A 115,343-nucleotide genomic window follows, 5' to 3' on the forward strand; every position below is an offset into this window, starting at 1 on the left:
ATAATCCATTTACCCCCTACCCTCCCAACGTCATCTTAATTTCGTCCATTTCTATGACACCTTTCATCTTTATTCCCTGTTATTTGTTGATGATTTCCTGAAAAGATTTCGCCATGGATGTTTTGGATTACGAGAAGCATCAACCAGATAAGGATCATCTTTATCAACCTGACACTGCAACTCAATACTCTCAGGCCAGACGGGTACCCTGCTTGTCACCATGGCCAGATAGCGCGGAATGCTAAAAATAAACGCCAGCACAAACAGGAACGGAAAAAAAATAATGGCGCACCGTTAAACCCTGATAATAAATAGAGCAGACTAGAGCGATAACCTTCACGCTTTTTAGCTATGGGCAGACAAAAATCAACCACACCAATTACTGACTCAGGCCCTTCTTCCATATAGCGGCGGACAAACTCCCAGTGCCTTTCAAGTTGTTTTCTGTCTGAATGCGTGGCGGGCAGACAGAAGGTGTCAATCACGGTTTCGCCATCATCTGCCAGCACATGTCCGCTGATGTAATAGTCTTTATTGGCATCTTTTCTGTGGCTTAACCCGGAAGTGAAAAATACGCTATTCCAGGGAACACTGTAGGTTGAACCATTCAGTCTGAAAACATGCACCAGCCTGTTTTTTCTGTCAAAACGAACGGGGTAGTGTGTCCAGGCAAACCATTCAGTTTTTAGAACTTTAAATGTCATAATTATGCTCGGAATACAAAGTAAGCTCATCGACAAAAGCATTTTTTCACTGCCCGAAATCGTCCACCTTAGATAAGGAACTGTGCCAATAAGTACTGTCAAGTACAACAGTGAAAATCCAAAAAAACTAACTACACCGATCAGACTAAGAAACCCTTTCACTGAGAAATACTTATCCACCAGCTCAAGGTAATGAGAGTTCACAGAGATAATTTTAGCATCAGGCACTATTGACTGGCCATTAAGCTCAGTAACACTCGTTTGTTTTAACTGACATTCTCTTTCAACATCATTAAGAGAACGATTAAGTTTAAACTTAGGTAGAAGCCCGTAATAATCCATTTTATCCTTCCACTCCCAGAGCTAACTTAAGTTCATCCATTTCAATGACACCTTTCATCTTGATTCCCTATGATGAGTGGATGGTTTCTTGAAGAGATTTCGCCATGGATGTTTTGGATTACGAGAAGCATCAACCAGATAGGGATCATCTTTGTCAACCTGACACTGCAACTCAATACTCTCAGGCCAGACGGGCACTCTGCTTGTCACCATGGCCAGATAGCGCGGAATGCTGAAAATAAACGCCAGCACAAACAGGAACGGAAACAGAAATAACGGCGCACCGTTAAACCCTGATAATAAACAGAGCAGACCAAAGCGATAACCTTCACGCTTTTTAGCTATGGGAAGACAAAAATCAACCACGCCAACCACTGAATCAGGCCCCTCTTCCATATAGCGGCGGACAAACTCCCAGTGCCTTTCAAGTTGTTTTCTGTCTGAATGCGTGGCGGGCAGACAGAAGGTGTCAATCACGGTTTCGCCATCATCTGCCAGCACATGCCCGCTGATGTAATAGTCTTTATTGGCATCTTTTCTGTGGTTCAACCCGGAAGTGAAAAATACGCTATCCCAGGGAACGCTGTAGGTTGAACCATTTAATCGGGAAACATGTACTAGCCTATTTTTCCTGTCAAAACGAACGGGGTAGTGTGTCCAGGCAAACCATTCTGATTTTAATAAAATTAACATCCAAATTGCCATTAGACAACTTGGAATAAAAACAATTAAAAAAAATACAACATCATTAAGAGAGATGTAATTCGAATCAAAAAAACAAAAAAAAGTCACTAATGTTATAACAAATAACATACTTGAAAATCCAAAAAAAGCAACCAGACTCCCTAATCCTTTCGAAGAGTAATATTTATCGACCATTTCAAGGAAATTAGAATTCATTGAAATAACTTTAGCATCCGGCATAATTGATTGGCAATTTATGACATCACCATTATTTAACTGGTATTTTATTTCAGCTTCATTAAGCGGGCGATTTAGCTTAAACTTTGGAAAAAGTCCGTAATAGTCCATGTTACCCCTCAACATCCAACGCTAGTTTAAGTTCATCCATTTCCATTTTCATGGTTGGCCATATAGGGAGATCAATCGCCTCTCTAGCCTTGTATTTTTCCTGTTCTTTTTTGAGGCCAACTGTATCTACAGGTATTCTACGCCATAAGCATTGGACCAACCATTTTTGAATATTATCGCGATTCTGAAACGCCAGATAAATAGCTGTACCTATTAAAATCGTAACTGCGATTAGAGTACCTAACACAGGTATAGCCCAAATAACAGCAATAGTAAGCCACAACCCTGCTAATCCTGAAAAAAAATATGCAGCGGCAAGCCCACGATGGCCTTTATATATTTCATCCCCAAAGTGATAAAAATCATACCCCATAGCAATCACCCCAGCCACTACCCCTAATGCTTTCCCCGCATAGCCAACCCATCGAAGAAAGGTTTCAGAACTGAAAACTCGTAGCCTTGATGCAGCACTGGTAAATAGCCTAAATTGTTTTATACCCGTTTCAATGATGCCTAATGTAGTGCTTCCAAGGCCAATAACCCCTGCCCAAAATCGGGAGTGCGCTTCTTTTTGATCGGCAGTCAGTGTTTTTTTATTGTGGATATCAGCAGAAATAAAAAGTGCAGCAACCTGAAGTACTCCAGAAAATACGCCCAATGTAAACGGCATTGCCTCCCCGACTTTTCTGACTCCGCGCTGGACTGCGCCTTGCCAGCGGCTGAATTGCTGTGCTTCAACATCAGCCGACGTTCGGAGTAATTTACTCACTGCAATCGTGCGCTCTTTAGGTGGCAATGCTGCCATCTCGTGAACTTTGTCGATATCAACCATAACCAGAAATTTTTTTGTTTCCTCAGCTTCTATTGGTAATCCGTCAACCCTGAGTCGTCTCAGTTCTCGCCTGACATGATGCCGTAAGCTGTCTTTATTTGCTTTGCTATCAAGTCCACTTTCTTTAGCCAGCTGGGTAACAACTTCAGAAACAAATTCTTTATATTTACCTGTTTTTTCTAAAGGAACCAAGGCCCTATCTGTCATTGCTCCCATGGCGACTAAACAACCATATACTTTGTTTGACTCCAGTGCCTGAGTAATTTTTCTGGTCAGGATTCCTGAGAGCAATCCGATGAATATTCCCGCCACACCGGCTGCATTATCACGCATTTTTTCGATGCCATCTTTGTACGCATCGGCTATCCCATTCCAGGGAATAGTAAACCAGTCTGAAAAACCCTCAGTTGCTTCAACTAACTTTTCAGCCAAAACATCCTGATTCAATATAAGCGCCCGAGCTAATATGTTCGTTACATCTGTCGGTGTACCCGATAGTAACTCGTTGAAGTGTCGGGACACTCCAACCTTATCCTGCATGCCAGCAATGCAGTAATTAAGCGTCTGGATATATTCAATACCACTTTTTAAATCTTTGGCATCAAAATTATGCTTAAAATACCCCAACAATACGCTGCCCTTTATCCAATCCAGATACATTTCAGTACGCGGACTAACGATACTTTCGTTATACTTTTTTAGAATTTGATTAAATTTCTTCTGAAAGCCTGTCACTTTTGAAGGATCATAATATTGCTCATACTCTGCCCACTTGCTGACTGCTTCAGGTTTCATTTTTCGATCGTTGATCGGGGCATACATATTATTATCTGGTACATCACTGTTGCCAGCATATCCAAATGGCCCATAAAGGGCATTCCGCTCTTGACTTTCGCTTTTTTCAATATAATCACGCTCAAACTGACGAATCATAGACTCTTTCAAACCTGTGATCGCAGATGCCAAAGCCAGTTCTCGTTGATAATCCTTTTTCTGGTAAACTTTCCCTTGTAATTCATAATCAATAATAGCGGATAAATCCTGTAATACCGCGGGAGGGTCCTGCAATACAACAATGGCACCTTTATGGGGATACAGTTTATTCGCAGTTTGTTGAATCATCGACCCTTCAAATATTGTGGCCAATTTCCATGGAGATCTTGACCACTTGGTCGCGTTGCTGCTTTTGCCTTTACTACTATACTCAGCGACAGTTTCCGTCAGTGCTGATATATCAACAACCTGTTCTGCCTTGCCCGTTTTAATCCATGCATCCATATCAAAGCGTTGCATATACTGGCTGCGATAAGTCGCATCTTCATGCCTTTTCCGCACCGCCGGGGTCCATTCTACTTCCGACCAACTTAACCAGAACACTCCGTTTTTCATACCTGCCGGTTTTACCGGGAGCGTAATCAGTGATGCACTCGCTAACTCTTCTGGCTGAGTAATACACGGTTTCACCTTTCCATTCACAATATCAAGTGGAACATCACCGTTTTGTGGCAATGGATAATAATACCCCTCACTTGTCGCAAAGTAATTTACCCAGCGTTTCCCGGACTCAGCCTAAATATAGAGAAAGCCCTCACGCAGCAAACGCCCTGTCCACGCCGTTTCGCCCTGTGCTTTTACTGGTACTTTTATATTGTCTGACAGATGGGGGAGCGTATCCTCACTTGCAACGATAGCCGGGCGAATAGGCAAAACAGGCAACCCATGACGAATACAGAATTTACAGCCTTTTTGTGTACTCATGTTAATTGTTCCATCCGGTATTATGGGATTGTGTTTAGGTCATATCAATCCAGTGATGTTCATCCCAGTGACTTGTCGCATCACGATAATAGTCGGGAGTCAGTCGGGCCAGATCCAGAAAGGCAACCATCTTTGGAGCCTTCCAGAATCCCTCACGCTGGGACAGTCCATGCAGCGCAAAGGCAATGCGATCTTCCTGAATAGATAATACGACGGAGCTCCACAATCGTGGGGCTCCCCATCTTCCCCCCCTCGCTGACAATCCCCCACGTCATACTTACCTTGCCGACCTTTCTCTCCGCTCACGCGGAATATCGCTGCGATTAGCACTTTCCAAACAGCGTTTTTAATGTATATTTATGCACGAATACCGCATATTGAATTACGCCACTGCCTTAACTCTCGTGTTTAACACCATGAAAACACCGCAATGACGCATATTTAACCAGGCAACAACTTCCGTTTCAGAAATGACTATGAATAAACAATCATCACAGCCCCGCGCCATTTATTACATCGTGGCACTGCAAATCTGGGAATACTTCAGCTTTTACGGCATGCGTGCCCTGCTGATCCTGTATCTCACCAATCAGCTCAAATTCGACGATACTCACGCCTACGCCCTGTTCAGCGCCTATTGTTCGCTGGTGTATGTCACCCCGATTCTGGGTGGCTACCTCGCCGACAAAGTACTCGGCAACCGCATGGCGGTGATGATCGGTGCCCTGCTGATGGCGCTTGGGCATCTGGTGCTGGGGGCCAGCGAGATCTCCCCGGCGTTCCTGTATCTGTCGCTGGCGATTATCGTCTGCGGTTACGGCCTGTTTAAATCCAACGTCAGTTGCCTGCTGGGTGAGCTGTATGCGACCGACGATCCGCGTCGCGACGGGGGCTTTTCGCTGCTGTACGCCGCGGGTAACGTCGGCTCTATCGTTGCCCCTATTGCCTGCGGCTATGTTCAGCAGGAGTACAGCTGGGCGATGGGCTTTGCGCTGGCGGCTATCGGCATGTTTGCCGGGTTGATTATCTTTATGTCCGGTAAGCGCCACTTCGCGCACACCACCGGGGTGAATAAAGAGCTGCTGTGCTCCACAAAGCTGATGATGCCTGTCTGGGCCTGGCTGTTAGTGCTGCTGATCACCGCCCCGATGCTGATCACGCTGTTGTTCTGGAAAGAGTGGGCGGTATACGCGCTGATTGCCGCCACCGTCGTTGGGCTGGCGGTGCTGTTAAGGATCTACCGTCAGGCCGAGACCCACGAGCAGCGCAAATCACTGCAGCTGATTGTGGTGATGACCTTCTTTAGCCTGCTGTTCTGGGCGTTCGCCCAGCAGGGCGGCAGCTCTATCAGCCTGTATATCGACCGTTTTGTTAACCGCGATGTGCTGGGGTATGCCGTACCCACCGCCATGTTCCAGTCGATTAACGCGTTTGCCGTCATGCTCTGCGGCATCGTACTGGCCTGGCTGGTAAAAGAGGGCGTCAGCGGCAACCGGACGGTCCGCCTGTGGGGTAAATTTGCCCTCGGGCTGGGTTTGATGAGTGCGGGCTTCTGCATTCTTACCTTAAGCGCGCACTGGTCTGCGGCGCACGGCCAATCCTCGATGCCGCTGATGGTGCTGGGTCTTGCGGTGATGGGCTTTGCAGAACTGTTTATTGATCCGGTGGCCATGTCGCAAATTACCCGTATTACCATCCCGGGCGTCACCGGCGTGCTGACGGGCATCTATATGCTGCTCTCCGGTGCGATTGCCAACTATCTCGCCGGTGTGATTGCCGACCAGACTTCGCAAGGGGAATTTGATGCCTCAGGGGCAATTAACTACAGCATCAATGCCTATATTGATGTCTTTAGTGCCATAACCTGGGGGGCATTAGCCTGTGTCGGCGCGGTGTTGGTCATCTGGCTCTACCAGACCCTCAAAGTCAGAGCGCGTGGAGTGACGGCTTAATTTGATGTTCCTGCCTTAAGGCCCAACAAAACGCTTCTGCCGTTATGTTGGGCCGCTTAACGCTTTACGCCCTCCCCTCATAACCTGCTTTATTTTTGCACGAAAAAACCCAACCCTTAAAAGCCCATTAACAGCGCTATTACACGGCAAACACAATCCCAAAACACATTAATGAAACAATATTTCAATTTATTGCAAATAGTATTTCTTTTGTGATTCAGCTATCAGATAGTCACTTACCGTGAGTGTTAACATGCTGCTGTATTAATTCTATAACGTTAATAAAAAAGCATTAAATGATGTATAGCATCCTCAAGGAAAAATCATGGATATCTTGTTAGGGTTGGTCAAAACGCCTGCGGTAATTATTGCTATCGTGGCGTTCCTGGGTTTACTTTTTCAAAAAACATCAATTTCCCGATTAATAACAGGCACGGCCCTTTCTTTTATTGGATTCACCATGATAAAAGTGGGCGGCAGCATTTTAATGAAAGTGCTTACCGCATTCAGTTCACTGTTCTCTAAAGCCTTTGATATTGTGGGCGTGGTACCAAGCAACGAAGCAATTATGGCGGCGACCATCGATAAACTGGGTGCAACCGCCGCATTAATCCTGTTGTTCTCAATGATTTTAAACATCATTCTGGCACGTCTGACGCGCTTCAAATTTATTTATCTGTCATTGCATCTGGTTTTATTTATGGCGTTTGCATTAACTGCCGTACTGATGCAATTTGGCTTCAGTAATTATGAAATGGTTATTATCTCGTCGCTACTGATCGGGACCTATATGGCGGTTTCTCCATGGGTGCTTAACCGCTTTAGCCGTCAAATTATCGGTTCAGATGAGTACGCTATTTCTCACGCGGCGATCTCTTCTTATATTATTGGTTCTTACATGGGGAAATGGTTCGGTAATAAAAGTACCGATACCGAACACCTGAATATCAGCAATAAGTTCGATTTTATCCGTGAACCTAACATTGCGACCCTGCTCACCATGCTGGTGCTGCTGCTGATTTCTTGCATTTTTGCGACGACACCGCAGGTTAAAGATGCCATGACCCTGGTATATGGCGCAGGTGCAGGTGATAAGAATGTGGTGATCTTTGTTCTTGAGCAGTCGGCGATTTTTGCCTGCGGCCTGTATCTTGCTAAAGCGGGCGTGAATCTGTTTACCGCTGAGATCGTGCCTGCCTTTAAAGGCTTTGCCCGTGTCTTTGCGCCGGGTGCGGTTCCTGCTGTTGACGTGATGGTGCTGTTTACTAAAGCGCCAAACGCCACGCTGATTGGCTTCCTGATTAGCTTCGTGGTTGAACTGGTCTGTATCCTGATCTTCCCGGTGCTTGGCCTGCCTATTATTGTTCCAGGGATCATGGCAAGCTTCATCACAGGCGGTGCGGCAGCCATCTTCGGCAACGCCACTGGCGGGTTCCGCGGCGCGGTTATTGCCAGCGGCATCAACGGGTTACTATTGTGTGTACTGCCAGCACTGACGCTGCCTATCTTCTCGCAACTTGGTGCGCACGGTGTAACCTTTGCCGACCCGGACTTCACTATCCCGTCGCTGATTCTGGACTATATCCTCAGACTCTTCAGCTAATCTGAACCAGCACAACCTCAACCCGGCCTCAGCTTTCTGATGCCGGGTTTTCGCTTTTCTGCACTCATGGCGCCTGCTCTGCCTGGCACAACCCCGCACAGAAAGGGTATAATCCCGGCTATCTTTTGACTGGCTTTCGAAACGAACATGACAAAACTCACATTGCAGGAACAGATGCTCAAAGCTGGCTTAGTCAGCAGTAAAAAAGTGGCAAAGGTGCAGCGCACCGCCAAGAAGTCACGCGTGCAGGCTCGCGAAGCCCGTGAGGCGGTAGAAGAGAATAAAAAAGCGCAGATTGAGCGCGATAAAGAACTGAGCGAGCAGCAAAAGCAGGCCAGCCTGGCGAAAGAGTATAAGGCTCAGATCAAGCAACTCATTGAGATGAACCGGGTTATAATCGCCAGAGGCGATATCGGTTTTAACTTCACCGATAACAATCTGATTAAAAAAATCTACGTCGATAAGCAGACGCAAACGCAACTGATCAACGGCCGTCTGGCCATCGCGCGTCTGGCGACTGAAGCTGGCCGCGAGAGCGAATACGCCGTCATCCCGGCGGTGGTCGCCAGCAAAATTGCCCAGCGTGATGCGAGCTATATCGTGTTGAGCAGCGAGTTGAGTCAGGAAGCGCAGGACGAAGACGATCCGTATGCCGATTTTGTCGTGCCGGATGATTTGATGTGGTAAGCCAGCAATTCAAGGGCTGATATCAGCCCTGTTTTACTGTGTTCCGTTATTGCGTCATGCTTAATATGGTGCGGATATTACGCGCACTGGTGGCGATAATATCAATCGCGCCGGTGCGTAACGCCCCCATAATCGACATCGCTTTGGTGTTTTCGGCGGCAATGGCGATGACACAGGGGATCTGCCGCAGCTCTTCTACGCTCAGCCCAATCACCCGGTCGTCCATCACCGTATTCACGTGCTTGCCCTGGGCATTAAAAAAGTCATAGCCCGCAATGTCCCCGGTGACGCCTTGATGCAGACTGGCATCGTTAATCTCCTGGGGGGTAAACCAACCCAGCTTCACCATATAGCTGTTTTCATTCATATCGCCAATCCCCACCAGCGCGATATCCGCTTTGCGCGCCCGGTCGAGGGTATCTTTGATCGTGCCGTTACGCATCAACGCCGCTTTCAACTCGGGGTTTTCCACATAGGCAGGCGCATACAGCGACTCGCTGCTGCCGCCAAACTTTTTCGCCAGCAGACGGCTGATATGATCGGCGTTGATCACATCTCCGGTGCGGTGCGTTCCACCAATGCCGCAGATAAAGCGACAATCTTTGCCCTGAATCGGGCTGGTATATTCGGCAACTGCCGCCACGTTACGCCCCTGGCCTACCGTCACCACCATATTCTCGCGCAGGTTATTGGCCAGATAGCTGGAGACCAGCGCGGCAACCTGACGACGCTGCTCATCCTCATCATTATGATCGAGCGCAATTAAGGCCCGGCTGATGGGAAAGCGTTCCTGCATCTGCTTTTCAAGCTGGGTGCTAAATACCGGATGGTAACGGACATTAATTTCAACGATGCCCTCTTCCTTCGCGCGCTTTAACAGACGTCCGATCTTAATGCGTGAATAGCCAAACCGGTTGGCGATCTCCTCCTGAGTGACTTCATCGCAGTAGTAGGCAATGGCTATCTCGGTGAGTAGTTCAAAATCCTGAGACTGACTGGACTTATCCATGCGAGGCGAATTCTCCATTAAGAGGAAGGGATAATGGGGCAAAGTGTATCAGATATACGTCGTCATATAAAAAAGCCTGCTCTGCCATCGCATTGATGGCAGAGCCATTTTACTAGCGCTTGATGCTGTCAATTTTCAACATTCGGGCAATCACTTTATCCAGCTCCTGCTCTTCAAAAATGACCTTCCAGTCTGGCTTCACAATCTTCTCACGGCCATATTCCATGGCGATCATGCAGGCATCCGAGAACGGGTTAGTGGCGCGGAAGGCCACCGCAAGAGCAATCTGAATATGCCCGTACAGCATCGCTTTTGCCGCTTCTTCCGGCACCCCGCTGTGTTTTACCGTCTCATCCAGCGCTTCTTTCATAAAGGCGCCCACCATACAGGCCACGGTCTCGACCAGCGTCGGCTCCAGATAGGCCAGCTGTTTTACCGTCACCCAGTGAACCTGCTCAACCGGCCCGTACATGCAGCTGATGATGTTGCTTAACTCGGCTTTTTGCTGTTCGTTACCTGTCTCGTAAGAAGCGGCGACGTGCTGGATGGCGGCGATACCGCCAAAGGCATCCGCATGTTCTTCTTTGGTATAACGCTCAAGGAATACCGATGGATGGCAGGGGTGTGCCACCGCGTATTCGATGCCGTCACGCTGGGCAATCAGGTTCGCGTACGCCGCTGCCGGGTCGAGGGTCAGTAAAATCGCCCCTGACTTCATCTGCGGCACCACGGCTTCTGATACTTTACCCAGTACGATATCCGGCACCGCCAGAATCACGACATCGCTGACCGGCACCACAGACTGGGCGTCTGACAGCTCGCGTCCTTTTTCTGTGACCTGCTGCTGCGCTGCAGGGGAGTTTTCGCAATAGAAAACGTGGTAATCACTTTTCTGGAAATTGGCCGAAATGCGCATCCCCATTTTTCCGCCCGCGCCAATTACGGTAATTGTTTTTAATTCAGCAGACATGATGTGACTCCTTGGATAGTGTCGAGATAATGTTTGTAGAGGTTTGTTTATCAAGCAAATACTTCATATTGTGTGCCGTCCAGGCCGCTTCTGCCCGGCAGGTGCTTTCACCCTCGCCCTGCCAGGGCAGCCAGTGCTCAATAATCTGATTAATGCCGCAGGTGTGCGGCTGAAGATACTGGTAAATCTCATCGTAGCGCAGCAAACCTTCACCCAGCGGGGTGCCCGCCAGCGTAAAGCCAACCCAGCCGTCGCGGCGCGAAAAGGCAAAATCTTTGACGTGCCAGTTCAGAACGTACGGGGCGGTTTTTGCCACCACCTCCATCGGCGATTCCAGGCTGGCGACGCAGTTTGCCGGGTCGAGGCAAATCCCCACGAGTGGCGAATCAATGGCCTGCACCAGCGCGATATTGTCATCGGTCGGCACCTGCTCGTAGGTTTCAAAGCAGATAGCCACGCCCTGCTGCTCAAACGCGGGCAAAACGCTCTCCACATCGCGCTGCGCTTCACTGAGCGTTGGCCGGTAATCCGGGCTGTTGATCATGGTGCGCAGCAGAGTGCAGTTCAGCTCCCCGGCAATCGCGAGATAGCGCTGCAGATGCGCGGGTTTGACCCCTTTGGTGCCCAGTTCCAGCGTTATACCTGCGCGTTCCGCCTGCGCAACCAGCCGCGCCCGATCTCGGGATGACCAATCGGTAATTTGCGGGTAATCACAAATCTGAAACACGCTGGCCCCAAGCCGAGCGCTGTCTTCCAGCGCATCGAACAGGCTGAGGGTGGTCGGGGCTTTATCCGACAACTGCCAGAAATAAGCGTAGGTACTGAGTCCAATTTTCATGCGTGCTCCTTGTGATCTGCGGGGACGAGCAGGGCGAGGGCTTCATCCAGAATGGCGTTGACCGCGGCGGGCTGATGGGCAAAACGCCCAAGGAAAATCCCGTCAACGTGCGGCCAGAGCTGGGACAGCAGGCCAGGGCCAGCACTGCCGCCATAAATCACCCGGTGATCGCCAGGCACAGACGACAGATGCGCCCGCAGCCCGGAACAGACGGACTGGATATACTCGCTGGATGCCGGTTTCGGTGCGCCAATCGCCCACTGCGGCTCCCAGGCAAAAATCAAATCACCGCTCAGGGTGTGCTCACGCAGGTAATCAACAATGACGTTGGCTTCTGCAATCGCAAACGCGGTGGCGCGTTGATCAGACATTTTTTCTGCCTCGCCGAGGCAAATCACCGGCGTTAAGCCATGGTCGAGCGCCATTTGTACTTTGCGACAAATCATGGTTTCGTCTTCATGGAAATGACGACGGCGCTCGGCATGGCCGATTTCGACAAAGGTGCAGCCCATTTCGCTGACCTGTTCAGCGCTGTTTTCACCGGTCCATGCGCCCGCCGGGGCCGGAGCGATATTTTGCGCGCCCACCTGCATCGCCGTGTTGCTAAAGGCGCGCAGGGTGGCGTCGATAGTGGGTGCGGACGGGAAGGTAAAGAGTGTAGTGTTCGGATACTGCTGCAAGAGCGGATGCTGGCGCACAATTTCTGCGACTTCGCGGCTCCATTCCAGCGTTTGCTGGTAACCAAAATAGGTTTTCAGGCTTACGCCGAGGGTCAGATTGACTGACATGTGGCCCCCTCTTTCTCGCGGTTTGCAGCAGAGGTCAGACACTGCCCCAGCGCGGTCACGATCAGGGCCAGAGAAACAGCGCCGGCATCTGGCGTTCCAAGACTGCGTTCTGCAAGCGGTCGCGCACGGCCCATTTTAGGCACAAGATGCGCTGTCTCTTTGGCACAGCGATCGGCGTGGCGAGCCGCGCAGTCCCAGGCCAGAGCCAGCGTTTTGCCGTCGTTAACCTCGCTGAGCAGCGTTTCGCTAAACGGCAGCAGCACATCGACCAGCGTTTTATCCCCGAGCTTCGCTTTGCCAAAATGCATCACGCCGTGAGCCGCATCGTTCACCGCTTTGGCCACACTCGCGGCATCCGGGCGCTGCTGGTTGCCGATCCCGGTTCCGAGGGTATTTAAAATCACGCCCCAGATAGCACCGGACGTTCCACCGGCTTTGTCCGCCCAGGCATCGGCGGCCTGCTGCAGGACGGTACCCGCCCCCGCACCCAGCGACAAACAGTAGTGCGCCCTGTCGCGGGCCGCGCGAACGCCGCGCTCCATGCCAATACCGTGGTCGCCATCACCAGCAACCGCATCGATCCGCCCCAGCTCTGCAGCATGCTCAATCACCACGTCGGCCAGCGCATCAACCATCGCGACCACCAAAATAGCCGCTTCGCGGGATTGGGTTGAGCCCTCAGGCAGGGTTTGCTGCTGACATTCGCCGTCAACGATGACCTGCAACGGTGCGGCGAAAATCACGGAGCCTTTTTTAAACGCCGGGCTGTAGGCGGGTGCCATCCACAGCGCCTCCAGCTCTTCGGTAAACCAGGCCAGGGTTAGGGATAAGCCAGCCATATTAAAGCTGGTGACAAACTCGCCTACCTGGATATCAGCCAGCACAATGCCCTGTGCCAGCAGTCGGCGTTGAATACCCTGCCACAGGACAAACAGTTCTTCATACTTCACCGACCCCAGACCATTTAAAATCGCGCCGACGCGTGCGCCGTTGATGCTCACGCCTGCGGGCAACTCATTGAGCAGCTGTTCAACCAGCATATCGGCCAGTTGATCCGCCGTCGGAACGGCGATCTCGCGAATACCGGGCTCACCGTGAATGCCCATCCCGAAGCCCATGCAGCCTTCCGGGACGCTAAACAGCGGCTGTTCCGCACCTGGCAGCGTACAGCCGGAAAACGCCACGCCGATGGTGCGGGTGCGGGCATTGGCTTCCCGGGCAACGGTCAGCACCTGATCCAGTGAGTCGCCCCGCTCGGCTGCGGCAGCGGCGGCTTTAAACACCACCAAATCCCCCGCCACGCCGCGGCGCTTTTCACTTTCTTCCCGCGAAGCGCTGGTAATGTCATCGGTCACGGCTATCAGCTCACAGGGGATTCCCTCGGCGATCAAACGTTCCCGCGCCAGGCCAAAGTGCAGCACATCACCGGCATAATTACCGAAGGCCAGCAGCACCCCGGCACCGTTATTGACGGCCCGTGCCACAGAGCAGATCTGCTGTGCCGAAGGCGAAGCAAACAAATTCCCCATCGCCGCCCCGTGGGCCAGCCCCTGACCTACCAGCCCGGCAAACGCCGGGTAATGGCCGGACCCGCCGCCGATCACAATGGCGACCGTGTTGTGCTGACTCTGGGTGTTACGCACCACCCCACCGGGGACCTGACGCACAATTTCAGCATTGGCACTGACAAAACCCGCCACCATCTCTTTGGCAAACTCAGAGGGATCATTTACCAGCCATGTCATATTAGTGCTCTCCTGCTCGGTTCAAATTCACATCTTTCGCGGCCCGGGTATGCGGGATACGGCTTAAGACCAGCATCAACAGCGCAGACAACAGCATAAATCCGCCAACCACCATCATCGGGGCCAGGTAACTGTGGGTTGCGTCATGCAACGCACCGGTAATAAAGCCCGCCGAGAACCCGGCCACGTTGCCGAGGGTATTGATTAGCGCCACTGCCGCCGCAGCCGATGCGCCAGACAAGAACTGCGTCGGTAAGGTCCAGAAATTCGGTAAGGCGGCGAAAATGGCGCTGGCGGTAAGCGAGATCACCACCATGGTGGCAAACGGCGTCTCCATAAACAGCGCCACAGGGACGGTGACGGCACCCACTAAGGCCGGGATCGCAATATGCCAGGTTTTGCAGCCGCGACGGGAGACATCCCGCGACCAGAAGTACATCACTATCGCCGCCACCAGATAAGGTGCACCGGTAATCAGTCCTTTCTCCATCACCCCAAAGGTGACGTTAAACTGGCTCTGGAAACCGCCAACAATAGTCGGCAGGAAGAAGGCCAGCGCATACAGTCCGTAGACAAAGCCGAAGTAGATCAGGCACAGCACCCACACCCGGGCGTTGGACAGCACCAGCCGCAGGCTGTGGTTAGCCGCGTGAGATTTCTGCGCGTCTTCTCGCGCCAGTTCGGTATTGAGCCAGTTTTTTTCTTCGTCGGTCAGCCATTTCGCGTCGCTCGGTTTATCAATCAGATAGAACCAGGCGATAAAGCCGACCACGATCGCAGGCAGCGATACGCCGAGGAACATCACGCGCCAGCCTTCAAGCCCGAACAGCCCATGCTGGTTGATAAACCAGGCGGCCAGCGGTGCCCCAAAGACCACGGTCAGCGGCTGGGCCAGGTAGAACAGCGCAAGGATTTTGCTGCGATGACGCGCAGGCACCCAGGCACTTAGGAAGAAAATAGCCCCAGGGAAGAAACCGGCCTCTGCCACCCCCAACAGGAAGCGCAGAATATACAGCCCTTCGATATTGCTCACCCAGGTGAACAGCAACGACACCACGCCCCAGGAGACCATGATCCGCGCCAGCCAGCGGCGAGCGCCGTAGCGATGCAGCGCCAGGTTGCTGGGGACTTCGAGGAGAATATAACCAATAAAGAAAATGCCGGAAGCCAGGCCGAACTGGGCAACCTGCAGCCCAAGGTCCTGCATCATGCCGTTTGGCCCCGCGAACGAGATGGCCGTTCGGTCGAGGAAGTTAATAAAGAACATCAGCGCAACAAAGGGTACGAGACGGATAGAGATCTTTCTAATTGCTGACTTTTCGACGTCAGGCACGGCATTCAGGTGAGTAGGGGTCACAGTGTCTCTCCTTCCAGGTAACGCATTACCGGTGGGATCAGAGGGTAAATGTTGTTTTGCATAATTCGCATTTATGAATACGCAACCTTTCATATCTTGCAATGCTGGTTGTTCACATTCTTGCTACATGACAAATGAACATTAACAGCTCATAAGATTTGTGCATATGGTCATCAAATGAAAATGTGATCACCCTCAAAATGTCTTTTTATCACCGTCACAGCACCCTTACAGGGTCAAAAATGGCTCATATCGCAAATTTAAACTGTTCATATGAAAACATGTTGAACTTATGTTTAAGAGAAGCTATTTTTTTCTTAGGCAAATTTCGTTCATATGATTACTTGTCGTTCATATGAACAGTAATCCCCTGACTATCCTGATGTGAGGTAACCACGATGTTAACAATTGCGATTGGTGCTGATGACGCTGCGACAGAGCTGAGAAATCTGGTGAAGTCCCATCTGCAGGCAAAAGGTATCGAAGTCATCGACTTCAGCCACGATATTGACGACAACCAGCGGATCTACCCCGATATCGCGTTTAATCTCGCCAGCAAAATTGGCGACGGCACCTATCCGCGCGGGATCCTGCTCTGCGGGACGGGGATCGGGATGGCCATCGTTGCCAACAAAGTCCCCGGCGTGCGCGCTGCCCAGTGTCACGATACTTATTCCGCTGAACGTGCGCGTAAGAGTAACGATGCGCAGGTCATCACCCTCGGTGCCCGCGTAATTGGCCCGGAGCTGGCAAAAAACATTATTGATGTCTGGCTGGCGGCCGAATTTGAAGGGGGACGCTCTGCGCCGAAAGTCGACAAAATCAGCTATTACGAAAAATTAGGTAAACCGGCATAACCCCGACAGCGGCTTAATCTCTGTTCTTGAGAAGGATAAAGATCATGAGTCAGTTAGATGAACTCAAACGCATCACCACCGTTGTGGCTGACAGCGGCGATATTGAAGCGGTACGCCGCTTTCAACCGCAGGACGCGACCACCAACCCTTCGCTGATCCTGAAAGCAGCAGCAATCCCGCAGTATCAATCGCTGATTGACGATGCGCTGGACTATGCCCTGACGCAAGGGGGGTCACAGGAGACGCAGATCATCAACGCCAGCGACAAACTGGCGGTCAATATTGGCCTCGAGCTACTTCGCCAGGTGCCTGGACGCGTGTCGACAGAAGTGGATGCCCGCCTCTCATTCGACCGTGGGCTGTGCGTGGCAAAAGCGCGGAAACTGATCCGTTTGTATCAGCAGCACGGGATTGATAAGTCGCGGATCCTGATCAAACTGGCCGCCACCTGGCAGGGGATTCGCGCTGCTGAGGAGCTGGAGCGGGAAGGCATCAACTGTAATTTAACCCTGCTGTTCTCGTTTGCGCAGGCCCGCGCCTGCGCCGAAGCCGGGGCTTTTTTGATTTCGCCTTTTGTCGGACGGATCTACGACTGGTATCAACAGCATCAGCCGCAGGAGGTCTATCAGCCGGAGAACGATCCGGGCGTGGTGTCAGTGCGTAACATCTACCACTTCTACAAAAAGCACGGCTATCCGACGGTGATCATGGGAGCCAGCTTCCGCAGAGTCGAACAGGTGCTGGCCCTGGCTGGCTGCGATCGCCTCACCATTTCGCCTCCCCTGCTTGCCGAGCTGGACGCAAACAGCGGCGAGATCGAACAGAAGCTGCGGGCCGATGCGCCAGCAGAAGTGCGCCCCTCGCCGTTAAGTGAAGCCGAGTTTAACTGGCAGCATCATCAGGATGCGATGGCGGTCGATAAGCTGGCGGAAGGTATTCGCCTGTTCGCGCAGGATCAGGAGAAGCTGGAAGCGATGCTCACCGCATGCTTAAACGAAAGAGCCCCAACTGCCCGCCTCACCGATGCAATGACCGCGAGCTGATGGGGTAAAATCAGGCCTGCATGTAGCAGGCCTGATGCGATGCCTTAACGCTCGCGGAACGCCTCCGCCTTCGCGCGCAGGATCGGTTTCAGCAGATAGGTCAGCACCGTTTTTTTGCCGGTAATAATATCCACCGACGCCACCATCCCCGGAATAATCAACAGCGGTTTTTCATCCGTGCCAAGGTGGTTTTTGTCGGTACGCAGACGGATGATATAGAAGCTTTTCCCGTCTTTGTCCGTCACCGTATCCGGGCTAATTTGTTCGAGCCTGCCCTTCAGCCCACCGTAGATCGTGTAGTCATAGGCGGTGAACTTGACCGTCGCTTCCAGTCCCGGTCGCAAAAACGCGATGTCCTGCGGACGAATTTTAGCTTCCACCAGCAGTTGATCGTCGAGCGGGACAATCTCCACCAGGTCATTACCCGGCTGGATCACGCCGCCGATGGTGTTCACCAGCAGCTGCTGGACCACGCCCCGCACCGGCGAGGTGACCAGGGTGCGGTTCACCCGGTCAGTGATGGCCTTGCCCGAGGCCTGAATTTTGCTGAGATCGGTGCGGGCTTCGTTGAGCTGCCCCAGCGCTTCGCTGCGGTAGCGGCCGCGGGTTTCGCCCACCTTACTCTCAATCTCTTTGATGGCAGCTTGCGCGCGCGGGATCGCCAGAATCACCGAGTCCAGCTGCCCCTGGGTTTCGACCACCCCACGACGCAGGCGCAGCATCTCCACTTTTGAAATCGCGCCTTTGGACACCAGCGGCTCAGACATATTGACCTCCTGCTGCTGCAGGGCCAGGCTACGACGGTACTGGTTGATTTTGCTCTGGAAGTCGAGCAACTCCTGCTGCTTCTGCACCAGTTGTTCGTCTAACCCGGACAGCTCGCTCTGAATGCGCTTGTTAACGCTGGCAAATAGCTCCAGTTCGCCGTTAGCGATATCCGGTGCCTGCTGAACGATCTCCGGCGTCAGGGTCAGCGACGTGGCATCGTCAAGCTGGGCAGTCAGCCGCAGGATCCGCGCCTGCAGCGCCAGCTTGTCGGCTTCGGTCTCCCCGGCGTTAGAGCGAAAGCGGGTATCATCCAGACGCAGCAGCGGCGCCCCGGCTTTGACCACTTCGCCTTCGTGGACGAAAACTTCAGCGACGATCCCCCCTTCGAGGTTTTGCACTTTTTGCAGCCGGGACGAGGGAATGGCTCGCCCTTCCCCGCGCGTCACCTCATCAATACGGGCCAGCGAGGCCCAGATAATCATCGCGATAAAGAAGGCGAAGATCGCCCACAGGGTCACGCGTACCACGCGTGGGGCGTCATCCAGCAGCGCGTTGTTGACCTCATTGGTGGTAAAAGGCGCGGGCTGTTTACCGCCCGACAGCCAGCTCATCAGACGGCTGAGCGCATTAACGATTCGCATGAATTTGTCCCTTCTTCAGCGCACTCATCACGCTCTCTTTCGGGCCGTCGGCAATGATTTTGCCGTTGTCGACGATAATCAGACGGTCCACCAGCGCCAGCAATGACGCGCGATGGGTCACCATCAGCAGCGTTTTGTTGGCAATCACCGGTGCCAGCGCCTTTTTGATCAGATCTTCGCTGGTGTTATCCATCGAACTGGTGGGTTCGTCCATCAACAGCACCGGGGGATCGAGCAGCAGCGCGCGCGCCAGCGCCACGGCCTGCCGCTGGCCACCGGAGAGACTCATTCCCCGCTCGCCCACCTGCATGTTGTAGCCGGACGGATGGCGACGGGCAAACTCGTGAACCCCGGTCAGAGTGGCGGCTCGCAGCATGGTTTCATCGTCCACGTAGCTGGCACCGTACACCAGGTTTTCGCGCAGGGTGCCGCTGAACAGGTGAATATCCTGCGGGGCATAGCCGATGTTATGGCGCAGGTCGTGAACATCCAGCTGGCGAAGATCAATCCCGTCGATCAGCACATTGCCGCCGTCAGGCTGGTAAAAACCGACCAGCAGTTTCGCCAGCGAGCTTTTACCAGAACCGCTGCGCCCGATAATCCCCACCTTCTCGCCGGGTTGGATCGTCAGCGAGACGTTGGTGAGCGAGGTGTACTGGTTACCCGGATAACAGAACGTCACGTCGCGCAACTCGATGGCCCCGGAGAGGGTTTCGCGCTTCAACGGCACTTCGCCGTCCTGCACTTCCTGCTCCAGATCCATCATTCTGTCGATGGTCGCTTTGGTCATGCGCGCGCGCTGGTAGCGGGTAATCAGGCTGCACAGCTGGCCGATGGGCATCATGGCGCGACGGTGCAGCAGGTAGCAGGCAATCAGCCCGCCCATGCTCAGGTTGCCGCCAATAATGATGTATACCCCGGCGACGATAATCGCCACGCCGCTGGCCTGCTGCAGCCATGAGGTAAAGTTCACCGCCACACTGGAGAGCGATTTGACCCGCAGTTCCAGCTTACTGAGCTGACCGGTGAGGTGCTCCCACTGATACTGGCGCTCGCTCTGGGCGTTATTAATCTTGATGGCGTCAAGGCCGGTCAGGGTTTCGACCAGCATCGCCTGGCGTTCGTTAGACAACTGGTAGGTTTTTTTGACCCGCGACATCAGCGGCCGCTGGATAAGCCAGTTCACCCCCAGCGCCAGCGGATAGCAAAGCACCGGGATCCACACCAGCGGGCCACCGATCACCGCGATCACCACCAGAATCAGCAGCGTAAAGGGGAAATCGATAAAGGCCGTCAGGGTCAGCGACGAGAGGAACTCCCGGATCGACTGGAACTCCTGGAAGTTCTGCGCAAAGCTGCCCACCCGCGGCGGACGCAGCTTCATTTTCATCCCCAGCAGCCGCTCGAACAGGGCCGAGGAGACCACCAGATCGGTTTTTTTACCCGCCAGATCGAGGCACATCCCGCGCAGAATTTTCAGCACAAAGTCGAACACGTAGGCAATCAGGATACCGACCGACATCACCCACAGGGTGGCAGTGGCCTGGTTTGGCACCACCCGGTCGTAGACGTTCATCACAAACAGTGGGGCGCCGAGCGCCACCAGGTTGACCAGGAAACTGGCCACCACTGCATCAAGATACAGGGCTTTCGACAGCTTCAGGGTGTCCTGAAACCAGGCTTTGGTGCGCGGCAGCGTCGCCGTCGGCTGGGCATCGAATTCATGTTCCGGCGAGATAAAAATCGCCCTGCCGCTGTAATGCTCCGCCAGCGTCTCAGGGGAGAGCGTAATTTCGCCGCCTTCGGTTTCGCTCGGCAGCAGACGCGCCTGCTGCTCTGCATCCCAGCCAATCAGCACCGCCGTCTGGTCGTTTTTCAGCAGCAGAATAGCGGGCAGCGACAGCGCGGTAATGTGCTCCAGCGGACGCTGCACAACGCGCGCCTTGAGCCCTGCCCGCCCGGCGGCGCGCGGGAAAGCGTCCAGCGTCAGGGTGTGGGATCCCAGCGGCAGCCCCGTCGTCAGGACATTGCGGCTGGTGGCAATATTATGCAGTTTGCAGACGATCATCAGCGCATCGAGCAGCGGGTCGTCATGCATTTGCCGGGGATCCTGTCTGAGCGGAGCCTGCGGAGGTGTGTCGGCGCGATCCGCGGCGGTAATATCAGGCGTCATTCTGTGCCTCAGTGTTCTGCAGACCGGGGCCGCAGATAAAAAAAGAGAGGGGCGTTACCGGAACCGGAAACACCCCCGTCAGCCTTCGAAGGGCCTATTTTAACTCAGGCAGCTCGGCCTGCACACGCTGCGCCTGATCGAGCGGCTGCGCGGCTGATGGCGCCTGAATGTTCAGGCTTTTAAGCAACTCGCCGGTGCGGGCGCTGATACGGTAGGTAGTGAACATATCGACAAACTGCAGTTCAACGTAGCGGCGCTGAGCGCTGAACACTTCGTTTTCGCTGTCCAGCATATCGAGCAAGGTACGGTCGCCGAGGCTGAACTGCTCCTGGTACGCGCTGCGCACTTTCACGCTGCGATCGGCATACTCTTTAGCGATCGGCACCTGCTGCCCGGCGTTGTTGAGGGCGTTCCAGGCCAGCCGCAGCTCTTCGTTCAGCTGGCGCTGGGCGTTGTTTTTCACATCCTGTGCTTCTTTCATTTTGTAGGCATAGGAGGTGAGGATCGCCTGATCGCTGCCGCCGTTATACAGGTTGTAGCGCATGCGCACCATTGCCTGCCACTCCTGGCTATGCCCGCGCGTGCCGTCGATGTTGTTGTCCATCGTGCGGCCCACTTCTACGTTCACATCCGGGTAAAAGCGCGATTTTGCCGCCTCGTACTGCTGGCGGGTGGCTTCCACGTCGGCATCGGCCTGTTTTAGCAACGGGCTGTTATTCTGCATCACGGTACGCGCTGCCGCAAGCGTAGCCGGAACCGCGATCTTCGCCGGCATCACCAGCGTGTCGGCTTCTTTACCGGTGACGCTTTCATAGTTGGCGCGGGAGTCTTCAAGATTGGTTTGCTCGGTCAGCAGGTTGTTGCGCGCCTGCGCCAGACGGGCTTCGGCCTGGTCGAAGTCGGCCTGACGCCCCACGCCCTGTTCGGTGCGCAGACGGATTTGATCGAACACCCGCTGGTGGTTCTTCAGGTTATCTTCGGCAAGGGACACCATCTGCTGGCGCATCAGCACATCGAGATAGCTCTGGATCGCCTTCAGGGCGGTATTTTCGCTGGTATTCAGCACCGTCCAGGCGCGGGAGTTGACCGTTGCTTTCTGGCGGTCGACTTCACTGCTGGTGGCAAAACCGTTAAACACGTTCTGGCGCAAATTGATGGCGGACTCGCTGCGGTGCAGGTCGCGCAGATGATCGCCTGCCGCGCGGGTGCTGGCGTTATCCGTCTGTTCCCAGCCGGTGCCGGCGGTGAGATCCAGCGTCGGCAGGTAGCCCCCTTTGGCGGCGCGCAGATCCTGATCGGCGGAATAACGGCTGTTGACCGTAGCGTTTACTTCCGGGTGCCACAGCAGGCTGTCTTTTACCGCCTGCTCAATGGTCGTTGCCTGGCTCTGTGTTGCCACCAGCGCCAGCGCTGCACCCATAAAAATTTGACTGTACTGTTTCATGTTGTCGTTTTTTCCTTCATATCCCTTGATTGTTGGTCAATATCCACCAGAGAAAATCCCATTCGACCGAGGGGAAAATGCATCCTGCGATTTTTACGATCGGACGTTTTCCGTCGTCTGACCTGAAATGATGGTGCGATTGTCCGCCGCGCAGTCTCCTGCGCGGCGACCGGTCAGGAAATCTCTTCCGGTTTGGCGATCAGGCTATCCACCATTGCTTCATGACCCGCATCGTAGCTGTCTGTCCCTACCGTCTCACCGCCTTCGGCAGCAACGTGGGCGACCTCCGCCGGTCCGTCAGCGCTTTCGCTCTGCGGCCCCGCCTGGATCAGGCTGCTGAGATCGTTATGTTCTTCGTCATGGATGAGGTCGTTGAAGTCCAGCTGTTGATCCTGCTCTTCCCCTGACAGCGTGCTGCTGGCGCTCTCCATCTTCACCGTCTGTGTGTCATCGGAACGTTGCTCAGGATCGACAGCCGTGGTGCTGAACATCAGGTTATCGTCATCAATTAACGACGCGCTGTGTGGCCCGGTGTCCGTACTGTGGTTATCGGTATGTGCGTCATCGACACTGTGGCTGGACGCCAGGGCAATGTCATCGTCGTGATCTAACGCACTGTCACCGGCATGATGTTCGCTGACCTGGGTTCCGCCCTTCTCGCCATCAAAGGTAAATTCGCTGTCGTGATGATCGGATGCCGTGGAGTCCACCTTCAGGGTGATATCGTCGAAATCCCCCTTCGCCCCCGGGAACTCGGCGCTGACCTGGCCGGTGTAGTGGGTGGTGTCGTTATCAAAGGTCAGGACGTAGACCTTATTCACCGCGTCATAGGTGGCGCTGACGTGGTTGCCGGTAAAGGTGGCGTTTTCCGGGATCCCGCTCAAGGTAATGCTGTTCAGGTGATCGCTGCTGTCTGAGCTTTCGAGGTTAACGTCGAGGTTCAGCGTTACGTTGGTGCTGGAGGTGGTATTGCCGCCATGCGACGACGATGGTCCATCACCAAAGATCACGCCTTCGATACCGTTCGCATTCTGGAACGGTGACTTCCCGGTGCCATTTTCGACAACGTGGAGGTTATCGATATCGTTGTTCTGGTGGTTCTGCGGATGATCGACACCGGTGACGGTGTAATCCTTCGCGTCGCCCTGGACAAAGATATAGTCTTTGCCGACATCGCCTTCCGGCACGCCCTGGTTACCGGTGATGCCGTTCAGCGGTCTGAAGTCATATCGGTCATTTGACCAGTCGCCCTGCTGGTAATAGCCGCCCGTATGGTCGCCGACCACGAAGATATCGGTGTGTCCCCGCGTGACGTCGTTAGCGTTGGCGTTACCCTGGCTGGTGTAATAATGGATCTGATCCGGGCTGGCGGACTTCGGCACAAAATCGCCCTGGATCTTGCCATCCGGGCTGTCCGGGGTGAGCCAGACGTGCACATTACTGCCGATCGCCACGATAACGCCGTTCTGGATATCGTAACCGTTCGGATCCCCGCTGCCGCCGTTGATATGGGTAATCTTGTCATCTGACGTTTCCGTGGTCTTGCTGCCAGGGGTGACGGTGACGGTCAGTTTTACATCGGCATCGGCATCGGCATCCGCATCAGAATCCGCATCAGCATCAGCATCAGCATCGGCGTCAGCATCCGCATCGGCATCCGCATCGGCATCGGCATCCGCATCGGCATCGGCATCCGCATCGGCATCAGAATCTGCGTCCGCGTCGGCATCTGCATCAGAGTCGGCATCTGCATCAGAGTCGGCATCAGAATCTGCGTCCGCATCCGCATCCGCATCAGCGTCTGCGTCGGCATCTGCATCCGCGTCGGAATCAGAATCTGCATCTGCGTCGGCGTCGGCATCTGCGTCGGCATCAGAATCTGCGTCGGCGTCGGCATCGGCATCGGCATCGGCATCGGCATCGGCATCGGCATCAGAATCTGCGTCCGCATCCGCATCTGCATCAGAATCCGCATCGGCATCGGCGTCGGCATCCGCATCAGCATCGGCATCTGAATCCGCGTCGGCGTCGGCGTCGGCGTCGGCGTCGGCATCAGAATCTGCATCGGCGTCGGCGTCGGCGTCGGCGTCTGCGTCTGCATCAGCATCCGCGTCGGCATCAGAATCTGCATCCGCATCCGCGTCGGCATCAGAATCCGCATCGGCATCTGAATCGGCATCCGCATCGGCATCGGCATCTGCGTCGGCATCAGAATCGGCATCCGCATCCGCATCTGCGTCAGAATCGGCGTCGGCGTCGGCATCTGCGTCCGCATCGGCATCTGCGTCGGCATCAGCATCTGCATCTGCATCGGAATCGGAATCTGAATCGGCATCTGAATCGGCGTCGGCGTCGGCGTCTGCATCGGCATCGGCATCGGCATCGGCATCGGCATCTGCGTCTGCATCGGCATCTGCGTCTGCATCAGAATCTGCATCCGCGTCAGCATCGGCGTCGGAATCAGAATCGGCATCGGCGTCAGCATCCGCATCCGCGTCGGCATCTGCATCCGCGTCGGAATCAGAATCGGCATCCGCATCCGCATCCGCGTCGGCATCAGAATCTGCATCGGAGTCGGCATCTGCATCTGCGTCCGCATCGGCATCAGCATCTGCATCGGCGTCAGAATCCGCGTCGGCATCAGAATCTGCGTCCGCATCCGCATCTGCATCCGCGTCGGCATCCGCGTCGGAATCAGAATCTGCATCGGAGTCGGCATCTGCGTCAGCATCGGCATCCGCGTCGGCATCTGCATCGGCGTCAGAATCCGCGTCGGCGTCGGCATCAGAATCCGCATCGGCATCCGCATCTGCGTCCGCATCAGCATCCGCATCAGCATCAGCATCAGCATCAGCATCGGCATCGGCATCTGAATCCGCGTCGGCGTCGGCGTCGGCGTCGGCATCTGCATCCGCGTCGGAATCAGAATCTGCATCCGCATCTGCATCCGCATCCGCATCCGCGTCGGCATCGGCATCAGAATCTGCGTCCGCATCTGCATCGGCGTCGGCGTCGGCGTCGGCATCTGCGTCCGCATCGGAATCGGAATCTGAATCGGCATCTGAATCGGCGTCGGCGTCGGCGTCGGCATCAGCGTCTGCATCAGAATCTGCATCTGCGTCCGCATCGGCATCTGCGTCGGAATCGGCATCCGCATCCGCATCCGCGTCAGCATCCGCATCGGCATCTGCGTCGGCATCAGAATCGGCATCCGCATCGGCATCTGCATCTGCATCCGCGTCGGAATCAGAATCTGCATCCGCATCCGCATCCGCATCCGCATCCGCATCCGCATCAGCATCAGCATCGGCATCGGCATCGGCATCGGCATCAGAATCTGCGTCCGCGTCGGCATCAGCATCAGCATCAGCATCAGCATCAGCATCGGCGTCGGAATCTGCGTCCGCATCGGCATCCGCATCGGCGTCAGCATCTGCGTCAGAATCAGCATCTGCGTCAGAATCGGCATCCGCATCGGCATCCGCATCGGCATCGGCATCGGCATCGGCATCGGCATCGGCATCAGAATCTGCGTCCGCGTCGGCATCTGCATCAGAGTCGGCGTCTGAATCGGCGTCAGCATCTGCATCGGCGTCGGCATCAGAATCGGCATCCGCGTCGGCGTCAGAATCTGCATCTGCATCTGCATCGGAATCGGAATCGGAATCGGCATCCGCATCCGCATCCGCATCCGCATCCGCATCGGCGTCGGCGTCGGCATCAGAATCTGCGTCCGCATCTGCATCTGCATCTGCATCTGCGTCGGCATCGGCATCGGCATCGGCATCGGCATCTGAATCGGCATCCGCATCGGCGTCGGCGTCGGCGTCGGCATCAGTATCGGCATCCGCATCTGCATCCGCATCTGAATCGGCGTCGGCGTCGGCATCGGCATCGGCGTCAGCATCCGCATCGGCATCGGCATCAGCGTCTGCGTCGGCATCAGTATCGGCATCGGCATCTGCGTCGGCATCGGCATCAGAATCGGCGTCGGCGTCGGCATCTGCGTCAGCATCAGCATCGGCGTCAGAATCTGCATCGGCATCGGCATCGGAATCTGCGTCGGCGTCGGCGTCGGCGTCGGCGTCGGCGTCGGCATCAGAATCTGCATCGGCATCTGCGTCAGAATCAGAATCGGCGTCGGCATCCGCGTCTGAATCGGCATCGGCGTCAGAATCTGCGTCGGCATCGGCATCAGAATCGGCGTCGGCATCTGCATCCGCATCCGCATCCGCATCGGCATCAGCGTCGGAATCGTCGGTATCCAGCAGCGTTAATTCTTCCGGACGTTCGTCATCAGGGAAGTCAAGGCCGATCGTTGGGTAGCCTGCATTGGGATCAACAATATCAGCGGTTAAATCGAGCACAACGTGGGTATGGGATCCCCCGCCGCTGCCGCCGGGCTCGCCGCCCGTCGCCGCAGACTGAGGGCCGGCCGCAGTCGCTTCCAGGGTTTGGGTTGGATCCTGGCCGTCGGCAATGGCCTGCTGGAGGGCAGCAACATCTTGCTGCTGTGCAGCCGTCGCGTCAGTGCTTACGCTGCCGGAGCCATCCCACTGGCTGTCACGTCCCAGATCCAGATGTTTGCCATCCGCCAGCGTCAGGGTGATCGCGCCGGATGCGCCGGTCTGAACCTGCTCCCCTTCGAGGATCCTATCGCCTTCAACCAGTAAACGCCTGTTACCATCAGGCCCTACGGCAAAAACCTCTCCAATAACTGCTTTGACGATCCCAGATACGCCACTCATAGTTTGTTTCCCTCAATCCTTTTCTCGCCCAATTCTTCCGCTGATCGAGCCTGAATGTTAAAAGAGAATTTATTTAATATTTTTCATTCGCTGTGTAACAAAAACGACAATACGCGCCTCAGCAGGCGTGTTTTTGATGCTGGTGCAACTTGGGGCGTATATTAATAGATATGATGAATGAAAAGTAGTGCGCAGATGGTTACCTGATAAATCCAGGGGGCTAGATCATTCGCCCCCTCAATCACTTTGGGAAACATAATGCGAGTTAACGCACAAAAAAGGCTTAAATAAGCCCTTCATCCTCATCGGCAATTAATCCCTCCAGGCCACTTAACGAGCGTCGCGCCTGCGCGCGGTTGGTAAGTTTGGCCTGCGCGGCAGGCGGCAGATCGGTAATGCTTACCACCCCTTTACTCATCAGGACTTCAATCAAATCTTCCAGCACGCGGACCATTTCAAGGTCGCTCTGGCGCAACTGGGTCAGCGTGGCTTCGCGCGTCTCCCGCTGGCGTAGCCACTCATCAATCTCGGGCGTACTGGCTTCATGCTGTTGCGTCATGCCGCGAAACGGCGTCAGCTCTACCTGAATAATTCGCCCTTCGGCATCGCATTGTATGTAGTACATATTCGGCCCCATTATTTGTGCGAGGTTAATTTACACCTAAGGTACTGGCATCCGCAAAATAGCGACCCATCGCACCATACAAGCCTATTTTTTCGAGTACCGCCAGTTCACCGGCCGTTTCTACACGTTCGGCAATTAACGGTAAATTAATCTGACGGGTTGCCCAGTAGATAGCCTCAATAAATAGTTTTTTATCTTCTTCGCTATCGATATCGCGAATATAGCTGCCGTCAACCTTAATCCACGCCAGCCCCCACTGCGGTAAATTGCCGATAAGGTGGAAGCGACCACCAAAATGCTGGATCCCCAGACGACAGCCCAGATCTTTCAGTCGGCTGACCAGAATATTGACGCGCTCGGCATCAGGCAGTTCATTTTCGTCCAGCTCCAGCGTCAGACGGGCAGCAAGCTGCGGCACATTTTTCAGCGGTTGCAGCAGCGCATTCAGACTCTGATCGTCGGCCACGCTGGCACCGCTGATGCTCAGCGCCAGCGGTCGGGTGGATTTTGCCATTTCGTTGAGCGTCTGCTGCAGCATCACAATGTCCATTCTCCGGCTCAGATCGAGACGATGGATCCACGGCATAAAGCGTCCGGCAGGCACCAGTTCGCCCTCCGGCGTGCGGATACGGGCGAGGATCTTGTGGTGCAGCACCACGTGGGCGTTATTGCACTGGTACACCGGCTGGGAGAACAGCTCGAAAGCCTCGTGCGTCAGCACCGTATCCAGCCGGGTGTGCCAGCTGTGAAGATCCGCTTCGCTGTCGCTGGCGGAGGGGGTTTCGGGGCTGGCAAAAAAGCGCATCTCGGTTTCGGCCATCGCCAGCGCCTGGTCCGCCTGCATCAGAACCGCCTGCGGCGTATCGCCAACCTGGAACGGTACCAGCGCGAAGTGGGCCACCGGCGAGACGTCGCTCATGCCGGTTTCCGCCAGCGCCTTCAGCTGGGTGCTGAGGGTCTGAGTCAGGTTCTCAATCTCCTGCGGCAGGATCTGCGGGGCGATGATCGCGAACTCTCCGCCGCGCACGCGGGATAAGAAGCCTTCGTTATGGAAGTAATTGCGCTGCAGGCCGGTCAGGATAGTGGCGACGCTGGTCAACAGCTGGTCGGTTTTGGCCCCGCCCAGACGCTGGTTCATCCCAATAAGATCCTGCACCCGCAGCAGCATCAGATGGCCCGAAGCGTTCTCTTCATCGCTGAGGCGCGACTGGAGCTGCATATCAAAGGCTCGGCGGTTGCTCAGGCCGGTCAGGCTGTCGGAATAGGCCTCTTTGCGCAGGGTTTCGCTGCGCTGGGCCTGCTCGCTGAACAGTACCTTAAGCTGGGTGACCATCATGTTGGTGGCTTCTACCACCCGGCGCAGTTCCGGGGTTTTTGGCAGGGCCGGAACGTTCAGGAACTCGCGGCGGCAGATAGCCATTGCCTGGCCGACAATATAGTTGAGCGGTCGCAGCATCCGGCGCAGCAGCAGGGTCACGCCGAGAATAAACAGCAGGCTGCAGCCGGTAAGCCACCAGAAGCTGGCAACCATCCCGTCCCACAGGCGCGCCAGCGCAAACATCGGATGGCTGACCACTTCAACGCGGGCCACCTGGCTCCAGCCGCGCATCACAATGGCGTCGCCTTCCCCCGGGCTCAGGTTCACCAGCCGCACAAACCACTGCGGGACGCGGGTATCCTGCGGCACATCGTTGCGCTCGATAATCGGCTTATTCGTGGTAATGTCGACCACCCGGATGCGATAAAAATACCCGCTATCGAAGATCGAGTTCACCATCAGCTCGGTCATGGTCGGGTCATCGATATGGGTGGTTAACGACAGTCCCAGCGCCGTCGCCGCGTCCTGCGCGTGGGCGCTCAGCTGATTGCGATATTGTTCGCGCGACGTTTCCAGGGTGACGACAAAGTTGCCGCAGAAAATGACGAACGTAAATAAACAGATGCCAATCAGTAGCTGTTTATAAAGAGACATGGTCTTTCCTATTCATTAATTTCAAATCCCTCTGCACGCATTCGGGTGAGAAGATCCTGCCAGCGGGAGAGCCGTTTGCTGTCGCCCACGCGCTTATTGCCGCCGGATTGCGGCAGCCACAACCCTTCGCCGTTAAACGCGTACACCGGCAGCAGGTCAGTACGTTGGGTGGCAGGCAGGATGGTCGTTTTAAGGTTGTCGAGCACCAGCGGAATGGCATCCGGCGTGGCGTACCACGTCACTACCATATGCGCCTGATTCAGCTGCAGCGCTTTAACGTAGGTAATGCGCAACTGGTTGGCGGGAACGCCGAGTTCGCGCAGGGTGAAGTATTTCGCCAGCGCATAATCTTCGCAGTCCCCTGCCCCTTTGCGTAAAAACTCAATCGGCGTGGCCCAGTAATCCTGTTGATTCCAGACGACAATATCATCCCGGAACGCCATCCGATCGTTAAAAAACTGGTTCACCGCGTTCAGCTTCTGCTGGATGGTGCCCTGCGGCGGGTTCTTCAGCAGGGTTGCCCACTCGTCGATCCGCTGCCTGGCCGCCGGCGTGGCCGGACCGTACAGCCGCTCGGTGCGGGTGCTGATGGCGCTGAAATCCCAGCCGGCACCGAGGCCAGTAGAGAAAGCCAGCAGCACCAGCAGCCAGGCGCTCAGCGAAAAAAGTGCGCGTCGGCGGTTCATCCGTCAGCCTGTCCGCTCAAGAAGCCCGCGTTTACGGTACGCCACATAGCCGGAAAGATAGTGCTCAACGTCATCGATCCGCACCCGGTAGCTGTGGTGACGAATAAAGAAACTGCCGACGATGCAGGCCGGATTTTTGAAGAACATCGCCACCTCCGGCCAGAAAAAGCCATTGGCCAGATAACGGGCGCGGGTTTCCAGCGCCAGGTTGAATGTCTCCCGGTCAAAACCGGCCAGCAGCTGCACGTGCGGCGAATCGGCAAGGCGCTCAATCATCCGCGAGGCCGCCATCATTAACTCCAGCAGCGTGGGATAGGTGGTGACGCGATTCTGCACAAAGTCGAGATGGTCGCGCACGTTGTCCAGCCCAAACTGGTAGTAGCGTTCCAGCGGGCGGTACAGGGTCAGCTCGTTTACGCAGTAGCTGAGCCAGTGGTCATGCGCCTGCCAGTGCTTCTGTTCGATAAAGTGATCCATCGCGCGCTCGACCATCGCGAGCCAGCGCGGTTCCTTCGTCAGACCGTACAGGCGCATCAGGGCGAACGCCGCTTCCCCGTCGTAATAGATGATACGGTGCGCCGCCTTCAGGGACAGATCCCCGGCGTTCAGCACGTGGACAAAACCGCCGCTGCCGGGATCCTGCATAAAGCCGATCCCGTTAGCCAGCCGTTCCATCTGTGCGACGTAGCGGCTGTCGCCGGTCAGCTCGCAGTATTTGCTCATCGCCAGGATGCACACTGCATTGCCGCCGAGCTTGATCTCATCCCCGGTATCCACCAGGAAGTCGGCTTCGCTGCCGTCAGGGAGCGCGTAAGTGCGAATAAAGGTGGCGCAGAGATCCGCCAGCGCCCGCTCAATCGCCGCAAAATGCGCAGGCTGTTGGGTCACTTCCCATCCTTCGAGCAGCGCGTAGGTCGAGCTGGCGTGACGCAGGGCGTTATAGGTAGGGATCGCGCGATCAAAGCAGGGGAACCAGCCGTACTGATAGCGCCCGGACGGCGTGACCTGACGGGCCAGATAGTCGGTGGCCGAGGCGATCATCGGCGTAAGCGCGGTCTCCTGCCAGTCCGGCAGCTGGCGGTAGCCGCTGTTACGCCCGGTCGATTCGATGGGCAACACCTGCTCGCCGTCGCAGAACAGCGATCGGGTGGTGAAGCGCCAGATCGTCTGGTCAGGTTGCTCAGGCCAGTTCAGCAGCGCGCCAAAACGACGACGGGAAAAGTGGGCCAGGTTATTGGCGTTGGGCGTGGCGACGCCGTGGTCGCCGTGGTACAGCAGCGCATTAGCGCCAATCTCCTGCTCCAGCATCGCGTAGCGAAACGCCGGATCCAGGCTCAGGCCAAAGCGGAAATAGTTGCGTTTGGTTTGCGCTAAACGGGCTTCCAGTGCATCCCAGCGCAGCGCCTGCACTTTATCGACGAGGTCGACCCGCAGCCAGCAGACCTCCGCCTTGCTCTTTTGCTGCCACTGCGCCAGCACCTGCGTTCCCTGGCTCCAGGCCTGCTCGAAGGTCTCGCCGCAGCAGTGCACAACGTGCGCGCGACTTTTGCCGTCAGAGACGCTAAAAAACAGCACCCATGCCGGGCACGGAGCGGGTTTTGGGGCCAGCGTCAGCGTGTCCAGCTCCGAACGGATCTGCGCAAGAAAGTGGCTGAGCAATATGTGGACTCCTGTTTGCGCCAGAGAAACCCCCTGCCGTAAAATTCCTTAATATATAGTAACATTATGCATCATCAGTTGTGTATTCTGTGCATATATAGGTTTAACCGGGGCGGTGTTGTGAGGCGATGCTGGGCACTTTTCGTTCTGCTGCTGACAGGCCTGGCGGCTCACGCCAACACGCCGCTGCTGTGGAACCAACCGGCCAGCAAGCAAAACTGTCCGCCTGGGGACGATGCCGCATGGGTAGACTACCCTGGCGGTAAGGCCTGCATCCGCTATTTTAGCGCCGGTCGTCTGCAAAACGCCCCCGTGGCGCTGATGGTGTTTAAAGGCGACCGGGTGTCCCTGATTACCCGTCCGCCACAGACCATCCCCGCGAATACCGCCGATGCCCAGCGCCGTCAGGCGCAGGCCATAATGCGCAAGACCGGTCTGCCCACGGTGATTATCGCCCGGCCGGGCACCTACGGCTCGAGCGGCAATCATTATCGCCGCCGCCAGCCGGAAGAATTTCTGGCCCTCAATGCCGCCGTCGACGCCATCAAAGCGCGTTACGGGATCCAGCACCTTATCCTCAGCGGACACAGCGGCGGCGCGACCGCCGCCTCGGCGCTGCTCGCATATGGCCGCCGGGACATTGACTGTGCGGTACTGACCTCCGGCGCATGGGGATTGCTGGAGCGGGCCGAGCGTCTGCGCCAGCAGCGCGGCGAGGCACCTGCCCCCGCGCTGGACGGTACCGGACTGCCCCATCCCTGGGATCCGTTCGATCACCTCGACAGTATTGCCCCCGATCCCCAACGTCTGATCCTGGTGATCGGCAATCCGCAGGATCGCAACACCCCGTTCGACCTGCAGATGCGCTACGCCAGGGCGCTGGGCAATCGGGGTCATCAGGTACAACTGCTCGAACGCCCTGCCGCACCGCCGGAGTATCACGATCTGCTGGGCAATGCGGGCATTAACGCAATTAATCTGTGTCCGCGCCGCGGGCACGCCGCCAGACAGTAAGGACATCGCTATGAGTCACCCCTCGCGCCCGGCAGGCTGGACCGTCGCCGACCTCGAAAAGCTGCCTGGCAGCGTCTGGCACAATCGCCCGGCTGCCGACTGGGTGGCGGGCGATATCGCGATCCTGCACGACAACACGGATGACTCCCGCCCTTGCCTGTTTGTCGCCATCGACCCCGACACCTGGCAGCGCGGTTCCGGCAATACCGGTATTTACGCAGGCTGGAACGATACTCATCTGACGTTATCGCACCATGTCGCCCGCTACTGCGGGGCCATCGTCCAGCGTCACCTGGCGGATCTGCCGCCCGACTTCCCCCAACTGGTGGTGGGCGACAGCTATCAGGCGCTACTGATGCTGGCCGAAGAGGCGCGGCGGCGGCTCAACGGCAAAGTGGTGGCTATCACCGGGACGGTGGGGAAAACCTCGACCAAAGAGATGCTGGACAGGATCCTTTCCAGCGCGATGCCGGTGGTGGCAAGCCGGGGCAACCACAATACCCGCACCGGCGCATCGGTGACGCTGGCGCGGGCGGCCTGCGATCCCGCGGCGGTAGTGATGGAGGTAGCGATCTCCGCCCTGTGGATGCGTAACGGCGGTATTGGTCCGCGCATCAAGCCGCATATCGTTATCATTACCGAAATTGGCATGACCCAGGTGGGCAAGAGCGTGACCTCCCTCGACGACGTGGCGCGCTATAAATCGCGTATCAGCCACGGCCTGATCCCCGGCGGTTACGCTGTCCTGAATCGCGAGATGGCCGGATACGCCACGGTGGCGGCGAATGTTGCACGCGACGGGGCGCGGATTATTAGCTACGGCTTCGACGCCGCCGCCGACGTGCGGATCCTCGACGTTATTCCCGACGAGCGCGGGAGCCACATCACCCTCGCCTTGCGGGATCACACCCTGCGCTACCGGCTGGCGGTTCCCGGTCGGGGCGCGGCGCTCAACTCGGTGGCGTCGCTTGTCGCCGCCGATCTGCTGGGCGTCAGCCTGGCACAAATTATTACCGGCCTCGAAGGCTATCGCGGCGATGGGCAGCATATGGGCATCACCGCGCTGGCGCTGCCGGACGGCGGCTCAGCGACGCTGATTGACGACAGCTACAACGCCGAATACCTGTCGATGCTCAACGCCTTTGGCGTGGCCCAGCACACCGGAGGGCGAGTGATCGCCCTGCTGGGGCGGATCGTTAACCTTGGCGATCAGCACGCGGCGATCCACCGGGCGCTGGCACAACCGCTGCTGGACGCGGGCTGCCAGCGGGCCTTCCTGCACGGCGAGGAGATGGCGGCCCTGCACGCGGCCCTGCCGGACAGCGTGCGTGGTGGGCATTTTTCGACGGCGCAGGCGCTGGTTGATGCTGCGGCCCCGGCCCTGCGTGACGGGGACGTGGTGCTGGTCAAAGGCAGCGTGCGAAACTCCGATTTTAAGCAGGTCGTCGGCCAACTGAAAGCGCGGCTTGCCGCCCCGCCCGCGCTGGCGAAAGGGCAAACGGCGCGCCTGCTGGTTAACCTGTCTACCGGCGAACAGCGGGTGGCCGAACAGATCGGGAGCACCTTTGCTCCTGCTTATCTCAGCCAGCTGCTGCTGGTCTGCTGCTTTGCCGAGCGCCTGCTGAAGAAAAAGATCACCCTCGAGACCCCCATCGCCGTGCGCGGCATTGCTGCGGATATCCTCAAAGGGAACCCGGCAATCGGACTCCAGCGGGGCAGCACCATGCAGCTGAAATCGCTCCTGCAGGGGATGTTAATCCACAATGCCTGCGATGCCGCCATTAACCTTGCGGAACAGCTGGCAGGCAGCTGCGCCTCGGCGCTTACTCTGCTCCGGCAGCTGGCGACTGAACTCAACATGGGCCAGACCCGGATCAATAACGTCTCCGGCCGTGCCCGCCCGGGACAGCGCACGACGCTTGCGGACATCGCCCGGCTGATGGGTTATTTCCACCAGCGTTACCCGCACCTGCTGACGTGGTTTAGCGAGCATGAGGCGGTCATCAGCGAAGGTGTGTACCGCAAAACCAGCAACCTGCACGACAACGGCAGCGCGTGGGGGCAATTCAGCGCCGGACATTGGGGGTTTGCCCTGCAGTGGGTCGACGGCGAGCTGTGGCTGGCCTGCATCGCCGGGGCGGATGACGCCTTCCATCTCGACTATCAGCTTGATGCCCTGCTGGCCGGGTTCGACACCCTCTGCGAACCGGCTGATGCGCGGCAGATCAACTCGCCTGAGGCGACCGTCACCCTGCTGGGCGATACCTATTTTGGCGAGTGGTACACCCGTCAGCGGCAGGCGCGCGGGATCGATGATGCCCTGCAGCGCCACGGCTACGATCACAGCTTCGCGGCTATCGCCCCGCTGCTGCAGGGCAGCGACTTTACCCTCGCCAATTTTGAAGCCGCGCTGACCACCGACCTGAGCGCCAGCCTCGAAGGACGAAAACCCTTCTGCCTGACCGGCTCACCGGTGGCGTCCGTTGCGGCACTCTGCAAACAGGGCATCAACGCGGTGGCGCTCGGCAATAATCACGCCATGGATGCCGGCCTGCCGGGGCTGCACAGCACCCTGGCAGCGTTTCGCGCAGGCGGGATTGCCTGCATCGGTGCCGGGGTAAATGCCGAACAGGCCCAGGCGCCGCTGCTGCTGACGATAGGCGGCCGGCGATATAAGATTTTCAGCGCCTACTGGTATCGCCGCTACATGGAGCAGGAGTGCGCCTTTTATGCCCGCCCACGGCGCGCGGGCGTCGCCTGCCTGAGCGGCGGGCTGGTGGAGCAGCTACGTCGCGAGAAAGCCAGCGCGGATCCGGCAACCACGATTGTCCTTGCCCATTGGGGGCTGGACTATCGCTGGACCACCCCCGGCCAGCGGGCACAGGCCCAGCGCCTGAGCGAGGCCGGTGCGGACCTGATTATCGGCTCCGGGCCCCATATGGCCGGTGACGCAGCCCAACTCGGGCAGTGCCTGGTGGTTTACAGCATTGGCAATGCGGTGTTCAACAGTAACGGCGAGTACCAGACGCGCGGGGTGCCCGCCTGGGGATTTATCGTCCGCCTGCGGCTCGGCGGGTGCGCGCCGCAGATTCAGCTGCTGCCGATCTTTACCGACAACAAACGCACCTTCTGGCAGCCTCGCCCGGTCAGCGAGGAGGAATTTGCCGAACTGCTAACTCAGTTGGCGGCCCAGGGCATGTCGATTGTTAAGGAAGGGGAAACCGGTCCGGGCTGGCGCGCGGTCAGGGTTAACCAGCAGTGCATGCTCAGCCTGGCGCTGGACAGCCGCTTCGGCGCGCGCTAGGGCGGGATATTTAACCCGCCCGGCAGGTATCATTTTTTTGAAACAGGATAATAATTACAGTATTGAAATTACGCGGCAATTGAGGGCGGCTATGCTACATTACGCCGCCCCGCGACAATCCCCTTTTTCAGACAAGGCTACAGGTGACGTAACCGTCTGGAACCATTAGCATAGACGCGAGTCAAAAATCATTACGGCGTATCGCCCGTCTGGCGTTACCTCCACACTCTTCATAAAGGTCGTTTAATCTTGTCTCAATGCAAATTCACCAGCGCACTTTTGCATCCCCGTTACTGGTTTACCTGGTTTGGACTGGGGGTGTTGTGGCTGCTGGTTCAGCTTCCCTATCCGGCCCTGTGCTGGCTGGGTGCGACCCTCGGGAGCCTCTCGCGCCGTTTTTTAAAACGCAGAGAGTCCATTGCGCGCAGAAACCTTGAACTGTGCTTTCCGGCGTTATCAACCCTGGAGCGCGAACGCCTGATTGACGAGAACTTTAAGTCCATCGGCATGGCGCTGCTGGAAACCGGGATGGCCTGGTACTGGCCGGACGCGCGGGTGCGCAAGTGGTTTGAAGTTGAAGGTCTGGAGAATTTACAGCGTGCGCAGGCCAAAAATCGCGGCGTGATGGTGATTGGCGTGCACTTTATGTCGCTGGAGCTTGGCGGTCGCGTGATGGGCCTGTGTCAGCCGATGATGGCCACTTACCGCCCGCACAACAGCCCGCTGATGGAGTGGGTACAGACGCGCGGTCGCATGCGTTCTAACAAAGCGATGATCAGCCGTAATAACCTGCGCGGTCTGGTCGGTGCCCTGAAAAAAGGCGAAGCGGTGTGGTTTGCCCCCGATCAGGATTATGGCCGCAAAGGCAGCAGCTTCGCCCCATTCTTTGCAGTAAAAGACGTCGCCACCACCAACGGAACGTTCGTGATTTCACGCCTGTCTAAAGCCGCGATGCTGACCGTCACCATGATCCGCAAAACGGACAACAGCGGCTATCGCCTGTTTATCTCGCCAGAACTGGAAAATTACCCGCAGGATGAGACCGCCGCAGCGGCCTATATCAACAAGGTGATCGAAAGCGAGATCCTGCGCGCGCCCGAGCAGTATTTGTGGGTGCATCGCCGCTTTAAAACCCGTCCCAACGGCGAAGCCTCCCTCTACCGTTAAGCGTCGTTTACGCCTGCTGATTTAAAGAGCGTCACCGGGACACTCTTATAGGCAGGCGTCAGACTCTCTTCATCCACCGCATCCAGCGACAGCAGCACGTTCGCTTCGGGTAAATACGCCGCAATCGACTTTGTGCCCATCGGCACAATGTGTACCGTCTGGCGATGCATCATCCGCTGATGACACACCTGGCCGCTGTCGTCGAGCGCCGCGATATCCACCACATCCCCCTGTTTAAGCTGGCGCTGGCTGGCCTCTTCCGCGCTGAGGAAAATCACGTCCCGACGTCCGGTCACCCCGCGATAGCGATCGTCCATGCCATAAATGGTGGTGTTGTACTGGTCATGGCTGCGGATGGTGGCCAGAATCAGCTCGTTGCCGGTCAGGCAGTCATCAGCAATGGCTTCTGTCGTACAGACGTGGAAGGTCGCTTTACCAGACGCTGTGCGGTATTCACCGCGCGAGGCCGGGTTATCCAGACGGAAACCGCCGGGCGCTTCGATCCGCGCATTGTATTGATAAAACGCCGGGATCACCGCCTCGATCGCCTGACGAATCAAACGATAATCACCCACCATCTGTTCCCACTTCACCGGGCTGTTCGGCAGCGTGGCGCGTGCCAGACCGGCCACGATGGCCGGTTCGGACATCAGCCAGCGCGACGCGGGTTTGAGGCCTCCGGTGGAGGCATGGACCATGCTCATGGAGTCTTCCACCGTCACCGACTGCACGCCAGAGGACTGGACATCCCGCTCGCTGCGCCCCAGCGCCGGCAGGATCCAACTGTCTTTGCACACCAGCAGGTGCGAGCGGTTAAGTTTGGTCGCCACATGGACCTGCAAATCCAGTTTGCGCATCGCCGGGAAAGTGCGCTGCGGCTCCGGCATTGCCACCGCCAGGTTGCCGCCCATGCAGATCAGGGCGCGCGATTCGCCGCTCTCAATGGCCTTAATGCTCTCAACCGAGGCGCGACCGTGGGCGCGAGGCACGGTGATAGCGAAATACTGCTCGAGACGCAGGTTAAAGTCTTCACTCGGCGCTTCGTTAATGCCGACGCTGCGATCGCCCTGCACGTTCGAGTGGCCGCGTAGCGGGCAGATCCCCGCCCCTTCACGCCCCATATTGCCGCGCATCAGCAGCAGGTTGATCAGCTGCTGGACGTTTTGCGTTCCGTTCCGGTGCTGGGTGATGCCGAGGCCATAGCTGATGATCACCCGCTTATGGCTGGCGTAGATCTCAGCGAAGTAAACCATGGTCTGGCGATCGAGCCCGGCACCGCGTTCGATATCCGCCCACTCAAGGCGATGCAGATCGTCAGCAAGCTCGCGGAACCCGGAGGTGTGGTTGGCGATAAAGTCAGTATCAATCACCCCAGGCTGTTGGGCGTCGAGTTCAAGCAGGGCTTTCATTACCCCACGGAAGAACCAGGCATCCCCCCCAATGCGTATCTGGAAGTAATCCTCAGAGAGTTCAGTGTGCCCGCCGGTGAGCATCTCTTTTGGCGACTGCGGAAAGCTAAAGCGTTCCAGACCTCGTTCACGCATCGGATTCACAGACATGATCCTGCCGCCGCGCTGTGCGACTTCGCGTAGGGTCGCCAGCATCCGCGGGTGGTTGGTACCAGGATTATGTCCGACGCAGATCACCAGATCGGCGGCGTCGAAGTCGCTGATTTCGACGGTGCCTTTACCGATGCCAATCGACGATCCGAGTCCGGTGCCGGTTGGGCTATGGCACATATTGGAACAGTCAGGGAAATTATTGCTGCCGTATTCGCGGGCATACAGTTGATATAAAAAAGCCGCTTCATTCGAGGTGCGCCCGGAGGTATAAAATTCAACCTGCTCTGGGGCCAGGCCACGCATGATGCCGCCTATTTCCGCGAACGCGTGTTCCCATTCAACCGGCTGGAAAGTGTCGGTAATAATGTCGTATTTCATGGGCTGCGTGAGTCGGCCCTGATTTTCCAGCGCGTAGTCACTCCAACCCAATAATGTTTGTACCGTATGGTGGGCAAAAAATTCCGCTGAGGCTTTTTTGTGAGTTGTTTCCCATGAAACGGCCTTAACGCCATTTTCGCACAGCTCCATAGGTGAACGATGTTCTGGATCGGGCCAGGCACATCCGGGGCAGTCAAATCCTTTATCCTGATTCATTTTGAACAGCGCGATAGTGTCGCGCAGAGGAGACTTTTGGCTCACTACGTAAGATGCACAGGCTTTAACTGCGCCCCAGCCGCCTGCGGCGCCCTCATAATGGTCCAGACCCTGAATGTTATTTTTCATTTAATTGCCATCGATAAACACGTTAAATTCTATACCTGGAAATTCATCTCAGAATTAACTGTATAGAGGTAGCAACCACCCTCTAAATATAAGGATGACGTAACTAACAGGAGGTATTATTTTAAATAAACAACGACATTCTCAATTGAATTGCGCGATGTAATGACTAAAGTGGGTATATTTATAATACCAATAAGGTAGATCGTGATTTATTTGTAGTCATAGCCTATAGACCAGCAATTAACTGGCAACCGCAACTTACAATATTTAAGGATGTAAATTCAACTACCAGTTTATTTAAATATATTAATCGCCAACAGTGACAGTATTAAAATCGTGTAAAACCTTCTTGTTACAGGGGGGGTGACTGCCGGGTAATCACCCTGTTTTATCGTTAGCCGGCTATGTTGCTCAGGGCCAATTTATTACCGAATGAAATTAAACTGTCGCCGTTCCACGACAGTGCTAAGTAACGGAAAACGTTTAAAAAAACCACGCTTGTCACTCCTCATTTTTAGGCGTACATTAGCGCCGTCTGGCAATCTAAACGCACAGAATTCCGAGCTGGAGTTGAGGCTAAAACGGGAAAGTTCTCATTTCTGCCCTGGCTTGACTTCACCTCTCTATACTCAGTTGGACTCTGAAATTAATGCGTATCATGAGATGCGCGGAGCGATGAACGTGAAATATTTCTTTATGGGTTTTTCTGTAATTGTTTTCGCCTGGGTCGGTACTTTTGCCCTGATGATGAACTGAGCAAAGAAATTGCAGTTAAAAAACAGGCGCCTCAGGCGCCTGTTTTTTTTGGGGTTTACTGAGCGTCCTGCTCTGGCGGACTTTTTACCGCCAGCGGTAATAGCCCATCGGCGCGGAACATACTTTTAATGCCCCTGATCGCCTGACGGATACGGTCGCTGTTCTCAATCAGCGCAAAGCGCACGTGCGTATCGCCATAATCGCCAAAACCCACGCCCGGTGAGACGCAGACCTTCGCGTCCTGCAGCAGCTTCTTGGCAAACTCCAGCGAGCCCATGGCGGCGTAGGCGTCCGGGATCTTCGCCCAGACGTACATCGACGCTTTTGGCACGTCGACCATCCAGCCCGCTTCATGCAGCCCCTTAACCAACACATCGCGTCGGCGCTTGTACTGTGCGGCGATATCCTGCACGCACTGCTGATCGCCTTCGAGCGCTGCAATCGCCGCGACCTGCAGCGGGGTAAAGGTGCCGTAGTCGTGGTAACTCTTGATGCGCGCCAGGGCATTAACCAGCGTTTTGTTGCCCACCATAAAACCGATTCGCCAGCCGGCCATGTTGTAGCTTTTCGACAGAGTGAAGAACTCCACTGCCACATCGCGTGCACCAGGCACCTGCATAATCGACGGCGCTTTCCAGCCGTCGTAGACGATGTCGGCATAGGCCAGGTCATGTACCACCAACACGTCGTACTGCTTCGCCAGCGCCACCACCTTTTCAAAGAAATCGAGTTCAACGCACTGTGCCGTCGGATTGGACGGGAAGCCGAGGATCATCATCTTTGGCTTCGGATAGCTTTCGCGAATGGCACGTTCCAGCTCGTTAAAAAAGTCGACGCCTTCCACCAGCGGCACAGAGCGCACCTGCGCCCCGGCAATGACCGCACCGTAGATATGGATCGGATAGCTCGGGTTCGGCACCAGCACCGTATCGCCATGATCCAGCGTCGCCAGCATCAGATGCGCCAGCCCCTCTTTGGAGCCGATGGTGACAATGGCTTCACTTTCGGGATCGATCTCCACCTGATAGCGGTCCTGATACCAGCCCGAAATGGCACGGCGTAAACGTGGGATCCCTTTCGAGGTAGAGTAGCCGTGCGTATCCGGGCGCTGGGCGACGGTGCACAGTTTTTCGACGATATGCGGCGGCGTGGGGCCGTCCGGGTTGCCCATGCTGAAATCGATAATATCTTCGCCGCGCCGACGCGCAGCCATTTTCAGCTCGGCTGTAATATTGAAAACATAGGGAGGAAGACGATCGATACGCGAAAAACGACGTTCAGGGCGTGAGTCAGCCATAGATACCTCAGATAACGTTAGCGCCCGGACCATCCGAGCGACGTCGCCACGTTGGTGGCGTGCTTAGAAAATAACCTGAAGAAAAACGGCTTGTCGAGAGGGAAAATTAAAAAAAATTCGCAGCACGAAAACAGGAACACTGCTGCGGCTAAACAGGGATGAAAAGTGACAAACAGGCATTACGGATATCATTTCAGTAACATTATGATATCAATACTTTTACTGGTGTGCTCCGCGACGTGATCCCGCCCCCGTAACCTCTGGAAAGTGCCTCAATCCCCTTTGAAAGTTATGGTTTATCCTCATTTGATAAAACGGACAGATGGCTGGTCATTGGGCGTCAGGTTTTTTATCATGGTTGTTTCCCGCTTTCTCAGGTTCACTCGTGCACGAAATATTCGATATGCTGCTGGCGGTTTTTGATCGCGCGGCATTGATGCTGATTTGTCTGTTCTTTTTAATCCGCATCCGCCTGTTCCGCGAGCTTTTGCATAAATCGGCCCACTCGCCCAAAGAGCTTCTGGCGGTCACCGCGATTTTCTCGATGTTCGCCCTGTTCAGCACCTGGTCCGGCGTGCCGGTAGAAGGTTCGTTGGTTAACGTGCGGGTGATCGCGGTGATGTCCGGCGGGATCCTGTTTGGCCCGTGGGTCGGGATCATCACCGGCGTGATTGCCGGGGTGCACCGCTACCTGATCGACATCGACGGCGTGACCGCGATCCCCTGCCTGATTACCAGCATCATCGCCGGGATCCTCGCGGGCTGGATCAACCGCAAAATCCCGAAAAAGCAGCACTGGCGCGCCGGGATCATCGCCGGCATGATCTGCGAAACCCTGACCATGATTCTGGTGGTGGTCTGGGCACCGTCCATTGCACTCGGGCTGGATATTGTCTCTAAAATCGGCATTCCGATGATCCTCGGCAGCGTCTGCGTGGGCTTTATCGTGCTGCTGGTGCAGAGCGTGGAAGGCGAAAAAGAGGCCAGCGCCGCGCGTCAGGCCAAGCTGGCGTTGGATATTGCCAATAAAACGCTGCCGCTGTTTCGCGATATCAACGTCGAATCGCTGCGCCAGGTGTGCGACATCATCCGCCGCGATATTGATGCCGACGCGGTCGCCATCACCAATATCGACCGGGTGCTGGCCTACGTTGGCGTGGGCGAGCACAACTACCAGGACAATAACGACACCATCAGCCCCACCACCCAGCAGGCCATCAACGACGGCAAAATCATTATTAAGAATAATGATGAGGCGCACCGCACACCGGAAATTCACTCGATGCTGGTGATACCGCTGCGGGAAAAAGGGGTCGTTACCGGCACGCTGAAAATCTATTACTGCCACGCACACCAGATCACCTCCTCGCTGCAGGAGATGGCGGTGGGCCTGTCGCAAATTATCTCGACGCAGCTGGAAGTCTCCCGCGCCGAACAGCTGCGGGAGATGGCAAATAAGGCAGAGCTGCGCGCCCTGCAAAGCAAAATCAATCCTCATTTTCTGTTCAACGCGCTGAATGCGATCTCCTCTTCGGTGCGCCTTAATCCGGACACCGCCCGGCAGCTGATTTTTAATCTGTCGCGCTATTTGCGTTACAACATTGAGCTCAACGACGACGAGCACATCGATATCAAGAAAGAGCTGTACCAGATAAAGGACTACATCGCGATTGAGCAGGCCCGCTTCGGCGATAAGCTGACGGTGATTTATGACATCGATGAAGAGGTCAACTGCGTGATCCCCAGCCTGCTGATCCAGCCGCTGGTTGAGAATGCCATCGTTCACGGCATTCAGCCGCGCAAAGGCAAGGGCGTGGTGACGATAAGCGTTGCCGAATGCGGCAACCGGGTGCGGGTTTCGGTGCGCGACACCGGGCACGGCATCGATCCACTGGTGATTGAGCGTGTGCAATCAAACGAAATGCCCGGCAATAAAATTGGCCTGTTGAATGTTCATCATCGCGTTAAGCTGCTGTATGGCGAGGGGCTGCATATCCGCCGCCTGGAGCCGGGCACCGAAATCGCGTTTTACGTGCCCAATGAACGCTCAGCCGTTCGCGCACAGACGTTGTTGTTGCCCTAGTCGGAGGAACGCATGAAAGTCATCATTGTGGAAGATGAAATACTGGCTCAACAGGAGCTAAGCTGGCTGATAAAAGAGCACAGCCAGATGGAGATCGTCGGCACCTTTGAGGATGGGCTGGACGTGCTGAAATTTTTGCAGCACAACAAGGTCGACGCCATTTTTCTGGATATCAATATTCCGTCGCTGGACGGGGTGCTGCTGGCGCAAAACATCAGCCAGTTTGCCAGCAAGCCGTTTATCGTCTTTGTCACTGCCTGGAAAGAGCACGCGGTGGAGGCCTTTGAGCTGGAAGCCTTCGACTACATTCTGAAGCCCTATCAGGAATCGCGCATTGTCAGCATGCTGCAAAAACTGGAGCAAGCCTGGCAACAGCAGTCATCCCCCGCGCAGAGCACCGCCCAGCTCATGACGCGCGAAAACGACACCATCAATCTCATCAAAGATGAACGGATCATCGTGACGCCGATGGACGATATTTATTATGCCGAAGCGCATGAAAAGATGACGTTTGTCTACACCCGCCGCGAATCGTTCGTGATGCCGATGAATATCACGGAATTTTGCAGCAAGCTGCCCGCGAGCCACTTCTTTCGCTGTCACCGGTCATTCTGCGTCAACCTGAACAAAATCCGCGAGATTGAGCCGTGGTTCAACAACACCTACATTTTGCGGCTTAAAGATCTGGATTTTCAGGTGCCGGTCAGTCGCAGCCGGGTGAAAGAGTTTCGCCAGCTGATGCACCTCTAAGGAAAGTGCCCCGGCAGACGGATGTCACCGGGGCGGGAAATTACAGTACCTGGCCCAGCGTCTGACGTAGATGCGCGCCCGAGCCCAGCAGGCCTGGGTTGTCGTGAACGATCAGGTAGACCGGGATATCCTGCACGTAGGCCCGGAAGCGGCCTTTATCCTCAAACCCACCGCGGAAGCCGGACGCTTTAAAGAACTCGAGGAAGCGCGGCACGATGCCCCCGGCGATATAAACCCCGCCAAAGGTGCTTAGATTCAGCGCCAGGTTGCCGCCAAAGCGACCCATAATGACGCAGAACAGCGACAGGGCGCGACGGCAGTCGATGCAGCTGTCTTCCAGCGCGCGTTCGGTCACATCCTTCGGCTGCAGGTTTTCCGGCAGACGGCCGTCTGATTTCACAATCGCACGATACAGATTCACCAGCCCTGGACCGGAGAGCACGCGCTCTGCCGACACGTGGCCAATCTCGGCGCGCAGTTCTTCAAGAATAATGCCCTCTTCTTCGCTGTTTGGCGCGAAGTCGACGTGGCCGCCCTCGCCCGGCAGGCTGACCCAGCGCTTATCAACGTGCACCAGATGCGAGACGCCAAGGCCGGTACCCGCGCCATAGACCGCAATCGGTTTGTCTACGACCGGCTGAGTGCCGCCGAACTGGATCAGATGTTCTGGCTTTAACATCGGGATCGCCATCGACACCGCAGTAAAGTCGTTAATAATTTCCAGATGCGCAAAACCGAGGTTCTTTTTCATCTCGGCAACAGAGAAGGCCCAGGTGTGGTTGGTCATTGCCACCCAGTCGCCCGTTACCGGGCAGGCAATGGCAATACAGCCATCCTCGACGCTGACATCGTGCTCCGTCAGATAGACACGCACCACCGCTTCGAGGCTGGGATAATCCAGCCCGGAATAGGTTTTGGCGCGGGAAATTTCCCCGGAGTTGACGTCACATAAAGCCAGACGCGCGTTCGTGCCCCCTACATCACCTACCAAAGCATACTTTGTCATTCTTCAACTGCTCCGCTAAAGTCAAAATAACTCTTTGGCACACTCTAAATTCATGGCTCCAGAACAACAACGCCTGAATACAAGTGCCCCAGGATTATCGATCTACGTCACAGAATTAAGGTTCCGTTTCAGCACCTTTTGCACTGTTCGCGCCAGCCTGACCAGGCAAAGTGAGGCCAGTCATTTTCTACAAGGAAATCATCATGCTCCATCCGCGAGCCAGAACGATGCTGTTATTGGCCCCGCCCGCCCTGATTATTGGCGTGGCGTCCAGCCTGATCCTGATTGTTATTATGAAAGTCGCCTCGGTGTTGCAGACCTTTTTGTGGTCGTCCCTGCCGGCGACCTTCGGCATCGACATGACCTCACCGGGCTGGATTATTGTGATGCTGACGCTCACCGGCATTGCCGTGGGACTGGTTATCCGCTTTAGCCCGGGCCATGCCGGGCCGGATCCGGCCAGCGAGCCGCTGATCGGTGCTCCGGTGGACGCTTCCGCCCTGCCGGGGCTGGTGATGGCGCTGATTATCGGCCTCGCGGGCGGCGTGAGTCTTGGCCCGGAGCACCCAGTGATGGCGGTGAATATTGCACTGGCGGTCGCCGTGGGCTCGCGCGTCTTCCCTCGGGTGGCGGCCCTCGACTGGACGATCCTCGCTTCTGCCGGCACCATCGGCGCGCTGTTTGGCACCCCGGTGGCGGCGGCACTGATCTTTTCTCAGACCCTGAACGGCAACAACGACATCCCGCTGTGGGACAAGCTCTTCGCCCCGCTGCTGGCCGCTGCGGCAGGCGCGCTGACCACCAGCCTGTTTTTCCACCCGCATTTCTCCCTGCCGATTGCGCCTTACGGCCAGATGCAGCTCGCCGATCTGTTTAGCGGCGCGATTGTTGCTGCCATTGCCATCGCCCTTGGGATGGTGGCGGTGTGGTGCCTGCCGCGCCTGCACCGGCTGATGCATCGCCTGAAACACCCGGTACTGATCCTCGGCGCGGGTGGGCTGATACTGGGGATTTTGGGGGCCATTGGCGGCAGCATTACCCTGTTTAAAGGACTCGATGAGATGCAGCAGCTGGCCTTTAGCCAGACGTTTAGCGTTTCCGATTATCTGCTCATCGCCCTGATTAAACTGGCGGCGCTGGTGGTGGCGGCAGCGTGTGGTTTTCGCGGGGGGCGCATTTTCCCGGCGGTGTTTATCGGTGTCGCCTTAGGGTTGATGCTGCATGAGCACGTCGAGGCGGTTCCGGCAGCGATCACCATCTCCTGTTCGATTCTGGGTCTGGTGCTGGTGGTAACGCGGGATGCCTGGCTGAGCCTGTTTATGGCGGCAGTGGTGGTGCCAGACACCACCCTGATGCCGCTGCTGTGTATTGTGATGCTGCCCGCCTGGCTCCTGCTGGCGGGCAGACCGATGTTGATGGCCTGGCGTCAGGACAAATAGTCAGGCACTTTTACGTGCGCCAAGCGCCTGAACAATGTCGTTTAACAGCGGCGGCAGATCGGCTTTCGGCAGGATGACCTCAATCAGCGAAAGCCGCTCGCAGTGCGCCACTTTCTCCAGCACCTCCTCAAGCTGTACCGTCTCACTTACCCGCCAGCACTCGGCCTGACAGTTCAGGCTGAGCGCCTGCGGGATCTGCGTCCAGTTCCACAGCGCGATATCGTTATAGCGCTGGTTCGGCCCGTGGATCGCCCGCTCGACCGTATAGCCTTCGTTGTTCAGCACCATGATGACTGGACACTGCTGGTCGCGCAGCATCGAACCTAACTCCTGGATCGTGAGCTGCGCTGCACCGTCGCCGGTGATCGCAATCACCCGACGATCCGGGCAGGCAGTCTGCGCACCATAGGCCGCAGCCAGAGTGTAACCAATCGAGCCCCAGATCGGCTGGACGATAAAATTCACCCCCTCGGGCAGGCGCAGCGCGGCGGCTCCAAAGGCCGAGGTCCCCTGGTCGGCAAGAATAATATCGCCGGGGCGAATAAAGGTTTGCAGCGTTTTCCAGAAGCTGTCGTGCGTCAGCGAGCCGGGCTGGACGGCGTGTAGCGGGTGCGGTGGGCGCGGCACGGCGGCGCCGCTGGCATACTGGTGGGTAAGGCTGGACAGTACTTCAATCGCCTGCGCCATTGGGATCCCGGTATACCAGATGTCTCCCACTCTGGAGGCATGGGGCTGAACGTCGATGGTCTGCTGTTGCGTGAGCTTTTGGCTAAATCCGGCCGTCAGCGTATCGGTAAATCGGGTACCCACGCAGATTACGGTGTCGGCACCTTCAATGGCGTCGTTGGTGGCACCAATGCTGGCTGAGCCGCTGTAGGTGCCCGCGAAGCCAGGCTTGCGCTCATCAAAAATGCCTTTGCCCATCAGTAGGGTGGCGTGCGCCATCGGAGTTTGCTCCATCCAGCGCTGGAGCTGATTTTGCAGGCCGTAGCGCAGCACCAAAAAATCAGCCAGCAGCGCGGTACGATCGCTGGCGGCCAGTCGTTTCTCCGCGGCTTCACGGAAGGCATCAAGGCGGAAGCTGTCGCTCTCATAAAGACGATCTATGAGAGCGTTTACAGGCGGGGTGGCAGGTTTTTTTGCCACATCGGCAGGCAACATCAGGTAGCCGGGACGGCGCTCGCGCAGCATTTCGGTCAACACCCGGTCGATTTCATAGCAGGCGTTCTGTTCAGTCAGCTGCGCCTGGGCCACGGTAATCGCTTCGCTCATTTTAAAGAAGTGACGAAACTCCCCATCACCGAGGGTGTGATGCAGCAGTTCCCCTTTTTTCTGCGAAGCAATACCCGGTGCGCCGACAATATGCAGCACCGGAACATGCTCGGCAAAACTGCCCGCGATCCCATTGATGGCACTCAGTTCGCCTACCCCAAAGGTGGTCAGCAGCGCGGCAAAGCCCTTGCAGCGCGCATAGCCATCGGCGGCATACGCCGCGTTGAGCTCATTCGCACAGCCCACCCAGCCGATATCCGGGCTGGCGATAACGTGATCGAGAAACTGCAGGTTGTAGTCGCCCGGCACGCCAAACAGACGATCGGCACCACAGTCCGTAAGACGGTCTAGCAAGTAATCAGCGACGCAGTAGGGGGAATGCATGGCAGTTATCCTTATGATGTTGACCTCAATTTGAGTATTGAAGAAGCGTGATAGCTGTCCAGGAATGGTGATATTCAGGTCATGGAACAAATGCTTTACAAATTGAGGCGAGGTAATCTGTCGAACGCAGTTATTGTGTAAACGTATACACTGAAATATTTCGTACCCGGAGAAACAATAGATATGGCTTATCAGGCGGACACAAATCGTTATCAGTCAATGGTGTACCAGCGATGCGGACAGAGCGGCCTTAAGCTGCCGGCTATCTCCCTTGGACTGTGGCATAACTTTGGCGATAGCACGTTGATTGAAAACAGCCGTCAACTTTTACATCGCGCATTCGATTCCGGCATTACGCATTTCGATCTGGCAAACAACTATGGCCCACCGCCAGGATCGGCGGAGCGTAACTTTGGGCGGATCCTGCAGGAGGATTTTCATGGCCTGCGCGATGAGCTGATCATCTCCTCCAAAGCCGGCTATACCATGTGGCAAGGGCCTTACGGTGACTGGGGTTCACGTAAATACCTGATCGCCAGCCTCGACCAAAGTCTGAAGCGCATGGGGCTGGAGTATGTCGATATCTTCTACCATCATCGCCCGGACCCGGAAACGCCGCTGCGCGAAACGATGCGCGCGCTCGACCATATCGTGCGTCAGGGGAAAGCGCTGTACGTCGCCCTGTCCAACTATCCGGCGGAGCAGGCCCAACAGGCGATCGCCATCCTCGAAGACCTGGGGACGCCGTGCCTTATCCATCAGCCAAAATTCTCGATGTTCGAGCGTGCGCCTGAAGAGGGACTGCTGGATGTGCTGCAGCAGAATGGCGTGGGCTGCATTGCCTTCTCACCGCTGGCGGGTGGTCAGTTAACCGACCGCTACCTGAACGGCATTCCGGCCGATTCCCGTGCGGCAAGCGGCAGTCGCTTCCTCAATCCGGATCAGCTCACCGAAGAGACGCTGGGCAAAGTTCGCCAGCTCAATGCCCTGGCACAACGTCGTGGGCAAAAGCTGTCGCAGATGGCGCTGGCCTGGGTGCTGCAGCATGACGCGGTGACCTCGGTGCTGATCGGTGCCAGTAAGACTGCGCAGATTGACGATGCGGTGGGCATGCTGGCGAACCGGCACTTCTCAGCAGCCGAACTGAGCGAAATAGAAGCGATTCTGTCCGGCGCCCAGTAAGCGCACTATTAGCAAAAAGTGCTATGCCTTCTGATTTAGGAGTTAAGGCGATTAAACAGGGCTTTACCGCCCATTAATATTGCGTTAACAAGCCGATTACGGCTCCGATCGTGAAGGAGAATTACCATGTTCAGGTCCCTGATTCTGGCAGCTGTCTTACTGGCTTCAGCCCCGCTGGTCGCTACTGCTGGCGAAATCACCCTGCTGCCATCTGTAAAATTACAAATTGGCGATCGGGATAACTCCGGTAATTACTGGGACGGCGGCGGCTGGCGCGATCGCGGTTACTGGCAGCGCAATTATGAATGGCGCGACCACCGCTGGCGTAAACATAATAACGGCTACCATCGTGGCTGGGATAAACGTAACGCCTACGAGCGCGGCTACCGCGAAGGCTGGAGCGACCGTGATGACCACCGTGGCAGAGGCCGCGGTCATGGACACGGCGGGCATGGTCATCGCCACTGATAATGGAAAAGGCGCCGCAAGGCGCCTTTTTTGTGGCTGACTACGCTTGGCCCGGCGACGCTTCGCTTGCGCGGGCCTACGGGTTTTGTCGGCCCCGGCACACCCCCCCTTTTACAGGCCCAGCGCCGTGCCGATTAACAACCACAGGTTCAGCGCCACCACCAGCACCACAATCGCCCAGCCAATCCGTTTCACCGTCACCGTGTTCACCAGATCGCCCATCAGCGTTTTATCGCTGGTAAAAATCAGCAGCGGTACCAGCGCCAGCGCGATGCCAAAGCTCAGCAGCACCTGGCTCATCACCAGAATGCGAGTCGGATCGAGGCCCATCAGGATCACGATAAATGACGGCATCATGGTGACAGAGCGACGCACCCACAGCGGGATATGGAAGCGAACAAACCCCTGCATCACCACCTGCCCTGCCAGGGTGCCAACCACGGTCGATGAGAGTCCCGCTGCCACCAGGCTCAGGCCAAAGATCGTGGCTGCCGCATGGCTCAGTAAGGGTTCCAGCGTCAGGTAAGCCTGATCGAGATCGGCGATGCCGGTATGGCCGTTGAAGTGGAAAGCCGCCGCGGCGGTCGCCATCATCGCCAGGTTCACAAACCCGGCAATGGTCATCGCGATCGCCACGTCCCATTTTGTTGCCGAGTAGCGCTCATGGCGCGAGCCTTCGTGCAGATTCTGGGTCAGCGAGGAGTGCAGATAGATAACGTGCGGCATGATGGTTGCCCCCAGCACCCCGGCGGCGAGGAAGACCGCTTCGGAGGTTGGCAGGTTCGGGATCGCCATCCCCTTCCCTAACTGCACCAGGTCGGGCCGGGAGAAAACCAGTTCCACAATGTAGGCCGCCGCGACGAACAGCAGTAGACCACCGATCACTTTTTCGAGCGGTTTTTGCCCGCGACGTTGCAGCATCAGGATCAGAAACGTGGCGATACCGGTTAACACCGCTCCCTGCAGGAGCGAGACGCCAAGAATGAGCTTAAAGCCGATCGCGGCACCGATAAATTCCGCCAGATCGGTTGCCATCGCGATAATTTCGGCCTGCACCCAGTAAAACCAGACCATCGGGCGCGGATAGCGGTCGCGGATGTGCTCGGCGAGGTTTTTGTGGGTCGCGATGCCCAGCTTTGCCGACAGCACCTGGATCATCATCGCCATCAGGTTTGCCCACACCACCACCCACAGCAGTTTGTAGCCAAAGCTGGCCCCGGCCTGGATGTTGGTCGCAAAATTACCCGGATCGATATAGCCAATGGCGGCAATAAACGCCGGTCCCATTAATGCAAAGCGCATCTTGCGTGCCGCTCTGCCGGTGCTAGTCTCAACGCGACTGTTGGTCATCTGTGCCTCTGAAATATAGCCTTTGCTATGTTTAATGCTATCAAAATGCGAATGATTATCAAGATCATTTGCGTAGGTTAGAACGATTACTGTGATAACGAAGAGCAATAAACAGGCTGGAAGGAGGGTGATCGACTGGCGAAAACGCGTGCAGTCTTTTGTGAAGCGTAGCACACAAACTTAACTTTGAACTCATTTACATAACATAACAAAAATGTATCTTTTATCCCTAATTATGAGTTTCGTCACAGGATGTGACTATAGTGTGGCTTTGATCTCGTTTTCTTTACTCTTGTTTCATAGAATGTGCACGGAAATTAAACCTGCCTCATATTTGGAGCAAATATGGACCGCGTCCTGCATTTTGTCCTGGCACTTGTTGTTGTTGCTACGCTTGCGCTGCTGGTCAGCAGCGATCGTAAAAAGATCCGCATTCGCTATGTAGTTCAGTTACTCGTCATTGAAGTGTTACTCGCCTGGTTCTTCCTGAACTCCAACGTGGGCCTGGGCTTCGTGAAAGGCTTCTCCGAGATGTTCGAAAGCCTGCTCGGGTTCGCCAATGAAGGGACCAACTTCGTATTCGGTAAAATGAACGATGAAGGTCTGGCATTCTTCTTCCTGAAAGTGCTGTGCCCTATCGTCTTCATCTCTGCCCTGATCGGTATTCTGCAGCACATCCGTATTCTGCCGATTGTGATCCGTGCCATCGGTACGGTGCTTTCGAAAGTGAACGGCATGGGCAAACTGGAATCCTTCAACGCCGTAAGTTCCCTGATCCTCGGTCAGTCTGAGAACTTTATCGCGTACAAAGATATCCTTGGCAAAATGTCCCGCAACCGCATGTACACCATGGCGGCCACCGCAATGTCTACCGTTTCCATGTCTATCGTGGGCGCGTACATGACGATGCTGGAGCCAAAATACGTGGTTGCTGCGCTGGTTCTGAACATGTTCAGCACCTTCATCGTTCTGTCACTGATCAACCCGTACCGCGTGGATGAGAGTGAAGAGAACCTGCAGATGGCTAACCTGCACGAAGGTCAGAGCTTCTTCGAAATGCTGGGCGAGTATATTCTGGCAGGCTTCAAAGTGGCAGTTATCGTTGCGGCAATGCTGATCGGCTTCATCGCCCTGATCTCTGCGCTGAACGCCCTGTTTGCTGCTGTACTGGGTATCTCCTTCCAGGGCATTCTGGGTTACATCTTCTACCCAATTGCCTGGGTAATGGGTGTGCCAGCCAGCGAAGCACTGCAGGTGGGCAGTATCATGGCAACCAAACTGGTGTCTAACGAATTCGTTGCGATGATGGATCTGCAGAAAATCGCCGGTACGCTCTCGCCGCGCGCCGAAGGTATTCTCTCTGTATTCCTGGTTTCCTTCGCTAACTTCTCGTCCATCGGTATCATCGCGGGCGCGATTAAAGGCCTGAACGAAGAGCAGGGGAACGTGGTTTCTCGCTTCGGTCTGAAACTGGTATACGGTTCTACGCTGGTCAGCGTCCTGTCTGCGTCTATCGCCGCACTGGTACTGTAATCAGCCATAAACAAAACCGGGGAATTCCCCGGTTTTTTTACGCCTGCAGATCGGCGAGCGGCTGCGGTTTACCAATCAAATAGCCCTGCAGATAATCGACACCACACGCCAGCAGGATCTCACGCTGCTCCGGCAGTTCCACATACTCCGCCACCACGCACAGCGAACGGGCCTTCGCCAGGTTGCAGATGGACTGGACGATCATCGCATCCATGCTGTCGCGACAGATATCCTTCACAAAGCAGCCGTCAATCTTGACGATATCGGCATGCAGGCGCTTCAGCCGCTCGAAGTTGGCATAGCCTGTACCAAAATCATCAATGGCGATTTTAAAGCCGTAATCGCGCAGCTGCTGAATATTCTGAATACTGACTTCTGAATTCGAGAACGCTTGTTCTTCGGTCACTTCGATAATCACCGCCTGCGGCGCGATAGCGTAGTGTTCAAACAGGGCAATGATGTCGGGTGCCACGTCTTTTTGCATCAGCGTCAGCGGCATCAGGTTTACCGAAAAGCGCGCGTACGGTTGGGTCGTAGGGTACGTGCGTAACCATGCCAGCAGGGCTTCGACCACGCTGATATCAAACCGCCGGCTCAGGTTAAACTGCGCCACCAGCGGCAGAAACTTATCCGGCGTGAGGATTTCACCGTCGCTTTCCAGCCGGGACAGGATTTCGTGGTAGCCGGTGCCGTCCGCTTTCTGGATCGGCTGGGCATACAGACGCAGCCCGCCTTCATCCAGCGCCCGTTTCACCCGCCCCAGCATCAGCACGCGATCGGTGGTCTGCCCCGAGACGGTCTCCAGACTGTTGGTCAGCGACAACACCTGATACGACGAGCAGGCCTGTTCCGCCAGCCAGCTGAGTTGACCCAGGATATGGTGCAGGCTCTCACCGCAGTTGTATGCCACACCGCCCCAGGCGGCACCAAACTCAATGTCCAGCCCAATGTTGTTCCAGTAGATTTTGCGGCTGTTCAGGCGATCGACAATGTGCTGCAGACGGGCCCCCGCTTCCGGGCCACACAGCACCAGTGCCAGTTCGTTACCCGGTATCTGGAAAAGCTGCTCATTCTGAATCAGCAAAGGCTGCGTATGATGAATGATGGCGCGCTTACACTGCACGCGCATTAGCAGGCCATAGTGACGGCTCAGAAACTCCATATTATGCATTCGCAGACAGCACAAAGTGACATCTTTGTTCTCGGCCAGAAACAACTCCAGTGACCGCAGGTTCGGTAGCCCGGTCAGTGGATCGGTCAACGCCCTCTCCTTCCAGCCCTGTTTGAGCCATTCGCTGCGCTGAAAAATTTGCGCCATATACACCAGGCAGATCGAAAAGGAGATCAGCACCGACAACACAAATGCCAGCGAGTAACCGCTTTGCACGCCATGAAGAAAATTTTGACTGTAGGTCAGCAGCAGGCCTGCGCTCAACGCCCAGCCCAGGGAGATGATGCCATAGCGGAACCTGCTGATACCGAGGGTAAAAAGAATGAAAATAACCGGTACCAGATAGCCCGCAATAATATTCGCCCGGAAGGGCAAACAGAGCAGGAGGAGGATTGCAATCAGACTGAAAATGATGACTGGCGTAAAAAAAGGATGCTGGGTTGAGGAATAGTGCCGTAAATTACGCTGCCAGAAAGCACGGGCATAATTGGGATTAAGGATCATTCTTAACAGGTAATAGAACATCATGGTGAAGATCAGAACGGCGCAGATGAGGCTCTGAATATCCACAATATTATAGATAGCCGTACCTTCTCCATAGAAGGTCGCCAGCGCAACAGGGTAATGCAATAGATAGCCAGCTAAATACATGGACGACTTGATGCCGAGCGGGATAATAAACCCCAGCCAGAATATGCGCACGCCAATGAAGCGGCTGGGTATGTTGTAACGCCAGCGCGACCCCAGTTGCCATCTGACGATGCCGCAGACCGCAAACGTACTGAAAAGCTGGCAAAATAATAATATCGCCGCCTCGGTGAGAGACAGTTGAAAACTCCATTCGTTAATTACGGCAAAACTAATCACTACCGGAATTATCGCCTGACGACCAAACAGAAAAATAATGGCCAGCATTACGCTTAGCGGCATCCAGGCAAGATAAACGTCAAAGCCATCAACAACCGCGCGCGGTGAAATAAGGCGTGAGAACGGCACGAATACCATACATAACATCAAGGCAAGCGTAAAACTGCGCAAATTAATAGACATCGTGCTTTTCATTGAATGATATCAATTATTGTTTCTAGCGATTTAATGAGCGCAATTATAGTAAATTTTTTAAATGTGCGAATCAAACTTCCCGGACGTAAAAAGTCACCTGCTTTGTATGGATTTATGTTCTGTTCAGAATTGCGGCTTTTTTGTGAAGAGGAGGTAAAAGAAAGGCATAAAAAAACCCTCGCCACTGGCGAGGGTCTGAATTTTGGTGGAGCTAAGCGGGATCGAACCGCTGACCTCTTGCATGCCATGCAAGCGCTCTCCCAGCTGAGCTATAGCCCCACAATTTTGTTTACGCACCAGACTCTGTTGGGTTCAGAGTTTGGTGGAGCTAAGCGGGATCGAACCGCTGACCTCTTGCATGCCATGCAAGCGCTCTCCCAGCTGAGCTATAGCCCCATCGCGTAAAGCGTGTCGTGTTGACGGGCGGCATAATATGAATTCCATTGCAGAGTGTCAACGGCAAATTATCCCACTCGCGTTCAACCGCTGAAAATTCATGCAAATAAATCACATTGCGAGGATGCTCGCAGCCATACGTTAAACCTGTCACGTCTTCACGTAAAACGATGCTATAAAATGAATCACTCATTAACCCTACTCTTCCTCAGGAAATTGTATGATCAAGGAACGAATGACCCCAGAAGAGTTGGCCCGACTCACTGGCTATAGCCGACAGACCATCAATAAATGGGTACGCAAAGAGGGGTGGTCAACATCGCCAAAACCTGGCGTGCAGGGTGGCAAGGCCCGTCTGGTTCATGTGAATGAAAAGGTACGGGATTTTATCCGTAACGCGCGCAGGGCACCGGACGTTCCATCCCTACCCGATCTCACGGCTGATAACTCGCTTGCGGCACTGCTGCTAACGCTGGTCAGTGAGATGACCCAGAAAGAACAGAAGCAACTTACCTCGCTGCTGTTGCGGGAAGGGATTACCGGATTGTTGCAACGCTTAGGGATTCGCGAGCAGAACGATTATGAAAAAATTATCGAATAAAATGACCACCGAAGAGCTGGCCGATACCCTGGGTGTCGCCAGACAGACCGTCAATCGCTGGGTGCGCAAGAACGGCTGGAAGACGGAAGGTATCAACGGTGTGAAAGGCGGTCGAGCGCGTCTTATTCACATTGACGCTCAGGTGCGTGATCATATCATGAACATTCCGGCCATTCGTAAACGCCAGGCGCTCTACCAGTTGGCGGAAACCGCGGCCAGCTATGACGCCGCTAAGCCTGCCGGGCCCCTTCGACAAATATTCAATACGCTAGAGAACATGACTTTTGCGGAACAGCAGCGGCTTGATGTGTTGCTTGCGCGGGAAGGACTGAAGGGTTTCCTCGTTCGGCTTGATATCCACGAGCCAGAGGAATAACAAAACGGCAGGAGACCCTGCCGTTTTACAGCATGCTTACTGCTGGCTTTCGCGTTCAGCAATAAAACCCAGCGCTCTGTTGATGCGCGCAATGCTGCGGGTTTTGCCAATCGCGTGTACCGTCACATCCAGACCTGGAGACTGACCGGCACCGGTCACCGCAACGCGCAGCGGCATACCGACTTTACCCATCCCGACTTCCAGCTCATCTGCCGTTGCCTGAATGGCATGGTGCACGTTTTCAGCGCTCCAGTCGGTAATGGCAGACAGTTTGTCACGCACCACTTCTAGCGGCTGACGCGCAACCGGGCGCAGGTGCTTCTTCGCCGCGTCGGCATCAAACTCTTCGTACTCTTCATAGAAGTAGCGGCAGCTTTCCGCCATCTCTTTCAGCGTTTTGCAGCGCTCACCCAGCAGTTTGACCAGATCGGCCAGCTGCGGGCCATTGCGGGTATCAATGTTAGCCTGTTCAATGTGCCACTGCAGATAGGTTGCAACATACTCTGGCTGCATGGTGTTGATGTAGTGATGGTTCAGCCACTGCAGTTTTTCGGTGTTAAACGCGCTGGCAGATTTACCGACCGCCTCGAGGGAGAAGAGCTCAATCATCTCTTCACGACTGAAGATCTCCTGATCGCCATGGGACCAGCCCAGACGCACCAGGTAGTTCAGCAGCGCTTCGGGCAGGTAGCCATCGTCGCGATATTGCATCACGCTGACTGCGCCATGACGTTTGGACAGTTTTTTGCCATCGTCACCGTTGATCATCGATACGTGCGCATAAACCGGTACTGGAGCATTCAGCGCTTTCAGGATGTTGATCTGACGTGGGGTGTTATTGATATGGTCTTCGCCACGCACAACGTGGGTGATCGCCATATCCCAGTCATCCACCACCACGCAGAAGTTATAGGTCGGTGCGCCATCGGTACGACGAATAATCAGATCGTCCAGCTCCTGATTGCTGAATTCGATCGGGCCGCGGATCTGGTCGTCAAAAATAACCGAACCTTCCTGCGGGTTAGCAAATCGCACCACGCACGGCTCGTCATCCGCATGATGCTCGTGACCGTGACGGCAGCGACCGTCGTAGCGCGGCTTTTCATTATTCGCCATCTGCTGTTCACGCAGCGCGTCCAGACGCTCTTTAGAGCAGTAGCATTTATAGGCGGTTCCCGCGACCAGCATCTCATCAATCACCGCGTTGTAGCGGTCAAAACGTTTGGTCTGGAAATACGGGCCTTCATCCCATTCCAGATTCAGCCAGTTCATGCCATCCATAATGGCTTCGATTGCTTCCGGCGTTGAGCGTTCGAGATCGGTGTCTTCAATACGCAGCACAAACTCACCCCCCTGGTTACGTGCGAACAGCCAGGAATAGAGAGCAGTGCGCGCACCGCCAACGTGCAGATAGCCGGTCGGGCTTGGCGCGAAGCGAGTTTTGATTTTCATGAAATGGCCTTACAGTGATAAAGATGCCGACAACCGGCATATCCTGGAAACTTAGTGGGCAATATTCTATCACTCCAGTCCGATTCCTCAATCTTGTTGCGGTGAGATCCTCCTTCCCGGCTGTTTTTGTTTAGAAATCATGCGCCATTGCCGCTTTGGCGATCGTTTTGTTTAATTTTACGACGAACAAATAAAAACTTGAGAAAAGGCGTTGACTCATTTTCAACTCTCCCTATAATGCGACTCCACACAGCGGGGGTGATTAGCTCAGTTGGTAGAGCACCTCCTTTACACGGAGGGGGTCGGCGGTTCGAGCCCGTCATCACCCACCATCTACTTCACGTAGATACCGCAGTGTAGATAAGAAGTTAAGAATGGGCGATTAGCTCAGTTGGTAGAGCATCTCCTTTACACGGAGGGGGTCGGCGGTTCGAGCCCGTCATCGCCCACCATTCTTAATGCGATTTCTTATCAAAGTAGTACCGAAATGGGTGATTAGCTCAGTTGGTAGAGCACCTCCTTTACACGGAGGGGGTCGGCGGTTCGAGCCCGTCATCACCCACCATTCGGGTCGTTAGCTCAGTTGGTAGAGCAGTTGACTTTTAATCAATTGGTCGCAGGTTCGAATCCTGCACGACCCACCAATGTAAAAAAGCGCCCTAAAGGCGCTTTTTTGCTATCTGCGATATCTACGATTCGAACCTGCAGCAGGTTCGAGCCGAACGCAGAGAGGCACCGGAGCCGCTTGCGGCGACGGCCCGAAGGGCGAGCGAAGCGAGTCATCCTGCACGACCCACCAATGTAAAAAAGCGCCCTAAAGGCGCTTTTTTGCTATCTGCGATATCCACGATCCCCCTCTCAATACTGGTAGGCTTCCTCAAGCTCTTCTATTTCTTGCCGATATCTCTTTTTTGGCAAGAGGTTTTCAGCATGACAACAATACAAACATCCGCAGCATCGGTACAAACCCAGAGCAGCGGCAGCAGTCGCAGTACTGGCAGCGACGTTTCCTCACAGATCGCCCGTCTGACTTCGCAAATCACCAAGCTGACTGAGCAACTGAAAGATGTTGCCAACGGCAGCGGCACCGCCGAAGACAAGAAAAAGCAGCAAGAACTGCTGCAGACTCAGATCAAAATGCTGCAGGCCCAGCTGGCGCAATTGCAGCGTCGTCAGGCAGAAGAAGCCCAGCAAAAGCAGGAACAGCAGCAGGGTAAAGCGGAAGGTGTGAACTCCCCTTCCGACGAGCACAAGATTGATATCTACGTCTGATGCGTCACCGATGCAGGCCAGAGCTTATCCCTGCGCCTGCATTCCCCCATCACGCCCGGTTTAAATGCGTCAACGCCTCGACCAGCTTTACCATTGCAGGCGTTACCTGCTGCTGTTCAAAGACGATATACAGGTCTGCCGGAATACGCGCTTCGAGGGGACGGAACACCACGCCGGGCCAGTTCATCTGTGCGTAGCTGTCTGCGATCAACGTTATACCAATCCCCATGCTGACCATCGCCAGCACCGTTTGCGGTTCCATGACTTCCCGGACAATCATCGGTGAAAAACCGGCACTCTGACAGACGCGCTGTAAAAAGGCCCAGTCGGTATGCATCGACGGCATGGTGACGAAATATTCATTGCGCAATGCCTCAAGCGGCACGGCATCGCAGGCAATCAGGGGGTGATCCTGCGGCATCGCCACCAGAAATGACGATTCATGTAAGCGTAAGCGGGTAAACCCCGGCATTGGTTCCGTCGCCATTCGCCAGATCCCCGCATCTAACTCGCGTCGCTCCAGCAGCGCCATCTGCGTGGTGGGCATATTCTCGCGGAACATCACCTCAACATTGGGATTCTCTTTCAGGAAACGGCGCATCACAGGACGCATTTTCCCCCACATGGCGGTTCCCACCACGCCAAGCTCGATACGCCCTGCCTCACCGCGCCCGATCTGCTCGACGCGCGCCATCGCCTGGCTGGCGCTGGCCAGCAAACGTCGCGACTCCTCCATCAGGATCTTACCCGCGTGGGTTAACGCAACGCTGCGCGAGTGGCGCACAAACAACAGGGTGCCGAGCTGTTGTTCCAGCTCTTTGACATGAATGCTTAACGGGGGCTGAGACATGTTCAAACGGGCCGCAGCCCGTCCGAAATGCAGTTCTTCGGCAACAGCGAGAAAGTAACGCAATAATTTCAGATCGATACGGTGGGCTCGTTCCATCCCAACTGCGCTCCATTAATAAGAGAGTGATGCAGGGAATTTACCACAGGGCCCAGCGTAACAATAACTTAAGCGTTCCTCACCAATCAAAGGCACTAATGTGCCAGTGATTTGGCCGCCAGTTTTTCTGGCTGATGCTGATATTTGAAGAACAGAGCAAAGATAACCGCCAGCGCCAGCGAGTAGGCAGCAAACAGCAGCCAGATGGTTTGCCAGTCTTTCACCCCATCCACCGAGAAGTAATCCACCGCCATTCCGCTCAGAATCGATCCGACCCATGCGCCCACGCCATTTACCATGGTCATAAACAGCCCTTGCGCACTGGCACGGATGCTGGGATCCACCTCCTGCTCAACGAACACCGATCCTGAGATATTGAAGAAGTCGAATGCGCAGCCATACACAATCATCGACATCAGCAGCAGCACAAAACCAAACGGAGAAGGATCGCCGAACGCGAAGAAGCCGAAGCGCAGCGTCCACGCCAGCATGCTCATCAGCATTACCGTTTTGATGCCATAACGCTTAAGGAAGTACGGGATGGTGAGGATAAAGCCCACTTCCGCCATTTGCGAAACTGACAGCAAAATGGAGGGATAGTTGACCACAAAGCTGTCGGCAAACACCGGGTTACGGGCAAAATCATGCAGGAACGGATTACCGAAGACGTTGGTAATTTGCAGGACCGCCCCCAGCATCATCGCAAACAGAAAGAAGATCGCCATCCGCGAATTTTTAAACAGCACGAACGCATCCAGACCCAGCTTGCTGGCGAGCGTGGTGGAGGCTTTCTTTTTCGCTACCGGGATTTTGGGTAGCGTCATGGCATACATCGCCAACAACAACGACGCGCCGGAGGCGATATAGAGCTGCGCGCTGCTGAGTTCCAGCCCCATCAGGCTCACCGTCCACATGGCGACAATAAAGCCTATCGTGCCAAACACGCGGATGGGGGGGAAAGCGCTAACCGGATCCTGGCCCGACTGAGCGAGGCAGGAGTAGGAAATGCTGTTGGACAAGGCGATGGTCGGCATATAGGCCATGGCATTAATCAGCATCACCCAGAACAGGGTATCCGGATCGGTGACGGTGGTGGCATACAGCAACGCACCCGCGCACACCAGATGACACAGCATGTAGGCACGTTCTGCACGTAGCCATTTATCGGCAATAATCCCCATAATGCCGGGCATGATGATCGCCGCCAGACCTTTGGAGCTGTACACCATGCCGACGTTGGCACCGGTAAAATCGAGGGTGTTAATCATGTAAGAACCCAGGGTGACCAGCCAGCTACCCCAGATGAAATACTGTAAAAACGACATGACCTTTAATCGGGATGCAATACCCATATTCTGTTCCTTGCCGCAAAAAATGACCCCGCGTGCGGGGTCATTACTATTATGAGTGTCAGGCTAACTTGCGTAAGAACCCGCAGATCAGGTCAATAAAGTTTTGCCGGGACAGTTCTGCCGCGGCCAGCGTTTGTTCATGGGACAGTTTGATGTCGCCCAGCCCCTCCGCCAGATTCGTGATTGCCGAGACGGCCACCACCTTGAGCCCGCAGTGACGGGCGGCAATCACCTCCGGCACGACCGACATTCCGACCACGTCACCGCCGATAATCTGCATCATGCGGATCTCGGCCACCGTCTCAAAGTTAGGCCCCGGGTAAGAGACAAAGACCCCTTCTGTCAGCGGAAAACCGACTTCTCCCGCCACCGTCTGCAGCACCGCGCGGTACTCGGCGTCATAAGCATTCGCCAGCGAGAAGAAGCGATCGCCAAAGCGTTCATCGTTCAGCCCAACCATCGGTGTACCCGGCATGGTATTGATGTGATCGTTTAACGCAACCAGGCTGCCAGGCCCCACTTCAGGGCGCAGAGAGCCCGCCGCATTGGTGCTAAACAGCAACTCACAGCCCAGCAGCTTCAGGGTGCGAATCGCATCGGTCATGACGCTCATGCCGCGGCCTTCATAGAAATGCCCGCGTCCCTTCATGCACGCTACCGGGACGCCGGCAAGATGGCCGAGCACCAGCTCACCCGCGTGTCCGTGGACGGTACTGACCGGGAAACCCGGCAGCTTCTCGTAGGAGATCGCCACCGCGTCTTCAATTTGTTCTGCCAGAGCGCCTAACCCGGAGCCAAGAATAAAGGCCACGCGCGGCGTAAAGTCCGGTTTGTAACCCCGGATGATGTCGGCGCTATACCAGGGATTCTGTGAAAAAAGTGAGTGGCTCATGCTAAATCCTTAAAGCTGAATAATTGGAATAATGTGGAGTACCTTCTTCTTATAGCGACAGTGGCTAACCCATTACCAATACACTTTGTCGGGCCGATCGATAGGCGTTTCGAATCGATTGATCCGCTACTTCTGGTACAGCGGATCCCGCACCCGGCCAGCGGTCAGCTCGCCGGCCTGCTGGCGAACCACGTCCCACAGCGCCTGAGCTGCGGTTGATAGCGAGCGATTTTTACGTCGTACCAGCATCAGCTGCCGCTCAACCACTGGGGTGAGCCTCAAGACCCGCAGATGATGGCCCTGCGGCAACGGCAGGGCCAGCGCGGGTAATACGCTGATCCCAATCCCCGACTCGACCATCGGAAACAGCGTTGCCGGGTGACCAATCTCCTGCACAATGTTGGCCTCGACCGAAAATCCCGCCAGCGCGGCGTCGATCAGCGGTCGGCTACCGGAGGCGTAATCCTGTAATACCAGTCGCTGATGCTGTAGGTCATGCCAGCGCACCGAATCCCGTCCGGCAAAAGGGTGATCGTCCCGGCACAGCAGCAGGAAGGGTTCCGATAAAACCGTTTCACACTCCAAATCGGTTGCCGCACCGGGGTCGATCACAATGCCAAAATCCACCTCTCCCTGGCGAATGCTCTCCAGCACCCACTGCTGCGGTCGGTCATGCAGGACAAATTTAATTTCCGGGTACTGGTGATTGCTTTGGGCGATACAGTGCGGAATAAGATGCGCCGAAATGGTCTGGCTGGCCGCCACGCGCACCGTTCCAGAAAGCTGCTGCCCGACCCTGCCAACATCCCGCAGGGTGGTCGACAGCTCGTCCAGAATGCGCTCCAGACGCGCCGCCAGCTGTTGGCCCGCCTCGGTCAGCACGACCTCGCGCGTGGTTCTGTCGAGCAAACGCACGCCGGTCTGCAGCTCCAGCTCCTTCACGCTGTGGCTCACCGCCGACTGGCTCAAACCAATGATCTCCCCTGCCCGGCTAAAACTTTTGGCCTGCGCGACGGTGACAAAAACACGAAGCTGACGCAGAGAGTAATTCATCTGTTTTCCTCATATATTGATGCAATAAATCAATTTTATTTCTCAAAGGGAAGGAAGCACAATAGCGCCATCTGTTTTCAGGAGTGTTTATGAAACTTTTCCGCATCCTCGATCCGTTCACGCTTACGCTAATCAGCGTTGTTTTACTGGCTTCACTGTTCCCGGCCCGCGGTGGCTTTGTGCCTTTCTTTGAAGGGCTGACCACCGCCGCGATTGCACTGTTGTTCTTTATGCACGGGGCCAAGCTTTCGCGCGAGGCGATTGTCGCAGGCGGCAGCCACTGGCGCCTGCATCTGTGGGTGATGTGCAGCACCTTTGTCATCTTCCCGGTGTTGGGCGTGCTGTTTGCCTGGTGGGCACCAGTCAATGTCGATCCGGCGCTGTATACCGGCTTCCTCTATCTGTGCATTTTGCCGGCCACCGTACAGTCGGCAATCGCCTTTACCTCGATGGCGGGCGGTAACGTGGCGGCGGCGGTGTGTTCCGCATCGGCCTCCAGCCTGTTAGGCATTTTTCTCTCGCCGCTACTGGTGGGGCTGGTAATGAATATGCACGGGGCGGAAGGCAACCTGGATCAGGTCGGGAAGATCATGCTCCAGCTGCTGCTGCCGTTCGTGCTGGGCCATCTCTCCCGTCCGTGGACCGGGGCGTTTGTCGCGAAGCATAAGAAATGGATTGGCAAAACCGACCAGACATCGATTCTGTTGGTGGTCTACTCGGCCTTCAGCGAAGCGGTGGTTAACGGCATCTGGAATAAAGTGGGGGTTGGGTCACTGCTGTTTATCGTGGTGGTCAGTCTGGTACTGCTGGCGATTATCATTGCGATTAACGTGTTTGCCGCCCGCAGCTTCGGCTTTAGCAAAGCCGATGAAATTACCATTGTCTTCTGTGGGTCGAAAAAGAGCCTGGCGAACGGGATCCCGATGGCCAATATTCTGTTTCCGACCTCGGTGATTGGGATGATGGTGCTGCCACTGATGATTTTCCACCAGCTGCAGCTGATGATCTGCTCGGTGCTGGCGCGTCGCTACCAGCGCCAGACCCAGGAGCTGCAGGCGCAGGAGAAAGCCCGCGCCGCCAAAGCTTAAGGACGTTTCAGGGGCTGAACCAGCTGGGTCAGCCCCTCAGTTTTGATCAGTAACGTCAGCGCCATCAGCTCACCAAGATGCCCGGCAGGAAATCCATCCTTACGGGCAAACCACAGCAAATACTCTTCCGGCACATCGATCAGCCTGCGGCCTTTGTACTTACCGAAAGGCATCTCGGTATTGGCGATCTCGATAAGCTGCGTTTTATCCACGTTACTCCCCTAACAGACGCAGCATCTCTGCTTCATCAATCACGTCAATGCCCAGCTCCTGCGCTTTGGCGAGCTTGGAGCCCGCTGCCTCACCGGCGATCACCAGGTCGGTTTTCTTCGACACGCTGCCCGCCACTTTCGCCCCCTGCGCCACCAGACGCGCTTTTGCATCATCGCGGGAAAGCTGGCTCAAGCTGCCGGTCAGCACCACCGTTTTACCGGCAAACGGGCTGTCGATTTCTTCGGCATTGATCACCACCGGCGCAGGCCAGCGTACGCCTTCGTTGAGCAGTTGGCCGATCACGTCGCGATTGCTCTCTTCCGCGAAGAAGTTAAACACGTGAGTGGCGACCACAATGCCCACGTCCGGGACTTTCTGCAGTTCTTCAATGGATGCTTTCTGGAGCGAATCGAGCGTGCCAAAAAACGCTGCCAGGTTGGCGGCTGTCGCCTCGCCCACTTCGCGGATGCCCAGAGCGTACAGGAAGCGGGCAAAGGTGGTGTCTTTGGCCTTATCCAGCGCATTAAACACGTTTTGCGCCGATTTTGGCCCCATCCGATCCAGACCCGTCAGCTTGCCTGGCGTCAGGCGGAACAGATCGGCGGGCGTATGGACATACTCTTTCTCAACCAGTTGGTCGATGATTTTGTCGCCCATGCCGTCCACGTCCAGCGCCCGGCGGGAGACAAAATGCTTCAATGCCTCTTTGCGCTGAGCCCCGCAGACCAGGCCGCCGGTGCAGCGCGTCACGACTTCACCTTCCACACGCTCCACGTCCGAGCCGCAGACCGGACAGTGGGCCGGGAATTCAATGGCGCGCGTATCTTCGGGGCGTTCGGACTCCACCACGTTGACCACCTGCGGGATCACATCCCCCGCGCGGCGAATCACCACTTTATCGCCAATGCGCAGCCCTAAGCGGTCGATTTCATCGGCGTTATGCAGGGTGGCGTTGCTGACCAATACCCCGGCGACCTGAACCGGCTCGAGGCGTGCCACCGGCGTTATCGCCCCGGTGCGCCCTACCTGAAACTCAACGTCGCGGACAAACGTCATCTGCTCCTGGGCCGGGAACTTAAAGGCCACCGCCCAGCGGGGCGCGCGGGCAACAAAGCCTAGCTGTTCCTGCAGGGCAAGGGCGTTAACTTTGATCACCACCCCGTCGATATCAAACCCGAGGGTCGGACGATCGACTTCGACCTGGCGATAAAAGGCCAGCACCGCCTCCGGGGAGTCGCATAGCTGAACGCGATTGCTCACCGGCAATCCCCAGGCTTTAAACTGCAGCAGGCGGCCCAGATGGGTATCCGGTAATTCACCACCCTCCAGAATCCCCACGCCGTAGCAGAAGAAAGTAAGTGGTCGCTTCGCGGTAATGCGCGGGTCGAGCTGGCGCAGCGATCCGGCAGCGGCATTACGCGGATTAGCAAAGATCTTGCCCCCGGTACGGCGCGCCTCTTCGTTGATTTTTTCAAAGCCAGCCAGCGGCAGGAACACTTCGCCCCGAACTTCCAGCCGTGCGGGAATATTCTCGCCGCGCAATTTAAGGGGGATGGCGCGGATGGTGCGCACATTGGCGGTAATGTCTTCGCCGGTGGTACCGTCGCCACGGGTCGCGGCGCGGATCATCACCCCGTTTTCGTACAGAATACTGACCGCCAGACCGTCCAGCTTCAGCTCGCAGCACCAGCTCAGCGGCTCGGCGCTTTTCAGCCGGTCCTGCACGCGCTTGTTAAACGCGAGGAAGCTCTCTTCATCGAAGACGTTATCCAGTGACAGCATCGGCACTTCGTGGCGGATCTGGCTGAACGAAGACAGCGGCGCCGCGCCCACGCGCTGAGTGGGCGAGTCAGGCGTGATTAAATCCGGATGCTGCGCTTCCAGCTCGCGTAGCTCACGCATCAGACGGTCATACTCCGCGTCAGGGACGTCTGGCGCGTCCATCACATGATAGAGGTATTCATGATGGCGAAGCGTGGTTCGCAGTTCAGTGAGTTGTTGTTCGATAGAGTCCATGTCGCACCATCAATGAGAAAAACCCCCGACAGGCGGGGGTTGTGTAGGAGTGAAACACACGCAGAGTATTATGCGTTGGCTTCTTTAACTTCGCGGATGCGGTCCTGATATTCGCGCAATTTCTGCGGCGTCATCATACGACGCTGATCGTCGAGCACCATGCCACCGACTTCATCGGCGATATACTGGGCAGACTGCAGCATCAGCTTAAAGTTTTGCAGTTCATCACCGTACGACGGCACCTGCATAAAGATGGTAATGCCCGGGGTGGTAAAATCACCGGTCATCTCTGGATCGAACGTTCCCGGGTTCACCATATTGGCCAGGCTAAACAGTGAAGGGCCGCTGCCGTCCGGGCTGAGGTGGCGATGGAAGATATTCATATCACCAAACTTAAAGCCCGCCTGCTCGATACTGTTGATCAGCACTTCGCCATTAATGGCCGTGCCCTGATGGGCGGCAACGCTCATAACAATGACGGTCTCTTTGCGCTGCGGTTTTTCAACCACGGGGGCGGCCTCGACAACCGGCTCTGGCTCAACGACAGGGGCAGGTGCGGGTTGCGGTGTCACAGGCTGCGGAGCCTGCTGTACAACCGGCTGAGGCTGAGGTTCAGGCTGAGCGGCATGCTGAGGTTGCGGCGCAGGCTGCTGGCGCACAGGCTCTTGCGGCTGCGGCTGGCGTACTGGCTCTTCCACAGGCTGCGTCGGCGCAGGACGTGGCTGCGCGGAGGCATACGGCGGCTGATACTGATGCTGTGGAGACTGGCGAGGCGCTTCTTGCTCCCCCTGGCCTGCACCGGGTGCCGTATTGTTGCGATGAACGCGAACTTCACCCACACCGTCATCTTCCGCTTCATCGATATTGTTATCGCTATCGTCTTCACGGGCCGACTTCATGCGCTTCAATGGCCGATCGCGAAACATAGAAGAGCGCTCTTTACGGCTGGTCCAGAAACCATGTACCAGTAAAGCGATTATGGCGATCGCGCCAACAATGATTAATATCAGACGCAAATCCTGCATCATTATATTCTCTGTTGTTCTAACACCTTGCCACCACGGCAAACATTTACTCACTAAGAGTATTTGCCGATTACCTCAAGTGCAAGTGCGTGCAGAGCATTCGCAGCATAAAGATGGACGAAATCGTGCTTTTTGCTGTTTTTTCGAACATTTCTTAACTGGTCAAGGCGCTACAACTGGCTAATATAGGCGGGCAATTTCACTGGTTGTGATAAAAGGAGCTCCACCTGGTTATGGTTTCATCAACTTCTTCCCCCCCACGCAGCGGCGTCTGGTACTTTTCACAGGGCTGGAAACTGGTTTCACTGCCAGGCATCCGACGCTTTGTCATTTTGCCCTTGCTGATCAACGTTCTGCTGATGGGCGGCGCGTTCTTGTGGCTCTTCACTCAACTGGACAGCTGGATCCCGGCCATCATGAGCCACGTTCCAGACTGGCTGCAGTGGTTGAGCTACTTACTGTGGCCGCTGCTGGTGCTCTCGGTTCTGCTGGTGTTTGGCTATCTCTTCTCGACAATTGCCAACGTGATTGCCGCCCCTTTTAACGGCCTGCTGGCCGAACAGCTTGAGGCGCGACTCACCGGTGCCACCCCACCCGACACGGGCGTGCTGGGGATCATGAAGGATGTTCCGCGGATCATGAAGCGGGAATGGCAAAAGCTCGCCTGGTATCTGCCGCGCGCGCTGGTACTGTTTATCCTCTATTTCATTCCGGGCATCGGGCAGACCGTTGCCCCAGTGGTATGGTTCCTGTTCAGTGCGTGGATGCTGGCGATCCAGTATTGCGATTACCCGTTTGATAATCACAAGGTGCCGTTTAAAGAGATGCGCATGGCCCTGCGCAGCCGCAAAATGACCAATATGCAGTTTGGTGCCCTGACCAGCCTGTTTACGCTGATCCCGGTCCTGAATCTGTTCATCATGCCGGTTGCAGTTTGCGGTGCGACGGCAATGTGGGTCGACTGTTATCGTGATAAACATGCGTTATGGCGATAAATTACTCTAAATCATTCGCGTCGCAGGAAGGCGGCAAGTGAGCGAATCCCCGCGAGCTTACATAAGTCAGTGACCGGGGTGAAAGAACTCAGCCAACGCGCCTGCGGCGTGAAGGATGACGGGTAGGCTTATGCCACCCTTTATTCCATACGGATCCCCATTATTTCTTTGCAGTATATAGATATGCGAATTCCTTTCTTCCCCATCTCCCTTTGGAAGGTATGCTGATGCGGTATCCCAATTTCAAACAGTTAAGGACAGGCCATGAGTAAGATTTTTGAAGACAACTCGCTGACTATCGGTCACACGCCCCTGGTTCGACTGAACCGTATCGGTAATGGACGCATTCTGGCGAAGGTAGAATCTCGTAACCCAAGCTTCAGTGTAAAATGCCGTATCGGTGCCAATATGATTTGGGATGCGGAGAAACGCGGCGTACTGAAACCAGGCGTTGAACTGGTTGAGCCAACCAGCGGTAACACCGGCATTGCATTGGCCTACGTGGCGGCAGCGCGCGGCTACAAGCTGACGCTGACCATGCCAGAAACCATGAGCATTGAGCGCCGCAAGCTGCTTAAAGCGCTGGGCGCAAACCTGGTGCTGACCGAAGGTGCCAAAGGCATGAAAGGCGCAATCCAGAAGGCAGAAGAAATTGTTGCCGGCGATCCGGCTAAATATCTGCTGCTGCAGCAGTTCAGCAACCCGGCTAACCCGGAAATCCACGAAAAAACCACCGGCCCGGAAATCTGGGAAGATACCGACGGTCAGGTTGATGTGTTTATTTCAGGCGTGGGCACCGGCGGTACGCTGACCGGCGTCAGCCGCTACATTAAAGGCACAAAAGGCAAAAAGGATCTGATTACCGTTGCCGTTGAGCCAACCGATTCCCCGGTTATCGCTCAGGCGCTGGCAGGTGAAGAGCTGAAACCGGGCCCGCATAAGATTCAGGGTATCGGCGCAGGCTTTATTCCAGGTAACCTGGATCTGAAACTGATTGATAAAGTGGTCGCTATCACTAACGACGAGGCAATCTCTACTGCACGCCGTCTGATGGAAGAAGAAGGTATTCTGGCAGGCATCTCTTCGGGTGCGGCGGTTGCTGCGGCACTTCAGCTACTTGAAGATGAAACCTTTACCAACAAGAATATTGTGGTTATCCTTCCGTCCTCGGGTGAGCGTTATTTAAGCACCGCGTTGTTTGCCGATCTCTTCACAGAGAAAGAATTGCAACAGTAGTGCCAAAATGTAAATAGCGCGTAAAAAAGCACCCTTCAGGGTGCTTTTTTGTGGCCTGCTTCAAAGTTTTACCTCGTCTGGCATTGCTTCACCCGGTTGGCTCTGGTATTTAAGCTGACAATTATTTTGATGCGCGAAATTAATCGGATCACGAAATCACGTGGCTGAATCGATTTTATGATTTGGTTCAAGTCTTGCTTTCGCGGCATAATGTTTAATGTCGAACGAAACGTCAGCAGCCTGACATGCCAGCATCGGAATGCGTTTGACACAAGCTGCGCTACGTACCGTTAAGCCGGTGCTAACAATACAGGCTAAAGTCCAACCGCCAGGCTAGACTTTAGTTCCACAACACTAAACCAATAAGTTGGGGAAATACAATGTTCCAGCAAGAAGTTACCATTACCGCTCCGAACGGTCTGCACACCCGCCCTGCTGCTCAGTTTGTTAAAGAAGCGAAAGGCTTCACTTCTGAGATCACTGTGACTTCCAACGGCAAAAGCGCAAGCGCCAAAAGCCTGTTCAAACTGCAGACTCTGGGCCTGACTCAGGGTACCGTTGTTACTATCTCCGCAGAAGGCGAAGACGAGCAGAAAGCAGTTGAGCATCTGGTTAAACTGATGGCTGAGCTCGAGTAAGTATCCGGGTTCTTTTTAATATCAGTCACAAGTAAGGTAGGGTTATGATTTCAGGCATTTTAGCATCCCCGGGTATCGCTTTCGGCAAAGCATTACTGCTGAAGGAAGACGAGATCGTCATCGACCGGAAAAAGATTTCTGCCGACAAGGTTAGTCAGGAAATTGAGCGTTTTCTCAGTGGTCGTGCAAAAGCATCTGCGCAGCTGGAAACAATCAAGACTAAAGCCGGCGAAACTTTCGGTGAAGAAAAAGAAGCCATCTTCGAAGGCCACATCATGTTGCTCGAAGATGAGGAGCTGGAGCAGGAAATCATAGCCCTCATTAAAGATAAGAACATGACAGCCGACGCGGCTGCACATGAGATTATCGAAGGTCAGGCAACGGCTCTGGAAGAGCTGGACGATGAATACCTGAAAGAGCGTGCGGCTGACGTGCGTGACATCGGTAAGCGCCTGCTGCGCAACATCCTCGGCCTGGCTATCATCGACCTGAGCTCCATTCAGGACGAAGTTATCCTGGTTGCTGCTGACCTGACCCCATCAGAAACCGCACAGCTGAACCTGAACAAGGTGCTGGGTTTTATCACTGATGCAGGCGGCCGTACGTCCCACACCTCTATCATGGCGCGTTCTCTGGAACTGCCAGCCATCGTGGGAACCGGTAGCGTCACCGCCCAGGTGAAAAACAACGACTATCTGATTCTGGATGCCGTAAACAATCTGGTTTACGTCAACCCAACCAACGAAGAAATCGACAAGCTGCGTGCTGTTCAGGAGCAGGTTGCTTCGGAGAAAGCCGAACTGGCTAAACTGAAAGATCTGCCAGCGATTACGCTGGACGGCCATCAGGTTGAAGTCTGTGCCAACATCGGTACCGTTCGTGATGTCGACGGTGCTGAGCGCAACGGCGCAGAAGGTGTCGGCCTGTACCGTACCGAATTCCTGTTCATGGACCGTGACGCCCTGCCAACCGAAGAAGAGCAGTTTGCGGCGTATAAAGCCGTTGCTCTGGCTTGCGGCTCCCAGGCGGTAATCGTGCGTACCATGGATATCGGTGGCGATAAAGAGCTGCCGTACATGAACTTCCCGAAAGAAGAGAACCCGTTCCTGGGCTGGCGTGCAGTGCGTATCGCTATGGATCGTAAAGAGATCCTGCGTGACCAGGTCCGCGCTATTCTGCGTGCTTCCGCTTTCGGTAAATTGCGCATTATGTTCCCGATGATCATCTCTGTTGAAGAAGTGCGTGCACTGAAGAAAGAGATTGAAATCTACAAACAGGAACTGCGTGACGAAGGTAAAGAGTTTGATGAAACCATCGAAGTCGGCGTAATGGTAGAAACCCCTGCCGCGGCAACGATAGCCCGTCATTTAGCCAAAGAAGTCGATTTCTTTAGTATTGGTACCAACGACTTAACCCAGTACACCCTGGCAGTTGACCGTGGTAATGATATGATTGCGCATCTCTACCAACCAATGTCCCCATCGGTGCTTACGCTGATCAAGCAAGTTATTGATGCTTCTCATGCTGAAGGCAAATGGACAGGCATGTGTGGTGAGCTTGCAGGCGATGAACGTGCTACACTTCTGTTGCTGGGTATGGGTCTGGACGAATTCTCTATGAGCGCCATTTCCATCCCGCGCATTAAGAAGATTATCCGTAACACGAACTTCGAAGATGCGAAGGTGTTAGCAGAGCAGGCTCTTGCTCAACCGACAACGGACGAGTTAATGACGCTGGTTAACAAGTTCATTGAAGAAAAAACAATCTGCTAATCCACGAGATGCGGCCCAAATTACTGCTTAGGAGAAGATCATGGGTTTGTTCGATAAACTGAAATCTCTGGTTTCTGATGATAAAAAAGACTCCGGAACTATTGAGATTATTGCTCCGCTTTCTGGCGAGATCGTCAACATTGAAGACGTGCCAGATGTAGTGTTTGCTGAGAAAATCGTTGGTGATGGCATTGCTATCAAACCAACCGGTAACAAAATGGTTGCACCGGTTGACGGCACAATTGGTAAAATTTTTGAAACCAACCATGCATTCTCGATCGAATCCGATAGCGGTATTGAGCTGTTCGTTCACTTCGGTATCGACACTGTCGAGCTGAAAGGCGAAGGCTTCAAGCGTATCGCTGAAGAAGGCCAGCGTGTTAAAGTTGGCGACCCGGTCATTGAATTCGATCTGCCACTGCTGGAAGAGAAAGCCAAGTCTACCCTGACGCCGGTTGTTATCTCCAACATGGACGAAATCAAAGAACTGATCAAACTGTCTGGCAGCGTTACTGTGGGTGAAACCCCGGTTATCCGCATCAAGAAGTAATTCTTGCCGCACAGAAAAATGGCGCCTTCGGGCGCCATTTTTGTTGGTCAGGCCGGTAGCACCAGCTCGTCATAACCCTTCTGTTGGGTGTACTTCATCACCTGCGTCACCCGATCGCCCGCCCGCGCTATCGCCGCCACCACGTTTTCGCCCTGCACCAGCGCACTCGCCAACTCTGAACAGAACAGATCGCCCGTGCCTTTCAGATCCGTTTTGATACGCGGATGCGCGCTTACCGTTACGTTGTCATGGGACACCAGCACCACGTGGATGCTGTCCGCATCGCCTTCAACCGGGGCGCTGGTTATCGCCACCCATTGCAGCGTATCAGAAAGCAGTCCTTTTGCCGCCGCCACCGCACGGGTGATGTCACGGCACGACTGACCGCTTAACACTTCCAGCTCAAACACATTTGGGGTAATGCCCTGCGCCAGCGGCAGCAGGTGCTGACGATAGGCGTCAGGGATTTCGGGCTTCACGTAGATGCCGCTGTCGGTATCGCCAATCACCGGGTCGATCAACACCACCAGATCAGGATGCTGTTGCTTGATGGCCGTTAGCCACTGGGCGAGGATCGCAATCTGACTGGCGCTGCCCATATATCCGGTAGTGACCACTTTCAGCTCGCGCAGCACATCGCGCTCTTCCAGCGCTCTCAGGTAGCCACTGAACCACTCGTCGGGGATCACGCCGCCATAGAAAGTGTCATAGTGCGGAGTATTACTGAACAGCACCGTCGGTACCGCCGTCACGGTGAGTTGATGCTGACGAATATTGGGCACCGCGATGCTGTTACCGACGCTGCCGTACACCACCTGCGATTGCACAGCCACAATGTCGGTCTGCTGCGCCCGGGTCTTGTCCCGGAATAAGATCATGTCCATGTCGTTTAAATTCCTGCGCCCTGCGCATAGCTCTCTTCACCAAACACACCGGTAGAAAGATAGCGATCGCCGCGATCGCAAATAATCGCCACTATCACTGCACCCGGCGCTGTCGCGGCAAGCCGCAGCGCACCGGCTACCGCACCGCCGGAGCTGACGCCGCAGAAGATTCCTTCTCGCACCGCCAGTTCGCGCATGGTATTTTCTGCCTCGCGCTGATGAATATCCAGCACCTGATCGACCAGCGAGGCATTGAAAATCCCGGGCATGTATTCCGCTGGCCAGCGGCGAATGCCCGGAATGCTGCTGCCCTCTTCCGGCTGCAGGCCGACGATGCTCACCGCTTTATCCTGCTCGCGCAGAAAACGGGAGACCCCGGTGATGGTGCCGGTGGTGCCCATACTGGAGACAAAATGGGTGATCCTGCCTGCGGTCTGCTGCCAGATTTCCGGGCCGGTGGTGGTGTAATGGGCAAGCGGGTTATCGGGGTTGTTGAACTGATCCAGCAGCTTACCCTCGCCGCGCTCAGACATCGATAGCGCTATATCACGCGCCCCTTCCATACCGCCCTGCTCTGGCGTCACCAGAATCAGCTCGGCCCCGTAGGCCAGCATTGCAGCGCGGCGCTCCTGGCTCATGTTGCTCGGCATCAGCAGCTTCATACGATAGCCTTTCAGCGCGGCAATCATCGCCAGCGCAATGCCGGTGTTACCGCTGGTTGCTTCGATCAGCACGTCGCCGGGCTTAATGTCACCGCGTTTTTCTGCCTGCACAATCATCGACAGCGCGGCACGGTCTTTGACCGAACCCGCCGGATTATTGCCTTCCAGTTTGACCCAGATTTCGCTGCCGTTGTCCGGCCCCATGCGTTGTAATTTGATGAGTGGGGTATTGCCGATAGTGTTTTCTAATGTGTTCATGATCGCTGTCCAATAAAAAGCCCGGTGGCGCTTACGCTCACCGGGCCTACAGGGATCATATTGTAGGCCGGGTAAGCGCAGCGCCACCCGGCAAAACTACGTGGAATTAACCTATCAGGCTGACTCCGCCAGAGCAAGAACCCCAGGCGTTTCGATACGATCCTTGTCATGATAAATGCGGGCGTGCTGCAGGCCGACAAACAGGCGCTCGCCGCGGTGCGGTGGCTCGTCGTCGCGCATCACCACGGTCAGCGGTTCGTTATACCAGCCCAGCGGCTGGACCACCAGATGGGTGTAATGCCCTTTCGGGCTGGCTTCCAGCACCTGTACCGGCAGCGGCGAGTCGAGGCTGGTGCGGCGGCTGACGTCCACTTCCCACGGACGCAGGAACAGATCGACCGGCCCCTGATACGCCGGAGTGTAGCCCAGCGGCCAGCGGTGGGCGCCTACGTGGAACTGACCGCCGCGAATGTTGCCATGCAGACGGTTCACTTCCCCCATAAATTCGAGCACAAAGCGAGTGGCCGGTTCACGCCAGAGTTGTTCTGGCTCATCCACCTGCTCAATGTTCCCCTGGCTCATCACCACCACCCTGTCGGCCACTTCCATCGCCTCTTCCTGATCGTGGGTAACGAACACGCTGGTGAACTTCAGCTCTTCGTGCAATTGACGCAGCCAGCGACGCAGCTCTTTACGCACCTGTGCATCCAGCGCGCCAAAAGGTTCATCCAGCAGCAGGATCTGCGGCTCTACCGCCAGCGCGCGCGCCAGCGCCACGCGCTGTTTCTGCCCGCCGGAAAGTTGCGCCGGGAAACGGTCGGCCAAGTGTGCCAGCTGCACCATCTCCAGCAATTTGGTCACTTTCGCTTTGATCGCGGCAGTATTCGGGCGCTCGCGTCGCGGCAGCACCGTCAGGCCAAAGGCGATGTTGTCGAACACCGTCATATGGCGGAACAGAGCGTAATGCTGGAACACAAAGCCCACTTTGCGATCGCGCGCGTGCAGGCGGCTGACGTCAGTGCCGTGGAAGCGAATGTGCCCGCTGGTCTGATGCTCCAGACCGGCGATAATACGCAGCAGCGTGGTTTTACCGGAGCCAGAAGGCCCAAGCAGTGCCACCATTTGTCCGGAGGGGATATCCAGCGAGATATCATTCAGCACCTGGGTGCGACCAAAGGACTTCTTAATATTGGCAATCTCAATGCTCATGATTTCCCTCCTGATGCTGACGCTTTTCCTGATTCTCTAAACGCCACTGCACCACACTCTTTAAAAACAGGGTCAAAATTGCCATCAGCGTCAACAGCGCTGCGGCGGTAAAGGAGCCGACGGTATTGTAGTCCTGCTCCAGTAATTCAATCTGCAACGGCAGCGACAGCGTTTCGCCACGGATCGAGCCGGATACCACCGACACCGCGCCAAACTCGCCAATCGCGCGGGCGTTAGTCAGCACCACGCCATACAGCAGCGCCCAGCGAATGTTCGGCAGCGTCACGCGGCGGAACATCTGCCAGCCCGACGCGCCCAGCAATACGGCGGCTTCGTCTTCATGGCTGCCCTGACTCAGCATCACCGGTACCAGCTCACGCACCACAAACGGACAGGTGACGAAAATGGTCACCAGCACCATGCCTGGCCAGGCAAACATGATCTGCAGGTTATGTTCATCCAGCCAGTCGCCCAGCGGGCCGTTGGAGCCGTAGAAAAGCAGATACACCAGACCGGCCACCACCGGCGACACCGCAAATGGAATGTCCAGCAGGGTCAACAGCAGCTGGCGACCCGGGAAGTTAAAGCGCGTCACCAGCCAGGCCAGCAGCGTGCCAAACACCAGGTTTACCGGCACGGTAATCAGCGCAATCATAACCGTCAGCCAGATGGCATGCAGCATATCCGGGTCGGCCAGGTTTTGCAGCGCAGGCATAATACCTTTGCTGAAGGCCTGCACGAAGATATACACCATCGGCACGATCAGAATAAAGATCGAGACCAGCACGCCGGTACCAATCAGGAACCATTTACCCCAGTTAACGCGGGGGGCGTCGTAGCGTTTCAACTGAGTAACTTCCGCCATTAGTGACCTACCACGCGTCGACCAAAGCGACTTTGCAGAGTGTTAATCGAGAACAGCAGCAGCAGCGAGGCGGCCAGGATTACCGAAGCAATCGCGCTGGCGGCCGGATAATCAAACTCCTGCAGGCGGACAAAAATCATCAGCGAGGTGACTTCGGTTTTCCACGCGATGTTGCCGGCGATAAAAATCACCGCGCCAAATTCACCGAGGCTGCGGGTAAACGACAGCGCAATCCCGGCCAGCAGCGCCGGAGACAGCTCAGGCAGCACCACTTTGCGAAAGCTCTGCAAGCGGGTCGCGCCCAGCGTTTCTGCCGCTTCTTCGTATTCCGGGCCTAACTCTTCCAGCACCGGCTGCACGGTACGCACCACAAACGGGATACTGGTAAAGGCCATCGCCACCGCAATGCCCAGCCAGGTGTAGGTCACTTTGATGTCGAACTGCGCCAGCCACTCACCGTAAAAACCGTTCACCGAGAACAGCGAAGCCAACGTTAAGCCCGCCACCGCCGTTGGCAGGGCGAAAGGTAAATCGATCAGCGCATCCAGCAGCGTGCGGCCCGGAAAACGATAGCGGGTTAAGATCCACGCCATCAGCAGGCCAAACACGCCGTTGAAGATCGAGGCAACAAACGCCGACAGCAGCGTCACTTTATACGCCGCCACCACCTGCGGATTACTGATCACTTCCCAGTACTGGGACCAGCTCATCTCAGAGAGCTGAACCACCAGCGCACTGAGCGGTAACAATAAAATCAGACAGACGAACAGCAGGCTGGTCCCGAGACTTAAGGTAAAGCCCGGCAGCACACGTCTGGAGGACACTGCAAACATTACTTACGCCCCGTCGCCAACAGTTTGTCGAACTCACCGCCGCTGATGAAATGGGTTTTCATCACTTCAGGCCAGGAGCCGAACTGGTCTTCCACGCGGAACAAATCAGTCTGCGGGAATTTGTCTTTCAGTTTGTTCATCACCTCCGGATTGTTCACCCGGTAGTAGTAATCGGTGATGATGGTTTGCGCCTGCGGGCTGTAGAGATAGTTCAGGTACGCTTTCGCCGCCTTCTCTGTGCCGTTGGCCTGCACGTTTTTATCGACCCACGCAACCGGGAATTCAGCCAGGATATTGGTTTTTGGGATCACCACCTCAAAGCCCTGCGCTTCATACTGTTTGCGGATGTTGTTCACTTCCGATTCGAAGCTGATCAGCACATCGCCCAGACCACGTTCTGCGAAGGTGGTGGTGGCACCGCGACCGCCGGTATCAAACACTTCGACGTTTTTCAGGAACTGGGTCATGAACTGTTCGGTTTTGGCTTTATCGCCACCGTCCGCTTTGTCTGCTGCGCCCCAGGCGGCGAGATAGGTATAACGCGCATTACCGGAGGTTTTCGGGTTCGGGAAAATCAGCTTCACGTCTGAACGCACGAGGTCATTCCAGTCGTGAATATTCTTAGGATTCCCTTTACGCACCAGGAAGCCCATCGTGGAATAGAACGGCGAGCTGTTATTCGGCAGACGACTCTGCCAGTCGGCCGGGAGCAGCTTACCTTTGTCATGCAGGATCTGCACGTCGGTTATCTGGTTATAGGTAACAACGTCGGCTTTCAGCCCCTGCAAAATCGCCAGCGCCTGCTTTGAGGAGCCCGCGTGCGATTGCTTGATGGTCAGCTTGTCGCCATTATTATCTTTCGCCCACTGCTGTTCAAACGGCGGGTTAAGGGCGGTAAACAGCTCACGAGAGACATCGTATGAGCTGTTGAGCAGCTCCGTTGCCTGCGCCTGTGCCACCAGCAGCAAACCTGCCAGCGCCAGAGTTCCTTTTTTCAGTACAGTAACGGCCATTGCGCACCCTTATAGATGTGATGTTTTTCTTAGGGTCATCATATTTATAACGAGTACTAAAGGAGTAACGGTTTTATATACCGTTTGGTGATTTGGAAGCAGAAAAGGGAATAAGGGTACAGAGAAAGTACCGGGTAGCGAGAACAACTACCCGGCCTGAACAGACAGGGTGCGATTACAGCGCCAGAAGACGCTCAACGGACGGCGCAAAGTAATAGCCACCGGTCACCGGTTTGGTGAAGCGCAGCATGGCATCACGCTTACCGTCGGTATCGCCAAACATGCTCAGCAGCTGCTGTTCAATGTTATACAGACGCGCACAGTAAGCGCAGAAATAGAGGCCGTGAGTGCCGCTGGCGGTGCCGTACGGCAGACTCTGGCGCACAATCTTCAGCCCTTTGCCGTCTTCTTTCAGATCCACGCGGCTCAGGTGCGAGGTCACCGGACGTTCGTCGCCGTCGATCTCTTCATTGGCCTCTTTAGTACGGCCAATCATCATCTCCTGATCCTGCACGCTCATGCGGTTCAACTGCTTGAGGTTGTGCTCCCAGCGCTGCACGAACACGTAGCTGCCACCGGCATCCACGCCATCCTGAATCACCGCCACCGCGCGACGCGTCTCATCGCCTGCCGGGTTTTCGGTGCCGTCGACAAAGCCGCTCAGGTCCCTGTCTTCCACCCAGCGGAAGCCGTGGGTCTCTTCCTGCACCTCAATGGTATCGCCGAACGCAGTCAGCGCAGCCTGGGCAATCGAGAAGTTAACATCGTGGCGCAACGAGAGAATATGGATCAACACGTCGTGCTGAGTGGCCGGGGCCAGACCTTTTCCGTAGGGGATAAAGTCTTTCAGCTCTTGCGCCTCTTCGCCGCTGCTCAGCTGACGCCAGACGGTGTTGCCAAAAGCCACTACCGCGCCGCAGTGGGCATCCGGGAATTTGGCCTGAAAGGTTGCCAGTTTATCGATAAAAATTTTGCTGGCCGCACGCAGGGCATCCACATCCCCTTTTACGCTGGCTTCGATCCAAATCGCCGCGCGGCAATGTTCTGGCAAAATGCCACTCTGAACCTGAGACATCGCTCCTCCTGAAAAAAAAGATGCCACGACAGCGTGGCATTGTTGGCGGCGATTATACCCGTTTTTTCAACGGGGCAGCTTGTTCAGGCGCAATTTACTGCTGCCAGATAATTTTGCTGACTTTCCAGTTTTTCAGCGCGTCGTCAGAAGGCATCAACCCCTGTGGACCGCTCCAGCTGCCGCTGAACAGATAGCTAATGTGCTGGCTGCCTTCGGCCTTGCACTCTACCGCGACACCCTCATCAGCCGGGGCGCTGACGCAGTTGCCAAAAGCTTTCTGATACAGGTCGCTGAACGGGGTGCCAATTTTGACGCCGCTTTCGGTTTCGATCTCGCTGTCCAGCACCTCGATGCGTCCGATACTGTTTTTATCGCCGTTGATCACCAGCGCCAGCTGGTCATCCTTCAGCGCTTCGAAATAGTGCACGATGTTGCCGTTCTGGGTTTTCATACCGCTGCGCAGGCGATAGTCGCCGCTCAGCGCAGACGAAATGGCCTCTTGCTCCAGCGGGGTGGCGGCCGTGAGATTGCCCACGCCCTGTTCTGTCACGTCGGTGGACGAGCCAAACCAGTTCCAGGGATAGGCCGCAGACCAGTTCACGGCGGAGAGCGTTGAACAGCCGGTTAAGATAAGGGGAAACGCGCATAACAGTAAACGCAGCGATTTCATCGGGAGTTCCTTTCTGGTTAATTCGACGCTTGTTGGAGTGCAGCATCGCTAAAAAGTGCCGTTTAATCTTTCTCTGGCGTAAAACAGGCGCGCAGACGGGGATGGGTCAACAGCCACAGCAGCGCCACAATATCGGCCACCAGCAGCGTAATGCCAATGCCGCTCAGCGCCTCGCCGTTCAGCCACAGCAGCGGCTGCCAGCCAAGCAAAATAAGCTGAGCGAAGATCAACAGCCAGCGCAGCGCCTGCCACAGACGCGGCACAAGATGACGCCGCCCGCTGAGTAAGAACGCCAGCACCGCCGGGAGCCCCGGCAGTAGCCCAATCCAGAAGTTATCGTGATCGGGATAAAACAGATTCAACAGGGTATTGCCCTGATCGCGCGAGGCCCCCGCCACCACGAATACCACCCAGGTGCGCGCCTGCAGCAGTAATACGCACCAGAACAGAAACGGCAGGCGGACCCGACCATGGCTGTCATAATCGCCAGGGTGGAATTCAGTACTCTTCATCTTCAATCAGGCGTTTGCCCAGCGTAATAACGTCCGCGGGTTCATAGTTGAGGCGCTCGTACATGCCCATCACCAGCTCATTCTCTTCGCGCACCATGATCTGAATTTTTGGGCAACCGCGGGCGATGAGTTTCTTTTCCAGACGATTCAGCAGCGCATTGGCAATGCCGCGTCCGCGATATTCCGGATGAACGCCCAGGTAATAGGCCGAACCGCGATGGCCGTCATACCCGCCCATTACGGTCCCCACCACTTCACCGTTCACCTCCGCGACCAGGAACAGGCTGACGTCGTGATTCACCTTCCGTTCGATGTCCATTTCCGGATCGTTCCACGGCCGCAGGAGATCGCAGCGCTCCCAAAGGGTGATGACCTCTTCGAAGTCTGCTTGGTGAAAAACGCGTATCTCCATGGTATTAACCGCCTTTTTGGGTTCAAAAACAGTGATTATGACGCGAACGCCCTCTTTCGCCAATATCCTGCGAAAAAGGTCAGGAAATTTGGCATAATGACAGGCTGTCACGTATTGAAATGAAAAGTAAAACAATTCTCAACATGGAATGTCGTAACCTAAAAGACGATACGATATAACACCAGACACCTATTTTTTACACTTCAGGCCGCATGAGCACATTCAAACTCTTAAAAACTCTCACATCGCGTCGTCAGGTTCTTAAAGCGGGGCTGGCGGCATTAACATTAACAGGCATGGCCAGCGCGCAGGCAAAAGAAGAATCAACGCTAAAAACCAGCAATGGCCACAGCAAACCCAAAGCCAAAAAGAGCGGCGCAAAGCGGGTGGTGGTGCTGGATCCCGGCCACGGCGGCATTGATACCGGCGCCATTGGTCGCAACGGCTCTAAAGAAAAACACGTCGTGCTGGCGATTGCAAAAAACGTGCGGTCAATTTTACGCAGCAACGGGATTGACGCCCGTCTGACTCGCTCCGGCGATACTTTTATCCCGCTGTACGATCGGGTAGAGATTGCCCATCAGCACGGTGCCGATCTGTTTATGTCGATCCACGCGGACGGCTTCACTAACCCGGATGCCGCCGGGGCATCGGTGTTTGCCCTCTCCAATCGCGGCGCCAGTAGCGCGATGGCAAAATACCTCTCCGAACGTGAGAACCGCGCCGATGAAGTGGCCGGAAAAAAAACCACCGCCAAAGACCATCTGCTCCAGCAGGTGCTGTTTGACCTGGTGCAAACCGACACCATCAAGAACAGCTTGACGCTCGGCTCCCATATCCTGAAAAAGATTAAGCCGGTGCATAAGCTGCACAGTAAAGGCACCGAACAGGCGGCATTCGTGGTGCTGAAATCACCGTCGATCCCATCCGTGCTGGTGGAAACCTCCTTTATTACCAATCCCAACGAAGAGCGTCTGCTCGGGACGACCGCGTTCCGGCAGAAAATCGCCAACGCGATTGCCTCAGGGATCATCAGTTACTTTAACTGGTTCGATAATCAAAAAGCCCACGCGAAGAGACGCTGATGAAACCTAACGCGCAAACGGTCAAAACCTTTCTTCTGCAGCTGCAGGATTCCATTTGCCAGCAGCTGGCCGCCGTTGATGGGGCACAATTCCAGCAGGATGAGTGGCAACGCGAAGCCGGCGGCGGCGGGCGCAGCCGGGTGCTGCGTAACGGCGGCATCTTTGAACAGGCCGGCGTTAACTTCTCCCACGTTTATGGCGAGGCAATGCCCGCGTCGGCCACCGCGCACCGCCCGGAACTGGCGGGCCGCAGCTTTGAGGCGATGGGCGTCTCGCTGGTGGTGCACCCGCATAACCCGTTTGTCCCCACCAGCCATGCCAACGTGCGCTTTTTTATCGCTGAAAAACCGGGGGCCGATCCGGTGTGGTGGTTTGGCGGCGGCTTTGACCTGACGCCGTTTTATGGCTTTGAGGAAGATGCGGTTCATTGGCACCAGACGGCACACGACCTGTGCCAGCCGTTTGGTGACGACGTTTATCCCCGCTATAAAAAGTGGTGCGATGACTATTTCCATCTCAAACACCGTAACGAGCAGCGCGGCATCGGCGGGCTGTTCTTCGACGATTTGAACACGCCCGATTTTGATACCGCGTTTAAATTTATACAGGCGGTTGGCGAGGGCTATACCGACGCCTATCTGCCGATTGTCGAGCGGCGTAAACACCTCGATTACGGCGTGCGCGAGCGTGATTTTCAGCTCTATCGTCGGGGGCGTTACGTGGAGTTCAACCTGGTGTGGGATCGCGGGACGCTGTTCGGCCTGCAAACCGGCGGGCGTACGGAGTCGATTTTAATGTCGATGCCGCCGCTGGTGCGCTGGGAGTACGGCTTTGAAGCGCAAGAAGGCAGCCGCGAGGCTGCCTTGAGTGAGTTTATTAAGGTTCGGGACTGGATTTAACGCCGGGTCTACAAAACCCGACAACACCCGCCTACAGCGGCTGAGTCTGCGCCTCAACCACCGCCAGCGCCACCATGTTCACAATACGGCGAACCGAGGCAATCGGTGTTAACACATGCACCGGTTTCGCCACCCCCATCAGGACCGGCCCCACGGTTACCCCTTCAGAACTGGAAACGCGCAGCAGGTTATAGCTGATGCGCGCCGCCTCCACGTTCGGCATGATCAGCACGTTGGCAGAGCCTTTGAGCGGGCTGTCCGGCATCCGCTCGTTGCGGATACTTTCCACCAGCGCGGCATCGCCGTGCATCTCACCGTCGATCATCAGCTCCGGTGCACGCTTACGCACCAGCTCCAGCGTCTGGCGCATTTTGCAGGCCGCCGCCGATTTGGATGAACCAAAGTTAGAGTGCGACAGCAGGGCCACTTTCGGCTCAATACCAAAGCGACGCACGGTTTCCGCCGCCATCACCGTAATTTCGGCCAGCTGCTCCGGGGTAGGATCGTCGTTAACGTAAGTATCCGCAATAAAGGTGTTGCCGCTTGGCAGCAGCAGCGCATTCATCGCCCCCGCCGTATGCACGCCTTCGCGGTGGCCGAAGATCTCCTGCACCACGCTGAAATGTTCGTGATAATCCCCAATGGTGCCGCAGATCAGCGCGTCGGCTTCGCCACGATGTACCATGATCGCCCCGATCACCGTGGTGTTGCTGATCACCGCCCGCTGGGCCTGCTCCTGGGTGATCCCCCGGCGCTTCATGATGCTGTAGTACTCACTCCAGTACTCTTTAAAGCGCGGATCCGATTCGTTGTTGACGATCTCAAAGTCCACGCCCGGCTTGATCTGCAGACCGAGCTTCTGAATACGCATCTCGATGACGCTCGGACGCCCGATCAGGATCGGCTTCGCCAGTCCCAGAGTAATCAGTTCCTGAGTCGCATGCAGCACCCGCGCTTCTTCGCCCTCAGCCATCACCACGCGTTTTGCATCGGTGCGGGCCTGGGAGAAGATCGGTTTCATGAACAGGTTAGTTTTATAGACAAACTCGCTCAGCTTATCCACATAGGCATCAAAGTCAGCAATCGGGCGCGTCGCCACGCCGGAGTCCATCGCCGCTTTCGCCACGGCCGGAGCGATTTTGACAATCAGGCGCGGATCGAACGGTTTTGGAATGATGTAATCCGGGCCGAAGCTCAGATCCTGATCGCCATATGCCGACGCAACGACTTCGCTCTGTTCAGCATGCGCCAGCTCGGCAATGGCGTGAACCGCCGCCAGCTTCATCTCTTCGTTGATGGCGGTGGCACCTACGTCCAGCGCGCCACGGAAGATGAACGGGAAGCACAGAACGTTGTTCACCTGGTTCGGATAGTCTGAGCGGCCGGTACAGATAATCGCGTCCGGGCGCACCGCTTTCGCCAGCGGCGGCAGGATCTCCGGCTCCGGGTTCGCCAGGGCGAGGATCAGCGGCGCGCGGGCCATCTTCAGCACCATCTCTTCATTGAGCACTTTCGGGCCCGAGCAGCCGAGGAAGATATCCGCCCCGTCCATGACGTCCGCCAGGCTGCGCTTGCCGTCATCCTCTACCGCATAGGCGGCTTTGGTTTCGACCATATTGGCTTCGCGGCCTTTGTAGATCACCCCTTTGGAGTCGCAGACCACAATGTTGTGCTTCTGCATGCCCAGCACGACCAGCAGGTTCATACAGGCAATGGCTGCCGCACCGGCACCAGAAACCACCATCCGTACATCGGACAGGTTTTTCTCTACCACCCGCAGGCCATTCAGAATGGCGGCGGTGCTGATGATCGCCGTCCCGTGCTGGTCATCATGAAACACGGGAATGTTCATACGCTCACGCAGCGTCTGCTCGATATAGAAACATTCCGGCGCTTTGATGTCTTCGAGGTTGATGCCGCCAAAGGTGGGCTCCAGCGCGGCCACCACGTCGATAAATTTGTCCGGGTCGAGTTCATCGACTTCAATATCAAACACGTCGATACCGGCGAATTTCTTGAACAACACGCCCTTGCCTTCCATCACCGGTTTGCCCGCCAGCGCGCCGATATTGCCCAGCCCCAGCACCGCGGTGCCGTTGGAAATCACGGCCACCAGATTGCCGCGCGCGGTGTATTTGTAGGCTGCCAGCGGATCTTTTTGGATTTCGAGGCACGGAGCGGCTACGCCAGGCGAGTAGGCTAACGCCAGGTCACGCTGAGTCGCGAGGGGCTTGGTCGGGGAAACCTGAATTTTACCGGGAACGGGAAATTCATGAAAATCGAGGGCACTTTGTCTCAACTGCTCGTCCATTGTAGGGTTCCTTTCACGTAGTGTACAAAAAGGGTGATGTTGTTATGGTCTGATGTTCACCCTGGGTGGCGGATAGTATCGCCGCTGACTGCCGTTCAAACTTTGAAGGCTGCCAAACTCTCACCATCAAAAAGCAAAAATTGTTATCAATTTATAACAATCATGTTACCCGCCCATCAAAGCAAGACCTTACCTGTCTGCTATGCTTTTTTGTTAAGTACGTCGCGAAATTGACAGAAGTGTGATCGAACACACTCAACCAACTCTTTTATTTTCAAGGAGTCATCACTTATGAACCAACTAGACGGCATCAAACAATTCACCACCGTGGTCGCCGACAGCGGCGATATCGAATCGATCCGCCACTATCAGCCGGAAGATGCGACCACTAACCCGTCATTGCTGCTTAAAGCCGCCGGGCTCGAAAGCTACGCCCACCTGATCGATGACGCCATCAGCTATGGCAAATCGCGCGGCAAAACCAAAGAGCAGCAGGTAGCCGAGGCCAGCGATAAGCTGGCGGTCAACTTCGGCTGCGAAATACTGAAAAGCGTTCCGGGGCGCGTCTCCACCGAAGTGGACGCCCGGATTTCGTTCGATCAGGAGAAAAGCATCGCCAAAGCGCGGCATCTGGTGCAGCTGTATCAGGATCAGGATATTGATAAGTCGCGCATTCTGATCAAGCTGGCCTCCACCTGGGAAGGGATCCGCGCCGCCGAAGTGCTGGAAAAAGAGGGGATCAACTGCAACCTGACGCTGCTGTTCTCCTTTGCGCAGGCACGCGCCTGCGCCGAAGCCGGGGTGTTCCTGGTGTCACCGTTTGTCGGGCGTATTTACGACTGGTATCAGGCCCGTAAACCGATGGACCCCTACGTGGTGGAAGAAGATCCCGGGGTCAAATCGGTACGCAATATCTACGATTACTTTAAACAGCACCGCTACGCAACCATCGTGATGGGTGCCAGCTTCCGTCGCACCGAGCAGATCCTTGCCCTGTCCGGCTGCGACCGGCTGACCATCTCCCCCAACCTGCTCAAAGAGCTACAGGAAAAAGAGGAACCGGTGATCCGTCGCCTGGTGCCCTCCTCCACCGTCCTGCCAAAACCGAAACCGCTGACCGAAGCCGAATTCCGCTGGGAGCATAATCAGGACCCCATGGCGGTTGATAAGCTGTCAGAGGGGATCCGCCTTTTCGCGGTCGACCAGCGCAAACTTGAAGATCTGCTCGCCGCCAAACTTTAACCCTGCCATGGAGTGAATTATGTCCCGTAAAGAGTTAGCCAATGCCATTCGCGCCCTCAGCATGGATGCCGTGCAAAAAGCCAATTCCGGTCATCCAGGCGCACCGATGGGCATGGCCGATATCGCCGAAGTGCTGTGGAACGACTTCCTGAAACACAACCCGAACGATCCGACGTGGTACGACCGCGACCGCTTTATTCTCTCTAACGGTCACGCCTCGATGCTGCTGTACAGCCTGCTGCACCTGTCCGGCTACAACCTGCCGCTCGAGGAGCTGAAAAACTTCCGCCAGCTGCACTCGAAAACGCCAGGACACCCGGAGCTGGGCTATACGCCGGGCGTCGAAACCACCACCGGGCCGCTGGGTCAGGGGCTGGCCAACGCGGTCGGGCTGGCGATTTCCGAGCGCACGCTGGCGGCGCAGTTCAACCAGCCGGGACATGAGATTGTCGATCACTTCACCTACGTGTTTATGGGCGATGGCTGTCTGATGGAGGGGATTTCGCACGAAGTCTCTTCTCTGGCGGGGACGCTGGGGCTGGGCAAACTGATTGGTTTCTACGATCACAACGGCATCTCCATCGACGGCGAAACCGAGGGCTGGTTCACTGACGACACGGCCAAACGCTTTGAAGCCTACCACTGGCACGTGGTGCATGAGATTGACGGTCACGATCCGCAGGCGCTGAAAGCCGCGATTGAGGAGGCGCAGAGCGTCACCGATAAGCCGTCGCTGATTATCTGTCGCACGGTCATCGGATTTGGCTCACCGAACAAAGCCGGGAAGGAAGAAGCCCACGGCTCGCCGCTGGGCGAAGAGGAAGTAGCCCTGGCCCGCCAGAAGCTGGGCTGGAAATACCCGGCCTTTGAGATCCCGAAAGAAATTTACAAAGCGTGGGATGCCCGCGAATCCGGCGAAAAAGCACAGGCTGAATGGAAGGACCAGTTTGCTGCCTACCAGAAAGCCCACCCGGAACTTGCGGCCGAGTTTAACCGTCGCATGAGCGGCGGGCTGCCGGAGGACTGGGAAGAGACGACTCAGGCATTGATTGAGAATTTACAGGCTAATCCGGCGAAAATCGCCACCCGTAAGGCCTCGCAAAATACCCTGAACACGATCGGTCCGATCCTGCCCGAGCTGCTTGGCGGCTCGGCGGATCTGGCACCCAGCAACCTGACCATCTGGTCAGGCTCGACCTCGATCAAAGAGGATCTCGCCGGGAACTATATCCACTACGGGGTGCGCGAGTTTGGCATGACCGCCATTGCCAACGGCATCGCCCATCACGGCGGCTTTGTGCCCTACACCGCCACCTTCCTGATGTTTGTCGAATACGCCCGTAACGCGGCGCGGATGGCGGCGCTGATGAAGGCCAGGCAGATTATGGTCTATACCCACGACTCCATCGGGCTGGGGGAAGATGGCCCGACCCACCAGGCGGTAGAACAACTCGCCAGCCTGCGCCTGACGCCGAACTTCAGCACCTGGCGTCCCTGCGATCAGGTGGAAGCCGCGGTCGGCTGGAAGCTGGCGGTAGAGCGTCACCACGGCCCGACGGCGCTGATCCTCTCCAGGCAGAATCTGGCGCAGATGGAGCGCACGCCGGATCAGGTCAAGGCCATCGCTCGCGGCGGGTATATCCTGAAAGACAGCGGCGGCAAACCGGATGTGATCCTGATTGCCACCGGTTCAGAAGTGGAGATAACCGTCAAGGCTGCCGAGAAGCTGACGGCAGAAGGTCACGCCGTGCGGGTGGTGTCGCTGCCTTCAACGGATATCTTTGATGCCCAGGACGAGGCGTACCGCGAGTCGGTGCTGCCTTCGGATGTGACCGCGCGCGTGGCGGTTGAAGCGGGGATCGCCGACTACTGGTACAAGTATGTCGGGCTGAAGGGGGCTATCGTCGGGATGACCAGTTATGGCGAATCGGCACCTGCCGACAAGCTGTTCCCGTTCTTCGGCTTTACGGTCGAGAACGTGGTGGAGAAGGCGCAGCGATTATTGTAGCCAGGAGTGCCTTGCCCGGCAGTGCGGCCTGATGCCCTCTCCCACAGGGAGAGGGCGCAAATACTAAAAACGGTAACCTTGTGGTTACCGTTTTACTTTTATCACCTTGTGATCCACAGCGTGGGCCAGGCATCCGGCCCATGCCAGTTATCGCAGCTCGGCTCTTCGGCGTAGCGCACCAGACGAAAACGCTGGCCGGTAAAACGCCAGCGGGTCTGGATACCGCAGTCGGCAATGCCGCGCCCCAGGGCCAGGGTGGTCAGCTCGCGGGTTTTCTCATCAAAGCTGGCGTTCATCAACTCCATGTCGCTGCTTTCACTGGAGGCGACAAACGGCAGGCGCAGGCGCACCGTATGGGATGCGAACGGTTTTTTGCGCGACACCAGCCAGGCCAAATCCACTGTGTTATAGGCACCCGCCTCACAGCTGATTATCAATAGCGCTTTGTCATCCGTTAACGCCGTCACCCGCACTTCGCGGCGCGTCGGATCGAGGGAACACTGGCTATTGTTCATGCGCCAGGTACCGTAATCCACCAGGTCGCTGCGCTCTTCGCGCGACAGCGGCGTCGGGGTCGGGTTGACCACCGCCACCTCTTTCAGGGCCGGCGCGGGCGGTACGCTCAGCGGCGGGTCGTCACCTTTATTGATCCACGCGGTTTCACTCCCACCGCGTTTTTGCTGGGCGTCGATAAACTGGATCGCCTCTTTCAAGCCGTTAAGCGAGAGCATCTGCTTGCCCGGATCAAGGGTGATGGCTTTTTTCTGCTGCAGCGTAGTCAGTAAGGAGGTAATGATGGCGGGATCGTCGGTCGTCAGACGCCAGGACGTCAGTTGCCAGTGCTTCACATCCAGCGGGAGCGGGTCGCCGTCAAGGCGTAAGCGGGGAGCAATGGCGGGCTCTTTCGGATCGGGCGTCATCAGCCCACCGAGATCGATGCGCACTACCGCATCGGCTTTAGCGCCAGCACTGCGGCTCAGGGTCATCACCAGCCCGTTATGCTCACCGGTGTTGCGTGCGATGCAAAAATTCTGATTGTTGCAGGTAACCTGCCAGTCAGTAAAAGACTGCTGTGCCGGTGCCGCCTGAACAAATGACGCGGGCAGCACGCAGAGCATGAGAATAAGAAAAATGCAGTGACGCATGAATAGCACGATCCTGGAAGCAGACGGGACAGACAGACGCTATCTTCCTGCCCAGGCCGGGGTTGCTCAATCAGATTTATCGGATAGCTTTATCCAAAATGCATCTTTTTAAGCCTATTAAGATCAAGGCATTAGCCCAGAACTCTGTAAATATTGTAATAATATCACCGTCTTGCCGTCACGTATTTCACCCGTTTGTATCATCAACAAGGCCTGCGTAAAGGGCAGTTCCAGCACCTCGATATCTTCATCTTCTACGCCGCCGCCCGCGCCGGTGCGCTGCGCTTCGCTGTATTCCGCGATGAAAAAATGCACGATTTCCGTCACGCCGCCGGGGGACATGTACAGCTCAAAGACTTTACGCACCTCGCCCACTGCAAACCCGGTCTCTTCGACGGCCTCTTTGCGGATGCAGACTTCGGGCTCATCGTCATCCAGCAGTCCGGCGCAGGTTTCAATCAGCCGACCCTCGAGGTTGCCATTCACCCAGGTGGCGATGCGGAACTGACGGATCAGCACCACGCTCTTTTTCTCGCGGTTGTACAGCAGGATGGTGGCACCGTTACCCCGGTCATACACTTCACGCTTGTGACGGATCACCTCGCCATTGCGGCGGGTCAGATCGTAGGTAACGTTGCGCAGAACAAAATAGTTTTCAGAAAGGATTTTATCTTTAATCAGGTCAATTTTCAGTGACATACGGGCTCCATAGCGCAAGGCAGTAGCGCCATACTACGCGGTGAAGCCCGCTTTGTCGCCCGCCTGATTAATGGGCGGCGGGCGCGTTTACCCCCAGCCAGTCGGCGATCCCCTGGGCGGCGTGCCGCCCTTCTGCCATCGCCGTCACCACCAGATCCGCCCCACGTACCGCGTCGCCACCGGCAAAAATCTGCGGGTTGCTGGTCTGATAGCGAAAGCGACTGTCGACGCTGGCGGCAATTCGCCCCCAGTCATCGACGTCGACGCCCTGCGCCTGCAGCCAGGGCATCGCGTGCGGGTTAAAGCCAAAGGCCATGATCACCGCGTCGGCAGGCATCACAAACTCGCTGCCGGGGATCGGTTGCGGGCGGCGACGGCCCTGCGAATCGGCCTCGCCCAGACGGGTGCGCAGCAGGCGAATACCGTTGACGCGCCCGGCATCGTCGAGCACCAGCTCTACCGGCTGGACGTTAAATTCAAACGCCGCCCCCTCTTCTTTGGCGTTTTTGACCTCTTTTTTCGAGCCCGGCATGTTGGCTTCATCCCGACGATAGGCGCAGGTGACGTTTGCCGCTCCGTGACGCAGCGCGGTGCGCACGCAGTCCATCGCCGTGTCGCCGCCGCCCAGCACCACCACGTTCAGCCCGGCAGTATCGACAAAGGGTTCGTCAGCCGTAGAGGCCAGCCCCATTAGCTGGCGGGTATTGCCCACCAGGAACGGCAGCGCGTCGTATACGCCCGGCGCGTCTTCCTGCGGGATCCCGGCTTTCATTGATCGGTACGTTCCCACCCCTACAAACAGCGCGTCGTAGTCGCTCAGAAGCTGTGCGAGCGGAACGTCTTTCCCCACTTCGCAGTTCAGTTCGAAGCGGATGCCCATCGCGGTAAAGATTTCCCGACGACGGGCCAGCAGGGATTTATCCAGCTTGAAGGCCGGAATGCCGAAGGTAAGCAGGCCGCCGATCTCCGGGTGACGGTCGAATACCGTAACGCTGACGCCGCGACGGATCAGCGCGTCGGCGCACGCCAGCCCGGCAGGCCCGGCACCAATAATCGCCACCCGTTTATCCACCGGCTGCACGCCGCTCAGATCCGGTCGCCAGCCTTTCGCCAGCGCCTGGTCAGAGATATAGCGCTCAATGTTGCCGATGGTCACTGAACCGGCAACATCGCGCACCGTGCAGGCCCCTTCGCACAGCTTGTCCTGCGGGCAGACCCGACCTGTGATTTCCGGCAGACAGTTGGTCTGATGAGAAAGCTCGACGGCGGCCTCGATGTTGCCTTCCAAAACCTGCTCAATCCACTGGGGAATATGGTTGTGCAGAGGACAGGTCCATTCGCACACCGAATGTTCGCCGCACTTCAGGCAGCGCTCGGCCTCGCGGTGCGCCTGCTGCGGACGAAACGGCAGGTAGATTTCGGCAAAATTATTGGCTCGCGCCGCCGGGGTAAGTTTATCCGGCTCGCCGCGCGGTGGCAGAGCCTGCATCTGGTCACGCTTGCTGATACCCACCGGGCTGCTCTCGCGGGTCTGCCACGGCTGCGCCTCATGCCGGGCCGTGCGCAAGCGTCGGCTGCGGGCCAAATGATTAAGGCTCTCCGGGGTGACGCGCGACAAGGCATCTGCCGGGCAGTTTTCGACGCAGGCCGGGCCCTGCGGGCGGTCCAGGCACAAATCACATTTCTGCGCGGTAGCTGCTTCTGCGGTCGTCACAATCTCCATGGTGCCAAACGGGCAGGCCACCACGCAGGCTTTGCAGCCGATGCATTTTTGGCTGTCCACCTGTACGCTGTCGCGGGTTCTGGCGATCGCGCCGTTCGGGCAGCTTTGTGCGCAGGGGGCATTTTCACAGTGATGGCAGGCCACGGCACTGTATCTGTTACCCTCTTTGACCACGGTGATGCGCGGGGTAAAATGGCGCGCGCTGAGGGCGTGCTGCTCGTCGTGATGGGCCATCACGCAGGCCACTTCGCAGGCACGACATCCAATACATTGCTGGCTGTTGGCCATGATAAAATGATTCATAAGATACCCGTCCTGTCTTCCATAACCTTATTCTTTGTATGAATATTGTATTTACCGACCGCAACGGTATCAGGCAATGTTCAATTGCACAGGAAAGCGATCTATTTCGCCTGAACCTGTGGCAGATCAATTAATTTCATTGCGGTTAAAATGACGTTTCGAACCCTGGCGACACGCTCGCCCGGTCAGGACCTTACTCTGCTCAGGATGCTATTTGTGACCGTTAAACAGCCCGTTTCACGAAGCCTCGCCCGGGCTTTGTTCTCGATTATTGTGTTGTCCCTGCTGACGGGGGCGATTGCGCTGTTTACGCTCGCCAGCAGCCAGCGCGATGCCGAAGCCATCAACCTGGCCGGGTCGCTGAGGATGCAGAGCTATCGCCTGGGTTACGAGATCCAAGGTGGGCAAAACGATCTGGCGGCACATCGTCTGGCCTGGCAGCAGACGCTGAACGCCCCGGCCCTGCAGAGCCTGAACCGCTGGTATGTCCCAAATGAAGTGAAGCAGCGCTATCGCCAGTTGCAGCTTAGCTGGCAGACGGTGGATCAGAAGCTCGCTCAGGGTGATTACCGTTGGTATCACAGCCATATCAGCGAGTATGTGCGGAGTATCGACGCGTTTGTTCTCTCCCTGCAACACTACGCCGAACACAAAATCCAACTGGTGGTCGCCATTTCGCTGGCGGGCGGGCTGGCGATTTGTCTGCTGGCGTTTCTCACCCTGCGCCGCATCCGCCGACAGGTCGTCGCCCCGCTTACGCACCTGGTCGCCGCCAGCCAGCAAATTGAACAAGGTCGCTTCGATCACCCGGTGCCGGACAGCGATCTGCCGAACGAGCTGGGCCTGCTGTCACGCACCTTTAACCACATGTCGGCGGAACTGCACACCCTGTACCGCTCGCTGGAAAGCTCAGTTGAAGAGAAGACCCGCCACCTGCATGAAGCCCATCAGCAGCTGGAGATGTTGTTTAAGTGCTCCCAGGCGATGAATACCAGCCAGATCGACAGCCACTGTTTCCGTCATGTTCTGCAAATCGTGCAGGAATATTCCGGGATGCGCTATGTGGCGCTGCACGCCAGCGATGGCTGGCAACTGCAGGAAGGCAGTTCCTCTGGCGATCTTGAGATGCAGGCCCTGCCCGTAGTGATGCTGGAAACCCGCTTCGGCGAGCTGCGCTGGCAGAGTGAACAGAGCGCGGTGTCGCTGCCGCTGATGAAAAACGTCGCCATCCTGCTCGGACGCGGGATCTACTTTAACCAGGCGCAGAAGCACTACCATCAACTGCTGTTGATGGAGGAGCGGGCCATCATTGCCAGGGAGTTGCACGACTCGCTGGCGCAGGTGCTGTCTTACCTGCGCATCCAGCTGACGCTGCTTAAGCATGCGGTTCCGCCAGAGAACCTCCCGGCGCAAAACATCATTACTGATTTTTCTCAGGCGCTGAACGCTGCCTATCAACAGCTGCGCGAACTGCTGACCACCTTCCGTCTGACGCTGAACCAGGCCAACCTGCCCGCCGCGCTGCAGGAGACGATGGATGGCCTGCAGAACCAGACCCACGCCAGGCTTCACCTCGACTGTCAGCTGTCGACGCTGGCGCTGGATGCGCACAAGCAGGTGCATTTACTGCAGATCGTCCGTGAGGCGGTGCTGAATGCCATTAAGCATGCGCAGGCCAGCGAGATCACCGTCAGTTGCACCACCGCCCCGGAGGGCGTCCACACTGTGTATATTCGCGATAACGGGATCGGCATTGGCGATGCCAGCGAACCGCCAGGGCACTATGGCCTGAACATCATGCGCGAGCGTGCCGGGCGACTCGGGGGCACATTGCACTTCTCGCAGCCAGTGGATGGCGGCACCCAGGTGAATGTCTGCTTCCGTTCGCCGGTAAATAACAGTAAAGACGCATGATAATTTACATTATCTCCTTTATTTCTCCACGTTTGACACCCACGTTGCCGCTAGAGTGAGGCGGCAATCTATCATCGCGATGCGCAGCAAAACGAGGTCTCAATTTAATGGCGAATTTCTTCATTGATCGCCCCATTTTTGCCTGGGTGCTGGCAATTTTGTTATGCCTGACGGGCACGCTGGCTATTCTTTCTCTTCCCGTTGAGCAGTACCCGGATCTGGCCCCGCCGAACGTGCGCATCACGGCCAACTATCCTGGCGCCTCGGCGCAAACGCTGGAGAACACCGTCACCCAGGTCATTGAGCAAAACATGACCGGCCTCGATAACCTGATGTATATGTCCTCCCAGAGTAGCGCCACCGGCCAGGCCACGGTCACGCTGAGTTTTACTGCCGGTGCCGATCCCGATGAAGCGGTGCAGCAGGTGCAAAACCAGCTTCAGTCCGCGTTGCGTAAGCTGCCGCAGGCGGTGCAAAACCAGGGCGTGACGGTGCGTAAAACCGGTGATACCAACATTCTGACCATCGCCTTTGTCTCCACCGACGGCTCAATGGATAAACAGGACATCGCCGACTATGTGGCCAGTAATATTCAGGATCCCCTGAGCCGCATTAACGGCGTGGGCGATATCGACGCCTACGGCTCACAATATTCAATGCGCATCTGGCTCGATCCGGCGAAGCTGAACAGTTTCCAGATGACGGCGAAAGACGTTACCGACGCCATCGAATCGCAAAATGCGCAGATTGCCGTCGGCCAACTGGGCGGAACGCCGTCGGTCGATAAGCAGTCGCTGAATGCCACCATCAACTCCCAGTCGCTGCTGCAAACGCCGCAGCAGTTCCGCGACATTACCCTGCGCGTTAATCAGGACGGGTCGGAAGTGCGCCTTGGGGATATCGCCACGGTGGAAATGGGGGCGGAAAAATACGACTACCTGAGCCGCTTTAACGGCAAGCAGGCCTCCGGTCTGGGGGTCAAACTGGCCTCCGGCGCCAACGAGATGGCAACGGCGGAGCAGGTCATCAGCCGTCTCGACGAGCTGTCGCATTATTTCCCGCACGGGCTGGAATATAAAATCGCCTACGAAACCACCTCCTTCGTTAAAGCCTCCATCGAGGACGTGGTCAAAACCCTGCTCGAGGCCATCGCGCTGGTGTTCCTCGTGATGTACCTGTTCCTGCAAAACTTCCGCGCCACGCTGATCCCAACCATTGCCGTCCCGGTCGTACTGCTCGGCACCTTCACGGTGCTGTACGCCTTTGGCTACAGCATTAACACCCTCACCATGTTTGCGATGGTGCTGGCGATCGGCCTGCTGGTCGATGATGCCATCGTGGTCGTGGAGAACGTCGAACGCATCATGAGCGAAGAGGGGCTCTCGCCGCGCGAGGCGACGCGTAAGTCGATGGGACAGATCCAGGGCGCGTTGGTCGGTATCGCGATGGTGCTGTCGGCGGTGTTTGTGCCGATGGCTTTCTTTGGCGGCACCACCGGCGCTATTTACCGCCAGTTCTCCATCACTATTGTCTCGGCGATGGTGCTGTCGGTGCTGGTGGCGATGATCCTCACCCCGGCCCTGTGCTCCACCCTGCTTAAACCGCTGCACAAAGGCGAACAGCACGGCCAGAAAGGTTTCTTCGGCTGGTTCAACCGCATGTTCAACCGCAGCGCCGCGCGCTACGAGGCGGGCGTGGGCCGTATCCTGCAGCGCAGCCTGCGCTGGATATTGATTTATGTTCTGCTGCTCGGCGGGATGATCTTCTTATTCCTGCGTCTGCCGACCTCGTTCCTGCCGCTGGAAGACCGGGGGATGTTTATCACCTCCGTACAGTTACCGAGCGGATCCACCCAGCAGCAGACCCTGAAAGTGGTCGAGCAGGTTGAGTCGTACTTCTTCACCAAAGAGAAGGATACCGTGCTGTCGGTGTTTGCCACCGTGGGCTCGGGCCCTGGCGGCAACGGGCAGAACGTGGCGCGGATGTTTGTGCGTCTGAAAGACTGGGAGCAGCGTGACCCGAATACCGGCAGTTCGTTTGCCATTATTGAGCGTGCCACTAAAGCCTTTAGCCACATTAAAGAGGCGCGGGTCTTTGCCAGCAGTCCGGCCGCGATTAGCGGGCTCGGCAGCTCGGCAGGCTTTGATATGGAGCTGCAGGATCACGCCGGTGCCGGACACATCGCACTAATGGCCGCGCGCGACCGCCTACTGGAACTGGCAGGCGAAGAGCCGTCGCTGACCCGCGTGCGCCACAACGGTCTGGATGATAGCCCGCAATTGCAGGTGGATATCGACCAGCGTAAGGCTCAGGCTTTGGGGGTGTCGATTGACGATATTAACGACACCCTGCAAACCGCCTGGGGCTCAAGCTACGTGAACGATTTCATGGACCGTGGTCGCGTGAAAAAGGTCTACGTCCAGGCCGATGCCAAATACCGCATGCTGCCGGACGATATCAACTTATGGTACGTGCGCAACAAAGAGGGCGGGATGGTACCTTTCTCGGCCTTCGCCACTTCGCGCTGGGAGACGGGTTCACCGCGCATGGAGCGTTATAACGGCTATGCGGCGGTAGAGATTGTCGGGGAGGCCGCGCCGGGGGTCAGTACCGGTACCGCGATGGACGTGATGGAAAATCTGGTGCAACAGCTTCCAACCGGGTTTGGCCTGGAGTGGACCGCAATGTCCTATCAGGAACGCCTGTCCGGGGCCCAGGCCCCGGCGCTGTATGCCCTGTCGCTGCTGGTCGTGTTCCTGTGCCTGGCCGCGCTGTATGAAAGCTGGTCGGTGCCGTTCTCGGTGATGCTGGTAGTGCCGTTGGGGGTGATCGGTGCCCTGCTCGCCACCTGGATGCGCGGTCTGGAAAATGACGTCTACTTCCAGGTGGGGCTGTTGACGGTAATTGGCCTGTCAGCGAAGAACGCCATTCTGATTGTTGAATTTGCCAACGAGCGCAATGAACAAGGTCAGGACTTGCTGTCGGCAACGCTCGAAGCCTGTCGCCAGCGTCTGCGTCCGATCCTGATGACCTCCCTGGCGTTCGTTTTTGGCGTCCTGCCGATGGCCACCAGCTCCGGCGCAGGTTCCAGTAGCCAGCATGCGGTCGGGACCGGCGTCATGGGCGGCATGATTTCAGCGACTGTCCTCGCCATTTACTTTGTCCCGTTGTTCTTTGTGCTGGTGCGCCGTCGTTTTCCGTTAAAAGAGCGACAAAAATAAAGCGCTTAAAATAAAAAAGGCGTCCCTCCCGGACGCCTTTTTTGTGTGTTTATTTACACACTATTGTTATTTTGCTAATTAAGTGCTCTTGCAGTTCTTCCTGAATTTCATTTACGAAGCATGTCTTCGATAAAATCTTTCCAGTTCCCCAGTTCACGTTCAATCATAACTACCTCTCTTATTATTATCGTCATTCTACGAAAATATATCAGCATTGTGAAGACTTTTTAATCAATGGTGGTCGGCTACCTCCCTTGGTACCACTGACTTGTACTAACTATGCGTCTAAGACCATAAATTTTATGTGACGCACTGCAATATTTTGAAACAACCACTCTTTAGGGTGAAAACTTTAATTAGCAACTGTTTTACAGGGTATTTTTCCCTTTGCGCTTCTATGCGATTAAGATGAGAGAATATTCAGAACAGGGGTGATTTCCGCATTAATCATGAATATTAAATAATGTTATAAAACAAATGTGTTATATTTTCGCCTCCCTGCATCATCGAAAACACTGAGCAATTCATCGCTGTTTAAGACAAAAGGATTCACCATGATCACCCTCTACGGCATCAAAAACTGCGACACCATAAAAAAAGCCCGTCGCTGGCTTGAGGATAACCACGTTGATTACCGTTTTCACGACTACCGCGTTGACGGCCTCGATGCGGATTTAATGCAACAATTCATCGGCGAACTGGGCTGGGAAGCGCTGCTGAATACCCGGGGCACCACCTGGCGCAAGCTGGATGAAACGGTACGTAGCAGCATCAATAATGCCGACAGCGCCGCTGCCCTGATGATTGAAATGCCGGCAATCATCAAACGCCCATTGCTCTGGGCGCCCGGTAAGCCTATGCTGCTGGGTTTCAAAGAATCCCAATACCAAACCTATTTTATTGAGGTGTAGTCTATGTCATGCCCGGTCATTGAGCTGACTCAGCAGCTTATTCGCCGCCCCTCCCTGAGCCCGGACGATGCGGGTTGTCAGGCTCTGATGATCGAACGCCTGCGGGCGATCGGTTTCACCGTCGAACCCATGGATTTTGGCGACACGCAAAACTTCTGGGCATGGCGTGGTCAGGGCGAAACGCTGGCGTTTGCCGGACATACGGATATTGTGCCGCCAGGTGATGCCGACCGCTGGATCAATCCCCCTTTCGAACCGACCATCCGCGACGGTATGCTCTTTGGCCGCGGTGCTGCGGACATGAAAGGTTCGCTGGCCGCGATGGTGGTTGCCGCTGAGCGCTTCGTTGAGCAAAACCCGAACCATAAAGGCCGGCTGGCGTTTTTGATCACCTCTGATGAAGAGGCCAGCGCCAAAAACGGCACGGTGAAAGTGGTCGAAACGCTGATGGCGCGTAACGAACGCCTCGACTATTGCCTGGTCGGCGAGCCGTCCAGCACCGAAGTGGTGGGTGACGTGGTGAAAAATGGCCGTCGTGGCTCTATCACCTGCAACCTGACCATTCACGGCGTGCAGGGTCACGTCGCCTATCCGCACCTGGCCGATAACCCGGTTCATCGCGCGGCCCCGATGCTCAACGAGCTGGTCGGGATCGAATGGGATAAAGGCAACGAATACTTCCCGCCAACCAGCATGCAGATAGCCAACATGCAGGCCGGCACCGGCAGCAACAACGTGATCCCTGGCGATCTGTTTGTGCAGTTTAACTTCCGTTTCAGTACCGAACTCACCGACGAGATGATCAAAGCTCGCGTGGCGGCGCTGCTCGAGAAGCATCAGCTGCGCTACAGCGTTGACTGGTGGTTATCTGGTCAGCCGTTCCTCACCGGACGCGGTAAGCTGGTGGATGCGGTGGTTAACGCTATCGCGCACTATAATGAAATTAAACCGCAACTGCTGACCACGGGCGGCACATCCGACGGGCGCTTTATTGCGCGCATGGGTGCGCAGGTGGTGGAACTTGGGCCGGTTAATGCCACCATTCATAAAATCAATGAATGCGTGAATGCAGCTGATTTGCAACTGCTGGCCCGAATGTATCAACGTATCATGGAGCAACTCGTCGCCTGACGATTGCCCTGAAGAAGGATAAGCGAATGGACTGGCTGGCTAAATACTGGTGGATTCTGGTACTGGTTTTTCTTGTAGGCGTACTGCTGAACGTGATCAAGGATCTCAAGCGCGTTGATCACAAGAAATTCCTCGCCAACAAACCCGAACTTCCCCCGCATCGCGATTTTAACGATAAATGGGACGATGAAGACGACTGGCCGAAGAAAGACCAGAAGAAGTAAGATGTTACGCCTCTCCCCTGCCGGGGAGAGGCTGTTCCCTACAAGAATTCGACGATATCGTCGTCCTTCGGTTTGCTGCCGCTGAGCGCTTCATCAAAGTAGTGTTTCGGCACGGTAAAATGCAGGTGGTCCAGCGCCAGTTGGATACTGCGATCGTCAATGGCGTGTCCCAGTTGATCCACAATATCCAGCGTCACATCGCCGCCCGCGCGGATTAGCGCTTCCTGAGCGGCCACCGCATGGGACAGCTCAATCACCCGGTCCTCACCGCCGTGAATCAGATGGATGGTGGTCGCGGTGGTGGCACTTTCTGGCAGGGTGGCATAGCGGCCATTAAACGCAATCACACGCGATACCAGCTCCGGTTCGGCTTTCACGCTCTCCAGCGACATGATCGCGCCCTGCGAAAAACCGATCAACGCGGTGGCATTCGCCCTGACGCCGCTTTGCTGCTGCCAGTAGCGAACCGTATCAACAAACACCGGCATGATCGCATCCACACGCTCCTGACGGTTCTCTTCGGTGACGCCCTGCACGGAAAACCACTGGCGGCCGGTTGGCCCGCACGGCTCTACGCCGCCGATGCTGACCACCAGCGCATCCGGGAACTGCGGCGCAAACCAGCTGCCGATCTGCCCCATGTTGACCGGGTTATCGCCGACGCCATGGAACAGCAACAGCAGCTGTTTGGCCGGTTGTGCGGGGCTCTGGACAATAAAATGGTCATGTTTCATGGCGATCTCCTTAATTGATAGGCTGAATTCTACGCCTGACAAACAGAATGAACATGCCGGTTTACTGATGAACTCATTGAAAAAATTGCCATTGCAAAATAGTAGATTGCAGCTGCTGGCAGCGTTCGCGGTCGAGCTGCGCCAGCGCTGACCCCGTTTCACGGCGCAAATGCGCCAGCAGCGCTTTGCGTCCGCTCAGGTTCAGGGTACGGCTCAGGGCCGCATCGTCGAGGCTCGATTCGATTTTACCGCGCAGCCCGGTTAGCGGCAGTGGCGTAGTCAGCAGCAACCGCGTCAGGCTGGCGACCGCCGCGGAGAACGGACGGTGCGCAAAGGCGAACCCGGCCAGATCCAGCCAGTCATCATCATTAAGGGTAGACGCCGCACCTGCCGCTACCGGGATCTTTTCGCCGTTCCAGTGCTCAAGGATTGTCGCATCGCGACAGAGCCGCTGATGCTCACGCTGGCAAAGCGCGCGTCCCGCCTCGCTGACCGGTAGCATCGCCATCGCCGTGTAGCACCCGCTGCTGGCTTCCCGGTGGCTGCCGATCCGCACCAGTACAAAACCGCAGCGCTGCCAGAAGCGCCACAGCGCGTCGGTGTAGCCAAAACTGACGGAGAGGTAGTCCGTTTGTGCCAGCTGGCGGGCGTGAGCGACCAGCGCCAGGCCAATCCCCTCACGCTGGCGGCCAGGATGCACCGCCACCCGCGTCACCCGTCGGGCGGTGAGCGCTGCCGCTTGCGGCGAGCCCCCGTGCGCGGCCAGCGACTGCGCGACCAGATTGCCGCGTGGACGCCGATAGCCCGCCCACACCGCCTGGCTGAGGGCCGGGCTCAATCCCCCTTCGTCCACCAGCCACAGCGCCCCACAGACCGTCTCACCGGCGCGGGCAACGACGAAATGCTGCCCCGGCGCATCCATCATCCGCCGCAGATCGAGCGGCGAGGTTCGATAGTGGGCTGCACACAGCAGCTTGTAGACCGCGGCCGGTTGGGCCGGTTCCCGCTGCCAGGCCTCCTGCTCCAGCGGCATAAACTGCACCGGCCCCTGAGGCGGGGTGTCGTCGGGTTGGTCATCGAACAGCAACACCTCGGCAATAATCCGCTCCAGCGGGCACCCTACGGCCCAGCGTACCGGGGCGCTGAGGGTGAAGTAGCGCAGCCCGGAAAAACGGGCGCAGAATTTCAGCAAAAAGCCTCTGCCGGTGCCTTCATAACCCTGCACCGTGGTGGTGAGCAGCACGCGGGGAAAGCGCGCCACCAGTTGCTCCAGAACCGGACCGGGAATGGCGGCGGCTTCATCGACAATTAGCCAGTCGGCCACCTGCGTCGAGTCCAGCAGCGCATCGGGTGCCATAAAGTGATAGCGTTCTCCGCCAAAGCGGGCGATGACCTCCGTCGCAGCGCGGGCGGGTGCGGTCACAATGGCATTGCCCGGAATACGCTGCAGCAGCATGCCCGCCAGCGCCGATTTACCGCGTCCGCGCGGGGCGGTTAACGCAGCGATACCATCAGACATGCGGGCCAGGTTATCGAGGATTGCCGCTTGCTCGCTCTGCGGCTCGCCGCTGGCGGGCTGCCATTCGGGCGCTGCCGGAGTGGGCAACAGAGTGAAGGGTTGACCCTGCCGCCACAACAGCACCTGCGGATCGCGGGCGATGTGGCGGCAGAAGTGATGAATAAAATTCGGGGTGGCGATGGGCGATGGGCTGTCGCTCCAGCGCAGGGAGTCATGGTCGGTCTGTGCAGGCCATCGGTCAACGTCCGGGACCAGCAGCACCAGCAGGCTACCGGCCCGCAGCGTACCGCCTGCGGCGGCAAACGCCGAGACGTCAAACCCGTGGCGGGCATCGAAGATGGCATGCAGAAACTCGCGCCCTAACAGCTGATGCAACGCCTGCGGCGAACAGGCGTCGGCTACAGGGGCGTTATCGCCAACCCACAGCCAGTCGCCGGGATGGGCATCGCGCAGCGTCAGCGCCTGCTGCCCGGTCCAGAACGCCTCCCCACTTAGCACCAGCAGTCGCCGGTGCCCCTCTCGTGCCAGTTGTTCAGGTAAACCCGTTAATCTCATCCCTGACATCGCTGATTACAGGGCCTTACCGAAAGTATTGCACTGGGCGGGATCGCCACCGTCAAAACCGCGTTTGAACCACTGATAGCGCTGTTCCGAGGTGCCGTGGGTGAAGCTGTCCGGCACCACTCGCCCCTGGCTCTGCTGTTGCAGGCGATCATCGCCAATGGCATGAGCGGCGTTGAGGGCTTCTTCAAGATCGCCCGCTTCCAGTACGCCCTGCTGCTGCATACTGTGGCCCCAGACCCCGGCAAAGCAGTCCGCCTGCAGCTCCATACTCACCGACAACGCATTCACTTCGGACTCGCTGGCATTCTGCTGAAGCTGGCGAACTTTTGGCTCAATACCGAGCAGCTTTTGCACGTGGTGCCCGACTTCGTGGGCGATGACGTAGCCCTGAGCAAAGTCACCGTCAGCGCCCAGCTTGCGTTTCATGTCATCGTAAAAGGAGAGATCGATATAGACGGTGGTGTCGGCCGGACAGTAGAACGGCCCCATCACTGACTGCCCGGTGCCGCAGCCGGTACGGGTCGCGCCGCGATACATCACCAGCTTCGGCTGCTGGTAAGTGCGGCCCATTTTTTCGAACAGCTGTCCCCAGGTATCTTCGGTGGTGGCGAGAACCACAGAAGTAAATTTGGCGGCTTCGTCTTCATTCGGGCTGATAGAGCGCTGGGTCTGCTGTTGCTGCTGTATCGGCTGTCCGGTCAGTAAGCCGCTCAGATCGACGCCGTAATAGCCCGCGACCACCACGACCAGCAGTAAAATAATGCCGCCCTTGCCACCCGGCAAACGAAAGCCAGGACCGCCGCCCATTGATGGACCGCCGCCACTACGTCTGTCTTCTACGTTGTCGCTTTCGCGACGCCCTTGCCAACGCATAACCACCTCGAAATATCGTTTTGATAATGAGTATGATCGTAGGCGGTTCAGGGAAAGATTACCACAGGAAACAAGGATGAGATGCCAGAGAAACAGAGGCTTCTCTGGCACAAAAGCGCAGGATTAATCGAGTTTGACGCCCAGACGATGGGCAACGGCTTCATAGGCTTCAATCAGGCCACCCAGGCTCTGACGGAAACGGTCTTTGTCCATCTTATCCAGCGTCTCTTTGTCCCACAGGCGGCTGCCGTCCGGGGAGAACTCATCGCCCAGCACCACTTCGCCATTGAACAGGCCAAATTCCAGTTTGAAATCGACCAGAATCAGACCGGCATCATCAAACAGCTTTTTCAGCACGTCGTTAGCTTTGAAGGTCAGTTCCTGCATGCGCGCCAGGTTCTCTTTGCTCACCCAACCAAAGGTTTCGCAGTAAGATTCGTTGACCATCGGATCGTGCATGGCGTCATTTTTCAGAAACAGGTCAAACAGCGGCGGATTGAGCTCGATACCTTCTTCGATACCCAGACGCTTCACCAGGGAACCAGCGGCGCGGTTACGGACGACACATTCCACCGGAACCATCTCCAGCTTTTTCACCAGACATTCCGTATCGGACAGCAACGCTTCCATCTGCGTCGGAATACCCGCTTCTTCCAGCTTGCTCATAATGAAGTGGTTGAACTTGTTGTTCACCATCCCCTTACGGTCGAACTGTTCAATGCGCGCGCCATCTCCTGCTGACGTATCATTGCGGAACTCGAGCACCAACAGATCGGGATTTTCCGTGCTGTATACGGTTTTCGCTTTGCCACGATACAACTCAGCTTGCTTCTGCATCTTCATTACTCCTGGTGTGATGATTGGTGTAAAAAATCCGGCACATTATGCCACGCACACGTTTGCGTAGCACTAAAATAAAAAGGGCTGGATTAACCAGCCCCTTTTTTTTATTTGCTGAATGCGGCCTGGAAGGCAGCCACCAGCGCATCGTTCTGCGACTGGGTCAGCGTATGACCTTTCGGGTCGATAAACTGCAGGCTACTACGGTTATCCAGATCGCCGACCTGAAGTTTGTAGTCGCCAGAAGACAGGCCCGGATCGCGTGCACCTAATGCTTCCCAGCCGCTGTCGGACAGCGGTTTGTAGGTCACAGCCAGGCTACCGGTTGAGCGGGTGCTGTCATTCACTTTCATGCCAACGCGCTCAAGGGTGGCAGGCAGACGCTGCCAGACCTGGTTAAATGGACCACGCACGACCAGCATTGGCAGACCGGTATCGTCGGCAGCGCTCTGCACGTCAAAGGTCGCGCCATTACGGCTCTGCGCCACATTGGCGGCATCGGTCGCGGTTTTATCGAGGCCCGCGGCAATAACGTTGAGCAACTCGGTGCTGTAGCGCTGCATGGAAGCGGCATCCGCCACTGGCTTGCCCGCTTGCTCCAGATTCACCAGCTTAACCACCACAGCCTGCTGATAACCCTGAGGTTTAACAGAGACTTGATAACGGCCACGGTACTGTTGATCTTCATCCAGACGGCTCCATTGGATCCAATCTGTCGTCAGCGTCTGGCTGGCATCATCGCGTTTATCAATCGCGTAGTTCTTCGACTGAATCACGCTGACCACCTGCGGCCACAGGGCGGCATTACGCGCACTCTCGACCTGCAGCGTCGCGGTATCGCCCGTAAACTGAGTACGCGCCCCGCTCACCAACGCCAGAGGCTGAGCTGGCGGACGAATATCAAGTGCTTTACCTACCGCACCGCTGCCATTGGTGACCGGAATGTTGTAGTCGCCATTCTGAACCGGCAGGATCATACCAGCAGGTGCGTGAATTTCAGCAAGCGGCGCAGCATCCAGATAGGATTCGTCCCCGCTCACCTGGCGCTTGTAGCGCGAATCTGAGCTACAGGCAGCGAGCAGCATCACAAGCGAAACACCCGCAACCTTCACCAGGCGCGATTTCTGTACTGAGTAAGCCATCAAATCTCCCTAAACTTTACAGCAAACCGGCATGCTTCAGCGCGCCAGTGACCGTTTCACGACCGTAGTCGGTAATCGGGGTCATCGGCAGGCGCAGCGTGTCGGTCGCTACAAGTCCCAATTCCTTACATGCCCATTTCACTGGGATAGGATTGGGCTCGACAAATAATTTGTTGTGCAGCGGCATCAGACGCTGGTTAATCACGCGTGCTTCATTGAAATGACCGGCCGCGGCCAGTTTACACATTTCGGCCATATCGCGGGCTGCAACGTTGGTGGTCACGGAAATCACACCGTGGCCGCCGAGCTGCATAAAGTCCAGCGAGGTCGCATCATCACCACTCAGCAGAATAAAGTCATCTGAAACCAGCTCTTTGATCTGATGAACGCGACTTAAGTTCCCGGTCGCCTCTTTAATACCGATAATATTTTTGACTTTCGCGAGGCGGCCTACCGTTTCTGGCAGCATATCGCAGCCAGTACGCGACGGCACATTATACAGAATTTGCGGCAAGTCAGTATGTTCAGCGATGGCTTTGAAATGCTGGAACAGACCTTCCTGCGTCGGGCGGTTGTAGTAAGGGGTTACCGTCAGGCACCCGATCACGCCGCTGTCGTTAAAACGCTGGGTCAGGCTGATGGCTTCAGCTGTGGCGTTGGCGCCCGTACCGGCAATGACCGGAATACGTCCGTCAGCCAGCTCAAGGGTCATCATTACCACTTCACCATGCTCTTCGTGGCTCAGCGTAGCAGATTCACCGGTAGTCCCTACCGAAACAATCGCCGAGGTTCCGCTGGCGACATGATAATCAATCAGTTTCTTCAGGCTTGACCGGCAGACATTACCTTTCTCATCCATCGGTGTAACAAGCGCAACAATACTTCCCGTGAACATGGGCCATCCTCTGTGCGTGCAAGAGCCTCAATGGTACGTTTGGTGCTGTAATAAAAGCAAGCGACGTGAGGCCTCCAGGTTATTGTATGCCGGTTTTTTTTATGCTTTCCTTAGAACACTTAACCACGCAAAGGAAGAACAGGTTTGACAACCTCATCACAACATTACCTGGTTATCACTGCGCTGGGTGCCGACAGGCCGGGTATTGTGAACACCATCACCCGTCATGTGAGTAGCTGCGGCTGTAACATCGAAGACAGCCGACTGGCGATGCTGGGGGAAGAGTTCACCTTCATTATGCTGCTTTCCGGATCATGGAATGCCATCACCTTAATTGAATCGACCCTGCCGTTAAAAGGCGCGGAGCTGGATCTGCTGATCGTGATGAAGCGCACTAACGCCCGCCCACGCCCGGCCATGCCTGCAACGGTGTGGGTGCAGGTTGAAGTGACCGACTCCCCCCATTTAATTGAACGCTTTACGGCACTGTTCGACAGCCATCAAATGAACGTTGCCGAGCTGGCTTCCCGCACCCAGCCCGGCGATGGCGACTCTGTACCGAAGCTGTTTATCCAGATCACCGCGCATAGCCCGGCGTCGCAGGACGCATCAAATATTGAGCAAGCGTTCAAAGCCCTCTGTACAGAATTACACGCGCAAGGCAGTATAAACGTCGTAAATTATTCCCAGCATGAACAAGATGGAGTTAAGCAATGAATCCACTGAAAGCCGGTGACATCGCACCGAAATTTAGCCTGCCCGATCAAGACGGCGAGCAAGTAAATTTAACCGACTTCCAGGGACAGCGTGTTCTGGTCTATTTCTACCCGAAAGCCATGACGCCAGGCTGTACCGTACAAGCGTGCGGTCTACGCGATAACATGGACGATTTGAAAGCGGCAGGCGTAGACGTGCTGGGTATCAGCACCGATAAGCCAGAAAAACTGTCCCGATTTGTTGAAAAAGAGCTGCTGAACTTTACGCTGCTCTCTGACGAAGACCATCAGGTCTGTGAAGCATTTGGCGTCTGGGGTGAGAAATCCTTTATGGGCAAAACCTACGACGGCATTCATCGCATCAGCTTCCTGATCGATGCCGACGGGAAAGTTGAACATGTGTTTGATGATTTCAAAACCAGTAACCACCACGACGTGGTGTTGAACTGGGTGAAAGCGAACGCCTGAGTCGGCTTTTCGCCCGGCGGCGCTACGCTTGCACGGGCCTACAGGTTTTGTAGGCCGGGTAAGCGTAGCGCCACCCGGCAACAATTACTCTTCAACAGCAGGCACATCCGGCCAGGCGTGGACCACCGCTTTGATAAGTGTAGCCAGCGGGATTGCAAAGAACACGCCCCAGAATCCCCACAGCCCGCCAAAAATCACCACGGACAGAATAATGACGATTGGATGCAGGTTCACCGCCTCGGAGAACAGCACCGGCACCAGCAGGTTGCCATCCAGTCCCTGAATGATCAGATAGACGACGAAACAGCTCCAGAACTCCGTGCCCAGACCAAACTGGAACAGCGCGACGCCGATCACCGGGATAGTGACCACAAATGCTCCGATGTAGGGGATCAGCACCGAGAACCCGACCAGCACCGCCAGCAGCAGGGAATAGTTGAGGCCAAAAACAAAGAAACCAATCCAGGTGGCGACGCCCACGACGATCATTTCCGTCACTTTGCCGCGAATGTAGTTGGTAATTTGCTGGTTCATCTCCTGCCACACCTGCCCCGCCAGCCCGCGATTGCGCGGCAATACGCGGCGCACCGCGTTCAGCATTTGCTCTTTGTCCTTCACCAGGAAGAAGACCATCAGCGGGACCAGCACCAGGTACACTGCCAGCGTCAACAGGCCGACCAGCGATGCGAGGGAGAATTTCACCACCGTATCCCCCATCGTCATGATGCGGGTGCGGACGTTTTCCGCCATCGCATCAATAATGCCCGCATCCATCAATGCCGGATAACGGCGCGGCAGCGTAGCGGCAAAGTCAGAGAGCTTACTGAGCATCCCCGGCATATCGCGAATGAGGTTGATCCCCTGCTGCCAGGCAATCGGCATCACCACAAACGACATTAACAGCAGAATACCGGCAAAGAAGACCAGCACGATGACGCTGGCCCAGCGGCGGGAACAGCCGATGTTTTGCAGGCGAACCGTGGGCCATTCCAGCAAATAGGCAAGCACAATCGCCACCAGCAACGGTGCCAGCAGTCCACTAAAGAAAAAGAGAATGCCAAATCCGGCGACCAGAATAACCAGCAAAGCAATGGCCTCCGGGTCGCTAAAGCGTCGGCGGTACCACTGCATTAATAACTCGAGCATACATCCCTTCCCTGATTATGATGGCTGGATGAAAAGTGTGAATTGTATCGAAGTGTCACAAAAAAGACTTCGCTTTTTATCGCGCTGTCACAAATCGCAAAAGCCTGAAAAGGGGGATGTTCTTATCGTCCTGACACGGCTACACTCGCAGAGCAGCAAGCGGTGAACGATATACAGGTTCATTGGTCAAAATAGCACACCCAAAAGACAGGACAGAGGTTATGTTCAGGCAGTTGAAAAAAACGCTGGTTGCGACGCTTATTGCTGCGCTGACCGCAGGCCAGATGATGCCTGCTTTCGCTGACTCTGCCGAATCATTGCCCGACATGGGCACCTCGGCAGGAAGCACGCTCTCCATTGGTCAGGAGATGCAGATGGGCGACTTTTATGTCCGTCAGCTGCGCGGCAGTGCGCCGCTGATTAACGACCCGCTGCTGGTGCAGTACATCAATTCGCTGGGGATGCGTCTGGTCTCGCATGCGGACTCGGTGAAAACCCCTTTTCACTTCTTTTTAATTAATAACGATGAAATCAACGCCTTCGCCTTCTTCGGCGGAAACGTGGTGCTGCATTCAGCGTTATTCCGCTATTCCGATAACGAAAGCCAGCTGGCATCGGTAATGGCGCACGAAATTTCTCACGTCACCCAGCGTCATCTGGCGCGCGCGATGGAAGATCAAAAGCGCAATGCGCCGCTCACCTGGGTTGGTGCGCTGGGCTCTATCCTGCTGGCAATGGCCAGTCCGCAGGCGGGGATGGCGGCGCTGACCGGTACCCTGGCAGGAACGCGTCAGGGGATGATCAGCTTTACCCAGCAAAACGAACAGGAAGCCGACCGTATCGGGATCCAGGTGCTGCAACGCTCCGGCTTCGATCCCCAGGCGATGCCAGGTTTCCTCGAGAAATTACTCGATCAGGCGCGCTATTCTTCGCGTCCGCCGGAGATTTTGCTCACCCACCCCCTGCCTGAAAGCCGTCTCTCTGACGCCCGCAACCGCGCAAACCAGATGCGCCCGGTGGTGGTGCAGTCCTCAGAAGACTTCTATATGGCGAAGGTCAGAATTCTGGGGATGTATAACTCGGGGCGCAATCAGCTCACCAACGATCTGCTCGATGGGTTGAACAAAGGCAACGTGCGTGAACAGCGCGCGGCGCAGTATGGCCGGGCACTGCAGGCAATGGAAACCAGCAACTACGCGGAAGCACGCAAACAGCTGCAGCCGCTGCTGACGGCAGAGCCGGGCAATGCCTGGTATCTCGACCTGGCGACCGATATCGATCTGGGGCAGAACAAGGCCCAGGATGCGATTAACCGTCTTAAAGGCGCCCGTGAGCTGCGCATTAATCCGGTGTTGCAGTTAAACCTGGCGAATGCTTACTTACAGGGTGGGCAGCCGCAGGATGCGACCACCATTCTCAACCGCTACACCTTTAGCAATAAAGATGATCCTAACGGCTGGGATCTGCTGGCCCAGGCAGAAGCCGCGCTGGGTCATCGCGATCAGGAGCTTGCCGCGCGCGCCGAAGGCTATGCCCTTGCCGGACGCCTTGATCAGGCTATTTCATTGCTGAGCAGCGCCAGTTCACAGGTGAAACTGGGTAGTCTGCAGCAGGCGCGCTACGATGCCCGCATCGATCAGCTGCGCCAGTTGCAGCTGCGCTATCGCCCGTACGAAAAGATGTAACAAGGAGAAGAGATGTCTGACGTCACGATCTACCATAACCCGCGCTGCTCAAAGAGCCGCGATACCCTGAGCCTGCTGAAATCCAACGGTATTGACCCGCAGGTGGTGCTTTATCTGGAGACGCCGCCCGATGCGCAGACCCTGCGCACGCTGCTGAGTCAGCTGGGAATGGTCAGTGCCAGAGAGTTAATGCGCCAGAAAGAGGATCTGTATACCTCACTGGGTCTGGATGACAGCCATCTCAGCGAAGATGAACTGATTCAGGCGATGGTCAACAATCCAAAGCTGATTGAGCGCCCGATTGTGGTGGCTAACGGCAAAGCGCGTATTGGACGGCCGCCTGAACAGGTGCTTGAGATTGTGAATTAAGCATGAAGTGGCCCGGCGGCGCGTGCTTGCCGGGCTACAGATTGAGCGTTTCTTTGACGAACGGGATAGTTAATTTTCGCTGTGCGGTAATAGAAGCTCGATCCAGCTGATCGAGGGTCACAAACAGAGTACGCATCTCGCGATCCAGACGTTTTAACAGAAAACGCCCCACGTCCTCCGGCAGTTCAAACCCGCGCAGTCGCGACCGCAGCTGCAATGCCTGCAGTTTATCTTCGTCAGAGAGCGGCTGTAATTTGTAGATTTGCCCCCAGTCGAGGCGTGAAGCCAGATCCGCCAGACCCAGATTAAGCTGACGCGGTGGACGGTCGCCGGTGATCAACAGCCGGGTTTTGCCCGATTCCAGAATGCGGTTATAGAGATCAAAAATCGCCATTTCCCACAGCTCATCACCCGCCACGCATTCGATATTGTCGATGCAAACCAGCGAAAGCTGTTCCATGCCATCAAGAACTTCCGGCACGAACCAGGTGCGTTTATCCAACGGCACATAACCCACCGCATCGCCGCGCCCGGACAGTTCGGCACAGGCTGCATGCAGCAAATGGCTGCGGCCCGCGCCTTCACGCGACCAGATGTAGATGTAACCGCTGTGATCCTGGCGCAACACGTTTTGCAGTGCAGCCAGTAGAGAGGGGTTATCACCCGGCCAGAAACTCGCGAAAGTCTCGTCGTCGGGAAGATAAAGTGGCAAAGAGAGCTGTGCCGGTGCGTTCAGAAATACCTCAACCAGGTCTTACTCGGAATCGGCACCGAGTTTAACACGTAACTCGCAGGGAGAGAAACCGGGCGGATCGGCCGCCCGGTTTAACGATCAATGCGAGGCTTTTTCGCTCTCTTCAGCGTCCAGCACCGTCTCTTCCGGGCGAAGAACGGAGATCAGCTTGAAGATCAGACTCAGGCTGATACCGACGATGGTCGCCAGCGCCATGCCTTTCAGCTCTGCGGCACCAATGTGTACCTTCGCGCCGCTGACGCCAATAATCAGGATCACCGAGGTGAGGATCAGGTTTTGCGCTTTGCTGTAATCCACTTTGGATTCGATCAGCACGCGGATACCGGATGCCCCAATCACGCCGTACAGCAGCAGAGACACACCGCCCATCACCGGAACCGGAATGATTTGAATGGCCGCCGCCAGCTTACCGACGCAGGAGAGCAGGATGGCGATAATCGCCGCCCCGCCGATAACCCAGGTGCTGTACACGCGGGTGATCGCCATAACGCCAATGTTCTCGCCGTAGGTGGTGTTTGGCGTGGAGCCAAAGAACCCGGAGATAATGGTTGAGAAGCCGTTGGCAAACATCGAGCGGTGCAGACCCGGGTCGCGGATCAGATCGCGCTTGACGATATTTGCCGTCACCACCAGGTGCCCGACGTGCTCGGCAATGACCACCAGCGCCGCAGGCAGAATGGTGAAGATCGCAAACCATTCGAAGCGCGGAGTATAGAAGGTCGGCAGCGCGAACCAGTGCGCCTGGGCGATTGGTGCGGTGTCCACTACGCCCATGGCGAAGGAGAGCGCATAGCCCGCCAGCACGCCAATCAGGATCGGGATAATGGCCATGAAGCCACGGAACAGCACCGAGCCAAAAACGGTCACGCCCAACGTCACCATCGAGATGATGATGGTTTTGGAATCCGGTACCTGGCCGTCGGCTGGCAGCAGACCCGCCATGCTCGCCGCAACGCCTGCCAACTCAAGACCGATAACGGCAACGATTGCGCCCATTGCCGCAGGCGGGAAAATCACGTCCAGCCAGCCGGTACCTGCTTTCTTGACGATAAACGCCACGATGCAGAACAGCACGCCGCACATAATAAATCCGCCCAGCGCCACTTCATATCCTAACGGCAACAGCAGCAGAACCGGGGAGATAAACGCAAAGCTGGAGCCCAGATAGGCCGGAATTTTCCCTTTACAAATGAAGAGATAAAGCAGCGTCCCGACTCCGTTAAACAGCAGCACGGTGGCCGGGTTAATGTGGAACAGGATTGGCACCAGCACGGTTGCGCCAAACATGGCGAACAGGTGCTGCAAACTAAGCGGGATTGTCTGTAAAAGCGGCGGTCTTTCACTCACCCCGATAGCACGGCGCGTCATAGTGTCTTCCTCAAGTGTTGTGTGTTTTTAGCGGTTGGTTTTTTATTCAAAAAAAAGCCGACTATCAAAGTCGGCTTCTTTTTTATTATTCAATTATTTGGTACCAAAAATCTTATCGCCGGCATCGCCGAGACCCGGGATGATGTACCCGTGCTCGTTCAGCCCCTGATCGACTGACGCGGTATACAATTCAACGTCCGGATGCGCTTTCTCCAGCGCGGCGAGGCCTTCTGGTGCCGCAACCAGTACCAGCACCTTGATGCTGGTGCAGCCTGCATTTTTCAGCAGGTCGATGGTGGCGATCATTGAACCACCGGTGGCAAGCATCGGGTCAACCACCAGCGCCATACGCTCATCGATGTTAGACACCAGCTTCTGGAAATACGGAACCGGCTCCAGCGTCTCTTCGTTACGGTAGATGCCGACCACGCTGATACGCGCGCTTGGCACGTGCTCCAGCACGCCTTCCATCATACCCAGGCCTGCACGCAGGATAGGCACAACGGTAATTTTTTTGCCTTTGATCTGCTCAACCTGCACCGGGCCGTTCCAGCCTTCGATGGTTACCGTTTCGGTTTCCAGGTCGGACGTCGCTTCATACGTCAGTAAGCTGCCAACTTCAGAGGCCAGTTCGCGAAAGCGCTTAGTGCTGATGTCATGCTCACGCATCAGGCCCAGCTTGTGTTTAACGAGTGGGTGTTTCACTTCCACAATCTTCATTCTCTTTCTCCTTCGGGTGGCAGCCACAAAAAAAATCGCCGGATTATACCGCTTTTTTCGGTATGCGCCATACCCATCTTGCTTGACGTCGATCAAGCAAAGTGTTTACAGGCCGACAGAGATTATAAAACAGACAAAAAAAACCGGAGGGGGAGCTCCGGTTTTGATAATAACTCTCGTCAGGCGATTAAAGCGATTCGCCGTTGCTGGCAATCACCTTCTGATACCAGGCAAACGACTTTTTCTTGCTGCGGTTCAGCGTGCCGTTACCTTCGTTGTCTTTGTCGACATAAATAAAGCCGTAGCGTTTTTTCATTTCGCCGGTGCCGGCAGAAACGAGGTCAATACACCCCCACGGGGTGTAACCCATCAGATCGACGCCGTCCTCTTCCACTGCTTTTTTCATCTCACTGATATGCGCGGCGAGATAATCAATGCGGTACTGGTCGTCAACCGTGCCGTCACTCTCCTGCACGTCGATGGCGCCAAAGCCGTTCTCGACAATAAACAGCGGCAGCTGATAGTGATCCCAGAACCAGTTCAGAGAGTAGCGCAGGCCCACCGGGTCAATCTGCCAGCCCCAGTCGGATTTCTGCACGTAAGGGTTTGATACGAGGCTTTTACTTTCGTCGTAATCCAGCTGCGGGTTGTCTGGCGTGGCTTTGGTCGCAAACGACATGTAATAACTGAAACCGATATAGTCCACACAGCC

General features: G+C 56.1%; 94 protein-coding genes, 6 tRNA genes and 2 pseudogenes (2 of these 102 running past the window's edge). 41 read left to right on the plus strand and 61 right to left on the minus strand.

What is annotated here, in order from left to right; translation table 11 throughout:
- The 5 genes and pseudogenes from M8013_RS16745 to M8013_RS16770 form a co-directional block, all read right to left on the minus strand.
- Nucleotides 1-9, minus strand: partial view of a DUF6708 domain-containing protein gene (locus tag M8013_RS16745; RefSeq protein ID WP_271268919.1) — the 5' end (the start) only. 975 nt of this gene lie to the left of the window's left edge; only the first 9 of its 984 coding nucleotides appear in the window; the start codon lies at nucleotides 7-9; the stop codon falls past the left edge of the window.
- A 206-nt stretch (nucleotides 10-215) separates the two neighbouring features.
- Nucleotides 216-1,046 carry a DUF6708 domain-containing protein gene (locus M8013_RS16750; protein ID WP_271268920.1) on the minus strand — a complete coding sequence of 277 codons (831 nt, stop codon included), beginning with the start codon at nucleotides 1,044-1,046 and terminating at the stop codon, nucleotides 216-218.
- Between the two features lie 54 nt (nucleotides 1,047-1,100).
- Nucleotides 1,101-2,078 carry a DUF6708 domain-containing protein gene (locus M8013_RS16755; RefSeq protein WP_271268921.1) on the minus strand — a complete coding sequence of 326 codons (978 nt, stop codon included), beginning with the start codon at nucleotides 2,076-2,078 and terminating at the stop codon, nucleotides 1,101-1,103.
- A 1-nt stretch (nucleotide 2,079) separates the two neighbouring features.
- A pseudogene (locus M8013_RS16760) lies at nucleotides 2,080-4,668 on the minus strand (T6SS effector BTH_I2691 family protein).
- Between the two features lie 34 nt (nucleotides 4,669-4,702).
- Entirely contained in the window at nucleotides 4,703-4,894 is a 192-nt protein-coding gene (locus M8013_RS16770) for a hypothetical protein (protein WP_271268924.1), read from the minus strand.
- A gap of 250 nt (nucleotides 4,895-5,144) precedes the next feature.
- On the opposite strand from M8013_RS16770, the gene dtpD reads away from it, so the two are divergent.
- From dtpD to M8013_RS16785, 3 genes are all read left to right on the plus strand, one after another.
- Nucleotides 5,145-6,620 (plus strand): dipeptide permease DtpD, encoded by a 1,476-nt coding sequence (gene dtpD, locus M8013_RS16775; RefSeq protein ID WP_271268925.1) that lies wholly within the window; start codon nucleotides 5,145-5,147, stop codon nucleotides 6,618-6,620.
- Nucleotides 6,621-6,945: 325 nt separating this feature from the next.
- Entirely contained in the window at nucleotides 6,946-8,223 is a 1,278-nt protein-coding gene (locus tag M8013_RS16780; protein ID WP_271268926.1) for a PTS ascorbate transporter subunit IIC, read from the plus strand.
- Between the two features lie 147 nt (nucleotides 8,224-8,370).
- Complete coding sequence (locus tag M8013_RS16785; RefSeq protein WP_271268927.1) at nucleotides 8,371-8,910, plus strand: DUF2058 domain-containing protein; 540 nt, start codon at nucleotides 8,371-8,373, stop codon at nucleotides 8,908-8,910.
- A 46-nt stretch (nucleotides 8,911-8,956) separates the two neighbouring features.
- Here M8013_RS16785 and M8013_RS16790 read toward each other — a convergent pair whose 3' ends face one another.
- The 6 genes from M8013_RS16790 to M8013_RS16815 form a co-directional block, all read right to left on the minus strand.
- A complete protein-coding gene (locus tag M8013_RS16790; RefSeq protein ID WP_271268928.1) occupies nucleotides 8,957-9,919 on the minus strand; it encodes a sugar-binding transcriptional regulator in 963 nt (320 codons plus the stop codon).
- 112 nt (nucleotides 9,920-10,031) lie between these two features.
- Nucleotides 10,032-10,889 (minus strand): phosphogluconate dehydrogenase C-terminal domain-containing protein, encoded by an 858-nt coding sequence (locus M8013_RS16795; protein WP_271268929.1) that lies wholly within the window; start codon nucleotides 10,887-10,889, stop codon nucleotides 10,032-10,034.
- Nucleotides 10,879-11,727, minus strand: a complete 849-nt coding sequence (locus tag M8013_RS16800) for a sugar phosphate isomerase/epimerase family protein (protein WP_271268930.1) — start codon at nucleotides 11,725-11,727, stop codon at nucleotides 10,879-10,881. The genes M8013_RS16795 and M8013_RS16800 overlap by 11 nt, the downstream gene beginning before the upstream one ends.
- Nucleotides 11,724-12,515, minus strand: coding sequence for a triose-phosphate isomerase family protein (locus M8013_RS16805; protein ID WP_271268931.1), 792 nt, complete (start codon nucleotides 12,513-12,515; stop codon nucleotides 11,724-11,726). The genes M8013_RS16800 and M8013_RS16805 overlap by 4 nt, the downstream gene beginning before the upstream one ends.
- Nucleotides 12,500-14,260, minus strand: coding sequence for a dihydroxyacetone kinase family protein (locus M8013_RS16810; RefSeq protein WP_271268932.1), 1,761 nt, complete (start codon nucleotides 14,258-14,260; stop codon nucleotides 12,500-12,502). The genes M8013_RS16805 and M8013_RS16810 overlap by 16 nt, the downstream gene beginning before the upstream one ends.
- A 1-nt stretch (nucleotide 14,261) precedes the next feature.
- Entirely contained in the window at nucleotides 14,262-15,617 is a 1,356-nt protein-coding gene (locus tag M8013_RS16815) for an MFS transporter (protein ID WP_271268933.1), read from the minus strand.
- A 398-nt stretch (nucleotides 15,618-16,015) separates the two neighbouring features.
- Between M8013_RS16815 and rpiB the strand changes: the two genes are divergently transcribed.
- The gene (gene rpiB / locus M8013_RS16820; RefSeq protein WP_271268934.1) at nucleotides 16,016-16,474 is read left to right on the plus strand and encodes a ribose 5-phosphate isomerase B; all 459 of its coding nucleotides are present in this window, start codon (nucleotides 16,016-16,018) and stop codon (nucleotides 16,472-16,474) included.
- A gap of 44 nt (nucleotides 16,475-16,518) precedes the next feature.
- Entirely contained in the window at nucleotides 16,519-17,517 is a 999-nt protein-coding gene (gene tal / locus M8013_RS16825; RefSeq protein WP_271268935.1) for a transaldolase, read from the plus strand.
- A gap of 44 nt (nucleotides 17,518-17,561) precedes the next feature.
- Here tal (M8013_RS16825) and M8013_RS16830 read toward each other — a convergent pair whose 3' ends face one another.
- The 8 genes and pseudogenes from M8013_RS16830 to M8013_RS16865 form a co-directional block, all read right to left on the minus strand.
- Complete coding sequence (locus tag M8013_RS16830; RefSeq protein ID WP_271268936.1) at nucleotides 17,562-18,926, minus strand: HlyD family type I secretion periplasmic adaptor subunit; 1,365 nt, start codon at nucleotides 18,924-18,926, stop codon at nucleotides 17,562-17,564.
- Entirely contained in the window at nucleotides 18,913-21,099 is a 2,187-nt protein-coding gene (locus M8013_RS16835; protein ID WP_271268937.1) for a type I secretion system permease/ATPase, read from the minus strand. Before M8013_RS16835 ends, M8013_RS16830 begins: the two co-directional genes overlap by 14 nt.
- A gap of 94 nt (nucleotides 21,100-21,193) precedes the next feature.
- On the minus strand, nucleotides 21,194-22,543 hold the full coding sequence (locus M8013_RS16840) for a TolC family outer membrane protein (protein ID WP_271268938.1): 1,350 nt from the start codon (nucleotides 22,541-22,543) through the stop codon (nucleotides 21,194-21,196).
- Nucleotides 22,544-22,716: 173 nt separating this feature from the next.
- On the minus strand, nucleotides 22,717-27,291 hold the full coding sequence (locus tag M8013_RS16845) for a hypothetical protein (protein ID WP_271268939.1): 4,575 nt from the start codon (nucleotides 27,289-27,291) through the stop codon (nucleotides 22,717-22,719).
- 283 nt (nucleotides 27,292-27,574) lie between these two features.
- Nucleotides 27,575-27,916 carry a tryptophan synthase subunit beta gene (locus M8013_RS16850; RefSeq protein ID WP_271268940.1) on the minus strand — a complete coding sequence of 114 codons (342 nt, stop codon included), beginning with the start codon at nucleotides 27,914-27,916 and terminating at the stop codon, nucleotides 27,575-27,577.
- Nucleotides 27,917-27,941: 25 nt separating this feature from the next.
- On the minus strand, nucleotides 27,942-29,888 hold the full coding sequence (gene lapD, locus M8013_RS16855) for a cyclic di-GMP receptor LapD (protein WP_271268941.1): 1,947 nt from the start codon (nucleotides 29,886-29,888) through the stop codon (nucleotides 27,942-27,944).
- A gap of 8 nt (nucleotides 29,889-29,896) precedes the next feature.
- Nucleotides 29,897-30,574, minus strand: a complete 678-nt coding sequence (gene lapG, locus M8013_RS16860; protein ID WP_271268942.1) for a cysteine protease LapG — start codon at nucleotides 30,572-30,574, stop codon at nucleotides 29,897-29,899.
- Between the two features lie 30 nt (nucleotides 30,575-30,604).
- A pseudogene (locus M8013_RS16865) lies at nucleotides 30,605-32,236 on the minus strand (Mur ligase); the annotation flags it as partial.
- Between the two features lie 117 nt (nucleotides 32,237-32,353).
- Between M8013_RS16865 and M8013_RS16870 the strand changes: the two are divergent.
- The 3 genes from M8013_RS16870 to lpxP all read left to right on the plus strand — a co-directional run bounded on the left by M8013_RS16870 (nucleotide 32,354) and on the right by lpxP (nucleotide 37,718).
- Nucleotides 32,354-33,247, plus strand: a complete 894-nt coding sequence (locus M8013_RS16870) for an alpha/beta hydrolase family protein (protein WP_271268944.1) — start codon at nucleotides 32,354-32,356, stop codon at nucleotides 33,245-33,247.
- A gap of 10 nt (nucleotides 33,248-33,257) precedes the next feature.
- Nucleotides 33,258-36,551: a CapA family protein gene (locus tag M8013_RS16875; protein ID WP_271268945.1), complete on the plus strand. Its 3,294-nt coding sequence runs from the start codon at nucleotides 33,258-33,260 to the stop codon at nucleotides 36,549-36,551.
- Nucleotides 36,552-36,797: 246 nt separating this feature from the next.
- The gene (gene lpxP / locus M8013_RS16880; RefSeq protein ID WP_271269106.1) at nucleotides 36,798-37,718 is read left to right on the plus strand and encodes a kdo(2)-lipid IV(A) palmitoleoyltransferase; all 921 of its coding nucleotides are present in this window, start codon (nucleotides 36,798-36,800) and stop codon (nucleotides 37,716-37,718) included.
- On the opposite strand, the gene M8013_RS16885 is transcribed toward lpxP, so the two are convergent.
- Nucleotides 37,715-40,003, minus strand: a complete 2,289-nt coding sequence (locus tag M8013_RS16885) for an FdhF/YdeP family oxidoreductase (protein ID WP_271268946.1) — start codon at nucleotides 40,001-40,003, stop codon at nucleotides 37,715-37,717. The two genes, lpxP and M8013_RS16885, sit on opposite strands and share 4 nt — an antisense overlap.
- A 675-nt stretch (nucleotides 40,004-40,678) precedes the next feature.
- Between M8013_RS16885 and ypdK the strand changes: the two genes are divergently transcribed.
- Entirely contained in the window at nucleotides 40,679-40,759 is an 81-nt protein-coding gene (gene ypdK, locus M8013_RS23630) for a membrane protein YpdK (protein ID WP_098946261.1), read from the plus strand.
- A gap of 55 nt (nucleotides 40,760-40,814) precedes the next feature.
- On the opposite strand, the gene alaC is transcribed toward ypdK, so the two are convergent.
- A complete protein-coding gene (gene alaC, locus M8013_RS16890; RefSeq protein WP_271268947.1) occupies nucleotides 40,815-42,056 on the minus strand; it encodes an alanine transaminase in 1,242 nt (413 codons plus the stop codon).
- 385 nt (nucleotides 42,057-42,441) lie between these two features.
- On the opposite strand from alaC, the gene M8013_RS16895 reads away from it, so the two are divergent.
- Both M8013_RS16895 and M8013_RS16900 read left to right on the plus strand, forming a co-directional pair.
- Nucleotides 42,442-44,139, plus strand: coding sequence for a LytS/YhcK type 5TM receptor domain-containing protein (locus M8013_RS16895; RefSeq protein ID WP_271268948.1), 1,698 nt, complete (start codon nucleotides 42,442-42,444; stop codon nucleotides 44,137-44,139).
- Between the two features lie 12 nt (nucleotides 44,140-44,151).
- Nucleotides 44,152-44,889 carry a LytR/AlgR family response regulator transcription factor gene (locus M8013_RS16900; RefSeq protein ID WP_271268949.1) on the plus strand — a complete coding sequence of 246 codons (738 nt, stop codon included), beginning with the start codon at nucleotides 44,152-44,154 and terminating at the stop codon, nucleotides 44,887-44,889.
- Between the two features lie 40 nt (nucleotides 44,890-44,929).
- On the opposite strand, the gene glk is transcribed toward M8013_RS16900, so the two are convergent.
- Nucleotides 44,930-45,895: a glucokinase gene (glk, locus tag M8013_RS16905; protein WP_271268950.1), complete on the minus strand. Its 966-nt coding sequence runs from the start codon at nucleotides 45,893-45,895 to the stop codon at nucleotides 44,930-44,932.
- 203 nt (nucleotides 45,896-46,098) lie between these two features.
- Here glk and M8013_RS16910 point away from each other — a divergent pair, with 203 nt between their 5' ends.
- The gene (locus M8013_RS16910; protein WP_271268951.1) at nucleotides 46,099-47,334 is read left to right on the plus strand and encodes an ion channel protein; all 1,236 of its coding nucleotides are present in this window, start codon (nucleotides 46,099-46,101) and stop codon (nucleotides 47,332-47,334) included.
- On the opposite strand, the gene ipdC is transcribed toward M8013_RS16910, so the two are convergent.
- On the minus strand, nucleotides 47,335-48,990 hold the full coding sequence (gene ipdC, locus M8013_RS16915; RefSeq protein ID WP_271268952.1) for an indolepyruvate decarboxylase: 1,656 nt from the start codon (nucleotides 48,988-48,990) through the stop codon (nucleotides 47,335-47,337).
- Nucleotides 48,991-49,173: 183 nt separating this feature from the next.
- On the opposite strand from ipdC, the gene mgrA reads away from it, so the two are divergent.
- Both mgrA and M8013_RS16925 read left to right on the plus strand, forming a co-directional pair.
- The gene (gene mgrA / locus M8013_RS16920; RefSeq protein ID WP_271268953.1) at nucleotides 49,174-50,172 is read left to right on the plus strand and encodes an L-glyceraldehyde 3-phosphate reductase; all 999 of its coding nucleotides are present in this window, start codon (nucleotides 49,174-49,176) and stop codon (nucleotides 50,170-50,172) included.
- 126 nt (nucleotides 50,173-50,298) lie between these two features.
- Complete coding sequence (locus M8013_RS16925) at nucleotides 50,299-50,640, plus strand: DUF2502 domain-containing protein (RefSeq protein WP_271268954.1); 342 nt, start codon at nucleotides 50,299-50,301, stop codon at nucleotides 50,638-50,640.
- Between the two features lie 111 nt (nucleotides 50,641-50,751).
- Here M8013_RS16925 and M8013_RS16930 read toward each other — a convergent pair whose 3' ends face one another.
- Nucleotides 50,752-51,990, minus strand: a complete 1,239-nt coding sequence (locus tag M8013_RS16930; protein ID WP_271268955.1) for an Nramp family divalent metal transporter — start codon at nucleotides 51,988-51,990, stop codon at nucleotides 50,752-50,754.
- A gap of 345 nt (nucleotides 51,991-52,335) precedes the next feature.
- Here M8013_RS16930 and M8013_RS16935 point away from each other — a divergent pair, with 345 nt between their 5' ends.
- A complete protein-coding gene (locus M8013_RS16935) occupies nucleotides 52,336-53,523 on the plus strand; it encodes a NupC/NupG family nucleoside CNT transporter (RefSeq protein ID WP_271268956.1) in 1,188 nt (395 codons plus the stop codon).
- Between the two features lie 37 nt (nucleotides 53,524-53,560).
- Here the strand turns inward: M8013_RS16935 and M8013_RS16940 are convergent, their stop codons facing one another.
- The 3 genes from M8013_RS16940 to M8013_RS16950 all read right to left on the minus strand — a co-directional run bounded on the left by M8013_RS16940 (nucleotide 53,561) and on the right by M8013_RS16950 (nucleotide 56,152).
- Nucleotides 53,561-55,744 carry an EAL domain-containing protein gene (locus M8013_RS16940; RefSeq protein ID WP_271268957.1) on the minus strand — a complete coding sequence of 728 codons (2,184 nt, stop codon included), beginning with the start codon at nucleotides 55,742-55,744 and terminating at the stop codon, nucleotides 53,561-53,563.
- A gap of 215 nt (nucleotides 55,745-55,959) precedes the next feature.
- Nucleotides 55,960-56,035 (minus strand) — tRNA-Ala (locus M8013_RS16945).
- Between the two features lie 41 nt (nucleotides 56,036-56,076).
- Nucleotides 56,077-56,152 (minus strand) — tRNA-Ala (locus tag M8013_RS16950).
- A 220-nt stretch (nucleotides 56,153-56,372) separates the two neighbouring features.
- On the opposite strand from M8013_RS16950, the gene M8013_RS16955 reads away from it, so the two are divergent.
- Together M8013_RS16955 and M8013_RS16960 are read left to right on the plus strand one after the other, a co-directional pair.
- Nucleotides 56,373-56,753: a YfeC-like transcriptional regulator gene (locus M8013_RS16955; RefSeq protein WP_271268958.1), complete on the plus strand. Its 381-nt coding sequence runs from the start codon at nucleotides 56,373-56,375 to the stop codon at nucleotides 56,751-56,753.
- A complete protein-coding gene (locus tag M8013_RS16960; protein WP_271268959.1) occupies nucleotides 56,734-57,129 on the plus strand; it encodes a YfeC-like transcriptional regulator in 396 nt (131 codons plus the stop codon). The genes M8013_RS16955 and M8013_RS16960 overlap by 20 nt, the downstream gene beginning before the upstream one ends.
- 36 nt (nucleotides 57,130-57,165) lie before the next feature.
- Here the strand turns inward: M8013_RS16960 and gltX are convergent, their stop codons facing one another.
- Nucleotides 57,166-58,581 carry a glutamate--tRNA ligase gene (gene gltX / locus M8013_RS16965; RefSeq protein ID WP_271268960.1) on the minus strand — a complete coding sequence of 472 codons (1,416 nt, stop codon included), beginning with the start codon at nucleotides 58,579-58,581 and terminating at the stop codon, nucleotides 57,166-57,168.
- A gap of 256 nt (nucleotides 58,582-58,837) precedes the next feature.
- Here gltX and M8013_RS16970 point away from each other — a divergent pair.
- The 5 genes from M8013_RS16970 (at nucleotide 58,838) to M8013_RS16995 (ending at nucleotide 59,853) form a co-directional block, all read left to right on the plus strand.
- A tRNA-Val gene (locus M8013_RS16970) sits at nucleotides 58,838-58,913 on the plus strand.
- 44 nt (nucleotides 58,914-58,957) lie between these two features.
- A tRNA-Val gene (locus M8013_RS16975) sits at nucleotides 58,958-59,033 on the plus strand.
- Nucleotides 59,034-59,070: 37 nt separating this feature from the next.
- Nucleotides 59,071-59,146: transfer RNA gene (locus M8013_RS16980), tRNA-Val, on the plus strand.
- A gap of 3 nt (nucleotides 59,147-59,149) precedes the next feature.
- Nucleotides 59,150-59,225 (plus strand) — tRNA-Lys (locus M8013_RS16985).
- 286 nt (nucleotides 59,226-59,511) lie between these two features.
- On the plus strand, nucleotides 59,512-59,853 hold the full coding sequence (locus tag M8013_RS16995; RefSeq protein ID WP_271268961.1) for a FlxA-like family protein: 342 nt from the start codon (nucleotides 59,512-59,514) through the stop codon (nucleotides 59,851-59,853).
- 49 nt (nucleotides 59,854-59,902) lie between these two features.
- Here M8013_RS16995 and M8013_RS17000 read toward each other — a convergent pair whose 3' ends face one another.
- The 4 genes from M8013_RS17000 to M8013_RS17015 all read right to left on the minus strand — a co-directional run bounded on the left by M8013_RS17000 (nucleotide 59,903) and on the right by M8013_RS17015 (nucleotide 64,096).
- Nucleotides 59,903-60,799: a LysR family transcriptional regulator gene (locus tag M8013_RS17000; protein ID WP_271268962.1), complete on the minus strand. Its 897-nt coding sequence runs from the start codon at nucleotides 60,797-60,799 to the stop codon at nucleotides 59,903-59,905.
- Nucleotides 60,800-60,894: 95 nt separating this feature from the next.
- Nucleotides 60,895-62,151: a nucleoside permease gene (locus M8013_RS17005; protein WP_271268963.1), complete on the minus strand. Its 1,257-nt coding sequence runs from the start codon at nucleotides 62,149-62,151 to the stop codon at nucleotides 60,895-60,897.
- Nucleotides 62,152-62,209: 58 nt separating this feature from the next.
- Nucleotides 62,210-63,043, minus strand: coding sequence for a xanthosine phosphorylase (gene xapA / locus M8013_RS17010; protein ID WP_271268964.1), 834 nt, complete (start codon nucleotides 63,041-63,043; stop codon nucleotides 62,210-62,212).
- Between the two features lie 126 nt (nucleotides 63,044-63,169).
- Entirely contained in the window at nucleotides 63,170-64,096 is a 927-nt protein-coding gene (locus M8013_RS17015) for a LysR family transcriptional regulator (protein ID WP_271268965.1), read from the minus strand.
- An 89-nt stretch (nucleotides 64,097-64,185) separates the two neighbouring features.
- Here M8013_RS17015 and M8013_RS17020 point away from each other — a divergent pair, with 89 nt between their 5' ends.
- Complete coding sequence (locus tag M8013_RS17020) at nucleotides 64,186-65,184, plus strand: bile acid:sodium symporter family protein (RefSeq protein WP_271268966.1); 999 nt, start codon at nucleotides 64,186-64,188, stop codon at nucleotides 65,182-65,184.
- Here M8013_RS17020 and M8013_RS17025 read toward each other — a convergent pair.
- From M8013_RS17025 to zipA, 3 genes are all read right to left on the minus strand, one after another.
- Nucleotides 65,181-65,396: a DUF3820 family protein gene (locus M8013_RS17025; protein ID WP_271268967.1), complete on the minus strand. Its 216-nt coding sequence runs from the start codon at nucleotides 65,394-65,396 to the stop codon at nucleotides 65,181-65,183. The two genes, M8013_RS17020 and M8013_RS17025, sit on opposite strands and share 4 nt — an antisense overlap.
- Before the next feature lies 1 nt (nucleotide 65,397).
- On the minus strand, nucleotides 65,398-67,413 hold the full coding sequence (gene ligA, locus M8013_RS17030) for an NAD-dependent DNA ligase LigA (RefSeq protein ID WP_271268968.1): 2,016 nt from the start codon (nucleotides 67,411-67,413) through the stop codon (nucleotides 65,398-65,400).
- A 68-nt stretch (nucleotides 67,414-67,481) separates the two neighbouring features.
- A complete protein-coding gene (zipA, locus tag M8013_RS17035; protein ID WP_271268969.1) occupies nucleotides 67,482-68,441 on the minus strand; it encodes a cell division protein ZipA in 960 nt (319 codons plus the stop codon).
- Between the two features lie 230 nt (nucleotides 68,442-68,671).
- Between zipA and cysZ the strand changes: the two genes are divergently transcribed.
- From cysZ to crr, 5 genes are all read left to right on the plus strand, one after another.
- The gene (cysZ, locus tag M8013_RS17040; RefSeq protein ID WP_271268970.1) at nucleotides 68,672-69,433 is read left to right on the plus strand and encodes a sulfate transporter CysZ; all 762 of its coding nucleotides are present in this window, start codon (nucleotides 68,672-68,674) and stop codon (nucleotides 69,431-69,433) included.
- Nucleotides 69,434-69,697: 264 nt separating this feature from the next.
- The gene (gene cysK, locus M8013_RS17045; protein ID WP_271268971.1) at nucleotides 69,698-70,669 is read left to right on the plus strand and encodes a cysteine synthase A; all 972 of its coding nucleotides are present in this window, start codon (nucleotides 69,698-69,700) and stop codon (nucleotides 70,667-70,669) included.
- 380 nt (nucleotides 70,670-71,049) lie between these two features.
- Nucleotides 71,050-71,307: a phosphocarrier protein Hpr gene (gene ptsH, locus M8013_RS17050; RefSeq protein WP_000487600.1), complete on the plus strand. Its 258-nt coding sequence runs from the start codon at nucleotides 71,050-71,052 to the stop codon at nucleotides 71,305-71,307.
- 44 nt (nucleotides 71,308-71,351) lie between these two features.
- Nucleotides 71,352-73,079: a phosphoenolpyruvate-protein phosphotransferase PtsI gene (gene ptsI / locus M8013_RS17055; protein ID WP_271268972.1), complete on the plus strand. Its 1,728-nt coding sequence runs from the start codon at nucleotides 71,352-71,354 to the stop codon at nucleotides 73,077-73,079.
- Between the two features lie 40 nt (nucleotides 73,080-73,119).
- Nucleotides 73,120-73,629 (plus strand): PTS glucose transporter subunit IIA, encoded by a 510-nt coding sequence (gene crr, locus M8013_RS17060; RefSeq protein WP_196348315.1) that lies wholly within the window; start codon nucleotides 73,120-73,122, stop codon nucleotides 73,627-73,629.
- Between the two features lie 47 nt (nucleotides 73,630-73,676).
- Here crr and pdxK read toward each other — a convergent pair whose 3' ends face one another.
- From pdxK to M8013_RS17110, 10 genes are all read right to left on the minus strand, one after another.
- A complete protein-coding gene (gene pdxK, locus M8013_RS17065; protein ID WP_271268973.1) occupies nucleotides 73,677-74,513 on the minus strand; it encodes a pyridoxine/pyridoxal/pyridoxamine kinase in 837 nt (278 codons plus the stop codon).
- A 5-nt stretch (nucleotides 74,514-74,518) separates the two neighbouring features.
- Nucleotides 74,519-75,433: a cysteine synthase CysM gene (gene cysM / locus M8013_RS17070; RefSeq protein WP_271268974.1), complete on the minus strand. Its 915-nt coding sequence runs from the start codon at nucleotides 75,431-75,433 to the stop codon at nucleotides 74,519-74,521.
- Nucleotides 75,434-75,547: 114 nt separating this feature from the next.
- Nucleotides 75,548-76,642, minus strand: coding sequence for a sulfate/thiosulfate ABC transporter ATP-binding protein CysA (cysA, locus tag M8013_RS17075; RefSeq protein WP_271268975.1), 1,095 nt, complete (start codon nucleotides 76,640-76,642; stop codon nucleotides 75,548-75,550).
- Nucleotides 76,632-77,507 (minus strand): sulfate/thiosulfate ABC transporter permease CysW, encoded by an 876-nt coding sequence (gene cysW / locus M8013_RS17080; protein ID WP_271268976.1) that lies wholly within the window; start codon nucleotides 77,505-77,507, stop codon nucleotides 76,632-76,634. The genes cysA and cysW overlap by 11 nt, the downstream gene beginning before the upstream one ends.
- The gene (gene cysT / locus M8013_RS17085; protein WP_271268977.1) at nucleotides 77,507-78,340 is read right to left on the minus strand and encodes a sulfate/thiosulfate ABC transporter permease CysT; all 834 of its coding nucleotides are present in this window, start codon (nucleotides 78,338-78,340) and stop codon (nucleotides 77,507-77,509) included. Before cysT ends, cysW begins: the two co-directional genes overlap by 1 nt.
- Nucleotides 78,340-79,353 carry a sulfate ABC transporter substrate-binding protein gene (locus M8013_RS17090; RefSeq protein WP_271268978.1) on the minus strand — a complete coding sequence of 338 codons (1,014 nt, stop codon included), beginning with the start codon at nucleotides 79,351-79,353 and terminating at the stop codon, nucleotides 78,340-78,342. Before M8013_RS17090 ends, cysT begins: the two co-directional genes overlap by 1 nt.
- A gap of 175 nt (nucleotides 79,354-79,528) precedes the next feature.
- Nucleotides 79,529-80,428, minus strand: coding sequence for a Dyp-type peroxidase (locus M8013_RS17095; protein ID WP_271268979.1), 900 nt, complete (start codon nucleotides 80,426-80,428; stop codon nucleotides 79,529-79,531).
- 94 nt (nucleotides 80,429-80,522) lie between these two features.
- Nucleotides 80,523-81,098: an RpoE-regulated lipoprotein gene (locus M8013_RS17100; protein ID WP_271268980.1), complete on the minus strand. Its 576-nt coding sequence runs from the start codon at nucleotides 81,096-81,098 to the stop codon at nucleotides 80,523-80,525.
- A 62-nt stretch (nucleotides 81,099-81,160) separates the two neighbouring features.
- On the minus strand, nucleotides 81,161-81,610 hold the full coding sequence (locus tag M8013_RS17105; protein WP_271268981.1) for a DUF2919 domain-containing protein: 450 nt from the start codon (nucleotides 81,608-81,610) through the stop codon (nucleotides 81,161-81,163).
- The gene (locus M8013_RS17110) at nucleotides 81,597-82,022 is read right to left on the minus strand and encodes a GNAT family acetyltransferase (protein WP_271268982.1); all 426 of its coding nucleotides are present in this window, start codon (nucleotides 82,020-82,022) and stop codon (nucleotides 81,597-81,599) included. The genes M8013_RS17105 and M8013_RS17110 overlap by 14 nt, the downstream gene beginning before the upstream one ends.
- Nucleotides 82,023-82,234: 212 nt before the next feature.
- Here M8013_RS17110 and amiA point away from each other — a divergent pair, with 212 nt between their 5' ends.
- Together amiA and hemF are read left to right on the plus strand one after the other, a co-directional pair.
- A complete protein-coding gene (gene amiA / locus M8013_RS17115) occupies nucleotides 82,235-83,107 on the plus strand; it encodes an N-acetylmuramoyl-L-alanine amidase AmiA (protein ID WP_271268983.1) in 873 nt (290 codons plus the stop codon).
- Entirely contained in the window at nucleotides 83,107-84,006 is a 900-nt protein-coding gene (hemF, locus tag M8013_RS17120) for an oxygen-dependent coproporphyrinogen oxidase (RefSeq protein WP_271268984.1), read from the plus strand. Before amiA ends, hemF begins: the two co-directional genes overlap by 1 nt.
- A 31-nt stretch (nucleotides 84,007-84,037) precedes the next feature.
- Here hemF and maeB read toward each other — a convergent pair whose 3' ends face one another.
- Nucleotides 84,038-86,317, minus strand: a complete 2,280-nt coding sequence (gene maeB / locus M8013_RS17125; protein ID WP_271268985.1) for an NADP-dependent oxaloacetate-decarboxylating malate dehydrogenase — start codon at nucleotides 86,315-86,317, stop codon at nucleotides 84,038-84,040.
- A 291-nt stretch (nucleotides 86,318-86,608) separates the two neighbouring features.
- Between maeB and tal (M8013_RS17130) the strand changes: the two genes are divergently transcribed.
- Together tal (M8013_RS17130) and tkt are read left to right on the plus strand one after the other, a co-directional pair.
- Entirely contained in the window at nucleotides 86,609-87,559 is a 951-nt protein-coding gene (tal, locus tag M8013_RS17130; RefSeq protein ID WP_271268986.1) for a transaldolase, read from the plus strand.
- Between the two features lie 19 nt (nucleotides 87,560-87,578).
- Nucleotides 87,579-89,567, plus strand: coding sequence for a transketolase (gene tkt / locus M8013_RS17135; RefSeq protein WP_271268987.1), 1,989 nt, complete (start codon nucleotides 87,579-87,581; stop codon nucleotides 89,565-89,567).
- Between the two features lie 101 nt (nucleotides 89,568-89,668).
- Here tkt and M8013_RS17140 read toward each other — a convergent pair whose 3' ends face one another.
- The 3 genes from M8013_RS17140 to aegA all read right to left on the minus strand — a co-directional run bounded on the left by M8013_RS17140 (nucleotide 89,669) and on the right by aegA (nucleotide 93,437).
- Nucleotides 89,669-90,712: a DUF1176 domain-containing protein gene (locus M8013_RS17140; RefSeq protein WP_271268988.1), complete on the minus strand. Its 1,044-nt coding sequence runs from the start codon at nucleotides 90,710-90,712 to the stop codon at nucleotides 89,669-89,671.
- 123 nt (nucleotides 90,713-90,835) lie between these two features.
- A complete protein-coding gene (gene nudK, locus M8013_RS17145; RefSeq protein ID WP_271268989.1) occupies nucleotides 90,836-91,411 on the minus strand; it encodes a GDP-mannose pyrophosphatase NudK in 576 nt (191 codons plus the stop codon).
- A 67-nt stretch (nucleotides 91,412-91,478) separates the two neighbouring features.
- On the minus strand, nucleotides 91,479-93,437 hold the full coding sequence (gene aegA, locus M8013_RS17150) for a formate-dependent uric acid utilization protein AegA (RefSeq protein WP_271268990.1): 1,959 nt from the start codon (nucleotides 93,435-93,437) through the stop codon (nucleotides 91,479-91,481).
- A gap of 216 nt (nucleotides 93,438-93,653) precedes the next feature.
- Here aegA and narQ point away from each other — a divergent pair, with 216 nt between their 5' ends.
- Both narQ and acrD read left to right on the plus strand, forming a co-directional pair.
- Nucleotides 93,654-95,351, plus strand: a complete 1,698-nt coding sequence (gene narQ / locus M8013_RS17155; RefSeq protein WP_271268991.1) for a nitrate/nitrite two-component system sensor histidine kinase NarQ — start codon at nucleotides 93,654-93,656, stop codon at nucleotides 95,349-95,351.
- Between the two features lie 107 nt (nucleotides 95,352-95,458).
- Complete coding sequence (acrD, locus tag M8013_RS17160) at nucleotides 95,459-98,572, plus strand: multidrug efflux RND transporter permease AcrD (protein ID WP_271268992.1); 3,114 nt, start codon at nucleotides 95,459-95,461, stop codon at nucleotides 98,570-98,572.
- 107 nt (nucleotides 98,573-98,679) lie between these two features.
- Here acrD and ypfM read toward each other — a convergent pair whose 3' ends face one another.
- Nucleotides 98,680-98,739 (minus strand): protein YpfM, encoded by a 60-nt coding sequence (ypfM, locus tag M8013_RS17165; protein WP_100780840.1) that lies wholly within the window; start codon nucleotides 98,737-98,739, stop codon nucleotides 98,680-98,682.
- A gap of 387 nt (nucleotides 98,740-99,126) precedes the next feature.
- Between ypfM and M8013_RS17170 the strand changes: the two genes are divergently transcribed.
- From M8013_RS17170 to M8013_RS17180, 3 genes are read left to right on the plus strand one after another with little or no spacing between them, the layout of a single operon-like run.
- On the plus strand, nucleotides 99,127-99,483 hold the full coding sequence (locus M8013_RS17170; protein ID WP_271268993.1) for an ArsC family reductase: 357 nt from the start codon (nucleotides 99,127-99,129) through the stop codon (nucleotides 99,481-99,483).
- Between the two features lie 3 nt (nucleotides 99,484-99,486).
- Complete coding sequence (dapE, locus tag M8013_RS17175; RefSeq protein ID WP_271268994.1) at nucleotides 99,487-100,614, plus strand: succinyl-diaminopimelate desuccinylase; 1,128 nt, start codon at nucleotides 99,487-99,489, stop codon at nucleotides 100,612-100,614.
- A 26-nt stretch (nucleotides 100,615-100,640) separates the two neighbouring features.
- On the plus strand, nucleotides 100,641-100,838 hold the full coding sequence (locus M8013_RS17180) for a YpfN family protein (RefSeq protein WP_039029679.1): 198 nt from the start codon (nucleotides 100,641-100,643) through the stop codon (nucleotides 100,836-100,838).
- Nucleotides 100,839-100,876: 38 nt separating this feature from the next.
- Here the strand turns inward: M8013_RS17180 and ypfH are convergent, their stop codons facing one another.
- From ypfH to dapA, 6 genes are all read right to left on the minus strand, one after another.
- Nucleotides 100,877-101,572, minus strand: coding sequence for an esterase (ypfH, locus tag M8013_RS17185; protein ID WP_271268995.1), 696 nt, complete (start codon nucleotides 101,570-101,572; stop codon nucleotides 100,877-100,879).
- Between the two features lie 73 nt (nucleotides 101,573-101,645).
- Nucleotides 101,646-103,646, minus strand: coding sequence for a tRNA(Met) cytidine acetyltransferase TmcA (locus tag M8013_RS17190; RefSeq protein ID WP_271268996.1), 2,001 nt, complete (start codon nucleotides 103,644-103,646; stop codon nucleotides 101,646-101,648).
- 15 nt (nucleotides 103,647-103,661) lie between these two features.
- Nucleotides 103,662-104,528 carry a KPN_02809 family neutral zinc metallopeptidase gene (gene ypfJ, locus M8013_RS17195; protein WP_271268997.1) on the minus strand — a complete coding sequence of 289 codons (867 nt, stop codon included), beginning with the start codon at nucleotides 104,526-104,528 and terminating at the stop codon, nucleotides 103,662-103,664.
- A 123-nt stretch (nucleotides 104,529-104,651) separates the two neighbouring features.
- On the minus strand, nucleotides 104,652-105,365 hold the full coding sequence (gene purC, locus M8013_RS17200) for a phosphoribosylaminoimidazolesuccinocarboxamide synthase (protein WP_271268998.1): 714 nt from the start codon (nucleotides 105,363-105,365) through the stop codon (nucleotides 104,652-104,654).
- 110 nt (nucleotides 105,366-105,475) lie between these two features.
- Entirely contained in the window at nucleotides 105,476-106,510 is a 1,035-nt protein-coding gene (gene bamC, locus M8013_RS17205; RefSeq protein ID WP_271268999.1) for an outer membrane protein assembly factor BamC, read from the minus strand.
- A gap of 16 nt (nucleotides 106,511-106,526) precedes the next feature.
- Nucleotides 106,527-107,405, minus strand: a complete 879-nt coding sequence (dapA, locus tag M8013_RS17210; RefSeq protein ID WP_271269000.1) for a 4-hydroxy-tetrahydrodipicolinate synthase — start codon at nucleotides 107,403-107,405, stop codon at nucleotides 106,527-106,529.
- Nucleotides 107,406-107,549: 144 nt separating this feature from the next.
- On the opposite strand from dapA, the gene M8013_RS17215 reads away from it, so the two are divergent.
- Together M8013_RS17215 and bcp are read left to right on the plus strand one after the other, a co-directional pair.
- Nucleotides 107,550-108,122, plus strand: a complete 573-nt coding sequence (locus M8013_RS17215; protein ID WP_271269001.1) for a glycine cleavage system transcriptional repressor — start codon at nucleotides 107,550-107,552, stop codon at nucleotides 108,120-108,122.
- Nucleotides 108,119-108,589, plus strand: a complete 471-nt coding sequence (gene bcp, locus M8013_RS17220; protein WP_271269002.1) for a thioredoxin-dependent thiol peroxidase — start codon at nucleotides 108,119-108,121, stop codon at nucleotides 108,587-108,589. The genes M8013_RS17215 and bcp overlap by 4 nt, the downstream gene beginning before the upstream one ends.
- An 84-nt stretch (nucleotides 108,590-108,673) precedes the next feature.
- Here the strand turns inward: bcp and M8013_RS17225 are convergent, their stop codons facing one another.
- Nucleotides 108,674-109,735 carry an AI-2E family transporter gene (locus M8013_RS17225; RefSeq protein WP_271269003.1) on the minus strand — a complete coding sequence of 354 codons (1,062 nt, stop codon included), beginning with the start codon at nucleotides 109,733-109,735 and terminating at the stop codon, nucleotides 108,674-108,676.
- Nucleotides 109,736-109,956: 221 nt separating this feature from the next.
- On the opposite strand from M8013_RS17225, the gene bepA reads away from it, so the two are divergent.
- Nucleotides 109,957-111,420, plus strand: a complete 1,464-nt coding sequence (gene bepA, locus M8013_RS17230) for a beta-barrel assembly-enhancing protease (protein ID WP_271269004.1) — start codon at nucleotides 109,957-109,959, stop codon at nucleotides 111,418-111,420.
- A 12-nt stretch (nucleotides 111,421-111,432) separates the two neighbouring features.
- A complete protein-coding gene (gene arsC, locus M8013_RS17235; protein ID WP_271269005.1) occupies nucleotides 111,433-111,789 on the plus strand; it encodes an arsenate reductase (glutaredoxin) in 357 nt (118 codons plus the stop codon).
- A gap of 34 nt (nucleotides 111,790-111,823) precedes the next feature.
- On the opposite strand, the gene M8013_RS17240 is transcribed toward arsC, so the two are convergent.
- The 4 genes from M8013_RS17240 to M8013_RS17255 all read right to left on the minus strand — a co-directional run.
- Complete coding sequence (locus M8013_RS17240; protein WP_271269107.1) at nucleotides 111,824-112,525, minus strand: DnaA inactivator Hda; 702 nt, start codon at nucleotides 112,523-112,525, stop codon at nucleotides 111,824-111,826.
- Between the two features lie 96 nt (nucleotides 112,526-112,621).
- Nucleotides 112,622-113,911 carry a uracil permease gene (uraA, locus tag M8013_RS17245; protein ID WP_271269006.1) on the minus strand — a complete coding sequence of 430 codons (1,290 nt, stop codon included), beginning with the start codon at nucleotides 113,909-113,911 and terminating at the stop codon, nucleotides 112,622-112,624.
- 93 nt (nucleotides 113,912-114,004) lie between these two features.
- Nucleotides 114,005-114,631, minus strand: coding sequence for a uracil phosphoribosyltransferase (gene upp / locus M8013_RS17250; protein ID WP_271269007.1), 627 nt, complete (start codon nucleotides 114,629-114,631; stop codon nucleotides 114,005-114,007).
- Between the two features lie 187 nt (nucleotides 114,632-114,818).
- Nucleotides 114,819-115,343, minus strand: partial view of a 6-phospho-beta-glucosidase gene (locus M8013_RS17255; protein WP_271269008.1) — the end only. 906 nt of this gene lie beyond the right edge of the window; only the last 525 of its 1,431 coding nucleotides appear in the window; its start codon lies off the right edge, out of view; the stop codon is at nucleotides 114,819-114,821.

Source organism: Silvania confinis, from assembly GCF_025564085.1.
In the GTDB taxonomy this organism is placed as follows: domain Bacteria; phylum Pseudomonadota; class Gammaproteobacteria; order Enterobacterales; family Enterobacteriaceae; genus Enterobacter; species Enterobacter confinis.

Coding starts and splice junctions, on each gene's coding strand:
- M8013_RS16750 (WP_271268920.1), bottom strand. CDS start 1,046: ATGGATTATTACGGGCTTCTACCTAAGTTTAAACTTAATCGTTCTCTT.
- M8013_RS16755 (WP_271268921.1), bottom strand. CDS start 2,078: ATGGACTATTACGGACTTTTTCCAAAGTTTAAGCTAAATCGCCCGCTT.
- dtpD (WP_271268925.1), top strand. CDS start 5,145: ATGAATAAACAATCATCACAGCCCCGCGCCATTTATTACATCGTGGCA.
- M8013_RS16780 (WP_271268926.1), top strand. CDS start 6,946: ATGGATATCTTGTTAGGGTTGGTCAAAACGCCTGCGGTAATTATTGCT.
- M8013_RS16785 (WP_271268927.1), top strand. CDS start 8,371: ATGACAAAACTCACATTGCAGGAACAGATGCTCAAAGCTGGCTTAGTC.
- M8013_RS16790 (WP_271268928.1), bottom strand. CDS start 9,919: ATGGATAAGTCCAGTCAGTCTCAGGATTTTGAACTACTCACCGAGATA.
- M8013_RS16795 (WP_271268929.1), bottom strand. CDS start 10,889: ATGTCTGCTGAATTAAAAACAATTACCGTAATTGGCGCGGGCGGAAAA.
- M8013_RS16800 (WP_271268930.1), bottom strand. CDS start 11,727: ATGAAAATTGGACTCAGTACCTACGCTTATTTCTGGCAGTTGTCGGAT.
- M8013_RS16805 (WP_271268931.1), bottom strand. CDS start 12,515: ATGTCAGTCAATCTGACCCTCGGCGTAAGCCTGAAAACCTATTTTGGT.
- M8013_RS16810 (WP_271268932.1), bottom strand. CDS start 14,260: ATGACATGGCTGGTAAATGATCCCTCTGAGTTTGCCAAAGAGATGGTG.
- rpiB (WP_271268934.1), top strand. CDS start 16,016: ATGTTAACAATTGCGATTGGTGCTGATGACGCTGCGACAGAGCTGAGA.
- tal (WP_271268935.1), top strand. CDS start 16,519: ATGAGTCAGTTAGATGAACTCAAACGCATCACCACCGTTGTGGCTGAC.
- M8013_RS16830 (WP_271268936.1), bottom strand. CDS start 18,926: ATGCGAATCGTTAATGCGCTCAGCCGTCTGATGAGCTGGCTGTCGGGC.
- M8013_RS16835 (WP_271268937.1), bottom strand. CDS start 21,099: ATGACGCCTGATATTACCGCCGCGGATCGCGCCGACACACCTCCGCAG.
- M8013_RS16840 (WP_271268938.1), bottom strand. CDS start 22,543: ATGAAACAGTACAGTCAAATTTTTATGGGTGCAGCGCTGGCGCTGGTG.
- M8013_RS16845 (WP_271268939.1), bottom strand. CDS start 27,291: ATGAGTGGCGTATCTGGGATCGTCAAAGCAGTTATTGGAGAGGTTTTT.
- M8013_RS16850 (WP_271268940.1), bottom strand. CDS start 27,916: ATGTACTACATACAATGCGATGCCGAAGGGCGAATTATTCAGGTAGAG.
- lapD (WP_271268941.1), bottom strand. CDS start 29,888: ATGTCTCTTTATAAACAGCTACTGATTGGCATCTGTTTATTTACGTTC.
- lapG (WP_271268942.1), bottom strand. CDS start 30,574: ATGAACCGCCGACGCGCACTTTTTTCGCTGAGCGCCTGGCTGCTGGTG.
- M8013_RS16875 (WP_271268945.1), top strand. CDS start 33,258: ATGAGTCACCCCTCGCGCCCGGCAGGCTGGACCGTCGCCGACCTCGAA.
- M8013_RS16885 (WP_271268946.1), bottom strand. CDS start 40,003: ATGAAAAATAACATTCAGGGTCTGGACCATTATGAGGGCGCCGCAGGC.
- ypdK (WP_098946261.1), top strand. CDS start 40,679: ATGAACGTGAAATATTTCTTTATGGGTTTTTCTGTAATTGTTTTCGCC.
- alaC (WP_271268947.1), bottom strand. CDS start 42,056: ATGGCTGACTCACGCCCTGAACGTCGTTTTTCGCGTATCGATCGTCTT.
- M8013_RS16900 (WP_271268949.1), top strand. CDS start 44,152: ATGAAAGTCATCATTGTGGAAGATGAAATACTGGCTCAACAGGAGCTA.
- glk (WP_271268950.1), bottom strand. CDS start 45,895: ATGACAAAGTATGCTTTGGTAGGTGATGTAGGGGGCACGAACGCGCGT.
- M8013_RS16910 (WP_271268951.1), top strand. CDS start 46,099: ATGCTCCATCCGCGAGCCAGAACGATGCTGTTATTGGCCCCGCCCGCC.
- ipdC (WP_271268952.1), bottom strand. CDS start 48,990: ATGCATTCCCCCTACTGCGTCGCTGATTACTTGCTAGACCGTCTTACG.
- mgrA (WP_271268953.1), top strand. CDS start 49,174: ATGGCTTATCAGGCGGACACAAATCGTTATCAGTCAATGGTGTACCAG.
- M8013_RS16925 (WP_271268954.1), top strand. CDS start 50,299: ATGTTCAGGTCCCTGATTCTGGCAGCTGTCTTACTGGCTTCAGCCCCG.
- M8013_RS16930 (WP_271268955.1), bottom strand. CDS start 51,990: ATGACCAACAGTCGCGTTGAGACTAGCACCGGCAGAGCGGCACGCAAG.
- M8013_RS16935 (WP_271268956.1), top strand. CDS start 52,336: ATGGACCGCGTCCTGCATTTTGTCCTGGCACTTGTTGTTGTTGCTACG.
- M8013_RS16940 (WP_271268957.1), bottom strand. CDS start 55,744: ATGTCTATTAATTTGCGCAGTTTTACGCTTGCCTTGATGTTATGTATG.
- M8013_RS16955 (WP_271268958.1), top strand. CDS start 56,373: ATGATCAAGGAACGAATGACCCCAGAAGAGTTGGCCCGACTCACTGGC.
- M8013_RS16960 (WP_271268959.1), top strand. CDS start 56,734: ATGAAAAAATTATCGAATAAAATGACCACCGAAGAGCTGGCCGATACC.
- gltX (WP_271268960.1), bottom strand. CDS start 58,581: ATGAAAATCAAAACTCGCTTCGCGCCAAGCCCGACCGGCTATCTGCAC.
- M8013_RS16995 (WP_271268961.1), top strand. CDS start 59,512: ATGACAACAATACAAACATCCGCAGCATCGGTACAAACCCAGAGCAGC.
- M8013_RS17000 (WP_271268962.1), bottom strand. CDS start 60,799: ATGGAACGAGCCCACCGTATCGATCTGAAATTATTGCGTTACTTTCTC.
- M8013_RS17005 (WP_271268963.1), bottom strand. CDS start 62,151: ATGGGTATTGCATCCCGATTAAAGGTCATGTCGTTTTTACAGTATTTC.
- xapA (WP_271268964.1), bottom strand. CDS start 63,043: ATGAGCCACTCACTTTTTTCACAGAATCCCTGGTATAGCGCCGACATC.
- M8013_RS17015 (WP_271268965.1), bottom strand. CDS start 64,096: ATGAATTACTCTCTGCGTCAGCTTCGTGTTTTTGTCACCGTCGCGCAG.
- M8013_RS17020 (WP_271268966.1), top strand. CDS start 64,186: ATGAAACTTTTCCGCATCCTCGATCCGTTCACGCTTACGCTAATCAGC.
- ligA (WP_271268968.1), bottom strand. CDS start 67,413: ATGGACTCTATCGAACAACAACTCACTGAACTGCGAACCACGCTTCGC.
- zipA (WP_271268969.1), bottom strand. CDS start 68,441: ATGATGCAGGATTTGCGTCTGATATTAATCATTGTTGGCGCGATCGCC.
- cysZ (WP_271268970.1), top strand. CDS start 68,672: ATGGTTTCATCAACTTCTTCCCCCCCACGCAGCGGCGTCTGGTACTTT.
- cysK (WP_271268971.1), top strand. CDS start 69,698: ATGAGTAAGATTTTTGAAGACAACTCGCTGACTATCGGTCACACGCCC.
- ptsH (WP_000487600.1), top strand. CDS start 71,050: ATGTTCCAGCAAGAAGTTACCATTACCGCTCCGAACGGTCTGCACACC.
- ptsI (WP_271268972.1), top strand. CDS start 71,352: ATGATTTCAGGCATTTTAGCATCCCCGGGTATCGCTTTCGGCAAAGCA.
- crr (WP_196348315.1), top strand. CDS start 73,120: ATGGGTTTGTTCGATAAACTGAAATCTCTGGTTTCTGATGATAAAAAA.
- pdxK (WP_271268973.1), bottom strand. CDS start 74,513: ATGGACATGATCTTATTCCGGGACAAGACCCGGGCGCAGCAGACCGAC.
- cysM (WP_271268974.1), bottom strand. CDS start 75,433: ATGAACACATTAGAAAACACTATCGGCAATACCCCACTCATCAAATTA.
- cysA (WP_271268975.1), bottom strand. CDS start 76,642: ATGAGCATTGAGATTGCCAATATTAAGAAGTCCTTTGGTCGCACCCAG.
- cysW (WP_271268976.1), bottom strand. CDS start 77,507: ATGGCGGAAGTTACTCAGTTGAAACGCTACGACGCCCCCCGCGTTAAC.
- cysT (WP_271268977.1), bottom strand. CDS start 78,340: ATGTTTGCAGTGTCCTCCAGACGTGTGCTGCCGGGCTTTACCTTAAGT.
- M8013_RS17090 (WP_271268978.1), bottom strand. CDS start 79,353: ATGGCCGTTACTGTACTGAAAAAAGGAACTCTGGCGCTGGCAGGTTTG.
- M8013_RS17095 (WP_271268979.1), bottom strand. CDS start 80,428: ATGTCTCAGGTTCAGAGTGGCATTTTGCCAGAACATTGCCGCGCGGCG.
- M8013_RS17100 (WP_271268980.1), bottom strand. CDS start 81,098: ATGAAATCGCTGCGTTTACTGTTATGCGCGTTTCCCCTTATCTTAACC.
- M8013_RS17105 (WP_271268981.1), bottom strand. CDS start 81,610: ATGAAGAGTACTGAATTCCACCCTGGCGATTATGACAGCCATGGTCGG.
- M8013_RS17110 (WP_271268982.1), bottom strand. CDS start 82,022: ATGGAGATACGCGTTTTTCACCAAGCAGACTTCGAAGAGGTCATCACC.
- amiA (WP_271268983.1), top strand. CDS start 82,235: ATGAGCACATTCAAACTCTTAAAAACTCTCACATCGCGTCGTCAGGTT.
- hemF (WP_271268984.1), top strand. CDS start 83,107: ATGAAACCTAACGCGCAAACGGTCAAAACCTTTCTTCTGCAGCTGCAG.
- maeB (WP_271268985.1), bottom strand. CDS start 86,317: ATGGACGAGCAGTTGAGACAAAGTGCCCTCGATTTTCATGAATTTCCC.
- tal (WP_271268986.1), top strand. CDS start 86,609: ATGAACCAACTAGACGGCATCAAACAATTCACCACCGTGGTCGCCGAC.
- tkt (WP_271268987.1), top strand. CDS start 87,579: ATGTCCCGTAAAGAGTTAGCCAATGCCATTCGCGCCCTCAGCATGGAT.
- M8013_RS17140 (WP_271268988.1), bottom strand. CDS start 90,712: ATGCGTCACTGCATTTTTCTTATTCTCATGCTCTGCGTGCTGCCCGCG.
- nudK (WP_271268989.1), bottom strand. CDS start 91,411: ATGTCACTGAAAATTGACCTGATTAAAGATAAAATCCTTTCTGAAAAC.
- aegA (WP_271268990.1), bottom strand. CDS start 93,437: ATGAATCATTTTATCATGGCCAACAGCCAGCAATGTATTGGATGTCGT.
- acrD (WP_271268992.1), top strand. CDS start 95,459: ATGGCGAATTTCTTCATTGATCGCCCCATTTTTGCCTGGGTGCTGGCA.
- M8013_RS17170 (WP_271268993.1), top strand. CDS start 99,127: ATGATCACCCTCTACGGCATCAAAAACTGCGACACCATAAAAAAAGCC.
- dapE (WP_271268994.1), top strand. CDS start 99,487: ATGTCATGCCCGGTCATTGAGCTGACTCAGCAGCTTATTCGCCGCCCC.
- M8013_RS17180 (WP_039029679.1), top strand. CDS start 100,641: ATGGACTGGCTGGCTAAATACTGGTGGATTCTGGTACTGGTTTTTCTT.
- ypfH (WP_271268995.1), bottom strand. CDS start 101,572: ATGAAACATGACCATTTTATTGTCCAGAGCCCCGCACAACCGGCCAAA.
- M8013_RS17190 (WP_271268996.1), bottom strand. CDS start 103,646: ATGAGATTAACGGGTTTACCTGAACAACTGGCACGAGAGGGGCACCGG.
- ypfJ (WP_271268997.1), bottom strand. CDS start 104,528: ATGCGTTGGCAAGGGCGTCGCGAAAGCGACAACGTAGAAGACAGACGT.
- purC (WP_271268998.1), bottom strand. CDS start 105,365: ATGCAGAAGCAAGCTGAGTTGTATCGTGGCAAAGCGAAAACCGTATAC.
- bamC (WP_271268999.1), bottom strand. CDS start 106,510: ATGGCTTACTCAGTACAGAAATCGCGCCTGGTGAAGGTTGCGGGTGTT.
- dapA (WP_271269000.1), bottom strand. CDS start 107,405: ATGTTCACGGGAAGTATTGTTGCGCTTGTTACACCGATGGATGAGAAA.
- bcp (WP_271269002.1), top strand. CDS start 108,119: ATGAATCCACTGAAAGCCGGTGACATCGCACCGAAATTTAGCCTGCCC.
- M8013_RS17225 (WP_271269003.1), bottom strand. CDS start 109,735: ATGCTCGAGTTATTAATGCAGTGGTACCGCCGACGCTTTAGCGACCCG.
- bepA (WP_271269004.1), top strand. CDS start 109,957: ATGTTCAGGCAGTTGAAAAAAACGCTGGTTGCGACGCTTATTGCTGCG.
- arsC (WP_271269005.1), top strand. CDS start 111,433: ATGTCTGACGTCACGATCTACCATAACCCGCGCTGCTCAAAGAGCCGC.
- uraA (WP_271269006.1), bottom strand. CDS start 113,911: ATGACGCGCCGTGCTATCGGGGTGAGTGAAAGACCGCCGCTTTTACAG.
- upp (WP_271269007.1), bottom strand. CDS start 114,631: ATGAAGATTGTGGAAGTGAAACACCCACTCGTTAAACACAAGCTGGGC.